At 66.3% G+C, this 111758-nt stretch carries 103 protein-coding genes, 4 other RNA genes and 1 pseudogene (2 of these 108 cut by a window edge); 56 read left to right on the forward strand and 52 right to left on the reverse strand.

The features are described 5' to 3' along the window. From ACCQ01_RS02770 to ACCQ01_RS02785, 4 genes and pseudogenes are all read right to left on the reverse strand, one after another. Nucleotides 1-2075 carry the 5' portion of a methyl-accepting chemotaxis protein gene (locus ACCQ01_RS02770; RefSeq protein WP_228433831.1) on the reverse strand. Its footprint begins 46 nt before the window's first position, so the window shows 2075 of its 2121 coding nt (coding positions 1-2075); its start codon is at nucleotides 2073-2075; its stop codon lies beyond the left edge, outside the window. Then, entirely contained in the window at nucleotides 2072-2500 is a 429-nt protein-coding gene (locus tag ACCQ01_RS02775) for a type 2 periplasmic-binding domain-containing protein (protein ID WP_042595180.1), read from the reverse strand. Before ACCQ01_RS02775 ends, ACCQ01_RS02770 begins: the two co-directional genes overlap by 4 nt. A gap of 9 nt (nucleotides 2501-2509) precedes the next feature. Continuing rightward, nucleotides 2510-3678 (reverse strand): annotated as a pseudogene (locus tag ACCQ01_RS02780) (hypothetical protein). A gap of 342 nt (nucleotides 3679-4020) precedes the next feature. Next, entirely contained in the window at nucleotides 4021-5007 is a 987-nt protein-coding gene (locus ACCQ01_RS02785; RefSeq protein ID WP_228433833.1) for a LysR family transcriptional regulator, read from the reverse strand. A 423-nt stretch (nucleotides 5008-5430) separates the two neighbouring features. Between ACCQ01_RS02785 and ACCQ01_RS02790 the strand changes: the two genes are divergently transcribed. The 4 genes from ACCQ01_RS02790 (at nucleotide 5431) to ACCQ01_RS02805 (ending at nucleotide 8530) form a co-directional block, all read left to right on the forward strand. Continuing rightward, nucleotides 5431-6501, forward strand: a complete 1071-nt coding sequence (locus ACCQ01_RS02790; RefSeq protein WP_228433835.1) for an aldo/keto reductase — start codon at nucleotides 5431-5433, stop codon at nucleotides 6499-6501. Between the two features lie 17 nt (nucleotides 6502-6518). Continuing rightward, nucleotides 6519-7073, forward strand: a complete 555-nt coding sequence (locus tag ACCQ01_RS02795) for a nuclear transport factor 2 family protein (protein ID WP_228433837.1) — start codon at nucleotides 6519-6521, stop codon at nucleotides 7071-7073. After that, on the forward strand, nucleotides 7070-7459 hold the full coding sequence (locus ACCQ01_RS02800; RefSeq protein WP_075286223.1) for an Atu4866 domain-containing protein: 390 nt from the start codon (nucleotides 7070-7072) through the stop codon (nucleotides 7457-7459). Before ACCQ01_RS02795 ends, ACCQ01_RS02800 begins: the two co-directional genes overlap by 4 nt. 168 nt (nucleotides 7460-7627) lie before the next feature. Continuing rightward, nucleotides 7628-8530, forward strand: a complete 903-nt coding sequence (locus tag ACCQ01_RS02805) for an SDR family oxidoreductase (protein ID WP_228433839.1) — start codon at nucleotides 7628-7630, stop codon at nucleotides 8528-8530. A 48-nt stretch (nucleotides 8531-8578) separates the two neighbouring features. Here the strand turns inward: ACCQ01_RS02805 and ACCQ01_RS02810 are convergent, their stop codons facing one another. Continuing rightward, nucleotides 8579-8983 (reverse strand): Rid family hydrolase, encoded by a 405-nt coding sequence (locus tag ACCQ01_RS02810; protein WP_228433841.1) that lies wholly within the window; start codon nucleotides 8981-8983, stop codon nucleotides 8579-8581. 129 nt (nucleotides 8984-9112) lie between these two features. Between ACCQ01_RS02810 and ACCQ01_RS02815 the strand changes: the two genes are divergently transcribed. After that, nucleotides 9113-10045: a LysR family transcriptional regulator gene (locus ACCQ01_RS02815; RefSeq protein ID WP_228433843.1), complete on the forward strand. Its 933-nt coding sequence runs from the start codon at nucleotides 9113-9115 to the stop codon at nucleotides 10043-10045. A 190-nt stretch (nucleotides 10046-10235) separates the two neighbouring features. On the opposite strand, the gene ACCQ01_RS02820 is transcribed toward ACCQ01_RS02815, so the two are convergent. Beyond that, a complete protein-coding gene (locus ACCQ01_RS02820; RefSeq protein WP_228433845.1) occupies nucleotides 10236-12077 on the reverse strand; it encodes a M14 family metallopeptidase in 1842 nt (613 codons plus the stop codon). Nucleotides 12078-12390: 313 nt separating this feature from the next. Here ACCQ01_RS02820 and ACCQ01_RS02825 point away from each other — a divergent pair, with 313 nt between their 5' ends. The 4 genes from ACCQ01_RS02825 (at nucleotide 12391) to ACCQ01_RS02840 (ending at nucleotide 18062) form a co-directional block, all read left to right on the forward strand. Further along, nucleotides 12391-13131, forward strand: a complete 741-nt coding sequence (locus ACCQ01_RS02825; RefSeq protein ID WP_228433847.1) for an ABC transporter ATP-binding protein — start codon at nucleotides 12391-12393, stop codon at nucleotides 13129-13131. Next, the gene (locus ACCQ01_RS02830) at nucleotides 13128-14564 is read left to right on the forward strand and encodes an ABC transporter permease (protein WP_228433849.1); all 1437 of its coding nucleotides are present in this window, start codon (nucleotides 13128-13130) and stop codon (nucleotides 14562-14564) included. The genes ACCQ01_RS02825 and ACCQ01_RS02830 overlap by 4 nt, the downstream gene beginning before the upstream one ends. Next, nucleotides 14564-15832, forward strand: coding sequence for a DUF3526 domain-containing protein (locus ACCQ01_RS02835; protein ID WP_228433851.1), 1269 nt, complete (start codon nucleotides 14564-14566; stop codon nucleotides 15830-15832). Before ACCQ01_RS02830 ends, ACCQ01_RS02835 begins: the two co-directional genes overlap by 1 nt. 127 nt (nucleotides 15833-15959) lie before the next feature. Next, complete coding sequence (locus ACCQ01_RS02840; RefSeq protein WP_228433907.1) at nucleotides 15960-18062, forward strand: TonB-dependent siderophore receptor; 2103 nt, start codon at nucleotides 15960-15962, stop codon at nucleotides 18060-18062. A gap of 168 nt (nucleotides 18063-18230) precedes the next feature. Here the strand turns inward: ACCQ01_RS02840 and ACCQ01_RS02845 are convergent. The 5 genes from ACCQ01_RS02845 to ACCQ01_RS02865 all read right to left on the reverse strand — a co-directional run bounded on the left by ACCQ01_RS02845 (nucleotide 18231) and on the right by ACCQ01_RS02865 (nucleotide 23137). After that, nucleotides 18231-18305: non-coding RNA, sX9 sRNA (locus tag ACCQ01_RS02845), on the reverse strand. Nucleotides 18306-18365: 60 nt separating this feature from the next. After that, entirely contained in the window at nucleotides 18366-19085 is a 720-nt protein-coding gene (locus tag ACCQ01_RS02850) for a DUF2894 domain-containing protein (RefSeq protein ID WP_228433853.1), read from the reverse strand. Beyond that, a complete protein-coding gene (locus ACCQ01_RS02855) occupies nucleotides 19082-19738 on the reverse strand; it encodes an OmpA family protein (protein ID WP_228417555.1) in 657 nt (218 codons plus the stop codon). The genes ACCQ01_RS02850 and ACCQ01_RS02855 overlap by 4 nt, the downstream gene beginning before the upstream one ends. Further along, nucleotides 19735-22392: a DUF802 domain-containing protein gene (locus ACCQ01_RS02860; protein WP_228433855.1), complete on the reverse strand. Its 2658-nt coding sequence runs from the start codon at nucleotides 22390-22392 to the stop codon at nucleotides 19735-19737. Before ACCQ01_RS02860 ends, ACCQ01_RS02855 begins: the two co-directional genes overlap by 4 nt. Nucleotides 22393-22402: 10 nt before the next feature. Further along, a complete protein-coding gene (locus ACCQ01_RS02865; protein WP_228433857.1) occupies nucleotides 22403-23137 on the reverse strand; it encodes a DUF3348 domain-containing protein in 735 nt (244 codons plus the stop codon). Between the two features lie 527 nt (nucleotides 23138-23664). On the opposite strand from ACCQ01_RS02865, the gene paoC reads away from it, so the two are divergent. The 4 genes from paoC to ACCQ01_RS02885 all read left to right on the forward strand — a co-directional run bounded on the left by paoC (nucleotide 23665) and on the right by ACCQ01_RS02885 (nucleotide 27365). Next, nucleotides 23665-25878 (forward strand): aldehyde oxidoreductase molybdenum-binding subunit PaoC, encoded by a 2214-nt coding sequence (gene paoC, locus ACCQ01_RS02870; RefSeq protein ID WP_228433859.1) that lies wholly within the window; start codon nucleotides 23665-23667, stop codon nucleotides 25876-25878. 597 nt (nucleotides 25879-26475) lie between these two features. Then, the gene (locus tag ACCQ01_RS02875; protein ID WP_011038791.1) at nucleotides 26476-26688 is read left to right on the forward strand and encodes a hypothetical protein; all 213 of its coding nucleotides are present in this window, start codon (nucleotides 26476-26478) and stop codon (nucleotides 26686-26688) included. Nucleotides 26689-26965: 277 nt separating this feature from the next. Continuing rightward, on the forward strand, nucleotides 26966-27229 hold the full coding sequence (locus tag ACCQ01_RS02880; protein ID WP_014506433.1) for a hypothetical protein: 264 nt from the start codon (nucleotides 26966-26968) through the stop codon (nucleotides 27227-27229). A 61-nt stretch (nucleotides 27230-27290) separates the two neighbouring features. Next, nucleotides 27291-27365, forward strand: a non-coding RNA gene (locus ACCQ01_RS02885) — sX9 sRNA. 372 nt (nucleotides 27366-27737) lie between these two features. Here ACCQ01_RS02885 and ACCQ01_RS02890 read toward each other — a convergent pair. Together ACCQ01_RS02890 and ACCQ01_RS02895 are read right to left on the reverse strand one after the other, a co-directional pair. Beyond that, on the reverse strand, nucleotides 27738-27965 hold the full coding sequence (locus ACCQ01_RS02890; protein ID WP_014506434.1) for a hypothetical protein: 228 nt from the start codon (nucleotides 27963-27965) through the stop codon (nucleotides 27738-27740). Nucleotides 27966-27974: 9 nt separating this feature from the next. Then, a complete protein-coding gene (locus ACCQ01_RS02895) occupies nucleotides 27975-28226 on the reverse strand; it encodes a YkgJ family cysteine cluster protein (protein WP_029217180.1) in 252 nt (83 codons plus the stop codon). Between the two features lie 502 nt (nucleotides 28227-28728). On the opposite strand from ACCQ01_RS02895, the gene ACCQ01_RS02900 reads away from it, so the two are divergent. Together ACCQ01_RS02900 and ACCQ01_RS02905 are read left to right on the forward strand one after the other, a co-directional pair. Then, on the forward strand, nucleotides 28729-28896 hold the full coding sequence (locus tag ACCQ01_RS02900; RefSeq protein ID WP_068573785.1) for a hypothetical protein: 168 nt from the start codon (nucleotides 28729-28731) through the stop codon (nucleotides 28894-28896). Nucleotides 28897-28957: 61 nt separating this feature from the next. After that, nucleotides 28958-29031: non-coding RNA, sX9 sRNA (locus ACCQ01_RS02905), on the forward strand. Nucleotides 29032-29145: 114 nt separating this feature from the next. Here ACCQ01_RS02905 and ACCQ01_RS02910 read toward each other — a convergent pair. Then, a complete protein-coding gene (locus ACCQ01_RS02910) occupies nucleotides 29146-30309 on the reverse strand; it encodes a zinc-dependent alcohol dehydrogenase (protein WP_228433860.1) in 1164 nt (387 codons plus the stop codon). Nucleotides 30310-30550: 241 nt separating this feature from the next. On the opposite strand from ACCQ01_RS02910, the gene ACCQ01_RS02915 reads away from it, so the two are divergent. Next, nucleotides 30551-31186 carry a DUF4142 domain-containing protein gene (locus ACCQ01_RS02915; protein ID WP_228433862.1) on the forward strand — a complete coding sequence of 212 codons (636 nt, stop codon included), beginning with the start codon at nucleotides 30551-30553 and terminating at the stop codon, nucleotides 31184-31186. Between the two features lie 61 nt (nucleotides 31187-31247). Continuing rightward, nucleotides 31248-31427 (forward strand): DUF3606 domain-containing protein, encoded by a 180-nt coding sequence (locus ACCQ01_RS02920; protein ID WP_228433864.1) that lies wholly within the window; start codon nucleotides 31248-31250, stop codon nucleotides 31425-31427. Nucleotides 31428-32175: 748 nt separating this feature from the next. Here the strand turns inward: ACCQ01_RS02920 and ACCQ01_RS02925 are convergent. From ACCQ01_RS02925 to ACCQ01_RS02950, 6 genes are all read right to left on the reverse strand, one after another. Next, complete coding sequence (locus ACCQ01_RS02925) at nucleotides 32176-33960, reverse strand: ABC transporter ATP-binding protein (RefSeq protein ID WP_228433866.1); 1785 nt, start codon at nucleotides 33958-33960, stop codon at nucleotides 32176-32178. Next, nucleotides 33957-35108 carry a glycoside hydrolase family 1 protein gene (locus ACCQ01_RS02930; protein WP_040941897.1) on the reverse strand — a complete coding sequence of 384 codons (1152 nt, stop codon included), beginning with the start codon at nucleotides 35106-35108 and terminating at the stop codon, nucleotides 33957-33959. The genes ACCQ01_RS02925 and ACCQ01_RS02930 overlap by 4 nt, the downstream gene beginning before the upstream one ends. Nucleotides 35109-35201: 93 nt before the next feature. After that, the gene (gene glf / locus ACCQ01_RS02935) at nucleotides 35202-36398 is read right to left on the reverse strand and encodes a UDP-galactopyranose mutase (RefSeq protein WP_076039858.1); all 1197 of its coding nucleotides are present in this window, start codon (nucleotides 36396-36398) and stop codon (nucleotides 35202-35204) included. Next, the gene (locus tag ACCQ01_RS02940; RefSeq protein WP_228433868.1) at nucleotides 36386-37570 is read right to left on the reverse strand and encodes a glycosyltransferase family 1 protein; all 1185 of its coding nucleotides are present in this window, start codon (nucleotides 37568-37570) and stop codon (nucleotides 36386-36388) included. Before ACCQ01_RS02940 ends, glf begins: the two co-directional genes overlap by 13 nt. Before the next feature lie 36 nt (nucleotides 37571-37606). Next, nucleotides 37607-38758, reverse strand: a complete 1152-nt coding sequence (gene galE / locus ACCQ01_RS02945; RefSeq protein WP_228433870.1) for a UDP-glucose 4-epimerase GalE — start codon at nucleotides 38756-38758, stop codon at nucleotides 37607-37609. Between the two features lie 378 nt (nucleotides 38759-39136). After that, on the reverse strand, nucleotides 39137-40003 hold the full coding sequence (locus ACCQ01_RS02950; RefSeq protein ID WP_228433871.1) for a glucose 1-dehydrogenase: 867 nt from the start codon (nucleotides 40001-40003) through the stop codon (nucleotides 39137-39139). A gap of 210 nt (nucleotides 40004-40213) precedes the next feature. Here ACCQ01_RS02950 and ACCQ01_RS02955 point away from each other — a divergent pair, with 210 nt between their 5' ends. Together ACCQ01_RS02955 and ACCQ01_RS02960 are read left to right on the forward strand one after the other, a co-directional pair. Further along, nucleotides 40214-40855 (forward strand): DUF6766 family protein, encoded by a 642-nt coding sequence (locus ACCQ01_RS02955; protein WP_228433873.1) that lies wholly within the window; start codon nucleotides 40214-40216, stop codon nucleotides 40853-40855. A 102-nt stretch (nucleotides 40856-40957) separates the two neighbouring features. After that, nucleotides 40958-41143, forward strand: coding sequence for a hypothetical protein (locus tag ACCQ01_RS02960; protein ID WP_012439371.1), 186 nt, complete (start codon nucleotides 40958-40960; stop codon nucleotides 41141-41143). 86 nt (nucleotides 41144-41229) lie between these two features. Here ACCQ01_RS02960 and cydB read toward each other — a convergent pair whose 3' ends face one another. The 3 genes from cydB to ACCQ01_RS02975 all read right to left on the reverse strand — a co-directional run bounded on the left by cydB (nucleotide 41230) and on the right by ACCQ01_RS02975 (nucleotide 44218). Further along, the gene (gene cydB, locus ACCQ01_RS02965) at nucleotides 41230-42249 is read right to left on the reverse strand and encodes a cytochrome d ubiquinol oxidase subunit II (protein ID WP_228433875.1); all 1020 of its coding nucleotides are present in this window, start codon (nucleotides 42247-42249) and stop codon (nucleotides 41230-41232) included. Next, on the reverse strand, nucleotides 42240-43649 hold the full coding sequence (locus ACCQ01_RS02970; protein ID WP_228433877.1) for a cytochrome ubiquinol oxidase subunit I: 1410 nt from the start codon (nucleotides 43647-43649) through the stop codon (nucleotides 42240-42242). Before ACCQ01_RS02970 ends, cydB begins: the two co-directional genes overlap by 10 nt. A 272-nt stretch (nucleotides 43650-43921) precedes the next feature. Beyond that, complete coding sequence (locus tag ACCQ01_RS02975; RefSeq protein WP_193589135.1) at nucleotides 43922-44218, reverse strand: hypothetical protein; 297 nt, start codon at nucleotides 44216-44218, stop codon at nucleotides 43922-43924. 527 nt (nucleotides 44219-44745) lie between these two features. Between ACCQ01_RS02975 and ACCQ01_RS02980 the strand changes: the two genes are divergently transcribed. Continuing rightward, the gene (locus ACCQ01_RS02980; protein ID WP_228417565.1) at nucleotides 44746-46029 is read left to right on the forward strand and encodes a sigma-54-dependent transcriptional regulator; all 1284 of its coding nucleotides are present in this window, start codon (nucleotides 44746-44748) and stop codon (nucleotides 46027-46029) included. 32 nt (nucleotides 46030-46061) lie between these two features. Beyond that, nucleotides 46062-46256, forward strand: a complete 195-nt coding sequence (locus ACCQ01_RS02985; protein ID WP_075272345.1) for a hypothetical protein — start codon at nucleotides 46062-46064, stop codon at nucleotides 46254-46256. On the opposite strand, the gene ACCQ01_RS02990 is transcribed toward ACCQ01_RS02985, so the two are convergent. Next, entirely contained in the window at nucleotides 46250-46633 is a 384-nt protein-coding gene (locus ACCQ01_RS02990; RefSeq protein WP_119958947.1) for a response regulator, read from the reverse strand. The genes ACCQ01_RS02985 and ACCQ01_RS02990 overlap by 7 nt on opposite strands. Before the next feature lie 201 nt (nucleotides 46634-46834). Here ACCQ01_RS02990 and ACCQ01_RS02995 point away from each other — a divergent pair, with 201 nt between their 5' ends. Both ACCQ01_RS02995 and ACCQ01_RS03000 read left to right on the forward strand, forming a co-directional pair. Further along, nucleotides 46835-50368, forward strand: a complete 3534-nt coding sequence (locus ACCQ01_RS02995; RefSeq protein WP_228433879.1) for a CheR family methyltransferase — start codon at nucleotides 46835-46837, stop codon at nucleotides 50366-50368. A gap of 781 nt (nucleotides 50369-51149) precedes the next feature. Continuing rightward, nucleotides 51150-51722, forward strand: coding sequence for a hypothetical protein (locus ACCQ01_RS03000; RefSeq protein ID WP_228433880.1), 573 nt, complete (start codon nucleotides 51150-51152; stop codon nucleotides 51720-51722). A gap of 125 nt (nucleotides 51723-51847) precedes the next feature. Here ACCQ01_RS03000 and ACCQ01_RS03005 read toward each other — a convergent pair whose 3' ends face one another. The 5 genes from ACCQ01_RS03005 to ACCQ01_RS03025 form a co-directional block, all read right to left on the reverse strand. Then, nucleotides 51848-52180, reverse strand: coding sequence for a hypothetical protein (locus tag ACCQ01_RS03005; protein ID WP_228433882.1), 333 nt, complete (start codon nucleotides 52178-52180; stop codon nucleotides 51848-51850). A gap of 81 nt (nucleotides 52181-52261) precedes the next feature. Further along, a complete protein-coding gene (locus ACCQ01_RS03010) occupies nucleotides 52262-53161 on the reverse strand; it encodes a manganese catalase family protein (protein ID WP_012439362.1) in 900 nt (299 codons plus the stop codon). A gap of 137 nt (nucleotides 53162-53298) precedes the next feature. Next, a complete protein-coding gene (locus ACCQ01_RS03015) occupies nucleotides 53299-53805 on the reverse strand; it encodes a YciE/YciF ferroxidase family protein (RefSeq protein WP_011038765.1) in 507 nt (168 codons plus the stop codon). A gap of 40 nt (nucleotides 53806-53845) precedes the next feature. After that, nucleotides 53846-54361, reverse strand: a complete 516-nt coding sequence (locus ACCQ01_RS03020; protein ID WP_050911742.1) for a ferritin-like domain-containing protein — start codon at nucleotides 54359-54361, stop codon at nucleotides 53846-53848. A 137-nt stretch (nucleotides 54362-54498) separates the two neighbouring features. Beyond that, entirely contained in the window at nucleotides 54499-55050 is a 552-nt protein-coding gene (locus tag ACCQ01_RS03025) for a cysteine hydrolase family protein (RefSeq protein WP_228433884.1), read from the reverse strand. Nucleotides 55051-55330: 280 nt separating this feature from the next. On the opposite strand from ACCQ01_RS03025, the gene ACCQ01_RS03030 reads away from it, so the two are divergent. Beyond that, nucleotides 55331-55522: a hypothetical protein gene (locus ACCQ01_RS03030; RefSeq protein WP_014506459.1), complete on the forward strand. Its 192-nt coding sequence runs from the start codon at nucleotides 55331-55333 to the stop codon at nucleotides 55520-55522. 61 nt (nucleotides 55523-55583) lie between these two features. Then, a non-coding RNA gene (locus tag ACCQ01_RS03035) (sX9 sRNA) lies at nucleotides 55584-55659 on the forward strand. 4 nt (nucleotides 55660-55663) lie between these two features. On the opposite strand, the gene ACCQ01_RS03040 is transcribed toward ACCQ01_RS03035, so the two are convergent. Continuing rightward, entirely contained in the window at nucleotides 55664-56881 is a 1218-nt protein-coding gene (locus ACCQ01_RS03040) for an FAD-dependent oxidoreductase (protein ID WP_228433885.1), read from the reverse strand. Nucleotides 56882-57072: 191 nt separating this feature from the next. Here ACCQ01_RS03040 and ACCQ01_RS03045 point away from each other — a divergent pair, with 191 nt between their 5' ends. From ACCQ01_RS03045 to ACCQ01_RS03060, 4 genes are all read left to right on the forward strand, one after another. After that, nucleotides 57073-58395 (forward strand): sensor histidine kinase, encoded by a 1323-nt coding sequence (locus tag ACCQ01_RS03045; RefSeq protein ID WP_228433887.1) that lies wholly within the window; start codon nucleotides 57073-57075, stop codon nucleotides 58393-58395. Further along, the gene (locus ACCQ01_RS03050) at nucleotides 58392-59168 is read left to right on the forward strand and encodes a LytR/AlgR family response regulator transcription factor (RefSeq protein ID WP_228433888.1); all 777 of its coding nucleotides are present in this window, start codon (nucleotides 58392-58394) and stop codon (nucleotides 59166-59168) included. Before ACCQ01_RS03045 ends, ACCQ01_RS03050 begins: the two co-directional genes overlap by 4 nt. A gap of 51 nt (nucleotides 59169-59219) precedes the next feature. Next, on the forward strand, nucleotides 59220-59588 hold the full coding sequence (locus ACCQ01_RS03055; protein ID WP_228433890.1) for a hypothetical protein: 369 nt from the start codon (nucleotides 59220-59222) through the stop codon (nucleotides 59586-59588). A gap of 189 nt (nucleotides 59589-59777) precedes the next feature. Beyond that, nucleotides 59778-61373: an APC family permease gene (locus tag ACCQ01_RS03060; RefSeq protein WP_011038757.1), complete on the forward strand. Its 1596-nt coding sequence runs from the start codon at nucleotides 59778-59780 to the stop codon at nucleotides 61371-61373. A 177-nt stretch (nucleotides 61374-61550) separates the two neighbouring features. On the opposite strand, the gene ACCQ01_RS03065 is transcribed toward ACCQ01_RS03060, so the two are convergent. Then, nucleotides 61551-62222, reverse strand: a complete 672-nt coding sequence (locus tag ACCQ01_RS03065) for a hypothetical protein (protein WP_372358888.1) — start codon at nucleotides 62220-62222, stop codon at nucleotides 61551-61553. 245 nt (nucleotides 62223-62467) lie between these two features. Here ACCQ01_RS03065 and ACCQ01_RS03070 point away from each other — a divergent pair, with 245 nt between their 5' ends. Next, nucleotides 62468-63406, forward strand: a complete 939-nt coding sequence (locus tag ACCQ01_RS03070) for an oxygenase MpaB family protein (RefSeq protein WP_228433894.1) — start codon at nucleotides 62468-62470, stop codon at nucleotides 63404-63406. Between the two features lie 566 nt (nucleotides 63407-63972). Here ACCQ01_RS03070 and ACCQ01_RS03075 read toward each other — a convergent pair. The 5 genes from ACCQ01_RS03075 to ACCQ01_RS03095 form a co-directional block, all read right to left on the reverse strand. Next, complete coding sequence (locus ACCQ01_RS03075) at nucleotides 63973-66078, reverse strand: M13 family metallopeptidase (protein ID WP_228433896.1); 2106 nt, start codon at nucleotides 66076-66078, stop codon at nucleotides 63973-63975. A gap of 111 nt (nucleotides 66079-66189) precedes the next feature. Beyond that, a complete protein-coding gene (locus tag ACCQ01_RS03080; RefSeq protein WP_228433898.1) occupies nucleotides 66190-66885 on the reverse strand; it encodes a glycosyltransferase in 696 nt (231 codons plus the stop codon). Between the two features lie 104 nt (nucleotides 66886-66989). Beyond that, the gene (locus ACCQ01_RS03085; RefSeq protein ID WP_228433899.1) at nucleotides 66990-67985 is read right to left on the reverse strand and encodes an aldo/keto reductase; all 996 of its coding nucleotides are present in this window, start codon (nucleotides 67983-67985) and stop codon (nucleotides 66990-66992) included. 533 nt (nucleotides 67986-68518) lie between these two features. Further along, nucleotides 68519-69088, reverse strand: a complete 570-nt coding sequence (locus ACCQ01_RS03090) for a flavodoxin family protein (protein WP_011270027.1) — start codon at nucleotides 69086-69088, stop codon at nucleotides 68519-68521. A 53-nt stretch (nucleotides 69089-69141) separates the two neighbouring features. Further along, nucleotides 69142-70077 carry a LysR family transcriptional regulator gene (locus tag ACCQ01_RS03095; RefSeq protein WP_042594551.1) on the reverse strand — a complete coding sequence of 312 codons (936 nt, stop codon included), beginning with the start codon at nucleotides 70075-70077 and terminating at the stop codon, nucleotides 69142-69144. 121 nt (nucleotides 70078-70198) lie between these two features. Between ACCQ01_RS03095 and ACCQ01_RS03100 the strand changes: the two genes are divergently transcribed. From ACCQ01_RS03100 to ACCQ01_RS03110, 3 genes are all read left to right on the forward strand, one after another. Next, nucleotides 70199-71017, forward strand: a complete 819-nt coding sequence (locus ACCQ01_RS03100) for a DODA-type extradiol aromatic ring-opening family dioxygenase (protein WP_012439351.1) — start codon at nucleotides 70199-70201, stop codon at nucleotides 71015-71017. A 241-nt stretch (nucleotides 71018-71258) separates the two neighbouring features. Continuing rightward, a complete protein-coding gene (locus tag ACCQ01_RS03105) occupies nucleotides 71259-72503 on the forward strand; it encodes a putative DNA modification/repair radical SAM protein (RefSeq protein ID WP_011038748.1) in 1245 nt (414 codons plus the stop codon). A gap of 484 nt (nucleotides 72504-72987) precedes the next feature. Next, nucleotides 72988-74406: a UdgX family uracil-DNA binding protein gene (locus tag ACCQ01_RS03110; protein ID WP_228433901.1), complete on the forward strand. Its 1419-nt coding sequence runs from the start codon at nucleotides 72988-72990 to the stop codon at nucleotides 74404-74406. 355 nt (nucleotides 74407-74761) lie between these two features. On the opposite strand, the gene ACCQ01_RS03115 is transcribed toward ACCQ01_RS03110, so the two are convergent. Together ACCQ01_RS03115 and ACCQ01_RS03120 are read right to left on the reverse strand one after the other, a co-directional pair. Continuing rightward, nucleotides 74762-75319, reverse strand: coding sequence for a fasciclin domain-containing protein (locus ACCQ01_RS03115; RefSeq protein ID WP_012439348.1), 558 nt, complete (start codon nucleotides 75317-75319; stop codon nucleotides 74762-74764). Between the two features lie 80 nt (nucleotides 75320-75399). Continuing rightward, complete coding sequence (locus ACCQ01_RS03120; protein ID WP_228433903.1) at nucleotides 75400-75852, reverse strand: YciI family protein; 453 nt, start codon at nucleotides 75850-75852, stop codon at nucleotides 75400-75402. Between the two features lie 160 nt (nucleotides 75853-76012). Between ACCQ01_RS03120 and ACCQ01_RS03125 the strand changes: the two genes are divergently transcribed. The 3 genes from ACCQ01_RS03125 (at nucleotide 76013) to ACCQ01_RS03135 (ending at nucleotide 79659) form a co-directional block, all read left to right on the forward strand. Beyond that, nucleotides 76013-77650: a Na+/H+ antiporter gene (locus tag ACCQ01_RS03125; protein WP_011038744.1), complete on the forward strand. Its 1638-nt coding sequence runs from the start codon at nucleotides 76013-76015 to the stop codon at nucleotides 77648-77650. A gap of 306 nt (nucleotides 77651-77956) precedes the next feature. Further along, nucleotides 77957-78901, forward strand: coding sequence for an ABC transporter ATP-binding protein (locus ACCQ01_RS03130; protein ID WP_012439346.1), 945 nt, complete (start codon nucleotides 77957-77959; stop codon nucleotides 78899-78901). Beyond that, the gene (locus tag ACCQ01_RS03135) at nucleotides 78898-79659 is read left to right on the forward strand and encodes an ABC transporter permease (RefSeq protein WP_011038742.1); all 762 of its coding nucleotides are present in this window, start codon (nucleotides 78898-78900) and stop codon (nucleotides 79657-79659) included. The genes ACCQ01_RS03130 and ACCQ01_RS03135 overlap by 4 nt, the downstream gene beginning before the upstream one ends. 650 nt (nucleotides 79660-80309) lie before the next feature. Here ACCQ01_RS03135 and ACCQ01_RS03140 read toward each other — a convergent pair. After that, nucleotides 80310-80576 carry a DUF3297 family protein gene (locus ACCQ01_RS03140; RefSeq protein ID WP_011038741.1) on the reverse strand — a complete coding sequence of 89 codons (267 nt, stop codon included), beginning with the start codon at nucleotides 80574-80576 and terminating at the stop codon, nucleotides 80310-80312. Nucleotides 80577-80742: 166 nt separating this feature from the next. Here ACCQ01_RS03140 and ACCQ01_RS03145 point away from each other — a divergent pair, with 166 nt between their 5' ends. Beyond that, a complete protein-coding gene (locus ACCQ01_RS03145) occupies nucleotides 80743-81297 on the forward strand; it encodes a DUF6630 family protein (RefSeq protein WP_011038740.1) in 555 nt (184 codons plus the stop codon). Nucleotides 81298-81718: 421 nt separating this feature from the next. On the opposite strand, the gene ACCQ01_RS03150 is transcribed toward ACCQ01_RS03145, so the two are convergent. From ACCQ01_RS03150 to msrB, 6 genes are all read right to left on the reverse strand, one after another. Then, the gene (locus tag ACCQ01_RS03150) at nucleotides 81719-82003 is read right to left on the reverse strand and encodes a DUF4031 domain-containing protein (protein ID WP_014506481.1); all 285 of its coding nucleotides are present in this window, start codon (nucleotides 82001-82003) and stop codon (nucleotides 81719-81721) included. A gap of 9 nt (nucleotides 82004-82012) precedes the next feature. Next, the gene (locus ACCQ01_RS03155) at nucleotides 82013-82579 is read right to left on the reverse strand and encodes a hypothetical protein (protein WP_267131979.1); all 567 of its coding nucleotides are present in this window, start codon (nucleotides 82577-82579) and stop codon (nucleotides 82013-82015) included. A gap of 144 nt (nucleotides 82580-82723) precedes the next feature. Beyond that, entirely contained in the window at nucleotides 82724-83902 is a 1179-nt protein-coding gene (gene motB / locus ACCQ01_RS03160) for a flagellar motor protein MotB (RefSeq protein WP_228431432.1), read from the reverse strand. Nucleotides 83903-83912: 10 nt separating this feature from the next. Then, the gene (gene motA / locus ACCQ01_RS03165; RefSeq protein ID WP_011038736.1) at nucleotides 83913-84767 is read right to left on the reverse strand and encodes a flagellar motor stator protein MotA; all 855 of its coding nucleotides are present in this window, start codon (nucleotides 84765-84767) and stop codon (nucleotides 83913-83915) included. Nucleotides 84768-84877: 110 nt separating this feature from the next. Continuing rightward, on the reverse strand, nucleotides 84878-85327 hold the full coding sequence (locus ACCQ01_RS03170; RefSeq protein ID WP_228431433.1) for an MliC family protein: 450 nt from the start codon (nucleotides 85325-85327) through the stop codon (nucleotides 84878-84880). A gap of 81 nt (nucleotides 85328-85408) precedes the next feature. Beyond that, nucleotides 85409-85873: a peptide-methionine (R)-S-oxide reductase MsrB gene (msrB, locus tag ACCQ01_RS03175; RefSeq protein WP_012439339.1), complete on the reverse strand. Its 465-nt coding sequence runs from the start codon at nucleotides 85871-85873 to the stop codon at nucleotides 85409-85411. A 302-nt stretch (nucleotides 85874-86175) separates the two neighbouring features. Between msrB and ACCQ01_RS03180 the strand changes: the two genes are divergently transcribed. Continuing rightward, nucleotides 86176-86604 (forward strand): superantigen-like protein SSL4, encoded by a 429-nt coding sequence (locus ACCQ01_RS03180; protein ID WP_075286610.1) that lies wholly within the window; start codon nucleotides 86176-86178, stop codon nucleotides 86602-86604. 395 nt (nucleotides 86605-86999) lie between these two features. Here ACCQ01_RS03180 and ACCQ01_RS03185 read toward each other — a convergent pair whose 3' ends face one another. Next, on the reverse strand, nucleotides 87000-87479 hold the full coding sequence (locus ACCQ01_RS03185; protein WP_005992148.1) for an Lrp/AsnC ligand binding domain-containing protein: 480 nt from the start codon (nucleotides 87477-87479) through the stop codon (nucleotides 87000-87002). A gap of 150 nt (nucleotides 87480-87629) precedes the next feature. Between ACCQ01_RS03185 and ACCQ01_RS03190 the strand changes: the two genes are divergently transcribed. Both ACCQ01_RS03190 and alr read left to right on the forward strand, forming a co-directional pair. Next, complete coding sequence (locus ACCQ01_RS03190; RefSeq protein WP_228431434.1) at nucleotides 87630-88919, forward strand: D-amino acid dehydrogenase; 1290 nt, start codon at nucleotides 87630-87632, stop codon at nucleotides 88917-88919. Beyond that, nucleotides 88919-90001: an alanine racemase gene (alr, locus tag ACCQ01_RS03195; protein WP_228431435.1), complete on the forward strand. Its 1083-nt coding sequence runs from the start codon at nucleotides 88919-88921 to the stop codon at nucleotides 89999-90001. The genes ACCQ01_RS03190 and alr overlap by 1 nt, the downstream gene beginning before the upstream one ends. A gap of 150 nt (nucleotides 90002-90151) precedes the next feature. Here alr and ACCQ01_RS03200 read toward each other — a convergent pair whose 3' ends face one another. Beyond that, complete coding sequence (locus ACCQ01_RS03200; RefSeq protein WP_043921578.1) at nucleotides 90152-90733, reverse strand: DUF3016 domain-containing protein; 582 nt, start codon at nucleotides 90731-90733, stop codon at nucleotides 90152-90154. Nucleotides 90734-90978: 245 nt separating this feature from the next. On the opposite strand from ACCQ01_RS03200, the gene ACCQ01_RS03205 reads away from it, so the two are divergent. From ACCQ01_RS03205 to ACCQ01_RS03225, 5 genes are all read left to right on the forward strand, one after another. Then, the gene (locus ACCQ01_RS03205; protein ID WP_014506489.1) at nucleotides 90979-91425 is read left to right on the forward strand and encodes a hypothetical protein; all 447 of its coding nucleotides are present in this window, start codon (nucleotides 90979-90981) and stop codon (nucleotides 91423-91425) included. Then, nucleotides 91412-91702 (forward strand): hypothetical protein, encoded by a 291-nt coding sequence (locus tag ACCQ01_RS03210; protein WP_042594577.1) that lies wholly within the window; start codon nucleotides 91412-91414, stop codon nucleotides 91700-91702. Before ACCQ01_RS03205 ends, ACCQ01_RS03210 begins: the two co-directional genes overlap by 14 nt. 104 nt (nucleotides 91703-91806) lie before the next feature. Beyond that, entirely contained in the window at nucleotides 91807-93840 is a 2034-nt protein-coding gene (locus ACCQ01_RS03215) for a PAS domain-containing hybrid sensor histidine kinase/response regulator (RefSeq protein ID WP_014506491.1), read from the forward strand. A 139-nt stretch (nucleotides 93841-93979) separates the two neighbouring features. Continuing rightward, entirely contained in the window at nucleotides 93980-94288 is a 309-nt protein-coding gene (locus ACCQ01_RS03220; RefSeq protein WP_012439331.1) for a DUF3247 family protein, read from the forward strand. Between the two features lie 88 nt (nucleotides 94289-94376). Continuing rightward, a complete protein-coding gene (locus ACCQ01_RS03225) occupies nucleotides 94377-95711 on the forward strand; it encodes a PQQ-dependent sugar dehydrogenase (RefSeq protein WP_228431436.1) in 1335 nt (444 codons plus the stop codon). Between the two features lie 62 nt (nucleotides 95712-95773). Here the strand turns inward: ACCQ01_RS03225 and ACCQ01_RS03230 are convergent, their stop codons facing one another. Next, nucleotides 95774-96034, reverse strand: a complete 261-nt coding sequence (locus tag ACCQ01_RS03230; RefSeq protein ID WP_075286194.1) for a hypothetical protein — start codon at nucleotides 96032-96034, stop codon at nucleotides 95774-95776. Nucleotides 96035-96181: 147 nt separating this feature from the next. Between ACCQ01_RS03230 and ACCQ01_RS03235 the strand changes: the two genes are divergently transcribed. The 3 genes from ACCQ01_RS03235 to ACCQ01_RS03245 are packed head-to-tail and all read left to right on the forward strand — an operon-like array spanning nucleotide 96182 to nucleotide 98633. Beyond that, on the forward strand, nucleotides 96182-97249 hold the full coding sequence (locus ACCQ01_RS03235) for a class I SAM-dependent methyltransferase (protein WP_042594582.1): 1068 nt from the start codon (nucleotides 96182-96184) through the stop codon (nucleotides 97247-97249). Continuing rightward, nucleotides 97246-97959: a pseudouridine synthase gene (locus tag ACCQ01_RS03240; RefSeq protein ID WP_228431437.1), complete on the forward strand. Its 714-nt coding sequence runs from the start codon at nucleotides 97246-97248 to the stop codon at nucleotides 97957-97959. The genes ACCQ01_RS03235 and ACCQ01_RS03240 overlap by 4 nt, the downstream gene beginning before the upstream one ends. Next, nucleotides 97956-98633 (forward strand): HAD family hydrolase, encoded by a 678-nt coding sequence (locus ACCQ01_RS03245; RefSeq protein ID WP_042594584.1) that lies wholly within the window; start codon nucleotides 97956-97958, stop codon nucleotides 98631-98633. Before ACCQ01_RS03240 ends, ACCQ01_RS03245 begins: the two co-directional genes overlap by 4 nt. Before the next feature lie 213 nt (nucleotides 98634-98846). On the opposite strand, the gene ACCQ01_RS03250 is transcribed toward ACCQ01_RS03245, so the two are convergent. Further along, complete coding sequence (locus tag ACCQ01_RS03250; protein ID WP_116902749.1) at nucleotides 98847-99653, reverse strand: SDR family oxidoreductase; 807 nt, start codon at nucleotides 99651-99653, stop codon at nucleotides 98847-98849. Nucleotides 99654-99900: 247 nt separating this feature from the next. Here ACCQ01_RS03250 and ACCQ01_RS03255 point away from each other — a divergent pair, with 247 nt between their 5' ends. Next, nucleotides 99901-102504 carry a TonB-dependent receptor gene (locus tag ACCQ01_RS03255; protein WP_372358889.1) on the forward strand — a complete coding sequence of 868 codons (2604 nt, stop codon included), beginning with the start codon at nucleotides 99901-99903 and terminating at the stop codon, nucleotides 102502-102504. Further along, a complete protein-coding gene (locus ACCQ01_RS03260; protein ID WP_228431439.1) occupies nucleotides 102504-103937 on the forward strand; it encodes a CehA/McbA family metallohydrolase domain-containing protein in 1434 nt (477 codons plus the stop codon). Before ACCQ01_RS03255 ends, ACCQ01_RS03260 begins: the two co-directional genes overlap by 1 nt. Before the next feature lie 126 nt (nucleotides 103938-104063). On the opposite strand, the gene ACCQ01_RS03265 is transcribed toward ACCQ01_RS03260, so the two are convergent. Continuing rightward, a complete protein-coding gene (locus ACCQ01_RS03265) occupies nucleotides 104064-104624 on the reverse strand; it encodes a DUF1415 domain-containing protein (protein ID WP_014506499.1) in 561 nt (186 codons plus the stop codon). Nucleotides 104625-104793: 169 nt separating this feature from the next. Further along, complete coding sequence (locus ACCQ01_RS03270; RefSeq protein WP_228431440.1) at nucleotides 104794-105279, reverse strand: YajQ family cyclic di-GMP-binding protein; 486 nt, start codon at nucleotides 105277-105279, stop codon at nucleotides 104794-104796. Nucleotides 105280-105537: 258 nt separating this feature from the next. On the opposite strand from ACCQ01_RS03270, the gene ACCQ01_RS03275 reads away from it, so the two are divergent. The 5 genes from ACCQ01_RS03275 to ACCQ01_RS03295 all read left to right on the forward strand — a co-directional run bounded on the left by ACCQ01_RS03275 (nucleotide 105538) and on the right by ACCQ01_RS03295 (nucleotide 110372). Then, on the forward strand, nucleotides 105538-106446 hold the full coding sequence (locus tag ACCQ01_RS03275) for a DMT family transporter (RefSeq protein ID WP_228431441.1): 909 nt from the start codon (nucleotides 105538-105540) through the stop codon (nucleotides 106444-106446). Nucleotides 106447-106585: 139 nt separating this feature from the next. After that, nucleotides 106586-107593, forward strand: coding sequence for a methionine ABC transporter ATP-binding protein (locus ACCQ01_RS03280; protein WP_070691693.1), 1008 nt, complete (start codon nucleotides 106586-106588; stop codon nucleotides 107591-107593). Then, nucleotides 107590-108288, forward strand: a complete 699-nt coding sequence (locus ACCQ01_RS03285; protein ID WP_228431442.1) for a methionine ABC transporter permease — start codon at nucleotides 107590-107592, stop codon at nucleotides 108286-108288. The genes ACCQ01_RS03280 and ACCQ01_RS03285 overlap by 4 nt, the downstream gene beginning before the upstream one ends. 200 nt (nucleotides 108289-108488) lie before the next feature. Beyond that, complete coding sequence (locus ACCQ01_RS03290) at nucleotides 108489-109289, forward strand: MetQ/NlpA family ABC transporter substrate-binding protein (RefSeq protein ID WP_011038711.1); 801 nt, start codon at nucleotides 108489-108491, stop codon at nucleotides 109287-109289. 525 nt (nucleotides 109290-109814) lie between these two features. After that, nucleotides 109815-110372, forward strand: coding sequence for a CcdC protein domain-containing protein (locus tag ACCQ01_RS03295; RefSeq protein WP_228431443.1), 558 nt, complete (start codon nucleotides 109815-109817; stop codon nucleotides 110370-110372). Nucleotides 110373-110480: 108 nt separating this feature from the next. On the opposite strand, the gene ACCQ01_RS03300 is transcribed toward ACCQ01_RS03295, so the two are convergent. After that, complete coding sequence (locus ACCQ01_RS03300) at nucleotides 110481-111158, reverse strand: OmpW/AlkL family protein (protein ID WP_040941858.1); 678 nt, start codon at nucleotides 111156-111158, stop codon at nucleotides 110481-110483. A gap of 185 nt (nucleotides 111159-111343) precedes the next feature. Here ACCQ01_RS03300 and ACCQ01_RS03305 point away from each other — a divergent pair, with 185 nt between their 5' ends. After that, nucleotides 111344-111758 carry the 5' portion of a DNA-deoxyinosine glycosylase gene (locus tag ACCQ01_RS03305; protein WP_228431623.1) on the forward strand. The gene runs 104 nt beyond the window's last position, so only the first 415 of its 519 coding nucleotides appear in the window; it begins with the start codon at nucleotides 111344-111346; its stop codon lies off the right edge, out of view.

A 111758-nucleotide genomic window follows, 5' to 3' on the forward strand; every position in this document is an offset into this window, starting at 1 on the left:
ACCAGCTGCGTCAATGCACCGGCCTGCTTTTCCATCGCACGTGCCGCCGCCATGGCTTCTTCCACCAGCGCCGCATTCTGCTGGGTGGTTTCATCCATCTGGATCACGGTCTGGTTGACCTGCTCGATGCCTGCGGATTGCTCGCTGCTGGCCGCGGTGATCTGCGCCATGATGCCGGTGACACGGTTCACGCTGGCCACGATGTCGGTCATGGTGCTGCCGGCCTTGTGCACCAGCGCCGAGCCTTCGGCCACCTTGCCCACCGACGCATCGATCAATTCCTTGATTTCCTTGGCCGCGCCTGATGAGCGTTGTGCCAGCGTGCGTACTTCCGAGGCCACCACTGCAAAGCCGCGGCCTTGTTCGCCCGCGCGTGCCGCTTCCACCGCCGCATTCAAGGCCAGGATATTGGTCTGGAACGCGATGCCATCGATGACGCTGATGATCTCGGCGATCTTCTTCGACGACACTTCGATACCGGACATGGTGGTGACCACCTGGCTCACCACGTCGCCACCTTGCGAAGCCACCGACGCGGCGCTTTTCGCCAGGTCGTTGGCCAGGCGTGCGTGCTCGGCATTCTGCTTCACCGTAGCGGTGAGCTCTTCCATGGAGGCGGCGGTTTCTTCCAGATTGGCCGCCTGTTGCTCGGTACGGCGCGACAGGTCCTGATTGCCGGCGGCAATTTCGCCGGCGGCGCTGTCGATCTCCGACGACGACTGTTGGATACGCCCCACGATGTCGGTCAGCCGATCGACCGTGCTGTTGGCATCGTTGCGCATGCGCGCGAACACACCCGCCGACGCGCCTTGCATGCGCACGGTGAGATCGCCGCTGGCAATGGCTTGCAACAGCTGCGACACCTCGCCCAGATTGCGATCGGAAGTGCCCATCAGCTGGTTGAGGTCGACGATGATCTGGCGGAAGTCGTGCTCGAAAGTCTGCTCGTCGCCGCGTGCGCTGAAATCGCCCGCGGCGGCCGCCGCTGCCAGGCGCTTGATCTCACCATTGATGGACAGCAGGCTGCGCCGCACATCGTTGATCGACTGGCTGATCACCGCGCGCTCGCCGGGCAGCTGTTCCAGCTGCTGCGACAGATCACCGGCGGCATAGCGTTCGGTCAGGGCCACGATACGCATGGTGACCGCGATATGGCCGGCCACCAGCTCGTTGCTGGCTTTGACCATGCTGCCGAACTCGCCGGGAAACTCATGCTCGGCAATGCGGTGGCTGACCAGACCGGCTTCATGCTGGCTGCCCATGTCGGTCTGCGCCTGGATCACGCGGCGCAGCTGACGCTGCATGCTGTCCATCGCCTGCAACAGTTCGCCCACTTCATCGTTGCGGTCGACCAGGATGGCGTTTTCCAGTTGCCCGGACGACACCGCACGCGCAATGCCGATTGCCCGCTGCAGCGGTTGGGTGATGGCACGGCCCACCATCCAGCCGAACAGCAGGCAGACGATGGCGCCACCCACACCGACCACCAGGCCGCCGATGCTGGCGGCCACCGAGCTGTCCACCGCTTCCTGCACCGTGCTGCGGAAGCGCGCATCGGCGCGTTTCTGCATGGCGGTGAGGTCAGTGCGATAGGTTTCCAGCGCCGGTGCCATGCCACCCATCTGCGTGGCATCGGGCTCGCGTTGCTCGACAAAGGCCAACGCCACCGCGTGCGCGAGCGCGTAGTACTGGTCGAATTCCTTGCCCAACCGCGCCAGTTCCTGCGCGTGGCTGGGGTCGGATTTCTGCAGCTTGGCGTAGGAACTGCGGATCTCATCGGCCACCGGCTGGGTGGCCTGCAGCATGTCGGCATCGCCGGCAGCGGCAGCGCCATTGAGCCCGTTGATGAGTTTGTCCAGCGCAGCCACGTTGCGCGTCATTGCGTCGAGAATCGGGAAATGCACATCCCGCACCGCTTCCAGGCGGTCGTTGTTGCGGTGGAACACCACGGTACTGAAGGCGACGTAGCTGCACAGGCAGGCGATCGCCACCGCGGCCGGCATCAGGATTTTCCAGAACAACGGCAGCGACAGAATGCGTTTCATGACGGAACTCTCGCGCAGGTGGGCGATCACGGTTTCAGGACGACCTTGACGCTGGCATCGACAGCGCCGGCGCTGATGTAACCGATGGCACCGGGCGTGGCGGCCACGGCCTTTTTCACTGCGTCATCGCCGCTGACCCGCTTGGGGCGCTGCGCCTTGCCGGTGAACATCAGCTGCGACCAGTACGACTTCAGCTGCGCGGAGTCGCGCGCGGCGACCTTCTTGTAGAACTCATCGCGCACCGGCACGCCTTCTTCCTGGTCGATCGGCACGGCCTGGCCGCCACCGGGCAGGCTGTTGGACTTGGCCAGAAAGATCTGCGACACCTGCGCCTGGCTCAAGCTGTCCGGGCCACCCTTGGCCGACATCACCACCACCACATCGGCCTGGGCGCAAAAGGCGACCAGCGACAGTAGGGCAAGCGTCGACGCTGCAAAACACGTGGAAATCTTCATGGGGCTCTCTTAGAAAACGAAGTCGACGGATGCGGACAGCAAGTTGTAGCTGCCGCCCGCGCGGAAGCCCGGCTGGATGTTGTTCAACGATCCGAAGGAGCCTGCGTTGTTGTCGATATGGCTGGCCTGCAGCTTGAAAGCGACGCTCTCACGCGCGTCCCAGCGCAACGAGGCGGTGTAGCTGTGACGGCCGCTCTCGGCCTGCGCCAGTGCATTGGTCATCACGCCGATCGGGTCCTGGCCCGGTGCAATGGTCGGGCCCTTGCGGTCGACATTGGCATAGGTGAGCGAGGGCGTGAGCGTGCCGAAACGGCCGCCAACGCTGAGATAGCCGGAGGTGGTCTTGCCATTGAGCGAGGGCGAATAGTCGGCGCGGATGACTTCACTGCGCAGGAACCAGCTGCCCGGATCGTAGGCATAGCCCACGCTGGCGAAGCTGCCGTCCACGTCATAGGTGGTGAGGCGGTCGGCCAGTGCGGGATTGATGCGCTGATACACCGAGAACAGCCGCTCCAGCGACGGGGTGTCGAAATTGCTCTTGCCCACGATATAGCCGGCACGGAACGTCGATGCCCCAGTTTCCAGGCCAATGGCCAGGCCACGCATCGCGTTCACGTCGGCCTTCTTGGAATCGATGCGGCCGTAGAAGCCCTGCACGCTCACCACGCTTTCGCCAGCATTGATGGTGTAGACGCCTTCGATGCCATCCATCGGCAACAGGTAGTTATAGACCTCGTACGGCGGGCGCACCCACGGCGTGGCATAGCCAACGCGCTGGTATTCGGACAGCATGTACAACGGCGCGGTGATGCGGCCCAGGCGCGCGGAGAACTGCGGGCCGAACTGATACTTCACATGGGCCAGGGTGACCTTTGGCGAATACGAGGCGCGCTCGGCGTACTCGCTGGTGACTTGCAGCACACCGTGAACTTGTCGGTGAAGTTGGCGTTGACCTGCCCGGCAATGCGCGAGTCCGGACGCGCCGAGGTGGAATGGCTGGCGCCGACGCCTTCGTTGGTCTGGATGTCGGGGGTGAAGTCGGCCTGATCTTCGGTGGAGTGCACCACGCCGAGCGTGCCGAAACCGCTGAAGGAAAACATCGATTCCTGCTGCGCGTAGGCGCAAGTCGACGACGTCAGTGCGATGGCCGCACTGAGGAGCTTGACGGTGAATTTCATTGAGGTCTCAGCTGAGAGTTGCGGTGGACGCGGCGCCAGTGGGCGCACAAAAGTAAGCACTTGTATGCTTGCGCCCCCCAGTAGCGGCCGCGATGCGGCTGGCTTGAGCGCGCTTGCCCACTCTCAGCTGTACGAATTAAAAAACGGATTTTCAGGGCAGATTTGATAGGTGGCCGCGATGGTCGGCCGGTGCCGAGCCGTAAGCGTTTCCAGTCGCGGGCTGCAAGCTGACGTTTGCAGCCAACTGCAAAAACGCGGTGCTGCTAACGAGGTCTACGCCGTGCGTCGTCCTGTTGCCGGTTGCGCTTCAGCGGTTGGCACGCTTGCCAGGGTGAGTGCGGGTCAACCGCTCGCTACGACACTGCAGTCAGCCTGCAATGCCGACGCGCCTGCCATGACGGGATGGTCGGTGCGGTCTTCGGCCGCTGCCTCGCGTGGCGGCGTTGCCAGATAGCGTTCGAACGACGTGACCAGGTGATTGAAGGCGGCGCGGATGCGTGGCACATCGCGCAGGTCTTCGTGGGTCACGATCCAGGTGGTAAGCGCGGGCAGTACGACCTCGGGCAGGACCTGCACCAGGCATGGGTCTGCCTGGGCGATCGGGCATTGCGCGATGGCGATGCCCAGGCCGGCGCGTGCGAGCGCAAGTTGCGCAGGGTGGCTGTCGGTGCGCGTGGCCAGGCGGTCACGCAGCAGGTGCGGATGCAGGGCGCGGGCCAGGCTCAGGTCGGCGCGGTTGCGATCGGGGCCGATGAGCTCGTGTTCGAGCAGTGCCTCCACCGTGGCCGGCGCGCCACGGCGCGCAATGTAATCGCGGTGCGCAAACAAGCCCAGGGCGATCGCACCGACCTTGCGTGCCACCAACGCGCCTTGCGTGGGCGGCTGCATGCGCACGGCAATATCGACTTCCTGCTCCAGCAGGTCCGCCGGCGTGTTGCTGAGCACCAGCTCGGTGACGATATGCGGATGCACCTGGCGCAAGCGCGCCAGCATCGCCGGCAAGACTTCGACGCCAACAAAGTCCGACACGCTGATCCGCACGGTGCCGGCGACCAGGCCGGGCGGTGCAGATGCCAGCCGCACGAACATCGCCGAGGCACGCGCCATGGTGCGGGCCGCCGCTTCCAGCCCGCGCGCTTCGCTGGTGGGGATCAGGCCGGTGATCGCACGGGTGAACAAGGTGGTGCCCAGCGCGGCTTCAAGCGAAGCGATGCGTGCACGCACGGTGGGCTGTGCAACGCCCAGCTGGCGCGCGGCAGCCGAGAGACTGCCGGTATCGAGAACCGCCAGGAAGGTGCGTTGATCTTCCCAGGCGATGTCATGGCTCATAAAAAGTTTTCCGGCAGCTGGGCATGTTTTGTCAGTTCCATCCTAGCCGCTGCAACGGCACTCTTGCGCTGCTCTGCAGTGATGCCACATGCGGGCGACCAGCACCTACCGCTGAGATCGCTTGGTGTCGTTGTGCGCATCAGGTGTGGGCGAAGACAGCGCTGGAATGCAGCCTCTGCGGCGGCGTGCAGCGCCACCGGTTGTGCTGGGTGTCCAGAACGCGGCGATGCACAGGTTGGTCGCGCTGATGTGGTTGCGCGCTTGCGATGCGGTCGCGCCTGCCACGGTGTAGCGGCCGGTTGTGCGCTCGGCGGATCAGGCAAGGATTGCGGAGGATGCGGCTACCGGCTCCGCACACGCCTGCAGCACAGTGTTCCCCAGCGCAGTGCAGTACCGCGCGTTACTTCAACAGGAGGAATTCCCATGCAGCACACAACGTCTCTGGATCAGTATCGCTTGCTCGGCCGCTCCGGCCTGCGCGTCTCGCCGCTGGCGCTGGGCACGATGACCTTCGGCAAGGAATGGGGCTGGGGTGCCGATGAAACCGACGCCACGCGCATCTTCGATGCATATGTCGAGCGTGGCGGCAACTTCATCGACACCGCGGTGAACTACACCAACGGTGCGTCCGAACGCATGCTGGGCCGGTTGATCGCCGACAAGCGCGAGCGTGTGGTGGTGGCGACCAAGTTCACCATGGCGCGCGACCCGGGCAACATCAATTCCGGCGGCAATCACCGGCTCAACCTGATGCGCTCGGTGGAAACCAGCCTGCGCCAGCTCGCCACCGACCGCATTGACCTGTTGTACCTGCACGCCTGGGACTTCACCACCGCGCCGGATGAAGTGATGCGCGCGCTGGATGATCTGGTGCGTGCCGGCAAGGTGCTGTACCTGGGCATCTGCAACACGCCGGCCTGGCGCGTGGCGCAGCTGCAGACGCTGGCGGACCTGCGTGGCTGGTCGCCGTTGGTGGCCCTGCAGATCGAGTACAGCCTGGTCGAGCGTACAGTCGAGCACGAGCTGATACCGATGGCGCGTGAGTTGGGGCTGGGTGTCATGCCCTGGTCGCCGCAGGGCGGTGGCATTCTCACCGGCAAGTACACGCGCGCAGATTTATCCGACGAGAACGGCGCGGATGTGGCTGCCAGCCGCAAGGGCGTGATTGCCTCCACCGGGCATCTCAACGCGCGCTCGCTGGATATCGCCGATGTGGTGGGCGAGATCGCCGACGAACTGGGTGCCTCACGCTCGCAGGTCGCATTGTCGTGGACCTTGCGCAACCCGGCGGTGGTAGCGCCAGTGATGGGCGCGCGCACGCTGGAGCAAGCGCTGGACAACTTCGGCGCACTCGGCCTGACGCTCAGTGATGTGCAACTGCAGCGGTTGGATGCCGCCAGCTCGCCTGCGCCGACCTTTCCCGAGCGTTTCATCGGCCGGCCGATGGCGCAGCAACTCATCTACGGCACCGGCAGCGTGCAGCTGCGCCGTTGAGCACAGGAGTACCGCACATGAGCAGACACACCGCATTGCCTGCCGTCCTGCTGGCGGCCGTGCTGTGGCTGCCCGGCGCACAGGCGGGCAGCGTGGCCGCCCCCGCCGCCCCCGCCGCAGCCGCACAGCACCACACCTCGCGCATGGCTGCGCACAACAAGCAGCTGGTCGATACCGCGTTCAAGCAGTGGGCGGCCGGCGGCAGCGGGTTGTTCGACACGCTGCTGGCCAGCGACGTCACCTGGACCATCGAAGGCTCCGGCCCGTTCGCCGGCACCGTGCATGGGCGCGACGCGCTGGTCGACAAGGCAGTGCGCCCGTTGGCCAGCCGCCTGTCCACGCCGCTGCGGCCGCTGTACTGGCAGCTGTGGGCCGATGGCGCGCATGTAATCGTGCAATGGGAAGGCGCGGCCACTGCGCGCGATGGCGCCCCCTACCGCAATCGTTATGCGTGGATCATGCGGATGCGCGACGACAAAGTGGTGGAGGTCAACGCCTTCCTGGATCTGCCGCACTACACCGATGTGTTGCAACGCATCCCGGACACGGCCGCACGCGCGGGCAGCCCATGAACGATACCCGGATGCAGCTCGCTGTTGCGGTGGCCATCGGCGCCGGCGCTGCCGTGCTGTGCGAGCCCACCAGCGCATGGCGCGGCGATGCATCCGGCGTCGGCAGCGCAGCCTCTTCTTCTCCCTCGGAGCATCTCATGCAACACCATCCGTACTTGGGCATGTGGGTCACCGGTGACGGCCGCATCCGTCAGGAGCTACTGCCCACCGGCCGCTACGACGAAGCCCGCGGCACACGCAAGAGTGCCTATCAAGGCCGCTATGAAGTGGAAGGCAATCGGATCCAGTACTGGGACGACACTGGCTTCACCGCCGATGGCACGTTCGTCACCGCCGATGAACTGCATCACGGTGGCATGGTCTTCTATCGCGAAACTGGCGAGTAACGAAGCCACACGCCGCTGCAGAGTGGAACGCCACTGCAGCGTGCGTGACCAGACACACCGCTTCAACCCGCAGCGCAACGCACCGTTGAATCTCTGCTCCGGCCTTCGCCTCCGCGCCGGTGGCAAAGCCTGCGCGCAATCCGGAGGCGTCATTGCATCGGAGACAACATGAAGACAGTGCTGATTTCAGGATCCGGCTCGGGCATGGGCCTGCTCACGGCGCAAACGCTCATGCGCGCGGGCTATGTGGTGTATGCCGGCGTGCGCGACCCCGACGGGCGCAGCAAGCAACGCCGGCATGCGCTGGAAGACTACGCACGTGCGCACGCCGCGCAGGTGCGGGTGGTGGACATGGACATCCACAGCGAGGCGTCCTGCCAGCGCGCGGTGGAACAGGTGGTGGCCGAGCACGGTCATCTGGATGTGGTGATCCATAACGCAGCGCATCTGTATATCGGCATGGCAGAAGGATTCACTGCCGAGCAGTTGGCCGACAGTTTCAACACCAACACGGTGGGCGCCCATCGGCTCAATCGCGCGGCATTGCCGCAGCTGCGCAAGCAGGGCCACGGCACCTTGCTGTATGTGGGCAGCACCATCACCCGCATCGTTGCGCCATTCATGATGCCGTACGTTGCCGGCAAATATGCGCTCGATGCAGTGGCCGAAACGACCGCCTACGAAGTGCAGCCGTTGGGTATCGAAACCGTCATCGTCATGCCCGGCACCTTCATGGATGGCACCTCGCACTTCCAGACCGCGGTGCATCCGCGGGACACCCAGGCGGTGGACGGCTATGCCGCCGTGCAGCCGGAATTCGACAACTATTTGCCCGGCCTGCGCCGATTGTTCCGCGATGCGCAGCCGGCGCCGGTGCAGGCGGTGGCCGATGCGATTGCCCGCGTACTGGCCTTGCCGGTAGGTGCCAAACCACTGCGGATCACCGTGGATTTTGCCGATTACGGTGCGGAGGCAATCAACGCCGTGGTGGAGGCGCAGACCGAGCGCGTGTTCCGCATCATGGGCATGGAGCGCCTGCGCAGTGTGGCAACGCAGTCGCCAACATCCTGAGCGCCGAGGCGATGCAGGGGCCACCATACGCGGCCCCTGCATTTGCGATCACGCAGCCGCCTGCTCCGGCAGCTTGGCAATCACCTTGATCTCGAACTGGAAGCCGTACAGCCAGGTCACGCCCACAGCGGTGACGGTCGGGTAGGGCGGCGGGCCCCAGTGCGTGGCCCACTGCTTGAACACGGCGTCGAAGATGGTGTCCGGGTCGACCATGAACCAGGTGACGTCGATGACGTCGTCCCGCGTGCTGCCCGCCGCGGCGAGCACCGCGTCGAGGTTGGAAAACGCCCGTGCGATCTGGGCGTCCAGGTCGGGTTCGGGCGAGCCATCGTCGCGGCTGCCGACCTGGCCGGAGACAAACAGCAGGCCCTCCGCACGGAGGGCGGGCGAGTAGCGGTTGCGCTCATACAGCGCCTGACGGCCTGCGGGGAAAACAGCGTCACGTGTTGCCATGGGGATTCTCCTGTGTGGGCAACGTGCCCATCGAACGTGCAGCCACAGTAAGCAGCGCACGGCAGCGGATAAATCCCTGCCAGCCCACATGACTATTTGTAGAATCCAAACAATTGAGCAGACCGCAGGATGGCGATGGATCGGTTCGATGCAATGCAGGCATTCGCACGTGTTGTCGAGTCCGGCAGCTTCACCAAGGCCGCCGACACCCTGCAGATCAGCAGGGCAACCGTGACCCAGCTGGTGCAACAGCTGGAGGCGCGCCTGCGGGTGACCTTGCTCAATCGCACCACGCGCCGTGTGGCGGTCACCGCCGATGGCGCGGCCTATTACGAGCGTGTGGTGCGCTTGCTGGCCGACATGGACGATGCGGAAACCAGTTTGTCGGTCGCATCCAGCGTACCGCGTGGGCGCTTGCGCGTGGATGTGCCCAGCCCGCTGGCGCGCCTGATCCTGATGCCCGCGCTGCCGGACTTTCATGCGCGGTATCCGGATATCCAGTTGCACATGGGCGCCAGCGATCGCCGCGTGGATCTGATCGGCGAGCAGATCGACTGCGTGGTGCGCGGCGGCACCATCACCGATCAATCGCTGGTGGCGCGGCACGTGGGTGACCTGCAGGCGGGCGTGTATGCAGCACCCGGCTATCTCGCACGCCTGGGCATGCCTGCGCATCCACGCGAGCTAGAAGACACCACCCACCGCACCGTAGGCTTCATGCGCTGGGGCGATGGCGTGCCGTGGCCACTGGCGATGCAGCGCGATGGCGAACACGTGCAGGTGCACGGCCGCTACGTGGTGGCCAGCGACGACGGCAATGCCTACCTGGCCGCGGGGCTGGCCGGCATGGGCGTGTTGTGGTTGCCGCAATACATGGCACGTGCACCGCTGAGCCGCGGCGAGCTGCTGCCAGTGTTCGCGGAGTGGCAACTGGACCCGATGCCGCTCTCGATCGCCTTCCCGCCCAACCGGCACGTGAGCGCGAAGCTCCGCGTGTTCATCGATTGGGTGATTGCGTTGATGGCCGAGCATGCGCCGGTAGTGCAGCGACCGATGGCGTAACGGTCCACGGGCGATGTGGTGATCATGGTGATCATGGTGATCACTGCGCATCCGTTGGAAGCGACATGTTGGGGGATGTCATCGCCGGTGAGGTGCGCCTTCCTGCGCGCTTGCGTGGTGCCCTCTGCCCTGTATGCAGTGACACAGCCTCGCCAGGCACCGCCGCACGCCAGCGGCCGCAGTGCGGCCATCACTCGCGCAGCTCACGCCGTACCGGGTATTGCCAGCCGCTCAGTGCGGCGTACGGCGAGCGGGCGTAGATCCATTGCAGGCGCGCGTCGCCATCGGCGTGAAACGCGGGGTCATCGGCGAGCTTGCGTTCGAAGTCGCTGCGCAAGGCTGCGTCGTGTTGCAACACGCGTTCGGTGAAGCGCACCAGCTCGGCGCCGTAGAGGCCACTGTCCGGGTTGCCGGCGTGGCGGAACAGACCGCTGGCCAGCAGCGAGTCGCTGCTTTGTGGCTCCAGCAATGCGGCGGCCAGCATGCGCATCGGCTGGTCAGAAGGAATGCGGATGCTGCCGGGCGCGAAGGTTTCTTCCACCTGCGCGCTGTGCGGGGTGTTGCGGCCAGATTGCTTGACCATGCGGGTGCGCTCCACGCGCAACTGGCGTGGCTGCTGCAGGCGCTCGTACTGAATGCCGTGGGCATCCAATCGCGCGACCACATCGGCGTTGCCGGGCGGAATCCACCAGGCCTGCGGGTACGTCACTGCCTGGGTCTGGCGATAGCCGATCACCGGCATGGTCCAGGTGGCATCGCGGCCTTCCCAGCGCAGCTCCTGCCGGCCCGATGCCGGCGAGAGCGCACGCGTGTAGGTCACGCCCTTGAAGGGCAGTTGCGCGATCGGCTGCTCCAGGCGCTCCCAGGCCACCATCAGTTCGGCGGGCCGCGCGGCGCGGTCGGCACGTTTGGCGGCAGCAATGCGCGCGGCGTCGCGGGCCACCACGCGCAGCGCCGCTTCCAGCAGCACGTAGTCGCCGAGCACGCGCTGGCGATAGGACTTCAGCCGGTGGTTCTCCACCAGCACGGTGGGGATGCCGGCAAAGTCGCCGTAGCCGGTGGAATAGCGCGGGCCTTCCGGCGAGTAGCGCAGGCCCGAGCGCGGGTCGTTTTCGTCGATCAGGCTGGGGTAGATGGTGGGGGTGTGGCCCTGCGTGCGCAACGCGGCATCGACCGCCGGGGTGAAGCGCTGCTGCAGCCAGCCGGCAGTGGCGCGCGAGCGTGCATACGTGCCCCAGCCAGCGAAGGTGTAGGTGATGTCGTATTGATGATCCAGCCCCTCGCTGACATGCAGATCAATGTACAGCGCCGGGTCCAGCCGGTGCAGCAGCGCCACCACCGCGCGGGCTTCCGGCGTCTCGAGGTTGAGATAGTCGCGATTGAGGTTGATGCCGCGCGGGGTGCTGTTCCAGCCCGCCCCCTGCGGGCCACGCAGGGCCGCGCCCACCAGCGGGCCGCGCTGCTCGTGGCCATCCACATTGAGGATCGGCACGAACACGAAATCCACCTGGTCCAGCAGCGCGTCCTTGCCGCCCTGCGCGATGTCGCGCAACAGCATCAGGCCGGCGTCCTTGCCATCGATCTCGCCGGCGTGGATGCCGGCCTGCGCCAGCACCACGGGTTTGCCGGCTGCTCCCTTGCGGGCGCGCACCAGCAGCAGGTCGCGGCCTTCGCTGCTGGTGCCGAATACCTCCAGCGACAACAGCGGCGAGGCGGCGACCAGGCGCTCCAGCCACGCGCGGGTGTCCGCATAGTTGGGCGTGCTGACGAAGTCGCTGCGTTCGGCCGGCGTTGCCCACTCGGCGTTCGCCTTCATCACCAGCGACTCGCTCGCACCATGCCAGGCGCGCACCGGCGGCAGCGGCGCGCGGGTATCCAGGGCCGGCTGCGCGGACGCGTGCAGGCTGGCCAGCAAGGTCAGCGCGAGCAGGCTGGCACGGGCGGGTGTGCAGCGCGGCGCGGTGGCGGCGTCACCGGCGATGGGGTTGCGGGTGGAGGTGCGGGGCAGGCGGCCGTGCGGGGGAGAAGGCATGCGGTGATCAGGGTCTCGTTGACGAATACGGTGTGGATGCAGCGATGTTTCGTAACAGAATAACATTGCATTTTTTGGTGCGTCTGTGGTGCCGGCAGGCCAGTGGGCGTCGCTCCGCAGCCAGCCGCGTTCGTTTCGCTGATCGAGCGTGTAAAGACGGTGCGCGCCGAGCTGTTCAAAGCGGTGTGCCTGGAGCAACGCAAGCCGCTGCATCACTGCGCCACCGGCGACGCATCAGGCGGCCACCGCCCGGCTCCACGAGCGCCATCCGCGATGTGATAACGTATCAATTCATTTGTAATGACCGCTTGCCATGTCCTCTGCCGCGCCGCCTGTTTCTGCCATTTCCCTTGTCGACGTGCACGTGTCCTACCGCGGCCGCGCGGTATTGCAGGGGCTGCACCTGCAGGTGCAGCCGGGCAGTGTGTATGCGCTGCTGGGTGGCAACGGCGCGGGTAAGTCGTCCACGTTGTCGGCATTGTTGGGCTTTGTGCGGCCGGTGTCCGGGCAGTTGCAGGTGGATGGTGTGGACCCGGTGGCCAACCCCGGGCTGGCGCGGGCGCGCCTGGCGTATCTGCCGGAAAACGTGGCGCTCTACGAGCACCTCAGCGCGCTGGAAAATGCCGATTACCTGCTGGCGCTGGCCGGGCAGCGGCGTAGCCCGGAGGCGATTGGCACTGCGCTGGCCGCGGCCGGGCTGCAGCGCGAGGCATGGACGCAGCGCCTGGGTGGTTTTTCCAAGGGCATGCGGCAGAAGGTGGCGATCGCCGTGGCCACCTTGCGCGAGGTGCCGGTGCTGTTGCTCGACGAACCCACCTCCGGATTGGACCCGCGCGCCATCGGCGACTTCAACCAGCTGGTGAGCAGCGTGCGTGCGCGCGGCGGCGCGGTGCTGATGGTCACGCACGATCTGCTCGGTGCGGTGGACGTGGCCGACCGTATCGGCTTTCTGGAAAACGGGCGCATCGTCGATGAAGTCGGCGCCGGTGACAGCGGCTTCGACGTGCGCACCCTGCATGCGCGCTTTGCGCGGCCGCAGGACCGCGCCGCATGAGTGCTGTGCTGTGGGTGGCACGCGAAGAACTGCGCTACATGGCACGCAACCGGTCCGCGGCCATCGGCCTGGTGCTGCTGATGGCGTTGACGCTGGTGGCCGCGCTGACCGCCGCGCAGCATCAGCGCGAGGTTTCCGAGTTCCGCACGCGGCAGCAACAGGCCGCGCAGCAGGCGTTCGAAGCGCAGCCAGACCGGCACCCGCACCGCGTAGTGCATTACGGGCACTTCATCTATCGCCCGTTGCCGGCACTGGCGGCCTTCGATGCCGGCGTGGATGCCTTCACCGGCAACAGCATGTTTCTGGAAGGCCACCGCCAGAACACCGCCAATTTCGGCGACGTGCGGCAAAGCTCGTTGCTGGTGCGCTTCGGGCAACTCACGCCTGCGTTCGTGCTGCAGGTGCTGGCGCCGCTGCTGCTGGTGTTCCTGGGCTACGGCGCAGTGGCGCGCGAACAGGAAACCGGCACCTTGCGCGTGGTGTTGCTGCAGGGCGCCACGCGGATGCAAATACTGAGCGGAAAATATCTGGCCCTGGCCGCAGTGGCGGCGGCCTGCCTGCTGCCGGCGCTGGTCGGCTTGGTGCCGGTGGCGATGCTGCCGGGGCAGGGCGTGCGGGTGGCGGTATTGGTGCTGTCGTATGCGGCGTATCTGCTGGCATGGTGCGCGTTGGTGCTGACGGTGTCGGTGCTGTGCCGGCGTGGCCGCGATGCCTTGCTGGTGGCGCTGGCACTGTGGGTTTGGCTGGCCCTGCTGGTGCCGCGGGTGGCGCCGGATGTCGCCAATGCCGCGTATCGCCTGCCCACGCGGCTGGAAACGGACGTGGCGATCCAGCGCGAGCTGCGCACAATCGGCGACAGCCATAACCCCGATGACCCGCACTTTGCGCACTTCAAACAACAGGTGCTGGCGCAGTACGGCGTGCAGCGGGTGGAAGACCTGCCGGTGAACTACAAGGGCCTGCTGGCACTGGAAGGCGAACGCCTGACCGCCAGCCTGTTCGAACGCTACGCGGCGCGCGATTCGGCGATCCAGCAGCAACAGAATCTGCTGGTGCGCGTGTTTGCGCTGCTCAGCCCCACGGTGGCCTTGCGCGAGGTCTCGATGACGGTGGCCGAGACCGACTTGCGCGCGCACGAACGTTTTCTCAGCCAGGCCGAGCGGTATCGCTATGGCCTGGTGCAGCAGCTCAATCAATTGCAGGCCGATGCGGTGAGCCTGGCCGACGACACCGCCAAGGATGCCGGTGCCGACCAGCGCAAGCGCATCGATGCAGCGCATTGGCACCGCATTCCCGTGTTTGCATTCGAGCCATCGGCCACGGCGCAGTTGCTGCACGCAGGGCGTGCCAGCCTTGCCTTGCTCGCCGGCTGGTTGCTGCTGTCGCTGTGCCTGGTCACGGTGGCCGCGCGGCGGATGGGAGCGGCACGCTGATGGCCGTGTGGCGCTACGAATGGCTGTTGCTGCTGCGTGCACGCGCGGCGGTGGCGGGGCTGGCCTTGCTGGTGCTGCTGGGTGTGTGCAGCCTGGTTTCCGGGCACCACCTCATGCAGGCGCAGCGCGACAACATCGCACGCATCGCTGCCTTGCAGCAGGAAGACATCGCCGCGGTGCAGGCGTATGTGGCGCGCAGCAACGATGCCGGCAGCGCGGCCTATTACAGTTTCCATCCCACCTGGGATCCGCCTGCGCCACTGGCTTTTGCTGCGATTGGCATGCGCGATGTGTCGCCGTACATCCTGCGCGTGCGTGCGCTGGGCCTGGAGGCGCAGATCCATGACGGCGACAGCTACAACCCCGAACTCGCGCTGGCTGGCCGCTTCGACTACGCATTCGTGGTGGTGTTCCTGTTGCCGCTGTTCGTGATTGCGTTGTTGTTCGACCTGCGCTCTGGCGAACAGGCGGCCGGGCGCGCGCGCATGTTGGCGGCGTTGCCCGGATCCGGCACGGCGTTGCTGGCGCGGCGGGTGACGGTGCGTGCGCTGGCGGTGCTGCTGTGCCTGGCGTTGCCGTTTGCGGTGGCCGCCACACTCAACCGCGTGCCGTTGGGCCAGCAACTGGCGGTGCAGGCACTGACCTGCGCCTACCTGTTGTTCTGGGTGGTGGTGGCGGTGCTGGTGGGGCGGCTGCCATGGCGGCCGGCCGCGCATGCCACTGCACTGGCCACGTGCTGGGTGGTGCTGGCGCTGGTGGCACCGGCGCTGGCGCATGTGGCGATCAACCAGGCGGTGCCGGTGAATCAAGGCACCGAGATTGCGCGGCTGCAGCGCGAAGCGGTCAACCACGCCTGGGACATTCCGCGCCAGGACACCATGCAGGCGTTCTACGCGCGCCATCCGCAGTGGGCGGATTCGCCGCCGCTGACCGATGCATTCCACTACAAGTGGTATTTCGCCTTCCACGCCAACGGCGCTGCGCAGGTGGCACCGCAGGTAAGCGCGTACCGGCAAGGCCTGCTCCGCCGCGAAGCGCTGGCGCAGCGCGTGGCCGCGGTGTTGCCACCGGTGGCGCTGCAGGCCGCATTGACGCGTCTGGCCGGCACCGATCTGCAGGCGCAGCTGGCCTACCAGGACCGCATCCGCGACTACCACCGCGCACTGCGCACCTACTACTACGGGTTCCTGTTCCGCGATCGCGCGTTTACCGGGGACGATTTCGCACGCGCACCGCGCTTTGAAGCGATGGCAGACCCGGCGTCCTAGCGGCGCATTCCCGCATCACCGTCGCATCGATTTTTGTGTGCCTTCATCGCGACAGCCGCCACCGGCGGCTGTCTTTCAGGAGTCCTGCCCCGTGTCCAGTCTTCTTCCGCACCGCCGCGCTGTCTCGATGCTGCCGCTGCTTGGCGTGCTCGCCTGCGCCGCCGCGCCGGCCACTGCGGCCGAGCCACAGGCGCGCAGCCTGGATGCGGTGCAGGTACGCAGCGACTACGCAACGTACCGCGCGTTGACGGTGACTGGCGCCACCAAGACCGAAGCACCGCTGCGCGATCTGCCGATCAGTGCACGCGTGCTCGACCACAGCTTGCTGGAGGATGCCGGCGTCACCGACCTGGCAGGCGCACTGGACATGGCCAGCGGCATCACCAAGGCCAACAACCTGGGTGGGCTGTGGGACAGCTATTCGATCCGCGGGTTCACCGGCGACCCCAACTTCAGTTCCGACTACATGGTCAACGGCTTCAACGCCAGCCGCGGTTACAACGGCCTGCGCGACGGCGCCAACACGCAGAGCGTGGAGGTGATCAAGGGGCCGGCGTCGGCGTTGTACGGGCGCGGCGAGCCGGGTGGTGCGGTGAATATCGTCACCAAGAAACCCTTGTTCGATGCGCAGCACAGCGTGGACCTGTCCGCCGGGCGCTTCGACAGCTACCGCGCCGCGCTGGACAGCACCGGCCCGCTCAGCGAGACCGTGGCCTACCGCGTGAATCTCATGCATAAGGACCAGCACAGCTTTCGCGACACGGTCGATAGCGACGCCACGCTGCTGGCGCCGTCGCTGCTGTGGATGCCCACGCCCGACACCACGGTGTCCTACGAGCTGGAACTGCTGCGCATCCACGCCCCGTTCGATCGCGGCGTGACCGCGATCGATGGCGATGCCAACCGCTTGCCGGCGTCGCGCTTTCTGGGCGAGCCGGGCGATGGCGACATCGATCTGCATTCCACCGGCCACCAGGTGTTCGCGGTGCATGGTTTGAATCAGACCTGGTCGTTGCAGGGCGGTGCCACGTATCGCGACAGTGGCATGCGCGGCTTTTCCACTGAGCCGTGGACGCTGCAGGCCGACGATCGCACGCTGCGGCGCGAGCGCCGCTACCGCGACTACCAGGGCCGCGACATCGCCGCGCGCGCCGAACTGCTGGGCACGCTCGGCAGCGGCAAGGTCAGCCATCACGTGTTGTTCGGCATCGATGGCAACCGCTTCAACGACAGCCGCTACCAGTTGCGCGCGCGCTCGGCGGCCACGCCCTACAGCATCGACGTGCTGGCACCGCGCTATGGCGTGGCGCAACCTGGGCGGTTGGCGCCGATCACCGATACCGACGAGCGACAACAGGTGTGGGGCGTCTATGCGCAGGACCAAATCGATCTGGGCGCGCGCTGGAAGGCCTTGCTCGGCGTGCGCTACGACCACTATCAGCAGGGCATTGCAAACCGTCTGCGCGCAACCACGCAGCAAGCGTCCGACGGTGTCATCAGCCCGCGTGCCGGGCTCACCGTGCATCTGGATGACACGCTGTCGCTGTACGCCAGTGCGGCAGCCGGGTTTCGGCCCAATAGTGGCGTGGGTGCCAACGGGCAAAGCTTTGCGCCCGAGAAGAGCCGCTCGCTGGAAACCGGCTTGAAATACGTGCAGCCCGGCGAGGGCCTGGAAGCGACGCTGGCGGTGTTTCGTATCGACAAGGAGAACGTGTTGAGCCTGGATCCGGCCGACACCAGTTTTTCGTTGCCGGTGGGGCAGATGCGTAGCGAAGGCGCGGAACTGGATCTGCTGGGCCGGCTCACCCCGCACCTGGCCGCCTCGGTGGGCCTGGCCTATACCGATTCGCAGGTGACCCGCAGCAGCGCCGCTGCAATGGGCACCGGGCTGGCGGAAGGGCGTCGCTTTCCGAACGTGCCACGCGTCAGCGGCAATGCCTTCGTCAACTACGCGCAACCGTTGAGCGGCACGCGCAGCGTCGCGGTGGGGGTGGGCGTGTCGCGCATCGGTGAGCGGCTGGGGTCGGTCGACAGCAACACCGGCTTCGTGTTGCCGGCCTACACGGTGTGGCGCCTGGTGGGCCACTACGACCTCAGCGAGCGTCTGCGACTGTATGCAAAGGTGGAAAACCTCGCCGACCGCCGCTATGCCGCGTTTTCATACAGCGAACAATGGGTGTATCCGGGCGCACCGCGCACCTGGACGGTGGGCGCACGGCTGAGGTTCTGAGGTGCGCGCCCGTTCGTCTGCTGCGCGGTCGCCGCGCAGGACGCTGCGCCGTTGTAGCGGGCGCTGCACGGCGCGCGAGACCGGATCGAAAGAGTGCTCCGAAGGCGATAGTGTGCGCGACGCGATGGCGACGTGCATCACGCACATCGCATTCGTGCGGCTAAGCGCGGCTAACAAAACGTAGCGAGCAGTGGTCAGGTGGGTGCGGACGGCGCGGGGGAAACGGAATGTACGTGGGTACATGCCGATTCCGAGCGCCGGCCGCGCCCGCCTGGCGGCTGCGCAGTCGTTTTGATGGCTGCTCTAAGCGCGTCGCTTCGGCGCCGCGCTGCGGCTGCGTTTCTTGCCCGGCAATGCCGGTGCCGGCGCTTCGGTGGCCAGTGCGCCGCCGTGCTGCAGCTGCTCCATCCACGACAAGGCATCGACGTAGGCGAGGAAGTGCTGCAGATAGCCGGGCGCCTGCGCGCGCATCAGGCTGATGCACCGATGCACCAGCACGCTGGAATTGAGCGGGCCGGCATCGGCGGGCGCGTCCTGCAGCGATTGCCGCACCTGGCTGGCGGTGCGCACCGTGGCCCAGGTGCGGCGGAAGTCGTCCAGCGCCGGCAACTCGGGGAATTGCGGAGCATGCGCGGCATTGCCGGTGCTGCTGTCGCTGAGCAGTGCGGTGTGGCCGGCCATCTGCGTGAGCAGCTCGCTCAATGCCTGGCGTGCGGAGACCGGTGCAGGTGCAGGTGCAGGTGCGGCGCTGCGCTTGTTGCGCGCGCGCGATTTGGGCGCGGCTGCTGGTTCTGGCGGCGCAGGTACGGGCGCGGAGGCCGGCGCCGGCTGCATCGCCTGTGCATAGGCCGTCACCAACGCGGCAAGCTTGTCTTCCAGCACCTGACGCACGGCCGGCGGCTGCGTGGCGGCACGTGCCTGCAAGGTCTGCATCAGATGGAAGCGCACCGGGTCGCGCTGGTCGGCGCCTTGCGCGCGCCACTGTTCCAGCTGCGCCTGGGTGGATGACGCGGTGCGGCTCATCGTGGTGTAGCAGCAGCGGCAGCAGCGGTGGCCGACGGGCGCGGAATCGGCGCGATTTCCACACGGCGGTTCTTGGCGCGGCGCGTTTCGTCGGCATTGGAATCTACCGGCTGCTGCGAGCCGAAAGCGGCCGCGAACACCGAAGAGGCGGGCACGCCTTCGGCGATCAGCGCACGGGTGACGGTGAGCGCGCGTTGCGCGGACAGTTCCCAGTTGTCGGCATAGCGACGGTTGCTGTCCAGCACCGGGCGGTCGTCGGTGAAGCCGCTGATCATCAGGATCTCTTCGCGCGACACCAGGTACTCGGAGAGTGGCGCGGCCAGGCTCTTCAATACCTCGCGGCCTTCCGGCTGCAGTTGATCGGAATTGAGCGCAAACAGCACGCTGCCGCGGATGCCGATGCGGCCGTTGACCAGGGTGACGCGGCCGGCGGCCAGCGGTGCGGCCAACGCCTGTTCCAGGGTCTTGCGGCGCTGCGCTTCGGCCTGGCGCTGCTTGACCTCGTCGTCCAGGCGGCTGGACAGCTGCAATTGCACGCCGATCACGCCGACCAGGATCAGCACGAACGCGCCCAGCAGCACCGACATCAGGTCGCCGAACGCGGCCCAGATCGGTGCGGCGGATTCGCCATCGAGGTCGATCTCATCGCTCATGCCGGCTGCGCTCCATTGGCGTCCAAGCGGCGGTCATCGAGCAGGCGCAGTTCTTCGATGATCTGCTTCTGCGAAAGCATGCTCAGGTCCACTACTTCGCGCGCCTGTGCCACGTAATACGCCAGCTGATCGTCGCTGCGCGCCTGCGCTGCATCCAGTGCGCCGGCGATGTGCTGCAGGCGGTCGTTGAGTTCGCCGGTAGAGGTGCTGAACAACTGCACCGCGTGTCCGAACGCATCGCCCAGGCTGGCCACTTCCACCGCGCTGCCGGTGACCTGCGCGGCCACCGCTTCGAGCTTGCTGGTCTCGGTGCCGATCTGTTCGGTGAGTTGGCTGCCCACACGCTGCAGCAGATCGGCCGAGGTGCTGACCAATGCATCGACGGCGACGCGTTGTTCGGTGGAAGCGTGATTGACCGCGTTGAGCAAGGTGTCCAGCGTGGCGAGCAGGCGGCTGCGCTCTTCCAGCATCGCGGTGTCGCGCACCATGCTTTCGGAGAGGTTCTGGCGCAGCTCGGCCACCACGTCGGCAGCGGCCTTGGGGGCTTCGGCGGCGATCTGCATCAGGCGCGACACTTCGGCGATGGTGGCGCTGGCCTGTGCCTGCGCCTGCGTGGAGAGCTCGCTGGCGGTGGCGGCCAGGGTGTCGCAGATGGCCTGTTGCTGCTGCGCCACTTGCTGGCCGGTGTGTTCCCATTGCGCGCTCAGGCGCGTGCTCATCGCGGTGAAGCGCTCGCTCCACAGCGCCAGGCGGGTGTCGTCGCGTGCTTCCAGTGCGGCCTGCAAGTCAACATGCGCCTGCTGCAGCGTGCCGATCAACGCGGCGGCGTGCGCCTCGCTGCTGGCGGTGGCTGCGCTCAGTGCGCCCTGGTGCTGTGCGGCCAGCTCCGCGCTGGCCTGCTGCTGTTGCGCCAGCGCGGCATTCCAGGCATCGGCGGTCTGGCTGCTGGACTGTTCCAGGCGCGCGGACACCGCATCCACCAAGGCTTCGGAGCGTGCTTCAAACGTGCTGGCGAAGTGCGTCAGCGTGGTGTGCAGTGCATCGGTCAGGCTCTGGTTGGCGCGTTGCTGTTCGCTCGCTGCCGCCGCCCAGGTCTGCGCGGCAGTGGCGGTGCTGGCGGCAAAGCCGGTGCTGAGCCCGTCGAGCTGTTGCTGCACCGCCTGGCCCACGCCGTCCTGCAGCGTGGTGCTGTGCTCGGCAATCTGCTCCAGCGTGCGCTGCAACTGCGCGCTGAGCGCCTGGGTGGACTGCTGGTGTTCGGCCAGCACCGCGGCCCAGCCTGCGGCCGCCGCGGCGGTGCTGTGCGCAACGCCATCGTTGAGCGCAGCCAGTTGCTGCTGCACCGCCTGGCCAAGGTTGTCCTGCAGTGCGGTGGTCTGCGTGGCGAGTTGTGCGAGGGTGCTCTGCAGTTGTTGTGTGAGCGCCTGCTGGGCCTGTTCCTGCGCGGTGAGCGCGGCCTGCCAGTTGGCAGCGGCAGCGCTGGTGCTGCGTTCGAATCCGTCTGTCAGCACGCCCAGCTGCTGCTGCACGGCCTGGCCCACGCTGTCCTGCAGGGCGGTGGTCTGCTGCGCCATCTGTGCGAGCGCATGCTGCAGCTGTTCGGTCTGCGCCTGCTGCGCACGTTCCTGCGCGGTCATCGCCGTGCTCCAGTGCGCGCTGGCGGCACTGGCACTGTGCGCAAAGCCGGTGCTGATGCCTTCCAGCTGCTGCTGCACCGCGTCGCTGATGCGCGCATGCAGGGCGGTGGTTTCCTGTGCGATGCCGGCCATGGTGGCGGCCATCGCCGGCTGCAATGCATCGCCCACTGCGCGGGCGCTGTCGGCCACACCGGCCTGCAATGACTGCTGCAGGGAGTCGGCCAGGCGCAGGTAGGCGGTTTCAGTGCGCGCGTGAAAGTCGGCCTGCTGCGCGGTGAGCCGTGCATCGGCGGCGGCGCTGTGCTGCTCGATGCTGGCCATCAATGCCTGCAGGCGGTCGATCAGGGCCGGCATCAGCGCGCTTTGTTGCTGCTGCAGCTTGAAGGTCTCGCCGCGCTGGTGCGCGTCCGAATACGGGTGCAACGCAGTGGCGATCTTCAGGTCGAGCTGTTGCACGGCCTGCAGGCGCTCACGCCGGCACAGCGCCGACAGCAGCCCGAGCATGGCCGAGGTGGCAACGCCGGCGATGGAGGTGCCGAATGCGAATGCCAGGCCTTCGACCGGTGCGGCCAGCGAGCCGCGGATGGCCTGTAGGTCGGTGGCGCTCTGCAGCGCAAAACCAGTGCCCTTGAGCGTGGCCATCATGCCAAGCAGGGTGCCGAGCATGCCCAGCAGCACCAGCAGGCCGACCAGGTACGGCGTGAGCACCGGCGCCGGCAGCGCCACGCGTTCGCCCTGGATGCGCAGGCGCACCGCGTTGCGCAGCCCGGCGGGCACGGTCTGCAGCCAGTCGGCCAGCGCCGCGGGTGCGCTGCTCACACCTTCGAGCGCCTGCTCCAGCGCAATGGTGGCCTGGCGGTAGCGGTACAGCTCCAGCGCACCGGCGATGTAGCAGGCACCGATGACCGCGGCGACCAATGCGCCGAGCGGGTTGGAGCCGAGGTAACCGATGCCGACCCAGCACACCGCCAGCAGGCCGACAAGAAACACGAAAACGGACACGAGAGTTCTGAACATGACGTCCCAATTAGCGGGTGCGAAGCGCTGCAAGCAGGCCTTCGATAGGGTGAAAACGAACTTCCAGTTCGGCGAGCAACACGCTCTGCAAATCGTTGCGGAACACGTCCAGCCAGGCATCCGAGCCGGGGCGTGCTGGCGCGGTGTCGGTGTCTTGCGCGGGATAGTGCGCCGCGCGCAGGCGTTCGAAATGGGTGCCGAGCAGGGTAGGCACGGTGGCCAGCAGGCTCTGCTCGCGCGGGCTGAGGGTGAGTTCCATCACCGCGTCCACTTCGGCCAGGCGCGCCATCTCGCCGTTGCCCGATTGCGCCAGCATGTCGCGCAGCCGGCCGCGCAAATCGCCGGTGGTGCTGCGCATGCCGCGCTGCATGGCCAGGTAGTGCTGCCGGAACGGCGCGTAGTCGGCCAGCGGTGCGGGGGCGCCTGCGGCCGCGGCGGCGCGGGCTTCGCTGCGCAGCCGGGTGAGCAGCGTGTCCAGCTCGGTCACGCAACTGGTGGCCAGGCTGGCGCGCAGGCGCGCGCAGTCGTCGGCACCGATGGCGTTCACCTCGGGTAGCGTCTCGGCGTCGGGCAGCTTGCCGTCCAGTGCCTTGGACACGGCAACGGCGCGCGTCCAGTCGATCCACTGGCTCAGCCGATCGGCCAGCGCGTGGTTGGACTGCGCGACGTGAACGTCGGTGAGGCGAGCGAGCAGGCGAATGAACGCCGGGCCCGAGAGGGGCGCCCGTGGAGGAGCTTTCGCCATTCTTCCGGTCAAAGACCGCGCATTTTACACGGGAATGACAGCCGCTCCCTTTGCCAGGGCGGGCGGGCGCTGCGGCGGGCGGTGGCGTTCATGGAGGGGGAATCGGGAATGGGGAATGGGGAATGGGGAATGGGGAATGGGGAATGGGGAATGGGGAATGGGGAATCGTCGGGGCGCGGGGAGATGGCGGGGAGATGGGAGGGGGATGGGAGGGGATGGGCTTTCCTCCAGGCGGCTGCTTGACCATGCAAGCTTTGCCGGTCGCAGCGCGGGCAATGTCTGTGGGGAGAGGCAGCCATTGCCCGCAGCGCGTGCATCCGGCCGATTCATGAGGCCTGTTCATGACCCCATGCCGGGAAATGGGCTCCGGGCGGCGCCTGCGTTTGCTACAAACGGGTAGGCATTGGCGGCTGTCCGAGCCGCCGCGTGCGCCGGCTGATTCGGGCCGATCTGGCAGTGCCAGGCCCTCGCCAGCGCCCAGGCGCGCGGTGGCGCGCAGCCCGCCCGTCCCCCTCAGGAGCACCCACATGAAGTTCGATACCCCCGCAGGCGCCACGCCCGCCGACCAGCTCAAAGTGCTGGGCCAGCCGGTCGACCGCGTGGACGGGCCGCTCAAGGTGACCGGGCAGGCCCGCTACGCCTATGAATGGCATGACCAACCCGGGCAGATGGCCTACGGCTACATCCTCGGCGCGGCGATCGGCAAGGGGCGCATCACCGCACTGGACACTGCCGCCGCACTCGCCGCGCCCGGGGTGATCGCGGTGCTTACCCACCAGAACGTGCCCGCGCTGGGCACCGGCGACTTCTATGTGCAGCGCTTTCTGGCCGCGCCGCAGGTGGACCACTACCACCAGGCGGTGGCAGTGGTGGTGGCAGAGACCTTCGAACAGGCCCGCGCCGGTGCGGCGCTGGTGCGGGTGCGTTATGCGCGCGAGCGCGGGCAGTACGACCTGGCAGCCCAGCAGGCCAGCGCCCGGGTGGCGCCGCAGGCGCCGTTCGGCGGGCCGCCACAGACCGCGCAAGGTGATTTTGCTGCGGCCTATGCCGCCGCGCCGTTCACCGTGGATGCCACCTTTCGCACACCCGACCAGGCGCACGCGATGCTGGAGCCGCACGCCACCATCGCGCGCTGGGAGGGCGAGCAGCTGATCTGTCACACCGCGATCCAGCAGATGAACTGGGGCACGCGCGATCTGGGCAAGGCCCTGGGCGTGCCCAAGGAGCGCATCCGGCTGCTGTCGCCGTTCATCGGCGGCGGCTTCGGTGGCAAGGGCACCGCGCAGGCGGATCTGGTGCTGGCGGCGCTGGCCGCGCGCATCACCCGGCGGCCGGTCAAGCTGGCCCTGCAGCGCCCGCTGATGTTCAACAGCACCATCCACCGGCCGGCGACCATCCAGCGCCTGCGGCTGGGCGCCGACGCCGACGGGCGGCTCACCGCGATCGGCCATGAAAGCTGGTCCGGCAATCTGCGCGGCGGCCGCAGCGAGCCCACCACCTTGTCCACGCGCGCGCTATACGCCGGCGCCAACCGCATGACCGCGGTGCGGCTGGCAGTGCTGGACCTGGCCGAAGGCAATGCCATGCGCGCGCCCGGCGAGGCGCCGGGGATGATGGCGCTGGAGGTGGCCATGGACGAACTGGCCGAACGCGTGGGCATGGACCCGGTGCAGCTGCGCATCGTCAACGACACCCAGGTGGACCCGGAACAGCCGCAGCGGCCGTTCTCCACGCGGCCCTTCATCGCGTGCCTGCGCAGCGGCGCGCAGCGCTTCGGCTGGTCGCGGCGCAACCCCACGCCGGCCAGCGTGCGCGACGGCCGCTGGTTGATCGGCATGGGCATGGCCGCAGCCATTCGCGGCGCGCCGATCTCCAAGGCCGCTGCGCGTGCGCGGCTGGACCGCAGCGGCACGCTGACCATCGAAACCGACATGACCGACATCGGCACCGGCAGCTACACCATCGTGGCGCAAACCGCGGCCGAGCTGCTCGGCCTGCCGCTGCACCAGGTGGTGGTGCGGCTGGGCGATTCCAGCTTTCCGGAAACGCCCGGTTCCGGCGGGCAGCAAGGTGCCGCCTCGGTGACTGCCGGCGTGTATGCCGCCTGCATGCAGCTGCGCGAGACGGTGGCGCAGCGCCTGGGCATGCCGGTGGACCAGGCCCGCTTTGCCGACGGCCAGGTGCACGCCGGCACGCGTTCCATTGCGCTGGCGCAGGCGGCCGCCGGCGGCGAGCTGGTGGCCGAAGACGCGATGGAGTTCGGTACGCTCAAACAGCAGTACGCGCAGCAAACCTTCGGCGCGCATTTCGCCGAGGTTGCGGTGGATGCCGACACCGGCGAAATCCGCGTGCGTCGGTTGCTGGCGGTGTGCGCGGCCGGGCGCATCCTCAACCCCAAGACCGCACGCAGCCAGGTGATCGGCGGCATGGTGATGGGCGTGGGTGCGGCGTTGATGGAAGACATGGTGGTGGACACCCGGCTGGGCTTTTTCGTCAATCACGACCTGGCCGGTTACGAGGTGCCGGTGCATGCGGATATCCCGCATCTGGAGGCGCATTTCATCGACGAGGTGGACCCGACCATGTCGCCGTTGAAAGCCAAGGGCGTTGGCGAACTGGGGCTCACCGGCGTGGCGCCGGCGCTGGCGAATGCGGTCTACAACGCCACCGGCATCCGCGTGCGCGACTACCCGATTACGCTGGACAAGTTGTTGGCGCAGTTGCCGCGACGGGCGGGATGAGTGGGGGTTACGCGTGGTGTGGTGCGGCAGTGCGCAGTGAGCTGATTGCGTCGTGATCTGCATCGGTCGCAGGTGTTGCCGGAGTTGTCTTGCGACGAAGCCGCCGCAAGATGCAGTCCTGGCACAGCGGCCTGACCGGGGTTTAGACGTGCTGCATTTGAGTGGGCAAGTAGGGTGTTCGCCAACGCACTTGAAGCGGCAAATTCGTTCATTCCAAACGCAGATGTGTGGCCAGGCGGTTCGAGATCCGAGCAGTAGCTTGGGAAGCTGCAGCGCGTGTCGCGAGTGCTCGCACTACGAGCAGATGCGAGCGTGCCTGCGGGCCATGCAGCTGATTCCACAGTTGAGTGCGCCTGTCCCGTCAAGGATGCCGTTGGATAAAGCGGATCGACAAGCGTTGTTGCAGATGTGTCCTGTATGTCAAAAAGCGCCGCAGAATCGCAGCGTTTGCGGCCGCAGACACACCGTTTCAGCCATTGCAAAGCCAGCAATTTAACCAATTCAGGTTCGCCGCCGCTGTCGCCTGGCGGACCCGGTTTTGTAAGGTGAACGGGTATAAGCTGCGGGCCGGGGACATTCCCCAACGAGGTAAACACAATGGACCGCTCTGACATGCAAGTGTCCGATCTGCTGGTCTTGGAGCTGCAAGGGTTCCACGACGCCTATGGCAGTGGACCGGACTTCTGGGACGCTTATCAACGCATCATGACCACCGCCGCACAGGCCGGTGGCGACGTCATCGCGCTGGCCAACGAAATGGCTGCGCTGGCACAAGGCCTCGGCGCGGTCGGCCGCGCGCAGCTGTTGTAATCCGCTGAGCGCGCATAGCGCCGCTGCGTAGCGTCATGCGCGCGCTACCGCCACACGGCTCACTCCACGCTGCCGCAGTGTTCACGCCTGCCTGCGGCGCCCGCTTCTAGACTCAATGCAATCGATGGCACGCGCTGGTGGAAACACGGGCGCTGCCAGTCGGGGCGTCGTCTGGCAACCGTGCAGTGCACCGTTGCCATTGCATGCGTCCGTTTGCGCAGCGCGCCGCCCCAACCCGCTGGATGCGACCAGTCCCGCCATGTTGAGGAGTACGGTCGTGAACGAAGAAGAAGGGTGCGTGCGTCTGCATCTGGTGGGCGGCCCGCAGGATGGACAGACGCTGCAGGCCGATTCGGCGCCGGAACTGTTGATCCCCGAGGGGTATCAGATTTCACCGTGGCCGGGCGGCGAGTTCGGCATCCACTGGCGGCACGAACTCAATCTGGCCTGCCCGCATGATTCGATGCCCGAAGGCGATGTGCATGACGCGCTGGGCGTGCACTGGCGGCGGTATCTGGTGCTGCGGCGGCAGGAGGACTAAGAGCAGCTATCAAAACGAATGCGCAGCCGTCAGGCGAGCGCGGCCGGTGCTCGGAATCGGCATGTACCCACGTACATTCCGGTTCCTCCGCGCCGTCCGCACCCACCTGACGACTGCTCGCGACGTTTTGTTAGCCGCTCTAAGCGGGCAGGGCGCTGTTCGACCCGGCATTCCGCGGCGCGAGCGGGGGATTGCTGCAGCCATTGTCGTTGAGGTTTCGCTTGGTCATTGCGCGACTGTTTGCCCGCAATGCGCTTGATGACGTTGAACGGCCGTGCCTGCCCTGGTCGTGCCAAGTGCAGCGGATTTCCCGCTGGCCGGCTCGTCTAGCAGAAACGGCACAGCCTGCAGCGAGGTTCAACGCTTGATGTTGGTGACAGGCACTGTGCGCGGCAGTGGTGCGGCGCAGGCAGCAGATGCATCGGTAGGCGCAGCGACTGTTCGCCTCAACCGCAACGCGCGTACGGCACGACAGCGGCGCCTGGCCGGCTGTCGTCTTGCGGCGTGCTTATTCCGCGTCCGCGTCCGCGGCGGCCTTGGCGGGCGCAGCTGCTGCAGCCGGGGTCTCCGGCGCGCCACGCTTCTTTTCACGGCGCAGCGGCGTGTCGCCCAGGCGCTCGATCGCACCGCCGGATTTCTGGAATTCTTCCAGATCGGCGGCCAGGCGCTGTTCGGACAAGCGCGGCTTGCCAGGCTGGTTGCTGACGGTCATCGACTGGCGGCGGGAATTATTCATCGCAAATCCTCATGCGTTGTAGAGCGTCAAGGGAATGCCCCGCCGGCGTTGATCGTCGTAGGTGGCACGCACGTCGCGGCAATACGGCCCGGACATGACGAAGCGACGGCAGATCGCCGGGCGCGTTTCGTAGATGGAGCAACACATGCGCGCGGCATCAATGGCCACGCACCAGCCTTCCTCGTCGCGCGCCATCACGTGCCAACCTTCCGGTGTCACGCTGGTCAGATGGTGTGGGATGCGGTCGGTTGGATCGACCAGGACGGTGAGCCGGCAACAGACGGCGTCGCAGCGTTCGCAGAGATTCTTGATGGAAAAGGCCAGAAAGATGAGGAGGCGACACCGGACTCCGGCCGCCCTTGCACCATACACCCTGGGCGTATCCGGGTGTGAACCGTACCCGGGCGGCAGCTGTCTCAGACACGTTAGGCGGCGCATTGGCGTGGATGTAGATGGCATTGCGCTTGATCGCCTGGGTGCCGAATTGAAAGCTGCGCCGATGCACAGCGCCGCACGTGCATGCTCCGCATGCAATGCGCCGGCCAGGGCTCCGATGCCGCGATCCACAGCGTGCGAGCAAGGCCAGCTGCGTCCATCGCCTCGTGCTGGGAGTGCGGCGATGCCAAGCGCCACGCTCCAGCCAATCGGCAACGCGTTGTGTTTGTGCAGCACATGCGAAGGCGGTTTTCACTGCCATCGGCGATGCGCGGCCGTAGCGTGTGCGAGTACGCGGGTCTGTCTACCCGCCCTGCAGGAGAACCCCATGAGCACATCCCATTCGACCCCGTCCACGCACGCCGCCAACACGCAGCACGAGCAGGCGCACGAGGAGGACAAAAAGCAGGACGAGCGCCAGGACGAAGCGGTGGAAGAAACGTTCCCGGCCAGCGATCCGGTCTCGCCGTTCGTACCGGCCAAGGCGCCGGACTAAGCGCCGCTATCCAAACGACCGCGCAGCAGCCAGGCGGGCGCGGCCGGTGCTCGGAATCGGCATGTACCCCCGTACACGCCGGTTTGTCCGCGCCATCCGCACCCACCTGAAGACTGCGCGCTACGTTTGTTGGCAGCTCTAAAGCAGTCCACGCGCGCTGTACGCGTCACTCAGCATCAAAGATAGGAACGACAACGGCGCGGCCCTCAGGGACGCGCCGTTGCGCTTTCTGCGGGATGCGTGTGCCGATCAGGGCGTCAACACCACCTTGCGGCAATCGTCCTGCTTCTTGTCGAACACCTCGTAGCCACGCGCGGCCTCGGCCAGCGGCAATCGGTGCGAGATGATGGCGCTGGGCTTGAGCTCGCCATTGCCGATGTGCTCCAGCAGGTAGGGCATGTGCTTCTGCACGTGGGTCTGGCCCATCTTGAAGGTGAGCCCCTTGTCGAACGCATCGCCAAACATGAAGGCATGGATGAAGCCGGCATACACGCCGGGCACGCTCACCGTGCCGCAGCGGCGGGTGGCGGCGATGCATTGGCGCAACGCCACGCCGCTGCTGCCTTCCAGCTTCAAGGTGGTCAACGCGGTTTCCAGCGCACTGCCTTCGGCTTCGAACCCCACCGCCTCGATGCTGGCATCCACGCCGCGGCCATCGGTCTGCGAGACGATGATGTCGGCCGGGTCGTCGATCTCGTCGAAGTTGATCGGGATGACACCGTAGGTGCGTGATGCGAAGTCCAGCCGGTAAGCGTGGCGGTCGACCATGAACACCCGTTCGGCGCCCAGCATGCGGCAGCACGCCGCCGCCATCAGGCCGACCGGGCCAGCGCCGAAGATGGCCACGGTGGACCCCTGCTTGACGCCTGCGTCCACCACCGCCTGGTAGCCGGTGGGCAGGATGTCGGAGAGGAACAGCACCTGCTCATCGTGCAGAGCATCGGGCACCACCAGCGGGCCGACATTGGCCTTGGGTACGCGCACGTATTCCGCCTGCCCACCAGACAAACCGCCATAAAGATGGCTGAAGCCAAACAATGCCGCAGGCGGGCGCATGTCTTTGTGGTTGAGCGCCGCACCCTTGCCGGTGTTGGTGGTTTCGCAGGCCGAAAATTCCTGCAGCAGGCAGTGAAAGCACTGGCCGCACGCCACCACGAACGGAATCACCACGCGGTCACCCGGACGCACTGCGGTGACATCCGGGCCGACCTCTTCCACGATGCCCATGAATTCGTGGCCGAGAATATCGCCAGGGCGCAGGTCGGGAATCTTGCCGTGATACAGGTGCAGGTCCGAGCCGCAGATCGCGGTGGCGGTCACCCGCAGGATCAGGTCATCGCGTTCCACCAGCAACGGGTCGGGTACCGTTTCAACCCGCACATCGCGCGAGCCGTGATAGTTGAGGGCGAGCATGCAGTTCTCCGTGAGCGCCGGCGGTCAGCGGCAACCCACGCAGTGTTGGCGGCGCGGCGTTAAAAACGTCAGCACGGCGCGTGCGTGTGATGTGGACGCGCACGCGCAGCGACGCGGTGTTGATGCGCAGGTCACGCGTGGCTAACCCTGCCGCTCGCAGGCTGGATCGACTCGCACGGTGGCTGTAAGCAGCTCGCGCCGCTGGCCATCTTCGACAATCCACACTCTCCAGGAGACCGCAATGGGAAGCATCTTGAAGCTCGTGACCGCCGGCGCCGTGGGCGTCATCGCCTACAAGGCCTGGCAGCGCCGCCAGGGGTCGGCGACTGATACGCAGCAGGGCGATACGCAGCAGGACGGCAGCACGCCGCCGCACGGCGACCCGTTGCGCGGTGCCCTGCAGAATGACGCCCAGCGCGATACGCAACACGGGGCAGGCGGTCGCGCGCAGGCGCTCGGTGCGTTGTCGGTCTTCCACGAGCAGGAGCGCACCCTGGCGCAGCTGGCCGTCACCAAGGGCGTGGTGGGCGAGGTGCTGGAGTTCGCCCGCAAGATGGACCAGGCGCACAGCGCCGCCCTCACCGACCTCAGCCGCTTCGGGCCGGATCGCAGCAGTGCGCAGGCCAAGTCCACGCTTGCCCAGTTCGAAACCGGGCGCAAGCGTCTGGACGGATTGCATGCACAGGAGTTCGAGCGCGAATACCTGCAGGCATCGGTGATCAGCCATGAAAAGGCGCTCGCCGTACTGGACGCGCAGGTCAGCAGCGAGCCGGGCTCCAGCGACCTGGGCAAGGAGCTCAAGCGCGAGCGCGACATGATTGCCGAACACCTGGAGCATGCGCGCGGGCTCAAGGCCAAGCGCACGCAGACCCATTGAACCCAGACCCATTGACCTGACTACCAGCGCATCCGGCAGACATACGCCAACGGAATACGCCATGAGCACAGCAGACGCAAACCGCAAACCCACCGACATGGAACACGTGAGCATCAGCGAGGAGTGGGAGCTGCAATATTGGGCCCGCGAACTGGGTATGTCTGAAGACGATCTGCGGGCTGCGGTCGAGGAGGTCGGCACCGTCACCACCAAGCTGCGGGATTATCGGCCGCCGCATTGAGCGGTGTGTGATGTCTGCTTGCAGGCTGTGCCTGGCCGAGCTGTAGGTGAGTGTTGCCGGGTGCCTGCTGGGTTGATCAGTAGTGGAAGTGATGGGAAACAAGGGCGGCCACGGTCGCCCTTGTTCTTTTTGCGTAGGCAGATCGCATTCGAGGGCATCGATTGCATCCAGATCACTGCACGTGCGTGTGCACCACGAGCCGTGAAGGTTCTTGCCTCTTACATCCTCGTGTTCGTTCGACCACCAAAGTCATGAGAGATTGCTGCATACCGGTACTCGCCCTGTGCTCGGCTATGTGACGATTTGCTGCGCTGTTGTGATTCTGATGGTGGCTTAGCGTGGCGTCGTCAGATACCGGGACCGATCCCAAAGCGCAGGCAGCGCGCCCCGTAGCTGGCAGCCGCGGGCATTAAAAATCGCGGAAGCTCTGCCCGATCCGACGCGACGTCGGTTCATGGCCCACTCGTCGCTCAGTCCCCTGGTGGGCTGCGGGCAGCACTCGCTGATGCTAGAGAAGCCGCTCGAAGGCGGAGATGGCAGGGCAACGTTTCGCATTCGCATCCTGCCTGTGCCGCCTCGTCTTAACTGAGGCCGCTTCGTCTCGCTGAGTGATCCAACTGTGTCTGCGTGTACCGGGCGCCACGCCCCGGAAGTAGGCTTGCGCTGCTGCCACGCTTCTCAAAGCCGAAGCTCTACTTCAGCCCCGTAAAGCTCAGCAACGCAAGCCTGCGCGCAGCCATACCGCCCCTCACGCATCCTCCGCCACCGGCTGTTCGAAGCCCGCCGCCTGGCGTTGCCATAGGCTGTCGAACACGCCGCCGCGTCCGCGCAGTTCGGCCGGGCTGCCGTCTTCGACGATGCGCCCGTCCTGCAGCACCACGATGCGGTCGAAGCCGATCACTGTGGACAAGCGGTGGGCCACCGCCAGTACCGTGCGGCCGCGCATCAGGTGGTCCAGTGCGGACTGGATCTCTGCCTCGGATTCGGTGTCCAGCGCGGAGGTGGCTTCGTCGAGGATCAGGATCGGGGCGTCCTTGAGGAACGCACGCGCAATGCCCAGGCGTTGCCGCTGGCCGCCCGACAGCATCACGCCGCGCTCGCCAACCAGCGTGTTGTAGCCCTGCGGCAGTTCGCGGATGAAGCCATCGCAGAAGGCGTGCCGTGCTGCGGTGTGGACCTCGGCATCGCTGGCTTCCGGGCGGCCGTAGCGGATGTTGTCGGCGATGCTGCGGTTGAATAGCGCGGTTTCCTGCGGCACCACGGCAATACGGTCGCGCAGGCTGTCCTGGCTCACGCTGCGGATGTCCTGGCCGTCGATCAACACACGGCCCGATTCCACATCGTCCAGCCGCTGGATCAAGGCGATCAGCGTGGACTTGCCGGCACCGGATGGGCCAACGATGCCCACCTTCTGCCCGGCAGGAATGTGCAGGTCCAGCGCCTCGATCACTGCCGGGCGGTCCGGGTAGGCAAAGCGCACGCCTTCAAAGCGCACGTCGCCTTCGGCCAGCGCCAGCGGTGCATCGGCATCGGGCAGGGCGTGTGGCTGCAGGATGATCTGCAAGGTATCGGCGATGGCGCCCAGCTGCTGCGTGGTGTCGACCAGGGTCAGCGCCAGGTCGCGTGAGCCGTGCAGGATGCGGAATGTCAAGGCGCTGACCAGCACCACATCGCCGGCACTCACCGCGCCGCCGCGCCAGGCGCTGATCGCCCAGATCAGCATGCCGCCCGCCATGATCGACAGGCAGATGTCGTGGATGACGCGGGCCTTTTCCACATACATCCAGCTGCGCCGGTGCGCGACCGCCTCGTGGCCGATTTCCTGCGCCAGGCGCGCACTCTCGCGGTCGCGTGCAGCAAAGGCCTTGATCGTCCACACGTTGGACACCGCATCCACCAGCTCGCCGCCCACGCGTGCGGCCTGCGCGGCAAAGCGCTGATGCTTGGCACGGCCGCGGATGCCGAAGCCGGTGATGATCGCGGCCACCACCGCCACAAACCCAATCAAAGTGGCGGCCATGCGCCAGTCCACGGTGAACAACACCACGATGGCGCCGATGAAGTCGACGATGGGCGGCAGGATCTTCCACGCCAGGCCGCCATAGATCTGCCCGGCGGCTGTGCCCAATGCAGTGATGCGGTTGCCCAGCGCACCGGCAAAATGCTCGGTGAAATAGCGCATCGGGTGGCCGGTGAGATGGCGGAATAGGTCCACCCGGATATCCACCACGCTGGCCACCACGGTGCGGCAACCCAACCAGCCGCCCAACCGCCAGAACAGGTTTTCCACCGCAATCAACCCGATGAACAGGCCCAGCGGCGTCCACACATCGGCCTGGGTGCGCTGATCGGTGGACATCGCATCCACCAGCAGCTTCATGCCGTACTGCACCGCGACCGCGCAGCCGGCCGCGCCGATGATCAACACCAGCAGCCCACCGAAGTGCCACGGACGTTGGCAGATGTAGTGCCACAGAAAACGTGCCGGCCTGGCCGGCAGCAACTCCGATTGCGCAGCGGCGGTGGTACTCATGTGGCGATGTCGTCCAGGGCAAACTGTGGTGCGGAGAACCCGAAGCGCACCTGTTCGTGGCGCAGCTGCGCGGCCAGTTCGGCATGCACCTCGCGCTCGCCGGCCGCATCGGCGTAGCCGAGCAGCCCGGTGGGGCAGTGACGGTTGTTCTCCCAGCCGGGGTAGTCGAGCACTGGATACAGGCACAGCCCTTCCATCGCCACACCGCGCTGCAGCGCCAGCGCCACTTCGCCGCCCACGTGATCGAGCCAGCGGGCGCGGTGGTCGCCTTCGGCGCCGGTTTCTGCCACCACGATGGGGCGTTGATAGCGCTGCCAGATCTCGCCAAGCATCTCCGAGAACGGGCGGTAGTCAGGCGAATCTGCCGCGATGGTGGCCCCGCCCAGATACCACTGATTGTTGGAGTAGTAGTTCACGCCAATCATGTCCAGATACTGCGGCGCGCCGCCCAGGCCCGGCCATTGCGTGCCGCACAGCATGTCCCAGGCTTCGAACTGCGCCTGCCGCAGACGTTCGGCTTCGCGCCGTGGCCCGGGGCGGTCGTTGGACGCGGCCACATGGATCGCCGGGTCCACCTGCACGAAGCGCGCGCGCGGCTCCACGCTGCGCACCGCCTCGATCGCGGCGATGCTCGCGCGCACCAGTTGGTGCTTGAGCTCGAAGCCACGCCCGCGCGCCAGTGGATGCATGCGGCCCTGATCGCCACCGGCCCAGGCCCAGTACGAAATCTCGTTGAGCGGTGCATACACCGGCACCGCGTCGGTTTCGTTCTTGACGCACTGCGCCACCGCAGCGCTGAAACGCGCAAAGCGCTCCACGAATTGCGGGCGCCAGATATCCACGTCATCCGGCCACCCGTAATGGCACAGGTCCCAGATCACCTGGGTGCCGGTGGCCTGCGCGGCATGCAGCATCGGCAGGAAACTGGACCAATCGTAGTGGCCGGGCCGCTGCTCGATCAGATGCCAGCGCAGCCCGTCGCGTACGGTGCGCAAGCCATGCGCGGCCACCGCGCGGTAGTCGTTGGCCGCCCAGCGATCGTGCCGGGTGCCGGCAATCAGATCGAGCCGGCGGCCATCGCGGCGGCGATGGGTCGAGCACTCGAAACCGGCCATGAAGAAACTGTCGAACACTGTGGGGGTATGCATCTCACATCCTGCTGCACGACGCGCGCCGGAGCCACGTCGCATCGTCAAACCACTGGCCGGCAGCAAGTGGCTGCCGGTTGGTGCGGTCATGCCTCATGCGGCGAGTTCGGCGCGGCGCTTGTGCTCGGCATCTTCGATGCGCTTGTACAAGGCCAGTGCCTGCCCCACCACCTGGTCCATGTTGTAGTACTTGTAGGTGCCCAGCCGGCCAAGGAAGGTGACGTTAGGCGTTTCCGCGGCAAGCCGCTCGTAACGCCGGTACAGCTCGGCGTTTTCCGCACGCGGAATAGGGTAGTACGGGTCGCCCTCGGCAGACGGGTATTCGTGGGTGATGCTGGTCTTCGGGTGCTGCTGGCCGGTGAGGTGCTTGTACTCGGTGATGCGGGTGTAGGCCACCTCCTCGGCCGGGTAGTTGACCGTGGCCACTGCCTGAAACTGCTCCTGGTCCACGGTGCTGTGTTCGAACTTCAACGAGCGATACGGCAGCTTGCCGTAGCAATAGTCGAAGTACTCGTCGATGGGCCCGCAGTACACCAGCTGGTGGTAGTCGAGCTCGTCGCGGATCTCGCGGTAGTCGGTATTGAGCATGACCTTGATGTTGGGGTGGTCGAGCATGCGTTCGAACATGCGCGTGTAGCCGTGCAGTGGCATCTGCTGGAAGGTGTCGGTGAAGTAGCGGTCGTCGTCGTTGGTGCGGGTGGGCACGCGCGAGGTCACCGACTTGTCCAGCTGCGAGGGATCCAGCCCCCACTGCTTGCGCGTATAGCCACGGAAGAAGGTCTCGTACAGTTCGCGGCCCACCTGGTTGATCACCACGTCTTCGCTGGTACGGATCTCGGCCACCGGTTCGGCGCGGCTGGCCAGGAAGGCGGCGGCTTCTTCTTCGCTACGCAACTGCAGGCCGTAGAGTGCGTTCAAGGTGGTCATGTTGATCGGGATCGGTACCTGCTGCTCGCCCACCTGCGCCAGCACGCGGTGTTCGTACGGCCGCCACTGGGTGAAGTTGGACAGGTAGTCCACGATGCGCTGCGCATTGGTGTGGAAGATGTGCGGCCCATAGCGGTGGATCAGCACGCCCGCATCGTCGTGGAAGTCGTAGGCGTTGCCGCCGATGTGCGGGCGGCGGTCGACCACCAGCACGCGCTTGCCCAGGCCGGCAGCCAGGCGTTCGGCCAGCACGCTGCCGGCAAAGCCGGCGCCGACAATCAGGTAATCGAAACCACGCCGGCGGCTGCCGCCGCTGCGCTCGGTGGCCAGCGGTGCGCCGCCGGAAGCCTTCAGGGTGTCCATGTGATCTTCTCCTTCATCAAATCGTAGGTGTGATCCCAGGACATATCGCCCAGCACCGCGTCGGCGCGTTCCAGCAGCTGTTCGCGGTTGGCGCTGTCCTGCAACGCGGCCTCGCAGGCGGCGATGAATTCAGATGGGGTCTCGGCGATGTGCACTACATCGGTATCGCCGTAGGTGCGCACCACATCGTGGATGGGCGTGGACACCACCGGGCAGCCGCCCGCCAGGTATTCGGGCGTCTTGGTCGGGCTGATGTAGCGCGTGGAGGCGTTCAACGCGAACGGCATCAACGCCACGTCCCAGCCGGAGAGATAGCCGGGGAGTTCGTCGTAGGTCTTGCCGCCCAGGTAGTGGATGTTGTTGGCACGCGGCAGCTCGGCCGGGTCGATCTTCACCACTGGGCCGATCATTACGAACTGCCACTGCGGGCGCCGCGCGGCGATCTCGCCCAGCAACGCCACATCGAAACGCTCGTCGATCACGCCGTAGAAGCCCAGGCGCGGGTGCGGGATGTCGGCCTGATCCGGTGGGTCGTCCTGCGCAGTGCGCGCAGCGGCGAAATGCGCCACGTCTACGCTGCTCGGGAACGGGTGCGCATTGGCGTGCAGGGCGCGCTTGGCTTCCCAGATGCTGTAGCCGCCGGTGAACACCACATCGGCGCGCTGCAACAGCTCGCGTTCGCGCTGCACCAGCTCCGGCGGCGCGCCACGGAAGGCGGATAACTCGTCCATGCAGTCGTAGACCACCGTGCGTGCCTGCAGGTGATCGCTGAAGCGCAGGCTCATCGGCGTGTAGTACCACAGCACCAGATCGCGCACGCCCAACTCGGCTAGGTAGCCGTCCAGCAACTGGCGCTGCACCTGCGTGGCGGCGTCGCCTTCACAGCCGGCCGGCAGCCGCGGCACCAGCACCTGCACGCCGCCTTCTTCGCCACGCACCTGCAGCCAGGGCTCGGGCTCGTCGCAGGCAATAGGTTCTTCCCAGAACAGTAGGTTGGCGTCTTGCGCGAAGCGCGACATCAGATGTTGCGGGCGCTGGTAGACAAAACTCCAGCGCAGGTGCGACAGGCACAGCAGGGTCGGGCGTGTGGCATCGAACTGCGGTGTGGTCGCCGATGGCACGGCACGGCGGCTCTTGCCGATGTCGTATTGAAAGTGTCCAGCCCAACTCATGCAAGGTCCTCGATTCGGGGGAAGGGGAATGGCGCCTCAGGCGCCGGAATGCCCGTGTGCGGGCAGCAAGGCACGTGCGGGCTCGTGACGGCGGCGGCCATCGCTGCCGGGCAGCAGCTTGCGCAGCGGCGCCACGCGTTCGCCCATCGGCGTGGTGGCGCGCGGGCGCACCAGGCGCGACTGCGCATAGCCTTCCGGATGCAGCGACTGCCAGCGCCAGGTATCGGCACACATGCGCTCCAGGTCGTACTGCGCCTTCCAGCCGAGCAGTCGGTTGGCCAGCGCGGTGCTGGCGTAATACACCGCCACGTCGCCATCGCGGCGCGGGGCAAACTGCAGCGGAATGTGCCGCCCGCTGGCCCGCTCGAAGGCGGCGGCAACTTCCAGCACGCTGTGGCCCCGGCCGGTGCCCAGGTTGACCACCAGCCCCTGGCGCTCGTGGTGCAGATACTCGATGGCATCCACATGCGCGCGCGCCAGATCCATCACGTGCAGATAGTCGCGCACGCCGGTGCCGTCCGGGGTGGGGTAGTCGTCGCCGAACACCTGCAGCGCATCGCGGCGGCCCACTGCCACCTGGGCGATGTACGGCATCAGATTGTTCGGCACGCCACGCGGGTCTTCGCCGAGATATCCGCTGGGATGCGCACCCACCGGGTTGAAGTAGCGCAGCAGTGCGGCGTTGAATTGCGGCCAGGCCGCGCTCAGGTCGCCGATCATTTCTTCCATCATCAGCTTGGTGCGCCCGTACGGGTTGATCGCCTTCAACGGCGCGCGTTCCTCGATGGGGCTGGTGTTCTCGTCGCCGTACACGGTGGCAGACGAACTGAACACCAGGTTGGCCACCCCCGCAGTGCGCATCGCGCGCAGCAGCGCCAGCGTGCCGGTGACGTTGTTGTTGAAGTAGCGCAGCGGCTCGCGCACCGATTCGCCCACCGCCTTGAGCGCCGCGAAGTGGATCACCGCCTCGATCCGCTCGCGCTGCATCAGCTCGGCGAGCTCGGGCGCACGCACGTCCATGCAATGAAACGCCGGGCGCGCGCCAATCAGATGGGCCAGGTGATCGAGCACGCGTTCTGATGAATTACTCAGATTGTCGACGATGCAGATCTCATGTCCGCGCCGCGCCAATTCAACGCAAGTGTGGGAGCCAATGTAGCCGGTACCGCCGGTGACCAGGATTCTCATTGCTGTGGGCCTTGTGGGGGCGCGGGCGCGCGAGCTAGCCAGTGGCGCGTGCTGCGCCGGATCGCACGTCCGGGTGCGCATGTGTGATGGCCCTGATTCCCAAGGCGCACTGCTTCACCGCCGCGTGGTGCCTGCGGCAAGAAGTGGCAACGCGGAAGAGGTCATGCATCACGATCCAGTGGTGTCTACGGTATGGATCGCGCCGTTAGAAGAAACGCAACAGCAAGTATGCGCAGCGCGAGTGCGGCCTTGACCGGAAAATCACGCACGGACGTGGCTGCCAGATGCAGTGTCTGATGTGCGCGCATCTGCAGTGATACGCAAACAAAAACGCCACTCGAGTGAGTGGCGTTGTAGAACGCAGATACGCTGTGTTGGTCAGAGCGTGACCGCACCACCGGAGATGGTGAGTAAGGTGCCGGAGGTGTAGCTGGCGGTATCGGAGGCCAGCATCACGTAGGCCGATGCAAGCTCCACCGGTTGGCCGGGGCGGCCCATCGGCGTTTGCGAGCCGAAGCTTTCCACCGATTCTTCGTCCATGCCGGCGGGAATGAACGGTGTCCAGATCGGGCCCGGCAGCACCGCATTGACGCGGATCTGCTTTTCGGCCAGCACGCCGGCCAACCCGATGGTGAGATTGGCCAGCGCACCCTTGGTTGCGCCATAGGGAAGGATGTTTGGCGTGGGCTTCTTGGATTGCACCGAAGCGGTATTGATGATGGAACCGCCGTCCTTCATCAACGGCACCGACAAGCGCACCAGGTTGAACACTGCGTGCACATTGGTATCGAAGGTCTTGCGCCACTCGTCCAGGGTGATTTCTTCGAAGCTTTGGAAGTACTTCTGGTAGCCGGCGTTGTTGACCAGGATGTCCAACCCGCCGAATTCGCTGTTGACCTTGTCGATCAAGGACGCAGCCTGGTTGGGGTCGCTGATGTCGCAGCCCACCAGCAGTGCGCGCACGCCGGCTTTTTCGATCAACGCACCGATGCGTGATGCGTCTTCCTGCTCATCCGGCAGGAAGGCGATGGCCACATTCGCGCCTTCGCGTGCGTAAGCGATGGCCACGGCGGCGCCAATGCCGCTGTCGCCACCGGTGATCAACGCGCGTTTACCTTTCAGCTGCCCGTGGCCCACATAGCTGTCTTCGCCGTGATCCGGGCGCGGGTCCATCTTGTCGGTCTTGCCGGGGAAGCCTTGCTGCTGCGGCTTGAATGGCGGGCGCGGGTAGTTGGGCACGGGCATGGTGATCTCCTGACGGGGAAGGAAGCTGGACGGTCAGTGTGGCCACGCAGAAGTAAATATCGGGCATAGGCGATGTCGCCGCGATGTGTGTTGGCTACGCACACCGCCGCGCGGCACTCACTCGCTGCTGATTGCGGCGGTTCACCACGCAGTATTCATGCGTTTTTGCTGTGCTTGCTCGAATACTTTCGGTATCAGAGGAGCGTACAGATGATCTTTCGTCGTCATGGTTTGTCGTTGTGTCTGCTTGGGCTGGCGCTGTTGTTTATCGCCGCACAGGTGTATGCGGGGTTGCATGCCTATAACAAGGAACTGGCACAGTTGGGCCATGCAACCGTGACGCTGGGCCAGTACCTGCGCAGCGGGCACTTCATCTCTGCGTTGTTTGAAAACTGGGAAAGCGAATTCCTGCAGATGGGCATGTATGTGCTGCTCACCGTCAAGCTGCGCCAGGTAGGCTCGGCCGAATCGCGGCCGCTCGATCCTGATGAAGAAACGAGCGAGATTGCACCGGGCCGCATCCCGTGGCCGGTGCGCAAGGGTGGCCTGTGGTTGCGCCTGTACGAGCACTCGCTGGCCATCGCCTTCGGTGTGCTGTTCCTGCTGAGCTTTGTGCTGCATCTGCTGGGAAGCTGGCGGCTGGAACTGGCCGAGCGCGCGCAGCAGGGGCTGCCACCGATCAGTTTGCTGCAGCACTTCACCGACGCCGCGTTCTGGTTCGAGTCGATGCAGAACTGGCAGAGCGAATTTTTGGCGGTGTTCTCGCTGGTGGTGCTGACCATCTGGTTGCGGCAGAAGGACTCGCCGCAATCCAAGCCGGTGGCCGCACCGCATTCCCAGACCGGTGGCTGATGGGTGCTGCCTTCACGCAACGCTACTGCACCTTCACCCTTCGGCAATGCGCGCGTGCCTAGCGTTGAGCACAACAACACCTGTGTCCAGAGCGGAGTGCATATGGGGACCGAACCAAAAAAACCGTGGGGTCCGGAAGACGACCAGAAGAAGCCGTTCACGCCACAGGAGCGGCGCAACGAGGACGTCAAATGGAAGGAGCACGACATGCCCGATGAAGACCGTGACGTCAACAAGGCCGACCCGGAGCACGATTACGAGCGCCCGGACGGCTCCGAACGGCGCTGACCGCAACGCCTCGGTGCAACGAACGACGCCCGCATCGCGCGGGCGTTTTTTCATGTGGCGGAAAATGCAACGCGCACGTCAGCGGATCAATGATGGTGGTAGCCCACATCCGCAGCGATCTTGCCGCGGAACACCCGGTACGACCACGCGGTATAGCCCAGCACCAGCGGCAGCAGCACGATCAAGCCCACCATCGGGAAGATCTGCGATGACGGTGGCGCTGCCGCCTGCCAGATGGTGTAACTCGGCGGCACCAGGTACGGCCACATGCCCAGCACCAGGCCGATGAAACCCAGCACGAAGATCGCCAGGGTCAACAGGAATGGCGAGGCGTGGTTGCGCGAGGTATTGCCGGCGCGCCACAGCAGCATCGCCACCACCGCGGTGATCACCGGGATCGGCGACAGCCACCAGAAATTGCCGTGTTCGAACCAGCGCGCCATCACGTGTGAACTCAGGAACGGCAGCCACGCGCTCACCAGCACCATGAAGGCGACCACCACGCCCACCAGCGAGCGGGTGAGCTGGCGTGCCAGTTCGTGGGTGCGGCCATCGGTCTTGAGGATCAACCAGGTGCTGCCGAGCAACGCATAACCGAACACCAGCGCCACACCGGTGAGGATGGTGAACGGGCTGAACCAGCCGAACACACCGCCCACATAGCGGCCGTTGTCCAACGCCATGCCTTCCACCAATGCGCCCAGGATGATGCCTTGCGCAAAAGCGGTGAGCATCGAGCCGCCAATGAATGACAGCGTCCACAGCCGCCGCGAGCGATGCGCCTTGAAGCGAAATTCAAACGCCACGCCGCGAAACACCAGCGCCATCACCATCAACAGCACCGGCAGATACAGCCCGGAGAGGATCACCGCATAGGCGGTAGGAAACGCCGCAAACAGCCCGGCCCCGCCAAGCACCAGCCAGGTCTCGTTGCCGTCCCAGATGGGCGCGGCGGTGTTCATCATCAGGTCCACTTCCTGCTCGTCGCGGGCGAACGGTGCCAGCATGCCCAGCCCCAGCACGAAGCCGTCCAGCACCACGTACATCAGCACGCCGAAGCCGATCACGCCGAACCACACCACCGGCAGCCAGTAACTCAGGTCCATGGCGCGTGCTCCTGTTCCAGGGATTCATCGGCCGCCGACAACGGCCGCGCAGGCGTGTGTTCGCCGCTGGCCACGTCCGGGCCATCGCCGCGCGGTTGCGGGCCGGTGCGGACCAGCTTGGCCAGGTACCAGATGCCCCAGCCGAACACGAAGGCGTAGCCGGCCACGTAGACCGCCAGCGACACCGCCACCATCGCGGTGGATTGCGGGCCCATCGCATCGGCCGTGCGTAGCAGCCCGTACACCACATACGGTTGGCGGCCGATCTCGGTGACGAACCACCCGGCCACCAGCGCAATGAAGCCGGCCGGTAACATGAGGTTCCAGGCAATGATCAGCGGGCGCGCGTGCAGCCGTCCGCGCCACCACGCGATGGCCGAGATCCAGGCCAGCAACAGCATGGCCATGCCCAGGCCCACCATGATGCGGAATGCGAAGAACACCGGCGCCACCGGCGGGCGCTCCTCGCGCGGCACCGAAGTGAGCGGGGCGATTTCGCCATCCAGCGAATGGGTCAGGATCAGGCTGCCTAGCCGCGGGATCGCCACTTCGTAATCGTTGCGCTCGGCCTCGGCATTGGGCACGCCGAACACCACCAGCGGCACGCCATTGCCGTCGCCATCGCTGTGCCAGTGCGCTTCCATCGCCGCCACCTTCATCGGCTGGTGTTCCAGCGTGTTGAGCCCGTGCTGGTCGCCCACCAACACCTGGATCGGCAGCACGATGGCGGCAAACGCCACCGCCAGCCGCAGCATCAGCGCCGCCGCGTCCACATGCTTGCGCTTGCGCAGGTAGTACGCGCCCACGCCGCCCACAACAAAGCAGGTGGTGATGAACGAGCCCAGCGCCATATGGGTGAGCCGGTACGGGAACGACGGGTTGAAGATGATCTGCAGCCAGTCCACCGGATGCACCACGCCGTTGACCATGCTGAAGCCGCGCGGGGTGTGCAGCCAGCTGTTGGACGAGAGGATCCAGAAGGTGGACACCAACGTGCCCAGGGCCACCATGCAGGTGGCAAAAAAGTGCAGCCGCTCGGACACGCGCCCCCAGCCAAACAACATCACGCCGAGGAAGCTCGCCTCCAGAAAGAACGCGGTGAGCACTTCATAGCTGAGCAGCGGGCCGATCACCCCGCCAGCGATGCGGCTCAGCTCCGGCCAGTTGGCGCCGAACTGGAACGCCATCACGATGCCGCTGACCACGCCCATGCCGAACGACACCGCGAAGATCCGCAGCCAGAAGAAATACAGGCGCTTCCATACATCGTCGTGGCTGCGCAGCCAGCGCCATTCCAGAAACCCCAACAGGCTGGCCAGCCCGATCGTGAAGGCGGGGAACAGCACATGGAACGAAATCACGAACGCAAACTGGATGCGAGAGAGCAGCAACGCGTCCACAGACATCTCCCTAGAGGGCGGGCTGAGCAGGCGCGCGCAGGCCATCCGTGACGGCGCTGCTGCGTGCGACGCCGGTACAGGCCGCACGCAGCAAGCAGGCACGCCTGCCGAGCGCAGCTGGCACCGCAGCCGGCATCACACCCACCCGGTGCGCAGGTACGCCGCGTTGACGCGGCACTACGCGAACAGGGTCCGCGCCCTGGCCGGGCGCGACCGTGATCGGCTGCACAGATCGGCGTTCGCGCGCTGCCGGGCGCTGTCGCGCCGCGTGTTCAACCACGACGCAGATGGCGCAGGCAGCGCGGGGCCAGCCAGTCCGCCAGAACCGCGTTCATCGAGCCCGGCGTCAGGCACAACGCGTCGCGCACGGCGGCAATCGCCTGCTGGTCGGTCAGCTGGGGATGCGCATTCCAGGCATCGCAGACCGCGCGGATGGTCGCCTCCGGGACGCCGTCGAACGGGTAATAGCCAAGCTCGCCACGGCGGTGCTCGGCACGCCAGTGGGCCAGTTCCGCCTGCACATCTGCACGCGGATGCGCAGTGCGTGGCTGCGCCGAGAGTGCATTCATGGGACACCTCATCACCTGTGTCGCCTCAGTGTTGGCAGCCTGCGCGCAGGTGCACGTGAGCAGTTTCTACACATGGTGCTGACACGCGGTGCGTAACTTGTGGGTAAGTCAGTCGCCCGGGCGGGAGCCCATGAAGGGTTCAGTCCGATGCCTCACGATGCATTGGCTGCCGCTGACTCCGCTGGCATCCTTGCCGCTTCGTTCTGAATCAACCGAGCTGATCCATGGCTCCGTGCCACCGGCCGCAGATTCTCGCGGTCGCTCAGGCCCAACCCTTCGCAGTACTTGGCGCGTGTGCGGGATTGGCACGCCGACCGGGCCGGACCATGACGCTTGGCACTGGTAGAACCCGCTGTGGCCGGCGAACGTCCGAAGGCGGCTTGGCGAGCTCTAGCCGCGACGGGGGCAAGCGTGGGATGGTTCCGCTGTCGGCGGGTGAAGGACCAGGGGATGACAGGCCGCGATCTTCGCGCCGTCGTCACAATTTTCAACCGAACATGTACCAGTCATTGCGGACAGAAGCGCCTATGGACCGTCTTTCCTGCGCCATCATCGACGACGACGTGGAGTTCTGCGATCAGGTGGTGGAGTTGGCCACCGATAGCGGCTTCCGCGCCAAGGGGATGCATTCGCTTGGCGAAGCCAGCCATTGGCTGGACAGCAACTTCCCCGATCTGCTGGTCGTCGACGTCGGCCTGCCGGACGGCAGCGGCTTCGACCTGATCGAGCGGCTCGACCCGGACCACACTCCGCAGATCGTGGTGGTGTCCGGCGACTACGCGCGCGAGACCCAAGGCCGTGCGCATCAGTTCGGTGTCAGCGAGTTCCTCACCAAGCCATTCGCCCCCGAGCGTCTGGAGCGGGTGCTGGGCGGGCTGCGTGAGGCGCAGCAGGGCAACCTGGGCATCGTCGGCAACAGCGACAGCATCGTGGCGTTACGCAAGGACATCGTGCGCGTGGCGCCGACCGATCTGAACGTGCTGGTGACCGGCGAAACCGGCACCGGCAAGGACCTGGTGGCGCGCGCCATCCACCGCGTGTCCGGGCGCCGCGGGCGCTTTGTGCCGGTCAACTGCGGCGCGATCCCGGAAGAACTGCTGGCCAGCCAGCTGTTCGGCCACGAGCGCGGCAGCTTCACCGGTGCCGACCGCCGCCATGCGGGCTTTTTGGAACAGGCGGCCGACGGCACGCTGTTCCTGGACGAAATCGGCGAGATGCCGATGCGCCTGCAGGTGTACCTGCTGCGGGCGATCGAGTCGCGCACCTTCATGCGTGTGGGCGGCAGCGAGGAGATCCCGTTGAATGCACGCGTCGTGGCCGCCACCCACCAGCGCGTGCAGCGCGACCAGGCGGTGCTGCGCGAGGACCTGTTCTATCGCCTCAACGAATACCCGATCCAGGTGCCGCCCTTGCGCGAGCGCCGTGGCGATGCGCGCCTGCTCGGCCTGCGCGTGATCGACGAGCTCAACGCCACCTACGGCAAGCGCAAGTTGCCCACCAAATCGCTGTTGCGCTATCTGGCCCACCACACCTGGCCGGGCAACGTGCGCGAGCTGCGCTCGTTCATCCGTTACCTGTACCTGCGCACCGATGGCGACCTGCTCGTCGCACCCGAGGTGGAGCAGGCCGTGCCGCAGGCCGACGAAGACGGGCTGCTGATTCCGGCCGGCTGGACCATGCGCCAGGCCGAAGACGCCATGATCGAAGCGGCGCTGGCACGCACGCGCTACAACAAGAAGGCGGCTGCGCGCGAACTCGGCATCAGCGTGCGCACCTTGCACAACCGCCTGAGTGACAAGGACAACGCGTGAGCGATGCGGCCCACCTGCGTCGCCGCGAGCTCATGCATCAGTTGCGTAACCGGCTCAATGTGATGGGCTTCGCGCTGTATTCGCTGCGCGCCGAAACCCCTTCCAAACCGCTGGACACCCTGCGCACCGCGCACCAGTCCGCGGTGGAGCTGCTCAATCAGCTGGGCGAAGAAGAACGCGCGCTACAGCCGCCCGCAGAAACCGCGCCGGATACGGCCGATCAGTGATGTTCGACGGGCGCCTGCTGGCGGCTGAGTAGCGTGGTGATGGTGCGCGGGTTGTAGGGCTTCATGCAGTACGACAGATGCGCATACCGCGGCGGCAGCGTGTAGCGGTCGTAGCCGGAGCAGAACGAAAACGGCACCCCACGCGCCAGCAACGCATCGGCCACCGGGAACACCGCCTGGCCGCGCACGTTGACATCCAGCAGGGCGCCATCGATGCCGATCCCCGATGCCACCAGTGACAGTGCTTCGGGCACGTTGCCCACCGGCCCCACCACCTTGGCACCGGCCTCGGCCAATAGATCGTTGAGCGATTCGGCCAGTAAATAATCGTCTTCGACCACCAGGATGCGGCGGCCGCGCAGGGGGCTGTCGTGCATGGGATGACTCCGGTAAGACGCGAAGGTGTAGAGAGTCGCGCACCACATCATGTACGCAACGTCGGTTAACGGCATGCGTAAGCGGGCACGTCAGACCTACACATTGAGCGGCCAGAAGCGGGTTGTCATGGCAGGCAATGCCGGTTTGCGCGATCATCTACGTTCTATGGCGGCCAGTTGTCGCTGGCTGATGCGACTCTCATGACCGATACCCCAATTCGCAGCGACGTCCACAGCGACGCCGCTGTGCATTCCCCCCTTTTCATTCTGGGCGTGGGCGCCACCGGGCTGGATGCCACGCGGCTGGCCGAGCTGCTGGAGACCATCGGCAACGGGGCCAACCTGGCGGTGATGCTGCTGCTGCGCGACCGCGCGCTGCTCGACGAAGCGCGGCTGCGCGACCTGCTTGGCCCCCAATCCCAGCAGTTGGTGGCGCCGAGTGACGGCGACCGCTTGCAGCCAGGCCGCTTCTATCTACCGCCGGCAGATACCCTGGTCACGCTGGAAGAAGGCCGCCTGCGTCTGCGACCGCTGGATGGCGAAAGCGACCATGGCCTGATCGACAGCTTCTTCGTCTCGATGGCGCACGACCAGGACGGCAACGTCATCGGCCTGATCATGGGCCGCGTGGATGGCGACGGCACGCTGGGCACGGCGGCGATCAAGGAATGCGGTGGGCTGGCGTTGGTGGTGGACGATGCGTCCCTGCACGGGCTGGATCTGCATAGCGCCAGCAGCCCGGCCGCGGTGTCCGACGATATCCTGCCGCTGCCGCGCGTGGCCGCACGCATCTCCGCGCACATGCAACGGCATCACGGTGTTGCGCATGCCGTGCCGGAAGGCGTGCGCAGCGGCGCGGAGAGCAATCAGCTCAGTCAGGTCGCCGGTATCCTGCGCAACACCACCGGGCACGATTTCCACGGCTACAAGCGCGCCACGTTCCTGCGCCGCGTGCAGCGACGCATGCAGGTGGTGCAGGTCGATACCCTGGACCACTACCTGGCTGTACTGCGCAGCCGCCAGGACGAGCCGCTGCTGCTGTTCAACGATTTGCTGATCGGGGTGACCCAGTTCTTCCGCGACCGCCGCGAGTTCGAGTTCTTGGAGCAGCAGGTGATTCCGCGGCTATTCCAGGGCAAGCAGAATGGCGACAACCTGCGCGTCTGGGTGCTGGGGTGTTCCACCGGGGAAGAGGCGTATTCGCTGGCGATGCTGCTGCGCGAACATGCCGAGACGCTGGAGTCGGTGCCGCAGATCCAGATCTTTGCCAGCGATATCGATGGCCGCGCGCTGGCCGCCGCACGCGTGGGGCGCTATTCGTCCAGCATCGTGGGCGAAGTGGCGCCGGAGCGCCTCAAGCGCTGGTTCACCAAGGAAGGTGACACCTACGCGGTGAGCAAGGAATTGCGCGAGCTGTGCGTGTTCTCCCAGCACAGCATCGTCAAGGACCCGCCGTTCTCGCGGCTGGATCTGGTGTCGTGCCGCAACTTGCTGATCTATCTGGATGCCGAACTGCAGAACCGGGTGATCCCGCTGTTCCATTTTGCGTTGAAGCCGGGCGGCTACCTGTTCCTGGGCAATGCGGAAAACGTCTCGCGCCATGCCAAGTTGTTTGCACCGGTGGAGCGCAGCTTCCGCGTGTTCCAGAAGATCGACGCCGAGACGCGGCTGCATTCCACCTTTCCGTCATTGTCGCCGGCGCGCCCGGGCAAGGTGCCGGCGCCGGTGCAGCGCTTGCGTTCGTCCAGCCAGGCGCTGGTGCGTGCGGGCGAGCGCATCGCCGACCGCTACGCGCCTGCGTACGCGGTGTTGGACGAGCACTTCGATGTGATGCATTTCTCCGCGCAGGCCGGGCGCTTCGTGCGCCCCGGCAGCGGCCCGCCCAGCCTCAACCTGCTCAACCTGGTGCACCGCGATCTGCGCCTGGAACTGCGCGGTGCGCTGAGCCGTGCAGAGGCCGACAACGCGCCGGTGCAGGTCAAGGGCATTCAGATGCGTGGTGACGGGGTCACCTGGGCGGTGGACATCTTCGTGGAGCCTACCTCCGATTCGGAGGTGCCGCGTGGCTATGTGGTGTTGTTCCAGGAAGTGGAGCTGCGCGAGCTTGCGGAATCAGCGTCGCAACCACCCGCCTCCGACAACGAACATGTGCAGGTGCTGGAAAACGAGCTGCGCATTACCCGCGAACGCTTGCAGGCGATGATCGAGGAGCTGGAGAGCACCAACGAGGAGCTCAAGTCCTCCAACGAGGAGTACCAGTCGCTCAACGAAGAGCTGCAAAGCGCCAACGAAGAGCTGGAGACCTCCAAGGAAGAGCTGCAGTCGGTCAACGAGGAAGTCACCACCGTCAACGGCGAGCTGGCGCATCGCGTGCAGGAGTTGGCGCATGCCAATAGCGATCTGAAGAACCTGCTGGAAAGCACCCAGATCGCCACGGTGTTTCTGGACAACGAACTGCGCGTGACCAACTTCACCCCGGCCGTCACCGACATCGTGCCGTTGGTGGAAAGCGATATCCATCGCCCGATCAGCCACATCAAGATGCGCGTGGCCTACAAGGAATTGCAGGACGATGTGCGCCGGGTGATCCGCACGCTGGCGGTGCTCGACCGCGAGGTGGAAAACCCCACCACGCGCGCACGCTACATGGTGCGCGTGCTGCCGTACCGCACGGTGGACAACTTCATCGGCGGGGCGGTGATCACCTTCATGGATGTCACCCCGCTGACCCGTGCCGAAGATGCGCTGCGCGGTAGCGAACAGCGCCTGCGCACCTTGATGGAGGGTATTCCGCAGCTGGTGTGGCGCTCGCTCGATGGCGGCCGCTGGACCTGGTCCAGCCCGCAATGGTCGGCCTACACCGGCCAGACCGATCAGGAAAGCCGCGAGCTGGGCTGGCTGGAAGCGGTGCACCCGGACGATCGCGAACTCACCATGGATGCCTGGCGCGACTGCCCGGCCAGTGGCGGGCTGGATGTGGAGCACCGGCTCTACAACGCGGCCGAGCGCGGCTACCGCTGGTTCCATACCCGCAGCGCGCCGGTGCGCAACGACGATGGGCATGTGCTGGAATGGCTGGGCACCTCCACCGAGTCGGATAACCTGCGCCGTCTGCAGGAAGAGCAGCGCGTGCTGGTGACCGAGCTGCAGCACCGCACCCGTAACCTCATCACCGTGGTGCAGTCGGTGGCGACGCAGACCATGCAGAGCAGCGGCACCATGGACGAGTTCGCCGGCAAGTTCGAAGACCGGCTGGCCGCGCTCTCCCGTGTGCAGGGGCTGCTCTCGCAGGCAGAGAATGCGCCGGCCACCATCGGCGCGCTGTTGCGCATGGAGCTGGATGCGCTCGGTGCCGAGCCGGATCAGCGCCGCATCATCCTGGACGGGCCGGACGTGGCCTTGCGCAAATCCACCGTGCAGACCCTGGCATTGGCGCTGCACGAGTTGGCCACCAACGCACGCAAGTACGGTGCGCTGGCGGTGGACACCGGCACGCTGACCATCCGTTGGCGGGTGGAGACCAGCGAGAACGCGCCGGCACGGCTGGTGTTGTCGTGGGTGGAAGAGGGTGCCAGCCTGCAACAGCGGTCCGTGCGCGCGGACGCGGGTGGCTTCGGCAGGCGCCTGATCGAAAAGGCGTTGCCCTACAGCCACGGCGCGCAGACCCGCTACGAGCTCAGCGACACGCGATTGGAATGCGAGATCCAGCTGCCGCTGACGTCGGTAGACGACTGAGGGCAGCGCCCCACGTTGTTGGGGCGAAGGGATGCGGGTTCGGTATTCGTATCCTCGCGGGGCGGCGGCGCTGCGTGTAAGTCACATCGCGCGCAAGCGCGCTCCTACGCTGTGCGTTGCATTGGCGTCGCTGGCGGCAATGCAGCAGGCGTGGCGTCGGCGCGACGTTTGGGTTCCGGCTTGTTAGCGGTGAAGGGGCAAGCGCAGCTGTGCGGCGCGGTCCCAATGCTGCGCCCCGACGCGCCGCTATCGCAGTCTTGCCCTTCAAGGGCGCCTGGCCGCCGGTGGCAGCAAGAACTAGTGCGATGACACTGGCGCGGCGCAGTGCGTGTCATTGCGCTGCGCCACGTGCCCGTTGTTTCGGCACGCATGCAGCGCGTCTGTCTGCTGCCCAGCGTGATGGCCGGCCTGTGTGCCGACAGCCAGTGCGGGTGAATGTGCGATGCATTGCCTGAGTCTGCTCGATCGTTTTCCTGCGGACTCGTCGCATTGGCGTGCATGTGCTGCGCATCTCTTGCACACGTACAAAGGCGTTCGCAACACAGCTTCAAACGTTGATGCAGATGCGCTCGCTGGCTATGCCATAGGCGTTTCCATACGCCTGCGTTATGGAAATTCTTGCGCGCCGATGCAGTTCTTGCGGCGTGATGTGAGAAATTTTTGAAGACGGCGTCGTGGCGGCCTTGGCATGACTACATTGCGCAGGCGTGCGGTCGTCAAATAGTTGGCGCGCTATTTGCGTAGCTGTGTGTGTCACCGCGATTCGCACAGTGGAGCAGTCATGATTACCCGCATTCTTCAGTTGTCCGCCAGGGTGGCGAGCAACGCATGGGTCGAGGTCGGCGTGGGTGCCGATGCCGACATTCTGGTCGCCGACCGCGGCGGTAAGCGCGAGGAGCGTGCCACCTTCGGCCGCCGCGCGCCCGGTCAGCAACGTTCGCTGCACATGCAGGAGCCAAGCTGGCTGGGCGGTGTGGATCTGGCCATCTGGGAAACCCAGCGCTGCGCGATTCCGTTATGCGGTTTCGAGTGCACCGCCTCGGTGGATGGCAACACGGCGGCCACCTGGTTGAGCCCGGACAACCGCGCGCTGTACGCGGCCGGGCTGCGCAATGTGATGGATATCGGCGGCCGCCTGCAGATGGGGTTCTCGTTGCTGGTGGCCTCGTCGTCCAGCATGCCCACGCACCGGCCGTTGTGTATCGACGGCGATGTTGCGCAGTGGTTGCAGCTCAGCGGCCATGAGGCAATGCGTCATCTCAGCCCATGGCGCCTGGAGCGTTGCGCTGCAGCGGCCGGGGTGCGCCCCGAATGGGCAGCGGAAGGACGCCCGGCGCCGCTGTTACGCGCTTGATCGCCTGCGCATCGGGCGCGCAGCGGAGCACATGAAGAAGGGGCGCGCTGCGCCCCTTGGTGTTTCAGCGAAACCGATGGCAACGATGCCGAGTGGGCAGCGATGTCGTCCCGACAGGATCGAGGTCAGGTGTCGTCGCCTTCGCTATCTGCGCGGGCGCGTTGCTGGGCCTGCTGATGGTCTTGATTGCCATACGTGCCGCTCTGGCCAAAGTTGGGCTGGGTCTGGCCGTCGCGCTCGGCATGGCCGTCCGGCTCGCCTTCGCCGAGCCCACCGCCATGGCCGTGCCCGCGCGGGTAATAGGCTTGCGGCTGGCCATCCTGCGGCGGCGCGGCATCGGCGGTGTCAGCGGCAGAAGGATCCTGCCGGCCACGGCTGTCGACGGACGCATCGCCGCCGTCGCCTCGGTACGCCGACTGGCGTTCGTCGTGGGTCTCCAGTTTGGGCTTGTCGTTCATGGCAACTCCTGTGTCGTGCGGTGAGCAAAAACGCCCGGGCCGCGAACGGCCCGGGCAGTCATGCGCGGTTGCGCGGTGGGATCAGCGCTGGATATCGCCGGTCGTGGAACCGGCGCCCGGGCCGGCGCCAAGGTCTGCGCCAGTGACTCGGTCCAGCTCCGGGTTGGACAGCAGGCGCAGCGACATCGCATCCAGCGCCTTGGTCTGGGTGGCATCAAGCGCCACCGTGGCCAAGCCGTCGCCGCCGTCCACCGCGGCCTGCTGCTCGCGGTCGGCGATGACTTCCCACTGCTCGCCGGCATTCCACGGGCCGACCATGTCGCCTTCGCCCTGCGACATGTTGTAGTACTTGTCGGTGAAACGCGGGTCGCCCGGTAGCTTGCCCGGCGGGAAGTTGGGTTCGATCGAATACAACGCTTTTTCGAACGACTTCTGATGCGCCACTTCACGCGTCATCAAAAAGCGCAGTGCATCCACAATGCCCGGATCGTTGGTCACATTGATCAGGCGCTCGTAGACCAGCTTGGCGCGTGCCTCGGCTGCAATGTTCGAACGCATGTCGGCGGTGGGGCAGCCGATGGAATCCACATACGCTGCTGTCCACGGCACGCCGGCCGAATTCACCAACGCCGGGCCACCACCGTAAAGAATCTGCTGCGTGTGGCTGGTGCTGTTCTGGGTCATGTTGCGCATCTCCATGGCTTCTTCCATGCCTTCGGAGAGCACCGCCTTCGGGCCCTTGTTGAGCATCGCAATGATCGAGCCGATGATTTCCAGGTGGCTCAATTCTTCGGTTGCGATATCGAACAACAGATCCTTGCGGCCCGGATCGTCCTCGCCCAGCGCCTGGGTGAAGTAACGCATGGCCGCAGCCAGCTCGCCTTGCGGTCCGCCAAATTGCTCGAGCATCAGCGTGGCCAGGTCGGGATTCGGCTCGGCAACGCGGACGGTGTACATCAAACGCTTGTTATGCATGAACATGGGTTTCGCTCCATGACTGGCGCCAGGCAACAACTGCCACTGCAAGAGCGGACAGGACGCGGGGCTGGCTTGCGGAGGGAGACCTGCTGGGGGTCAGCAGGAAACGCGGGGCGGGCAGGGCCGCCCCGCGCGGAACATCAGGCCGCCTTGCTGGCCTGGGATGCTTTCTGGTTGCCGCCCTGTTCGGCGAGCAGGGTGAGCTTTTCGTCGGTGGCTTTTTCTTCTTCCAGCGTTTCCAGCAGCAGCTTCAATGCATCGGCATAGCCCAGCTGCTTGGCGAGCGCGGCAATGGTGCCGTACGAGGCAATCTCGTAATGCTCCACCTTCTGCGCGCCCCCGATCAGGGCCGCATCACGCACCGGGCCGGCTTCGATCGAGTCAATGACCTCACGGCTCTCCTCGACCAGGCCTTCCATCGCCGCGCACTTGATGCGCTTGAGCTTGATGCTGAGCAGTTCAACCACCTGGTCGATACGTTCGACCTGGCCCTGGGTTTCTTCCAGATGCGTTTCGAAGGCCTGCTTGAGCTTGGGCTCGGTCGCTGCGCGGGCCAAGCGCGGCAACGCCTTGGTCAGCTGTTTCTCGGCGCTGTAGATGTCGGACAGTTCGTGGACAAACAATTCTTCAACGGTTTTGATCGCCATGAGTGGCTCCTTTCTGGGTGGACGAAGGGGATGGGGCGGACTAACGCTTGGCGGTGACGCCTTCCAGTTGTTCGCGTTCAAGAAACGCGACGACGATGGCTTCCTGGTGTTCGATCAACCACTCGGCCATCTCGATTTCCTGCTGCAGGATGTCTTCGCAGATCTGCGCGACCTCTTGCTCTCCCGCACTGCGCGCAGCAACCACCAGCGCGCGGTAGGACGCAATTTCCAGATGCTCGAAGGCGTAGCTGATGCCAACGCCCTTGGTGACCTCATCGGTCATCATCGAGTTGCCCGCTGCGTGCATGCTGGCGAGCACGCTGCTCAACATGCCCTTGGCGGTGGGGATGCTGCCGTCGAGCAATTCCAGGCAACGCTGCACGCCTGCGCTCTGTTGCTGGGTTTCCTGCACATGCTGCTCGATGCGATGCTTGAGCTCCGGGTAGTGCTCGATGCGCGCGGCCATCGCTTTCATCATGGTTTCGGCTTCCTTCTCCATGGCGTAGGCGTCCTGCAGCCACTTCACCAAACGCTCCCGGGATTGCATCGTCGTCATCGTTGGATCTCTGCGGTCATGTCGTTGTGTGCTGCCTACGCTAATCAGCCGAGTGTTAGGGCGATTGGTGGATGCGGTGAGCCCGGTGCGATGGCGGCCTGTTCAGTCCGCGCAACGCGATGGAGCGCGTCGATGCATCACGCCGGTTCGATCGACGCAGAGCGCGCCATTGCCGCGTGGAAACCGTCTTGCAGAATCGTGCGCGCGCAGGTTTCGCGCACGTCGGTTTCGGCGGTAGCGCAATCGCGCGGCACGCTCACAGCGAACCCATGCGCAGCGGCATCGATGGCGGTCGCCAGCACGCAGACATCCAGCGCCACGCCAGTGATGACCAAGTGCTCCACCTGCAGGTCCTTCAGCAGCGGCGCCAGTGGCGTGTTCAAGAACGCCGAGTGCTTGGGCTTGAGCAACTGGTAGTCCTGCGGATACGGCGTGAGCAGGCGCGCGATCTCGCAGCCACGCGCATCCGCTTGCGAGGCCAGTGCGATCAACGCGGGAAGGTCTGCATGCCAGTCGGCGAAGTTGTCATTGGCGTAGAGCACCGGCCGTTGTGCCTGCCGGTAATGCTGGGCCAGCGCATCGATGCTGCGCGCGGCGCCTTGCGCGCGATGGGCGAGTTGCTCGCCCCCATCGAAATCGAAGCGGTTGAACATGTCCACGATCAACAGGGCAGAGCGCTGCGTGCTCATGGGCGTGCTCCGACGGCAAGCGCCACCATGCCCGGCCGACGTACGCGCCTGTTGCAGGGGTGCGCAGGTGGCAGGGCGGGGCATGGCCATGGGGCACGGCGACCGCGGGTCAGTGCGCTGGCAGAGAAGAATGTCGGCATGCAAGTCTCCTCGTCAGTGGTCACGACCGAGGCTAAGCACGCTGCGTACAGCGGCAATGAACGCAGCGTCGACGCGGTGTCTGCACCGGCCTGCTCGCCGGTGCGTTACAACAGGGTTCCCTGCACAACGGACCACCGCAATGACGCCACTGGATAAACCTCTGCGCCGTGAATTGCGCATCGGCGAGCAGACCTACACGCTGACCATCGACCCAGACACGCTCAAGCTGGTGGAGAAGGGCAAGCGCAAGGGCGTGGTGCTGCGCTGGGAAGACCTGGTCAGCGGCGATGCGGCCTTGGCCAGTGCCCTGCAGGCGTCGCTGCAGGGCTAAGAGCAGCGATCAAAACGACTGCGCAGCCGCCAAGCGGACGCGGCCGCTGCGCGGGATCGGCATGTACTCCCGTACACGCCGGTTCCTCCGCGCCGTCCGCACCCACAAGATGGCTGCTCGCTACGTGTTTGTTAGCAGTTCTTAGGCAAACAGACGCGCTAGTTCGCGTACCGCCGCTTCCGATGTAGCGCGGTCCGGCGCGCCATCGGCGTTGTTGTAGTCGTTGGGACCTTGCGACTGCACCAGGATGCCATCGCGACGCGGCACCACGTTGAGATTGTGGCCGCGCCACACCAGCCCATAGGTGACCTCCGGTTGCGGAATCAGCCGCGCGGTCTGCCCACGAATCGGGATGACGCTTTCATCGCCCAGCAGCGCACGCGCGCCGTAGCCGGTGGCATTGATCACGCACTTCTCGCGCAGGTCGGCGAACTGGCGCGGGCTGTCGAAGCTGCGCGTGTGCAGCTCGCCGCCGGCAAGCAGAAAATCATCCATCAGCAAGCGTGCGTAGGTGCTCAGGTTGAAAGTGAGCTGGCTGTAACGGCGCACGAACGGCACCGGGAACGGATGCGCGCCGGCGGCCACCGGCTCGGAGTGCGGCCCCAGGTCGCCGAGCAGGTCGCGTTCCAACGGTGGATAGTCCGGCTCGTGTGCTTCGGGCGAGGCGATGCGTTGATCGAACGGCACGTCCGACAAGGCGTAGCCATCGCGCCATTCGATCGGCTCGCCCGGCAAACCGAGCAGGGTCTGGTAGCGCCGGAACGAGATGCGGGCCATCTCCTCCCAGCGGGTGCGAAACGCCGCGGTGGCCTCGGCGCTGGTGCACACACGCGAGTCGGGCGACCACACGCCGGTGGCATAGAACGAGCGCACATCCGGCAGCTGCTCGCGTGCGTAGATGCGCACGCGCAGGCCGGCGCGTTGTGCCACCAGCGCGGTGGTCAGGCCAATCGCACCGCAGCCGATCACTGCCAGTTCGCGTACACCGGCATCGGCGCTACGCACCAACCGCAATGCGTGCTCGGCCGCACCCCACGACAACGACCAGCCGCTGCCACCATGGCCGTAGTTGTGCACCACGGTCTTGCGGCCGATGCGCTCGGCTTCGATCCGTGGCCCCTGCGCGCGGAACGGGCGGGTGCAGCCATTCACCGCAATGATGCGATCGACCGATGCGCGGATCGGCACCAGCGGCGGCGTGGCAGCGAACCCGACCGGCTGCGCGGCAGGCGCCGGCGCCACGCCAGGGGCCGATGGCATCACCAGGGCGTTGCGGCTGGTACGCGTTGCCGCCCAGCCGCCGCTGGATGCGAGCGCGAGCACGGCGGCGCTGCCTTGCAGGAAATGACGACGATGCATGTGGCTCCCGATGCAGTGGACAGCAGGCGGCGAGCATACCGCGCAGGCTGCCGCCGTCCGCGCGCGGCGCCTGCGGGTTTGCTCCGCCGAACCGGCAATTGAGGGCGCGTTTGCGCCCATTCGTCGCCTGGGCCATTGCGCGCGCCGCGTGCCGGCTATGCTCGCCGCGTCCACCTACCGAGCCATCTGCCGTGTCCGCCAGCGTGTTCCTGATTGTCCGCATCGTGTTTGCCTGGGCCGCCGCGCTGATCGTGGCCGGCATCATGTGGGCGCAGCTGTTCGGCTCGGCAGGCTCGTTCTTCGGGTTGGTCAGCATCGTGCTGATGGTGATGGCCTTGATGAGTTCGATCACACATGTGCGGCGGGTGCGCTTGATTGCCGGGCGCCTGGACCACGATGCCTTGTCGAGCCGGCAACGCCGCCAGATCGAGATTCCGCTGGATGCGCAGGCCGCCTTTGCGGTGGTCGAAGATGCGGTGCGCGCCCTGCCGCGCGTGGAGGAGGTGGAGCCTGCACCGGGCAGCTTGCTGATCCGCGCCAAGGTGCGCCGCATCGACCCGTACGAAGGGCGCCAGCCCTCGCGCTGGAATCTGTTTGCGCGCTTTGCGATCAAGCGCAACCAGGTACTGGTGACGGTGACACCGGGGCAGGGCACCAGCAGCGTCACGCTGTTGTGCGAGCCCGATGCCGGCGCCTGGGTGGACCTGTTCGCGGTGGATGAGGGCAGCAACTACGAGAACGCCGAGGCGATCAACCGCGCGGTGGTGCGCCGGGTCGGCGAGCAGCGCCGCGACGAGCAGGCTGCAGCCGAACAATCGGTGATCGAAAAGGAGCTGGCGGTGGCGCGCCTGAACCTGCTGCACGCGCAGGTGGAGCCGCATTTTCTCTACAACACGCTGGCCAGCGCGCAGGTGCTGGCGCGTACCGATCCGCCGCGCGCCGACATCATGATCGGCCATCTGATCCAGTACCTGCGCAGCTCGCTGCCCAGCGCCGACGGTGCCATTGCCACCCTGGGCGAAGAACTCGAACGCACCCAGGCCTATCTGGAAATCCTACGCATCCGCATGGGCACGCGGCTGGCGCTGCAGGTGCAAGTGCCCTACGAGCTGCGCACGTTGCAGCTGCCGTCGATGATGTTGCAGACGCTGGTAGAAAACGCGATCAAGCACGGGCTGGAAGCCAAGCCCGGCGGTGGCACGGTATGGATCCTGGCGCGCCGCCAGGACAACCAGGTCACCCTCACCGTGGCCGACGACGGCCAGGGCTTCAACAACCACAGCCACGGCACCGGCATCGGCCTGAAGAATCTGCGCGAGCGCCTGCAGCTGATCTACGGCGGCAAGGCGAGCTTTGCCATCGTGTCCAACTTCCCCAGTGGCGTGGCTGCCACCATCAGCTTGCCGCTGCCGGCGGTGTCCTCTTCCGCATCCGCATCCGCCGCGCCACCGCCGCTGCCCAACACTGCCGCCGCGCAGACGCAGACGCAGACGCAGACGCAGGTGCAGGCATGAGCGCGCTGCGTGCGGTGATCGCCGAAGACGAAGCGCTGCTGCGGCAGTCCCTGCTCGTGCTGCTGGCCGAGGTCTGCCCGCAGCTGCAGGTGGTGGGCGAATGCGAAGACGGCGCCAGCGCGCTGGACACCATCGCCACCCAGCAGCCGGATGTGGTGTTTCTGGACATCCGCATGCCCGGCCTGACCGGCATTGAGGTGGCACGCGCGATGCGCGAGGTCAGCCCGCGCACCCAGGTGGTGTTCGTCACCGCCTACGACCAGTACGCCATCGATGCGTTCGATCAGGGCGCGGTGGACTACCTGCTCAAACCGATCAACCGCGAGCGGCTGCAGGCCACCTGGCAGCGCGTGCAGCAACGCGCCGCCGCCGGCCAGCCCGATGGCGCCATGCTGGAGTCGCTGCTGCAGCGCCTGGCCGCACGCCCGGCCGCGGCCAGCGCCGCGCCGCCACTGGCCTGGCTCACCGCCAGCAGCGGCCGCGAAACGCGGCTGATCGCCCTGGATGAGGTGGCCTATTTCCAGGCCGACCAGAAATACACCACGGTGATGACCGCCGCCGGCGAGGCGGTCTTGCGCACGCCGCTGCGCGAGTTGCTCGACGTGCTGGACCCGCACGTGTTCAAGCAGATCCACCGCTCCACCATCGTCAACATGAAAGCCGTGGCCTCGGTGGTGCGCGACGACAGCGGCAAGGGCCGCCTGGCGCTACGCGGCCGCAGCGAAACGCTCACCGTGAGCCAGCCCTTCATGAGCCTGTTTCGCGGCATGTGAGCCCCGCATCCCGTCTTCCCCCATACCGCATCGACTGAAAGGATTGCCGCCATGCGCTTGCTCGCTTCCCTGGTGTATTGCCTGCTGGCCCTGGCCGGCTGCCACGAACGTAACGGCACCACGTCCATTACCCGCGCCACCAGCGAGGGCCGCGATGTGCTCTTCAGCAAGACCCTGGCCACCGCCAGCGAATTGAGCATGCATTGCCTGGCCAGCAGCAGCGGGCAGTGCCATTACCTGGTGTACGTGGAGCAGTGCGCCGGCCCAGCGGCGGGCGCCGGCAAGGCTGCGGCCTGCGCCCGAAAGACGCTGGACCGCTTCACCCTGGCACCGGGCCAGGAGCGCGCCGTGCGCGGCGTGAGCGGGCAGGCGCACACCTGTGTGGACATCACCGCCCCCGGGGCGGATTGCCACGGCTGATGGTGCTGCCGATGTGCCACGCGTGCGCTGCAGCGGTTGCCCTGAGCAGCCCTGGCACTGCGAAACCATCGGCGGCAATGCGGCAGCGCGTCACGCACGCCTGCTGAATACGCACTGACGGCAAGCGGCCGCATCTGCGAGAATTGCCGGCTTGTTGCCGTTGCACGGCGTCTTACTGCCAGGCCTGTCATGTCCGAACACTCGTTGCGCCGCGATGTCGGCCCCTTCGCCCTCATGCTCACCGGGCTCGGCTCGATCATCGGCTCCGGCTGGTTGTTCGGCGCCTGGCGCGCTGCCGGCCTGGCCGGCCCCGGCGCGATCTGGGCCTGGATCCTGGGCGCGGCCATTATCACCACCATCGCGCTGTCGTATGCCGAACTCGGCGCCATGTTCCCCGAGTCCGGCGGCATGGTGCGCTACAGCCACTACTCGCACGGCTCGCTGGTGGGCTTCATCGCCGGCTGGGCGAACTGGATCGCCATCGTGTCGGTGATCCCGGTCGAGGCCGAGGCCTCGGTGCAGTACATGGCCTCCTGGCCGTGGCCCTGGGCGCAAAGCTTGTATGTGCAGGCGCCGGGCGGGGCGGGCGAGTTGTCGGTGCCGGGGCTGCTGATTTCGGCGGTGCTGGTGCTGGTGTATTTCCTGCTCAACTTCTGGAGCGTGAAGCTGTTCGCGCGCTCCAACACCTTGATCACGGTGTTCAAGCTGGTCGTGCCGGCAGCGACCGGCGTGGCCTTGATCGCCAGTGGGTTCCATAGCGAAAACTTCAGCGTGGGCATCCACGGCGATGCGCATGTAATCGACCTGGCCGCCGTGCTCACCGCCGTGGCCACCGCCGGCATCGTGTTCAGCTTCAACGGCTTCCAGAGCCCGGTGAATCTGGCCGGCGAAGCGCGCAACCCAGGGCGCAGCATTCCGTTCGCGGTGCTGGGCTCGATCGCGCTGGCCACCGTGGTGTACCTGATCCTGCAGGTGGCCTACATCGGCGCGGTGCCGCCGGAGTTGCTGGCCAAGGCCGGCTGGCACGGCATCGATTTCCGTTCGCCGTTCGCCGAGCTGGCCATCATCGTCAACCTGCACTGGCTGGCAATGCTGCTGTATATCGATGCGTTCGTGAGCCCCAGCGGCACCGGCATCACCTACACCGCCACCACCGCGCGCATGGTCTACGGCATGGAAAAGAACGGCACCTTGCCGGCCGCGCTGGGCAAGCTGCACCCGGTGTGGGGCGTGCCGCGCATGGCAATGTTCTTCAACCTGGCGGTGTCCTACCTGTTCCTGTTCTTCTTCCGCGGCTGGGGCACGCTGGCGGCGGTGATTTCGGTGGCGACGATCATTTCCTACCTCACCGGGCCGATCAGCGCGATGGCGCTGCGCCGCCACGCACCGGACATGCACCGCCCGCTGCGCATCGCCTTCCTGCCGATCCTGGCTGGCGTGGCGTTCGTGATGGCCACCGAGCTGCTGTACTGGGCGCGCTGGCCGCTGACAGGCGAGATCATCCTGCTGATGGTGGTTGCGCTGCCGGTGTACTGCTACTACCAGGCCAAGCAGGGCTGGCCGGACCTGCGCCGCAACCTCAAGGGCGCGGCGTGGATGGTGTGCTATCTGCCGATCGTGGCGCTGCTGTCCTGGGCCGGCAGCACCGATTTCGGCGGCCATGGTTACCTGAGCTACGGCACCGACCTGGCGGTGGTCGCGGCGGTCGGGCTGGTGTTCTACATCTGGGGCGTGCGCAGCGGATGGCGCACCCCGTCGGTGGAGCAGGCGGTAGCGCGCGCCTGAGGATCAGTGCCGCGGTGCACCCGCGCGGTGATGCGCATGCGGTTGCACGCTGAGTGATGAAACGCAAAAGGCCAGTGCACGTGCACTGGCCTTTTGTTTTGAAGCGGCGTGTTGCGTGAGCGTGTGGCGCGGCGTCTTCATGCAATGCAGGTGGGCGGTGCTCTCACGCGGCGCGCGTCAGGCGTTGACCACCAGCCGTGGCGCGCCATCGAACCGGTCCAGGTCGCGTAGCAGTTCGGTATAGCGGCGCAGGCGGCCCATTTCGCGCATGTTGACGATGTCCTCGTGGCGCAGCTCGCGCTTTGAGGCCACTTCCTGCTTGTAGCGCAGCACTTCCGGGTAGCGGCGCGCCATGTCCAGCGCATCGGCCACGCATTCCACGGTGTCGGCATCGGGGGTGACGCGCGCACGGGAGTTGAAGGCGCGCAGCCAGCGCTCGAAACCGGCGCTGTGGTCGAACAGGTCGGCGATGTACCACATCACGAACAGGATCGACGCCCACGAGGTGAAGATGATGACGATGCGGCTGAAGGTGAGGTGGTAGTCGTTCTGCCAGAGCTGGTGGGTGATCACGCCCAGCAGGATCAGCGAGACCGTCTGCCAGCCGATGATCGAGGCGATCACCCATTGTTTCTTTGCCACGCTGAGCAGGTCGACCTCTTCGTCGAGCTGCGCGTCGGTCTTGTCACGCCAGTGCGCAACCTGCTCGTCGAACGGGAGTCGGTGGAGTGCGTTGTCCTGCAGCAGCAGGCCCAAACCTTTGAACAATGCGATCATGACGAGCTCCTGACGGATGGCTGGTACGAGCGACTTGCGACTGGCAGGTGCCAGATGCCCTAGTTCTAGCACTTTCACGCGGCTTGGCAATGGCTGAGCCTTGCACCGGCCGGGCCTTCCTGCGTCGTCGCGCACAAAACGCTTGATTTAAGGCGGTTTATTGCGGCGCGGCACCGGTGGCGCCTGCAGTCGTGCTGCACTGCACACTGCGCAGGAGTGCCTGGCCGATTCCGACTCTGCCGCGCCAGAAGTACAGGATGCGTGAGCGGCAGCCACCGCGACACGGGGTTGCAGGGAGCCCGCGTATGATTGCGCGCATGTCTGCCGTCCTGCGTACGCTCACCGCCCCCGCCGCTGCACAGATCCGTCGCTGGGTACTGGATGCCTTCCCGCGTGGCCAGAGCAGCATCGAATACGATCAGCCACTGGGCGACGCCGGGCTGTTCGGCCCCGACAGCGTCACCTGGCGCATCCATGCGGAATTCCCCGGCATGCTCGCCGGGGGGCTATGCGCGCTGATGCTGCAACTGCTGCACCCGCGCGCGCTGGCCGGGGTCTACGACCATTCCAACTTCCGTGCGGATCTGGTCGGGCGGCTGCGCCGCACCACCAATTTTGTTGCCGGCACCACCTATGCCCCGCAGGCCGAGGCCGAGCGGTTGATTGCGCGCGTCCGCGCCATCCACAGCCACATCGTGGGCCACACCGCCGACGGCATGCCGTACCGCGCCGACGATCCGGCGCTGCTGACCTGGGTGCACGTGACCGAAGCCTACGGGTTCCTGCAGGGCTACCGCCGCTATTGCCGCGACGTGCCGGCGCACATCGCCGACCGCTACTACGACGAAGCGCGCCGCGTAGCCGAAGGCCTGGGCGCCACCGATGTGCCCGCCAGCGAAGCGCAGGTGGCGGCGTACTTCGCCCAGGTGCGCGGCGAGCTACGCATGGATGCGCGCTCGCGCGAGGTGCTTGAGGTGCTGACCAGCATCCAGCTGCCGGTGCCGGCCGCGCGTTTGTCGCGCGGGGTCTTCCTGGGCGCCGGCAACGCCCTGCTGCCGGACTGGGCCAGCGACATGCTGCAGCTGAGCAGCACACAGCGCCGCCAGGCCGGCGCCTCGGCGCGGCTATTGCGCCGGCTGTCGCCGCTGTTCCGGACCGCGCTGCGCGATGGCCTGTCTGCGCGCGCCTGCCGCCGCATGCAGCTGCCGCCGGCGGTGTTGTTGCAGTGGCCTGATGACGCTGTGGCGGTCGCATAGACGTAGGCGCGTCGTATCACGTTTTCATCAATACGGACTTTCGCGTCGGCGCGCATCCATACGAACGCGCACCACCCGTAGGAGCGCGCTCGCGCGCGATGGGCCTTACCGATCACGTGCCGGCCGTTCACTCTTGTGCTGGGATCCAGCGAGCACCGCCAGGCCTGCAAGGCTGCTTGCCGCGATGGCGTACAGCGCTTTGTTACGTCAGCTCCAAGCCCTGGACTTCGCCGTACGTCGCAATCGCATCGGCATTGCGAACAACCTGCTATTGCGTGGCATCACAGTACGCAGGCTTTGCAGTTGCAGCGGAGTGGCTGCGCGGGTGTTCTCGACGGTTTAGGCGTTCTCGGTAACACCCATCGCGCGCAAGCGCGCTCTTACGGGTGAGGCGCGCTAGTGACGTCTGGCGGCGAAAGCGTGCGGTAGGGCGGCGCGAATGACGGTAAGCAGGCTTTTCAGTTGCGGCGCAGTTTGTTCTCAACTGCTTACGTTGTCGGTAACGCCCATCGCGAGCGCGCTCCTACGCGTGGTGTCGGTTGGCGCTGCGTGCGGGGGCCATACGCTTACCAGATTTTGACGCGCTGCTCCGGCGCCAGATACAGCTGCTGGCCCTGGGTCACTTCGAAGGCCGGGTACCAGGCGTCGAGGTTGCGCACGGTTTGCGCGCGGAAGCGCCCGGGTGCATGCACGTCGGTGAGGACTGCGTTGCGCAGTGCCTCGTCGCGGTACTTGCCGCGCCAGGCCTGTGCAAAGCCCAGGAAGAAGCGCTGGTCTGGCGTAAACCCGTCCAGAGTCTGCGGTTGCTTGCCCTGCAACGACAGCTGATACGCGTCGTAGGCGGTGGCCAGGCCGGCCACGTCGGCGATGTTCTCGCCCAGGGTGAGCTTGCCGTTGACCGACAGATCCTCGAATGGTTTGTAGCTGCCGAACTGTGCGGCCAGCGCGTCGCTGGCGGTCTCGAACTTCTTCAGGTCCTGCGGCGTCCACCAGTTATGCAGCTCGCCATGTTCGTCGAACAGCGCGCCCATGTTGTCGAAGCTGTGGCTGATTTCATGGCCGATCACCGCGCCGATCGCGCCGTAATTCACCGCATCGTCGGCGGCCGGGTCGAAGAACGGCGGCTGCAGGATCGCGGCCGGGAAGATCAGGCGGTTTTCCAGCGGCACATTCAGCGCGTTGACCTCCTGCGGCAGCATGTACCACTCGCCGTGATCCACCGGCTTGCCCAGCTTGGCCAGGTTGCGGCGGTACTCGAACAGCTCGGCACGTTCGACATTGCCCACCGCATCGTCGCGCCGTACCTCGAGCGCGCTGTAGTCGCGCCAGGTGTCCGGGTAGCCCACGGCCACGGTGAGCCCGGCGATCTTGGCCTTGGCATGCTGCTTGGTCTGCGGGCTCATCCACGCCAGCGCGTCGATGCGCTTGCCGAAGGCGGCGATGATGTTCTTGGCCATCGCTTCGGCGCGCGTCTTGGTCTGCGCGCTGACGTATTTCTGCACGTAGCGCTTGCCCACCGCTTCGCCTAACGCGGCGTTGGTGGCGTCGATGCCACGCTTCCAGCGCTGGCGCTGCTGGGGGGTGCCTTCCAGGGTGGTGCCATAGAAGCCGAAGCGCGCGTCGGCAAACGGCTTGGACAGGTATGGCGCGGCGCGGTCGAGCGCGCGGAAGCTCAGGTAGTCCTTCCAGGTCTGCAGCGGTTGCGATTGCACCAGCGCCGACAGTCCGGTCACCGCCTGCGGCTGCCAGACGATGAAGTCGCGCTGTGCCTTCAACCCGGCGGCTTCGAAAAATGCGCCCCAGTCCAGGCCGGGTGCCTTGCGCGCGAAGTCGGCCTGGGCCCAGGCATTGACGCCGTTCTGCACGTTGTTGGTTTGCTCGGCACTGGCATGCACGCGTGCGATGGCGGTTTCCAGCGCCAGGATGCGCCCGGCCTTGGGCGCGGCATCCGCAATGCCGGCAAGTTCGAGCACGTTGACGATGTAGGCGCGGTACGCCTCGCGCATCTGCGCCATGCGCCCGCCATCCAGATAGAAGCTGCGCTCGGGCATGCCCAGGCCGCCTTGCACCAGGTACGGCACATACCGCTGCGGATGATGCAGGTCTTGCGACACCCAGAGGCCGAACAGGCGATCGGTGTAGAAATCGGTGGAGTTGAGCAGGTCCACATCGGCGCGCAATTGCCCGCCGAGAGTGCGCGCCAAGGCTTGCTTGTCCTCGAGTTGCGCGATGGCATCCAAGGCCGGTTGCACCGGGCTCACGCCCTTGGCCTCGATGCCGGCCTCGTCCATGTAGGCGGCGTAGTAGTCGCCAATCTGCTTGTCTTCGCCGGTGACACGGTCGTTGGCGGCGTCGCCTTCGATGATGTCGCGGCTGTGCTGCTCGGTCTTCACAGTGATGCTGGTGAAGCTGTTGAAGCTGGAGCGGTCGTCCGGAATCTGCGTGGTCTTGACCCAGGTGCCGTTGGCGTAGCCGAAGAAGTCATCGCCCGGCGCCACGCTGCGGTCCATGCCGGCCACATCGAATCCGAAGTCGCCCAGTTGCGGAGTGCTGGGCGCCGCCTTGCTGGCATTGTTCGCCGCCGAGGTGCCGCCATCGTGGTGGCAGGCGGTCGTGACCAGCAGCGTGGCCACGGTGGCGGCGATCAGGACAGGGCGGTGCAAAGAGACCATGCGGTGCAACTCGAAACTGGAACAGACTTCGCAGTGTAGGTCTCTGGCGCAGTCGCGTCCTGGCTCTGGCGGGTGGTTCGCGTGAGGACGGGTCTTGCGGACACGCCTGGTTCAGCGCCGCCGTTGATACCAGAAGCCCAGCGCGTCGCGGGTCTGCAACATGCGCCGCCCGCGCCACAGGAACCGCAACAGCAAGCCCACATGCTCGCGCTTGGAAAAACTGCGCAGCTTGCGATCGGAGGTGTGCACGGTCTGGCGCAGGATCACAAAGCGCCCGCAGCGCGCCAGGCTGCGGCTGAGCGCGACATCTTCGCCGGCGTAGTAGCGCGCATCGAAGCCGCCGGCGCTGACGAATGCCGCGCGGGTACAGAACAAAAAGCAGCCTGGCGCAATGCCGCTGAGCCGGAAGATCCAGCCGAACACGGCCTGGGCCATGCGCTCCACCCACACGCGCTTGCCATGCAGGTGCACGCGCGCGCCACCGCCCACCGCACCGGCATCCAGTGCCGCAAGCGCGGCGGTTATCACCTGCGGATTCACCTGGGTATCGGCATCCAGAAACAGCAAGCGATCACCTTGGGCGGCCTGGGCGCCGGCATTGCGGGTGGCGGCGATATGCCGCAACTCCACCTCGATCACGCTAGCGCCGTTGGCACGCGCGATCGCAGCGGTGTCGTCGCTGCAGGCATCGGCCACCACGATGGCTTCGTAGTCCAGTTGCATGGCCTGCGCGCAGGCATGCAGGCACTGCAGCGTCTGCCCGATCAAAGCGGCCTCGTCATGGGCGGGAATCACGCAGGAGAGCATTGCAGTTGCACTCGGTGGCCTAAGGACCCGCGCAGTGTGCAGGGGATGCGCGGGCCATGGCGTGAGCTGACGCGTCCGCAGCGCCTGCGGACGCGTGGTGTGGCTCAGCGGTTGACCGCGCCCATCATCGCTTCGGGATAGCGGGTGCCTGCCGCGGCCTGTGGCGGGAAGATGGCATCGATGCGGGCGAGCTCGTCTGGCATCAGCGCCACGTCCAGTGCGGCGATGTTTTCTTCCAGATAGGTCAACCGCTTGGTGCCCGGGATCGGCACCAGGTCCTGGCCCTGCGCCAGCACCCAGGCCAATGCCAACTGCCCGGGCGTGACGCCCTTGTCGGTCGCGATCGCCTTGACCTGTTCCACCAGCTGCAGATTGCGGGTGAAATTCTCGCCCTGGAAACGCGGCGAATGGCGGCGATAGTCGTCGGCATCGAAGTCGTCCGGCGAGGCGAACGCGCCGGTCAGGAAGCCACGCCCCAGCGGCGAATACGGCACGAATCCGATCCCCAGCTCGCGCACGGTGGCGAACACGCCGTTGTCCTCGGGCTCGCGCGACCACAGCGAATATTCGGTCTGCACGGCGGTGATCGGGTGCACCGCGTGCGCGCGGCGGATGGTGTCGGCCGCGGCTTCGGACAGGCCCAGGAAGCGCACCTTGCCCTGCTCGACCAGGCGCGCCATGGCGCCGACGGTGTCTTCGATCGGCACGTTCGGGTCCACGCGATGCTGGTAGTACAGATCGATGTGCTCCACGCCCAGGCGGCGCAGGCTGGCCTCGCACGCGCTCTGCACGTAGGCCGGGCTGCCGTCGATGCCGCGCACGGACGGGTCGTTGGGATCGAGCTTGATCCCGAACTTGGTGGCCAGGAACACTTCATGCCGGCGCGAGGCAATCGCCTTGCCGACCAGCACCTCGTTGGTGTGCGGGCCGTACATGTCGGCGGTATCGAGCAGGCTGATGCCGCGATCGAGTGCGCGGTGGATCACCGCGATCGAGCCGGCCTCGTCGCTGCGATCGCCATAAAAGGCGCTCATGCCCATACAGCCGAGGCCCAGGGCGGAAACGGTGGGGCCGGAACGGCCAAGCGAGCGGGTGTGCATGGTGGGGGAAACTCCGTGCAGGGGTAAGAGGGCGGCAGGATCGCGCGCGGGGTGTTAGTGCGGTGTGGCCCGTTGATCGGGCGTGCCCAACGTGGACATCGGACGCGGGTGTCAATCAGGAGTGTGTGGTGACCGCAGGTGAGAGCTGCACTGCATGCGCGCGCTGTGCCTGTGGTGTTGCAGTTTGTGGGGGCGTGATCTGCGATCAACGCGGCAGAGGTCGAGCGGCAGGGTGCAGCGGCGACCTTTCGCGAGCGAAGTGCGTCAAGTCCGCAATGACTGCGACGCACGCACAGCGCCATCGGTCTACAGCGACACCATGCATTTTCGTTTGCGTGCCATTGACTGCTGCGGCGCACATCACCTTGCACAACAACTGCAACGCTCCGCCTGCAGGTCAGCTGCCAAGCGAAGTGTGCGACCAATCCGCACCTACAACGTCACAACCTTGCGCGCAGCGCCAAAATCAACGCCGCAACGGACTGCGCGCAAGGCCAGGCATGCACACAGCACATGCCTGGCCCTGCACTGGATCAGCCCTTGAGCTTGGCGGCGATTTCAGCCACGCGCTTGCCGAGCAACCTGGCGGTTTCCAGATCGCCGCTGCGCGGTGCTTCCTCCGGCGATGCGTCCGAGGGCGAGATGGCCAATGCGCCACCCCAGCCGGCGGTCCAGTTGATGTCCTGCGGGCCATGCGCCTTGGTGTTGGACGGCGGCAGGCCGGTGCCGACCCAGACCTGGCCATGCTGCTGCGACAGGGTCCAGAAGTACTGGATGGTGGCGTACTTGTCGCCGTTGACCGAGGCCGAGTTGGTGAAGCCGGCGGCGACCTTGTCCTTCCACGCCTGCGTGAACCACGGCTTGGAACTGACATCGGCGAACTTCTTGAACTGCCAGGCCGGCCCGCCCATGTAGGTGGGGCTGCCGTAGATGATGGCATCGGCAGCGCCGATCGCTTCCCAGGCCTCGTCGGGCAGGTTGCCGTCCTGGTCGATGCGGTACAGCGTGGCCTCGCCAACGCTGGCGGCACCGGCGTGCACAGCCTCGGCCTGCTTGACGGTATGGCCGTAGCCACTGAAATAGACGATGGCGATCTTGGTCATGTGCACTCCTGGGTTGAGGGAAGCGCCCATGGAAGCACGCGCCAGCGTGCAGATTAATGACCGCGGGCGGGACGAACTGTTGCCGAGGCCGCCAGGCCCGGGGCCGGCGCGCCGATGTGTTCCACCAGGTAATCGATGAAGCTGCGTACCTTCGGCGCCAGGTGGCTGCGGCTGGTGTACACCGCATAGATGCCGATGTCGGCCAGATGGTAGTCGGGCAGGATGCGCACCAGGCGGCCGGCAGCGATGTGCTCGTCGGCGAGGAAATCCGGCTGAATCACCACGCCCTGGCCGGCCACTGCCGCCGCGCTCAGCACGTGGCCGTTGTTGGCGCGCAGGCCGCCGCGCAGGCGCACGTCGATATCGCCGTCGGGCCCGTGAAAGCGCACATCGTCGCCGGTGGGCGCGTAGTGATACAGCAGGCATTCGTGGCCGGCCAGGTCGGCCGGATGCTGCGGGGTGCCCGCGCGCGCCAGATAGGCCGGGGCCGCGCAGGGCACCAGCCGCACCGTGCCCAGTTGCCGGGCAATCAGGGTGGGCGCGGGCTGGCGGGTGATGCGCAGCGCGACATCGAAGCCTTCTTCGACCATGTCCACCAGGCGGTCGGACAGCGACAGGTCCAGTTCCACCTGCGGGAAACGCGCGCGGAAGCCGGGCAACAAGGCGGCCAACTGCACGATCCCGAAACTCACCGGTGCATTGACCCGCAGCAGCCCGGACGGCGCCAGCGCCTGCGCACCCACCGTGGCTTCCAGGTCGTCCAGGTCGGCCAGCAGTTGCAGGCAGCGCTGGTAATAGGCGGTGCCGGCGCTGGTCAGGCTGACCCGCCGGGTGGTGCGGTTGAGCAGGCGGGTGCCCAGCCGTTGTTCCAGCGCGGCCACCTGCCGGGTGATGTTGGCGGTGGAGCGGTCCAGTGCATCAGCGGCGGCGCTGAAACCGCTGCGCTCAGCCACCGCCACGAACACGCGCATTGCATCCAGGGTATCCATTGGCGGTAGATTGTTGCCGTAGTCGCAATAAATTATCCGAATTGGCGCGGTTTATCCGATTTTTGCACGGCATACCCTGTGCACCTTGGCTGCCATACCGGCGCCGCCCCGGAGTTCGCCCATGTCCGTCCTGCCCTCGCTGTACATCTCGCATGGCTCGCCCATGACCGCGCTGCGGCCGGGCGAGCTGGGGACGCAACTGGCCGCGCTGGCGCAGGGCCTGCCGCGCCCACGCGCGATCGTGGTGGCCAGCGCGCACTGGTTGGCACGGCGGCCGCTGGTGGGTGCTGCCTCCAAGCCCGTCACCATTCACGATTTCGGCGGTTTCCCGCCGCCGTTGTACGAGATCGAGTATCCGGCCCCGGGCGCCCCGGCGCTGGCGCAGCAGGTGACGCGCCTGCTGGAACTGGCTGGCCTGCATCCGCAGCAGGACCCGCAGCGCGGCCTCGACCATGGCATCTGGGTGCCGCTGCGCATGCTCTACCCGCAGGCAGACATCCCGGTGGTGCCGCTGTCGATCCAGCCGGAACTGGGCCCGGCTCACCAGTTTGCGGTGGGCCGCGCGCTGGCGCCGCTGCGTGCGGAAGGCGTGCTGGTGATCGGCTCGGGCAGCATCACCCACAACCTGCACGACCTGCATCAGGGCTATAGCGCCGAGCGCGAGGCGCCGTATGTGCGCCCGTTCATCGATTGGACCGAGCGCAGGCTGGCCGACGACGACGTGCCCGCATTGCTCGATTATCGGCGCCAGGCACCGCACGCCGCGCGTGCGCATCCCACCGATGAGCATCTGTTGCCGTTGTACGTGGCCATGGGCGCGGCCGGTGGCGACCGGCTCGGTGCGCAGCGGATCGACGCCGGCATCGATCAGGGCCTGATCGGCATGGATATCTACCGCTTCGATGGTGCGCCGGCGGTGGACCAACCGGTGGCGGCATAATCGGGCGTACGGGGTTGCTGTGCGTGAGATCGACTCAGTGGTTGGATGGCTGCCGCCTGGCCATCGTTACCAAGTGCCGCGCCGCGATGCGTGAGCGGCGGGCTTCACGCAGGGCCGCTTCCCGGTGGTGCTGCGTGAGGTGAGCAGGCGCGGCGCGATGCATGGCGCGCCAGCCCTGAAGGGTTCACCGGCTCAGGGCGCCAGTCTCACGGAGTGAGACGCAAACCGGCATGCTGTCTGGGTGAAACTCCTCGACAAGCTCGCTGTCCTCGCCGACGCCGCCAAGTACGACGCGTCCTGCGCCTCCAGTGGCGCCAACAAGCGCAATTCGCTCGGCACCGGGGGCATCGGCAGTACCGAGGGCATGGGCATCTGCCACTCGTACACGCCCGACGGCCGCTGCGTGTCGCTGCTGAAGATCCTGCTCACCAACTTCTGCGTGTTTGATTGCGCGTACTGCGTCAACCGGGTGTCCAGCAACGTGCGCCGCGCGCGCTTCACGCCCGAAGAAGTGGTGACGCTCACGCTGGATTTCTACAAGCGCAATTACATCGAAGGTTTGTTCCTGTCCAGTGGCATCATCCGCAATTCCGACTACACCATGGAGCAGTTGGTGGAAGTGGCGCGGCAGTTGCGCGAGGAGCATCACTTCGCTGGCTACATCCACCTCAAGACCATCCCCGATGCGTCGCCGGAATTGCTGGCTGCCGCCGGCCGCTACGCCGATCGTCTGAGCATCAACATCGAATTGCCGACCGAGCAGGGGCTGACCCAGCTGGCGCCGGAAAAGAGCGTGGGCGGCATCCGCGCGGCGATGGGCGAGCTGCGCTGGCGCATCGAAGAAAACCAGCTGGAGCGCAAGGCCGAGAAAGTGCGCCGCGCCAAGCCGCCCAGGTTTGCGCCGGCCGGGCAGAGCACGCAGATGATCGTGGGTGCCGACGGTGCCAATGACCGCAGCATCCTGGACACCAGCCACAATCTTTACGGCAATTACCGGATGCGCCGGGTGTATTACTCGGCCTTCAGCCCGATCCCGGATGCCTCCTCCAAGCTGCCGCTGCAGGCGCCGCCGCTGCAACGCGAGCATCGGCTGTATCAGGCCGATTGGTTGCTGCGTTTCTACGAATTCAGCGTGGAAGAAATCGCGCCGTCGCAGTCCAGCGGCATGCTGGATCTGGACGTGGACCCGAAGCTGGCCTGGGCGCTGCGCAATCCGGAGCGGTTTCCTGTGGATCTGAATCAGGCGCCACGCGAGATGCTGTTGCGGGTGCCGGGCCTGGGCACCCGCAACGTGGAGCGGTTGTTGTTGTCGCGGCGGCACGCGCGGTTGCGGGTGGGCGATCTGGCGCGGTTGCGGGTGCCGATGAAGAAGCTGCTGCCGTTTGTGAGTGTGCTGGATCATCATCCGCGGCAGCGGTTGGATGATCCAGCGCGGTTGCGGGCGCAGTTGGCGCCTGCGCCGCGACAGGCAAGTTTGTTCGATTGACTCCTGTGCCTTCTCCCGTCGGGAGAAGGTGCCCGAAGGGCGGATGAGGGTACGGTTGCGCAGTAGTTTTGATAGCTGCTCTTATCAAGTGCAGAGCTTTCGCGCCTGTCCGCGCGAGTCACTTTTGTTTCGGCAAAAGTAACCACAACCATTTCGCCTGACGCGATCCGGCGCGATACAGCCGCACCGGTGCCCTGCGCTCCTCGCCATACGCGGCACGGCGCCCAAACTCGCTGCGCTCAAACAGGGCGCCTCTTCGGCCACGTATGGCTGCGGTGCTCGGCTCGCTCCAAGGCGACTTGGTGCAGCAAAATCAACGGCGACAAGCGACAAGCGACAAGCGACAAGCAACCAGCAACCAGAAACCAGCCGTATCAGTAGCAGCAATAGCCGCAAAAGCCCGCGGAAAAATCGCAACAACGCAACGAGAGTGCCGCCAGTAGAGCGATGGCGAAATCGGAAATCTTGAGGTCAGGTGCAAGCGATGTTTAGCGCTGAAGTTGAGCCAGGTTGGAGTCTTGAGGCATGGCGTGCGTTGGCGCGGGCGGGGTGGTGTGCGCAGGTGGGGCCGGATGCGGTGGACTGGAATGGGGGCACGCAGGGTGGGTTGTTGATGGGGCAGGGGGTGCTGGATTTGCCGGCGGTGGTGGCGGGGCCGCGGGTGTCTGCGGAGTTTCTGCAGCTGGCGTCGGCGGTGTTGTGCCATCGCGATGTGCAGCGGCATGCGGTGCTGTACCGGTTGTTATGGCGGATTGCCTCTGGTGAGCGGGCGTTGCTGGAGCGGGCCACTGATGTGGATGTGCATCGGGTGATGCAGTGGCAGAAGGCCGTGCAGCGCGATTCGCACAAGATGAAGGCCTTTGTGCGCTTCCGGCGCTTGCCGGGTGAGGAAGAAGAATTCGTGGCCTGGTTCGAGCCCGAACACTGGATCCTGGACCGGGTGGCGCCGTTCTTTGCGCGGCGGTTTGCCGGCATGCGTTGGGCGATTCTGACGCCGTACCGCAGCGTGCGCTGGGATGGCGAAGCGTTGACGTTTGGCGAGGGCGCGGCGCGCAACCAGGTGCCCGCCGACGATGCGCAGGAAACGCTGTGGCGGACCTATTACGCACACATCTTCAATCCGGCGCGGCTCAATCCCACCATGATGCGGCAGGAAATGCCGCAGAAATACTGGAAGAACCTGCCCGAGGCCACGCTGCTGCCGGAGCTGATCCGCGAGGCCGGCGTGCGTGTGCGCGAGATGGCCGAACGCGCGCCCGAGCCGGTGCGGCGACGGGTACCCGCAGCGCCTGCGGCGCTACCAGCCGTGGCTGCGCAGAGTCTTGCGCAGCTGCGCGTGGCCGCGCGCGATTGCCGGCGCTGCGACCTATGGCAGCCGGCAACGCAGACGGTGTTCGGCGAAGGACCGGACGACGCGGCGGTGATGGTGATCGGCGAGCAGCCGGGCGACGAAGAAGATCTGAGCGGGCGGCCGTTTGTGGGCCCGGCCGGGCGCTTGTTCAATCAGGCGCTCGGTGAGCTGGGGATCGATCGGCAGCGTTTCTATGTCACCAATGCGGTGAAGCATTTCCGTTTCGAGCAACGCGGCAAGCGCCGCTTGCATCGCAATCCCGAACGCAGCCATGTGCAGGCGTGCAATGGCTGGTTACAGGCCGAGCGTGCGCAGCTGCGGCCCGCACAGATTGTGTGCCTGGGCGCGACGGCGGCGCAGGCGATATTGGGGCCGGGCTTTCGCTTGATGCAGGAGCGCGGGCAATGGCAGCGCCTGGACGATGGCACGCCGGTGCTGGCCACGGTGCATCCATCCTGGGTTTTGCGTCAGGGCACGCCGTCGGCGCGCGACGCCGGCTACCGCGGATTTGTCGCGGATCTGGGCCAGCTGTTGCAGGCACCGCCAGCGTAATTGCCGGTGTCGGTGCAAAAAAATGCGCGTGCAAACGCACGCGCACGGTGTCGCAGTTCGAACGACACCAAGGGAACGGCGTGAATACCGGCCGTTCCGTCACCGCCGCTTCGCGGTGATGTCGCAGCCCGCGAGAGCCGCACCTGGAGCGACTGGATCGTCACAACGGTGCCGCATGTCACAGGCCCGCACAGGCGTAGGAGCGCCCCAGCACGCAATCAGGCATCCCAGTGACGCGTCACGCGTGCCGGGGCGCTCCTACATGAAGCAGTGCAACGCGCTCTGAAAAAACCGCCTGTGCGCGTGTTCGATCACCGCAGGCAAGCAGCGGTGATCAGCCGCACAGGCATGCCGATTACGGCATCAGCACCTTGTCGATCACGTGGATCACGCCATTGCTCTGCATGACGTCGGCCGTTGTGACGGTGGCGGTGTTGCCCTTGGCATCGGTCAGAGTGACCTTCTTGCCGTTGAGCTTTGCAGTGAGCGGTTCGCCCTGCACGGTGGTGAGCGTGGCGCTACCGCCGCCGGCCTTGATCTTGGCGATCAGCGAGGCGGCGTCCACCTTGCCGGCCACCACGTGGTAGGTCAGCACCTTGGTCAGCGTGGGCTTGGATTCGGGCTTGAGCAGCGTGTCCACGGTGCCGGCCGGCAGTGCGGCAAACGCGGCATTGGTGGGCGCGAACACAGTGAACGGGCCCGGGCCCTTGAGCGTGTCGACCAGGCCGGCCGCCTTCACTGCGGCGACCAGGGTGGTGTGGTCCTTGGAATTGACGGCGTTGTCGACGATGTCCTTGGTGACCAGCATCGGTGCGCCACCCACCATGGGGTTGGAGGCGGCGTAGACCGGCGCAACGGCGCTGGACAGGGCAATGGCGGTGGCAATGGCAAGCGACTGGAGAGACGTCTTCATGGACAGCGATCCTTTGAGTGGACGATCGCCTGGATGGCAACCGTACGCTTCAATACGCCGGCCACTCCGGGGCGGATGCATCACGCCGCGTCGACATTTCCGCTTGCGTTCGGACTCGTGACAGAAACGTTATGCCGCTGCACGCTGAGATCGCCGGCCGGTGCGCCCACCTGTCGCCGCACCGCATGCATGTCGCGGACCGGGCGCACTTCGATACAGCCGGTGGCCGCCCAGGGGAAAGCGGCTGCGATGCGCAGCGCCTCGTCCATGTCGGCGGCCTCGATCAGGTTGAAGCCACCCAGCACTTCCTTGGTTTCGGCAAACGGCCCATCGCTTACGCGGACCGCGCCGCCGCGCACACGCACGCTGCGCGCGGTGGTCGCCGGCTCCAGTTGTTGCGCCTGCAGCAGCTGGCCTTGCTGGTGCATGGCATCGGCGTTGGCGAAGCAGTGCCGCATCATGCTGTCGGCCTCTCCATCCGGCAGCGTATCCAGCAAGGTGGCATCCAGATAGACCAGCAACAGAAACTGCATCGGCGCATCCTCGCAATCGTCTGCTGCCGAGTGTAGCCGGCAGGCCTTGCGCTGCGGCGGTTCCACCCCCGCGCGCAAACGCGGTATGTTCCATCATCGGTGCCGTGTTGCGGTGCCACATGCCTTGCCGCGCCGCGGCCGATTTTTTTCTGGGTTTTGCATGCATTCGATTGATGTCGTCCTCGCCATGTTGCTGGCGGTCGCGGCCAGCGGTTACCTGATCCGCATCCTGCCGTTCTCGTTGCCCTTGCCGTTGGTCCAGATCGCGCTCGGCGCGGTGGTCTCCGGTGTGTTCGATGCCGGACACGAGCTGGAACCGGAGTTGTTCTTCCTGCTGTTCCTGCCGCCGCTGCTCTTCCTGGATGGCTGGCGCATTCCCAAACAAGGCCTGTTCCGCGACAAGGCGGCCATCCTGGAACTGGCGCTGGGGTTGGTGGTGTTCACCGTGGTCGGGGCGGGCCTGCTGATCCACTGGCTGATCCCGGCGATGCCGCTGGCGGTGGCGTTCGCGCTGGCGGCGATCATCTCGCCGACCGACCCGGTGGCGGTGTCGTCGATCGCCTCCAAGGTGCAGATTCCCAAGCGGCTGATGCACATCCTGGAAGGCGAGTCGCTGCTCAACGACGCCTCCGGCCTGGTGTGTTTCCAGTTTGCGGTGGCTGCGGTGCTCACCGGCACCTTCTCGGTGGCGACCGCATCGCTGACCTTCCTGTGGGTGGCACTGGCCGGCCTGGGCCTGGGCGTGGCGACCACCTTCGGGTTGAGCCGCATCCAGGCCTGGATCTGGCGCCACTTCGGCGAAGAACCCGGTTCGGCGATCCTGGTCAACCTGCTGACACCCTTTGCCGCCTACCTGCTGGCCGAAGCCTTCCACGCCTCCGGCATCCTGGCGGCCGTGGCCGCCGGCATCACCATGAGCTACGTGGAAATGGCCGGCAACGCGCCGGGCAACATGCGCCTGCAGCGCTCGGCGGTGTGGGACACGGTGCAGTTCACCTTCAACGGCATCATCTTCGTGCTGCTGGGCGAGCAGCTGCCGGGCATCCTGGACGGTGCGGTGCGCAGCGTGCAGGAGGCCGGGCACCTCAATCCATGGTGGCTGGCGGTCTACGTGGCCACCATCAGCGCCAGCCTGATGGCACTGCGCTTTGTGTGGGTGTTCCTGTCGCTGCGTTGGAACCTCTTCAAGGCGCAGCGGCGCGGCGAGGCACATGTGAGCCCGCCGTGGCGGATCGTGGTGGCGGTGTCGCTGGCCGGCGTGCGCGGCGCGATCACCCTGGCCGGCGTGCTCACGCTGCCGCTGGTGCTGGAAGACGGCTCGCCGTTCCCGGCCCGGCAGCTGGCGATCTTTCTGGCCGCCTCGGTGATCCTGGTGTCGCTGCTGGTGGCCAGCGTGGCGTTGCCGCGCCTGCTGCGTGGCCTGGAGTTGCCCGAGGAAGAAGACGAGCAGCTGAAGGAAGACCTGGCGGTGAAGGCCGCTTCGCAGGCGGCGCTGGAGGCGGTGGAAAAACTGCGCCAGCGGCTGGTGGAAGACAGCGCACATGCCGAGCGCTACAACGCCGCCGCCAACCAGGTCAGCCAGCGCTACCAGCGCAAGCTGGGCGCGGTGGACATGGCCGAAACCGACCCGGAAGAGGCGGGCGCCTTCGAACAGGCGCTACGCCAGTTCCGCCACGCCGCGCTGGTGGCCGAGCGCAACGAGCTGTTCAAGCTCGCCCGCCGCCGCGAGATCTCCGACGACCTGTCGCGCCGGCTGGTGCGCAATCTGGATCTGATCGAGTCGCGGAAGCGGGCGTGAGCGCGCCTGCGGTGCGCGGGAATTGGGAATCGGGAGTGGGGAATCGTAAGAGCCAAAGCGGCTGTGCGGCTCCGGCGGCGTAGGAGCGCGCTCGCGCGCGATGGAGCCGTCCCGGTGAAACTTCTCCCGCACAGATGCGCGTGTGCATCTCACATCAGCCATTCGCGACACGCGCTCCCACGGCCCCGTTCGCTACACACAGGCACGCGCTGGCAACGGTCGGGAGACACCATCCCATCTTTACGCCTCCCATCTTCATGGCGCACGGCCTACCCTGTAACGCTGATCGTTCCAGTGCAGAACCCCATGACTCCGATCGTTTCCATCCAGGGACTCAGCAAGACCTACGCCGGGGGATTCCAGGCGCTCAAACGTGTGGATCTGGACATCCAGCGCGGTGAGATCTTTGCATTGCTCGGCCCCAACGGCGCCGGCAAGACCACCTTGATCAGCATCATCTGCGGGCTGGTCAATCCGAGCACCGGCACCGTGCTGGCCGATGGCCACGACATCGTGCGCGACTACCGCGCCGCGCGTGCCAGCATCGGGCTGGTGCCGCAGGAGCTGGCCACCGATGCGTTCGAAACCGTGTGGGCCACGGTGCGCTTCAGCCGCGGCCTGTTCGGCAAGCCGGCCAACCCGCAATACCTGGAATCGGTGCTGCGCCAGCTGTCGTTGTGGGATAAGCGCAACAGCAAGATCTCCACCCTGTCCGGTGGCATGAAGCGCCGCGTGCTGATCGCCAAGGCGCTGGCGCACGAGCCGCGCATCCTGTTCCTGGACGAGCCCACTGCCGGCGTGGACGTGGAGCTGCGCCACGACATGTGGCAGATGGTGCGGCGGCTGCGCGAGCAGGGCACTACGGTGATCCTGACCACCCATTACATCGAAGAAGCCGAAGACATGGCCGACCGGGTCGGTGTCATCAACCGCGGCGAATTGGTGCTGGTGGAAGACAAGCACACGCTGATGCGCAAGCTCGGCAAGAAGCAGCTCAGCTTGAGCCTGCAGGCGCCGCTGCAGGTGATTCCCGCACCGCTTGCCGACCTGCCGCTGGAGCTGTCCGCCGATGGCAGCAGCCTGATCTACACCTTCGACACCCAGGCCGAGCAGACCGGCATCGGTGCGCTGCTGCGCCGGCTCAACGAGCAGGGCATCGATTTCAAGGACCTGCATTCCAGCGAGAGTTCGCTGGAAGAGATCTTCGTCAACCTGGTGCATGGCGCACGCAACGCGGAGGTGCGCGCATGAACCTGCATGCGATCGGCGCAATCTACCGCTTCGAAATGGCGCGCGCGTTCCGCACGCTCACCCAGTCGATTGCCTCGCCGGTGTTGTCGACCTCGTTGTACTTCGTGGTGTTCGGTGCGGCGATCGGGTCGCGCATGGGCGCTATCGACGGCATCAGCTACGGCGCCTTCATCATCCCCGGCCTGGTGATGCTGTCGCTGCTCAACGAAAGCATCTCCAACGCCTCGTTCGGCATCTACATGCCGCGCTGGGCCGGCACCATCTACGAGGTGCTGTCCGCACCGGTGGCGTGGTGGGAGATCGTGATCGGCTATGTGGGCGCGGCAGCGACCAAGTCGGTGATGCTGGGCTTGCTGATCCTGCTGACTGCGCGGCTGTTCGTGCCTTACGAAATCGCGCACCCGGTGTGGATGCTGGGCTTTCTGGTGCTCACCGCGCTGACCTTCAGCCTGTTCGGTTTCATCATCGGCATCTGGGCCGACGGCTTCGAAAAATTGCAGGTGATCCCGTTGATGGTGGTGACGCCGCTGACCTTCCTGGGCGGCAGCTTCTACTCGATCAACATGCTGCCGCCGATCTGGCAGAAGGTCACCTTGTTCAACCCGGTGGTCTACCTGATCAGCGGGTTCCGCTGGAGCTTCTACGGCAAGGCAGACGTGCACATCGCGGTGAGTACCGGCATGACCTTCCTGTTCCTGCTGGTGTGCCTGGGCGTGGTGGCGGCGATCTTCCGCAGTGGGTATCGGCTCAAGGCGTGAGGCGTGAGTGCAGTGGTGTTGTCGGCCGCATTCTGGTGGATGCCGTCGGAAGTCCGGGTCAAACGCGTCGCAAGTCCGGATCAAACGCTGAGTGGGTCGAGGGCGCGGTGCCCTCACCGCTTGCGGGACACGCCGTGAACCCGTCCCTGGGGGCTCGGTGGCGGCATCCATGCCGCCACACGGTCCCGCAAGCGGCGAGGGCACCGCACCAGAACGTCTGCTGGCTGGTTCGTTGAAAGCCATGCACACCGACCATTGGATGCCGACGGAAGTTCAGGTCAAACGCGTCGGAAGTCCGGTTCAAACGCTGAGTGGGTCGAGTGCGCGGTGCCCTCGCCACTTGCGGGACACGCCGTGAACCCGTCCCTGGGGGCTCGGTGGCGGCATCCATGCCGCCACACGGTCCCGCAAGCGGCGAGGACACCGCACCAGAGAGTTTGCTGGTTGCTTCGTTGAAAGCCATGCACCGACACTCTCAGCTGGTCCTTGTCCGCTCACCGTCGCGGGACTGACGCGGCATGGATGCCGCGTAGCGCTGACATGGACGTGCGGACAGCGTGTCCCGCGCTATGGGCGGGTTAGCCCTGCACCTAGTGCGCGGATCAGCTGGCCTGTCGTCGCCTGGCGTGACGTGGTGTTGTCAGCCGCGCTTACTCGGCAGCAGGCTTCGCGTCGCTCTTGGTGTCCAGGTAATAGGCCACCACCTCGCCCTTGACCTTCATGGTCATCGGATTGCCGCGGCGATCGCGCGCCTTGCCGGCCTGGACCTTGATCCAGCCTTCGCTGATCGAATACTCCTCGACGTTGTCGCGCTCGATGCCGTTGAAGCGCACGCCAACACCGCGGCTCAGGGCGTCGGCATCGTGAAACGGGCTGCGTGCATCGATGGCCAGATGATCGGGAGGGGTATCGCTCATGGGAAAGGGCGTCATGACGACCGGGATGACCGTCTTCGGCCGCACAGGATACGGGCCTGCGCGGCGATGACCAGCCCCCTGCAGGCGGCCGCGGGTGGCGTAACGGTTTGCATGGCGCGCGTCAGGCGGCACACTTCACGCTGAATCTTTCTGTGAGACACCCGCCATGCCCGACAACAGCGCCGATTACGAAGACGACGACGGCCTGCCCTCCGATCTGGAGGAGGCCGATGACGTCGACGATCATCCTGGGCGGGTCTGGAACCTGCTGGTGCTGATCAATCCCGGCGACGAAGAGACCGCGCTGGGCCAGTTCGACGCCTGGCGCGAAGCGCAGGCCGAGGCGGACGAGGACGACGAAGACGATGCCTGGTTGTGGGCGCTGAAGGACGCCATCGACTGGCGCTCGGGGTTTTACGTCGACTGGAAGGACACCGATTCGTTCATCGCTGCCATCGACGAGCTTAGTTCGCGCTGGAACCTGCGCATCGATTGGGGCGGCGACCTGGATGACGAAGACTTCGCCAACGGCCTGGGCGTGCCCGACCTGATGGCGGTGGCCTTCGACCGCCTGCGCGAGCACGGGTATTCGCTGTGGAACTGGAACACCGGCGGCGACGCCTACGCCGGCTGGATCGCGCTCAGCCGCGACGACGACGCGATGCTGGCACTGACCTCGTTGATGGACGTGGAAGTGCGGCTGGGGAATGAGGCGTTCTGAGGGCCGGGATTCGGGAATCGGGAGTGGGGATTCGCAAGAGCGGCCCCCCGGGGCTGTTGCAGTGTGGGGCGCTTAGGAATGCGCGCTGTGGCAACGAGTGGAAGCGTGGCCTGGCGCTGGGTCATGCAGGCTGTGCAGCGGCGCGGCGCCTTGGGTGTGGCTAGTTGGGTGATGTGGGGAGCATGCCGAGCATCCACGAAGACCGCCACCAACCGCCACGTAGGAGCGCGCTCGCGCGCGATGAAGCTCTCCCGGGAACGCCTCATCGCGCGCAAGCGCGCTCCTACACAAGCGTGACGTCATTGCGGTCTGGTACTCGGGCATGCAACTGGCGACACCCACCGATCAGGCGCGGTTACCAATCAGGCCGCAGTCACCGCTTTTACGATTCCCGATTCCCGATTCCCCAATCCCCGCCTCCTCAAGGTACCTCCCCCCGGGCCTGCGCGCGCGCATTGGCAATCAGCGCCTTGAGCAGGGCGCGGTCGGTATGGCGGGAGATGGCGATGGCGCCGAGGGCGATCGCCTCGGTGCGTAGCGGGGCGGGCACGTCGTAGTGCGCGCCGCTGAGTTTGTTCTGGAAGGCGCGGCGGGGAATGCCCAGCCGCGCCGCCATTGCATGCAGCTCGTCCAAGGTATCGCCGAGCAGGTGCGCCCAGCGCTGGTCGCGCCACAGGTGCACGGCATCGTCGACGTAGACGGCCACCGGCTGGCCTCAGGCCTTCTTGCTCTTCTTTTTCTTGGCGTCGTCCTGCGCGGTTTCGGCCGCGCTGTCGTCAGCGTCGGCGTCCGTGGCATCGGCGTCCGCATCGGCCGCATCAGCGGCATCATCCGCATCGGCTGCCACTGCATCGCTGTCGTCTTCGCCTTCTTCGCCTTCGCCGGCGTCATCGCCGTCGGCGTTTTCGAACTCGGACACCAGCGTGGTCAGGTATTCCTCGGCGGTCTGGCCTTCTTCGGCGGCCAGGTCGTCGATCATCTGCTGCAGCTGGGTCGAATACTCCAGCGAGATGGTCTTGCCTTCCTTCTCCTGCAGGTTGGCGAGGTGCTTGAGCATGGCCAGCATCGGGACCGGGTTGTCGGCGCTGCCCATGGTCTGGCCGCCGATCGACAGCATCCACTCGCTTCCGCCCTGCAAACCGATCGCGGCGACGACGCGGCCGTCGGCATCCTGCAGCACGGCATGGTTGGTGACCTGGGGCGCCTGGCCCAGGCGGACGATCGGGCGCTTGGGTTGCTGCTTCTTGCGCTTGTCGCGCTTGGCCTTGGAATTGCGGGACATGGTGTTCTCGACGCTGGAAATGGCCGTCCATTCTAGGCGCTTGTGCGCGCCACGGCTCGGACGGGCCCTGCGGTACGCGCGGGGACGCTCCCGATCAGCTCGCCAGGCGGTGCCAAAGCCCACCCGCCAGCGATGTCTGGCGCGTCAGTTCGGCTGTGCCGACTCGCTGGTGGCCACCCGCGGCGCGGCGATGGCGGCTTCGGCGGCCTTGGCGAGCGCGGCCGCCGAGGCCACCTGCGCGCTGGACGACACCCGCGGCGCCGCCGGCTTGGTGCCGGCCGCGGCAGGTGCAGGCACCGGCGTTGCGGTGCCAGTGGCCGGCGCAGGGGCCGTTGTGCTGCTTCCGGCCGCTGCAGGGGTGCCCACCGTGGCGGTCCCGGTGGCGGCAGCGCCGCTCAGGTCCGGCACATGGGTGTCGGCATCGGGAATGGGTTTGCCCAATGCCACGCCCTGGTCACTGCCGGCCAGGGCCGCCTGCTCGGCGTCCTGGGTCATCACCACGATGCTGATGCGGCGGTTGATCGGGTTCTGCGGGTTGGTCTTGTCGAACAGTACCGACGAGGACAGCCCCACCACGCGGGTCACCTTGGCATCGGCCATGCCACCGCCCACCAGCGCGCGGCGCGCGGCGTTGGCGCGGTCGGCGCTGAGTTCCCAGTTGGTGTAACCGGCATCGCTGCTGTAGGCGGTGGTGTCGGTGTGGCCGGTGATGCTGATGTGGTTGGGCACCTGATTGATGAAGTTGGAGAGCTCGCGCAGGATGTCCACGGTGTAGGGCTTGAGCTGGTCGCGGCCGATGTCGAACATCGGGCGGTTCTGCTTGTCCACGATCTGGATACGCAGGCCATCGGGGGTGAGATCCAGCAGCAGCTGGTCCTTGAACGGCTCCAGCGCCTGGCTCTTGTCGATGGCTTCCTTCAGGTCCTGCATCAGCGCTTCCAGGCGTTTCTTGTCCTTGGCGCGGCTATCCACGTCGGTATCGGCGGCGTTGTCGCGCTTGCGGCCCATCTCGTCCTTCTGCCCCTTGGCCATGTCGGCGGTGCCGCCGAGCTTGATCATCGAGGTGCTGGCGCCGCCGGGCCCGTTCATGCCGGGCGAGGGCGCCGGCGATTTGCCGGACAGAGGGCTGGGATTGCGGAAATATTCGGAGATCGCCGCGCGCTGTTCCTTGGTGGTGGCCGCCATCAGCCACAGCACCAGGAAGAAGGCCATCATCGCGGTCACGAAGTCGGCGAACGCCACTTTCCAGGCGCCGCCATGGTGGCCGCCGCCCTGGACCTTCTTGACCCGTCGGATGATGACGGTGGATTTGCCCTCGGCCATGACCGCGGCCCTACTTGATCGTCTTCAGGTGCGTTTCGAAATCACCGAAGCTCGGGCGCACGTTGGAGGGCAGGGTCTTGCGCGCGAATTCCAGCGCAATCTTCGGGTTGTAGCCACGCAGGCAAGCCAGCAGCGCGGTCTTGACCGCTTCGTAGATGCGCCCGTCCTGCTCGGCACGCGCTTCCATCGCCGCCGACAACGGCGACACGAAGCCATACGCCAGCAGGATGCCAAGGAAGGTGCCGACCAGTGCGGCGCCGACGTGGTGGCCGATCTCTTCGATCGGCCCGCCAATCGAGCCCATGGTGATCACGATGCCGAGCACGGCCGCCACGATGCCGAAGCCGGGCAGGCCGTCGGACACCTTGCTCAGCGCATGCGCCGGTGCCAGGGCTTCGTGGTGATGCTTTTCCAGTTCCAGCTCGAGCAGCGGCTCCAGCTCGTGCGGCTCGATGTTGCTGCCGATCATCAGGCGCAGGCAGTCGGTGATGAAGTCCAGCAGATGGTGATCGGCCAGCACCTTGGGATAGGTGCCGAAGATGGTGCTGTCCTGCGGCTTTTCGACATGGTCTTCCAGCGCCATGAAGCCGTCGCGGCGGGCCTTGTTCAACAACTCGTAGATCAGGCTCAGGGTGTCCTTGTAGTCGTCGGACTTGTACTGCGGGCCCTTGAACACGCCCATGACGCCGGTCAGCGTTTCCTTGACGATCTTGCCTGGCGTGCTCACCAGGAACGCGCCCAGCGCCGCGCCACCGATGATCATCAGCTCGTACGGTTGCCACAACGCGCCCAGCTTTCCGTGCGACAGCACATAGCCGCCGAGGACACTGACGATGACGACGATGAAGCCGATGATGATGAGCATGGCGCAGCCGGGAGCAAGCTAGGGTTGCTGTTTGTTTCGGCCCGGGCGGCGGATTCTTGAAGCGCGTGACGTGAAGATGTGCGCTGCGACTGAACGCATTAGCCCCTGCATCAGCCCACGCCGCTCGCGTCCGCCTGCGTGCATTTGACGGCCTCGCCGCCCGCCAACGTTAGCGTTGCCTCGCCCGCGTGCGCCCAGAAGGCGTTGCCGTGGATGTCCGCGTAGCGGGCGCCAGTCGGGGCGTCGGCATGCGTGAGCAGCAGGGTGCGGCCGTTCACGTTCAGCTGCACGGCCTGGGTCGCCGCATCCGTATGCACACCCACCATTTGCTCGCCGCAGCGCCACTGCGCAGTGGCCGATGGAGCGAGAGTTGGCGCGGTTGGGGATACGCCCGCCGGGCGGGGCGGCGGGCCGCCCACGCTGGCGTCGGTGATGGCCGGCGTGCTGCCGGCCGCTGGTGAGTCGGCTGCGGCAGGCGGGCGATCGTTGCCGTTGCAGCTTGTCAGGGCCAGGGCCAGGGCGAGCAGGCTGGCCAGGCGTAGCGGGGAGACCGGGTGCATGTGACGCCTCCTGTCGGATCAGGGTGCCGCAGCGCCGGTTGACGCTGCAGGACTGTCAGGACCGGCGCGCCGCCGCGCGCATCAGGCCGGTTGGGTCTCGGCGCCTGCGCGCTGCAGCGGATTGGGTAGCGGCTGGCCGTCTTCGGTGAACGCCAACGAGACCGAATTGAGGCAGTGGCGCTCGCCGGTGGGCGGCGGACCGTCGGGAAACACGTGGCCCAGGTGGCTGTCGCAGCGCGCGCAGACGATTTCAGTGCGGACCATGCCGTAGCTGGTATCGCGGATCTCGCGCACATGCGCCGGGTCGTAGGGCGCAAAGAAGCTGGGCCAACCGGTGCCGGAATCGAACTTGGCATTGGAGCGGAACAACGGCAGCCCGCACAGGCGGCAGGTGTAGACCCCGTCGAGTTTGTTGTCCAGGAACACACCGCAGAACGGGGCCTCGGTGCCGTGGTGCAACAGCACGCGCTGCTCCTCGTCGCTGAGCCCGGCAATCAGGGCATCGCGCTGGGCGGGGGAGGGCGGGGTGAGGTCGAACTGGCTCATGGGGCTCTCGCATGCGCTCGCTGGCGGGGTGCCGGCGCCTGCCCCTGTGATGTGGGCAGTGCGCGCTGGGTTCAACTGCTGGCGCGAAGCCGACCGGCGCGATGGTCGAAACGTTGAGAGTGCAACAGAGACTCAGCGCCCGCGTCGGTACCGATGCCCGGAGATCCTGCGTTGAGGAGCGCTGCGTTTTCGCATGGCGCCGACGTCGCCGAAGCGTTCAGGGCCCGGCGGGGTCCGTGCATTGCCGCCGCGCGCCGGCGGCCCCATTGATTGCCTATCTCTCATGCAACGTGGTGCCCGACATGACGATCTCATCCTCAACGCGCGGCCTGGTGCTGTGTGGCCTGCTGGCTGCCGCCGGCACGGTACTGGCGCAGTCGGCCACCACCACGCGCTCGTCCAACACCCTGCAGCCCATCACCACGCCCACGCCGGTGCAGCCCACGGTCGCGCCGCCGCGCCCGGTACAGCCAACCCCCACGATGACGCCGGTGCCGTCGCAGCTGGGCCAACGCCCCAACGCCCCGACGATCCCGACCCGCGGGCCGGCACAGACGCCGGTGGCCCCGGCCGGCAGCCAGGTGCCGGCCAGCACGCCGATGGTCTACGACCGCAACGGGCGCTTGCTGCAAGGCATGCAGCCGGCCGGCCCCAACCGCGTGCTGGACACCAAGACCGGCCGCTACTACGACGCAGTACCAGCCGGCGACGGCATGCGCGTGGTGCGCTGAGGGCGCTGTGCGGGCCGCCGCGTGCTGAAGCACGCGGCAGCGATCTGGCTATGCACCACGCAGCTCGCAATGCTTTTAGCGACGAGCTTGCGCAAAGCTGCGCGAAACTCGATGGCGGTTCGGCAGGTGGAATGCAGTCTCGGCAGGTTCGCGGTACGTCCGCCAGCTTCGACTGCGCCGGCAGTTCCATCTCGCCAACAGTCGGCCAGAAGCCCTTAGTCACACCATCCCATCAAACATTCCCGACAAGCATTGCGACCCCGCGGCGCACCTGCGCAACTCGCCCGCTAACCCGCTAACCCGCTAACCCGCTAACCCGCTAACCCGCTAACCCGCTAACCAGACCGGTCACGGCCAACCGCGAATCCCGATTCCCCAATCCCGACTCCCCATTCCTACCCCTCAATCGGCAACGCCAGCGTCTCCTTCACCTCTTCCATCACGATGTAGCTCTTGGATTCGCGCACGTGCGGCAGGGTCAGCAAGGTGCTGCCGAGTAATTTGCGGTACGAGGCCATCTCGCTGATGCGGGCCTTGAGCAGGTAATCGAAATCCCCCGAGACCAGATGGCACTCCAGCACGTTGGGCAGCTTGAGCGCGGCGCGGCGGAATTCTTCGAAGATGTCGCCGGATTTGTAGGCCAGGCTGATCTCCACGAACACCAGCAGGCTGGCCTTGAGATAGTGCGGATCCAAGCGCGCGTAATAGCCGGTGATGGCGCCGTCGCGCTCCAGCCGGCGCACGCGCTCGGTGCAGGGCGTGGTGGACAAGCCCACCCGTTCGCCCAGTTCGGTAAAGGAAATCCGGCCCTCCTGCTGCAGGATGCGCAGGATCTTGCGGTCGATCTTGTCCAGCTCACGCGCGCGGGTGGCCATGGGGTCTGTGTCCAGGGGGATTTGACAGGAAGTTTCGCTGCAAAGCCGTGCTGATTCCAGAAATAGCACTGCCTGGCTCGCAATATACTGCGTCTAAACGTCTCCCTCGGCACCTGGTTCTGGGGGAATGCTCTCTTTGAGGAGAACGACATGCGGGTGCTCATTCTCGGTAGCGGCGTCATCGGCACCACCACCGCCTGGTATCTGGCGCAGTCCGGCTGCGAGGTCACCGTGGTGGACCGGCAATCGGCGTCCGGGCTGGAAACCAGCTACGCCAACGCCGGCCAGCTCTCCTTCGGCTACACCTCGCCGTGGGCCGCGCCGGGCGTGCCGGGCAAGGCGGTGAAGTGGCTGTTCGAACAGCACGCCCCACTGTCGATCCGCCCCACCCGCGACCTGCGCCAGCTGGCCTGGCTCAGCCAGATGCTGCGCAACTGCACCGCCGAACGCTACGCGGTGAACAAGGCGCGCATGGTGCGGTTGTCCGACTACAGCCGCGACTGCCTGAACGCGCTGCGCGCCAGCACCGGTATCGAATTCGAAGGCCGTCAACTCGGCACCACCCAGTTGTTCCGCACCCAGCAGCAACTGGATGCCGCCGCGCAGGACATCGAGGTGCTGGCGCAGTACGGCGTGCCCTACGAGCTGCTGACCCCGGCGCAGATTGCCCAGTACGAGCCCGGCCTGGCCGGCGGTGGCGCGCAGATGGCCGGCGCGCTGCACCTGCCCGAAGACCAGACCGGCGATTGCCGGCTGTTCACCCAGCGCCTGGCCGACCTGGCCACGCAGGCCGGCGTGCAATTCCGCTATGGGCAGCAGATCGAGCGCCTGGAGCATGCGGGCGGCGAAATCACCGGCGTGCAGATCGACGGCCGCCTGGTCACCGCCGACCGCTATGTGCTGGCATTGGGCAGCTACTCGGCCGATCTGCTGCTGTCGCTGGGCCTGCATCTGCCGGTGTACCCGCTCAAGGGCTATTCGCTGACCATCCCGATCGTGGACGCGCAACGCGCGCCGACCTCCACGGTGCTGGACGAGAGCTACAAGATCGCGCTGACCCGCTTCGATGAGCGCATCCGCGTCGGTGGCATGGCCGAGGTGGCCGGCTTCGACCTGTCGTTGAATCCGCGCCGCCGCGCCACCCTGGAAATGGTGGTCAACGACCTGTTCCCCGGTGCTGGCGATCTGGCCCAGGCCGAGTTCTGGACCGGCCTGCGCCCGGCCACGCCGGACGGCACCCCGGTGGTGGGCGCCACGCCGTACGCCAACCTGTTCCTCAACACCGGCCACGGCACGCTGGGCTGGACCATGGCCTGCGGCTCCGGCCGCTATCTGGCCGACCTGATGCAGGGCCGCACGCCCGAGATCGATACCGAAGGGCTGGACGTGTTCCGTTATCTGTCCACGCGTAGCACGCGCCCGCACCGGGAGGCCGCGTAGTGCGTCCTGCGCAAGCGTTGATCGACCTGGACGCGTTGCGTCACAACTACCGCCTGGCCCGGCAACTGGGTGGCGGCAAGGCACTGGCAGTGGTCAAGGCCGACGCCTACGGGCACGGCGCGGTGCGCTGCGCGCAGGCGCTGGAACCGGAGGCCGACGGCTTTGCCGTGGCCTGCATCGAAGAAGCGCTGGAATTGCGCCAGGCCGGCGTGCGCGCGCCGATCCTGCTGCTGGAAGGTTTTTTCGAGCATGACGAGCTGGCGCTGATTGCCGAACACGATCTATGGACGGTGGTCGCCACGCCCTGGCAGGTGCGCGCGCTGGCCGAGTTCCGCAGCCCGCGCCCGTTGCGGGTGTGGTTGAAGCTGGACAGCGGCATGCATCGGCTCGGCCTGTCGCCGGAAGATTTCCGCGCCGCATGGCTGCATTTGCGCGGGTTGCCGCAGATCGACTCGCTGGTGCTGATGACGCATCTGGCACAGGCCGACGAGCTGGAGTGCAGCCGCACTGACGAACAGGCCGTGGCGTTCGCGCTGACCTGCGGCGGCATGCGTGCGGAAACCAGCCTGCGCAATTCGCCCGGCCTGCTGGGCTGGCCGGCGCTGCGCAACGATTGGTCGCGCCCGGGGCTGATGCTGTACGGCGCCAACCCGTTCCCGCAGCCGAGCGAGCTCACCGCGCAACTGCGCCCGGTGATGACGGTGCACTCGCGCATCATCAGCGTGCGCGACCTGCCGGCCGGCGAGCCGGTTGGCTATGGCGCGCGCTTCGTGGCCGAACGGCCCACGCGCGTGGGCGTGGTGGCGATGGGCTACGCCGACGGCTACCCGCAGTTCGCGCCGAACGGCACGCCAGTGCTGTTGGATGGCAAGGTGTGCCCGCTGATCGGCCGTGTGTCGATGGACATGCTCACCGTGGATCTCACCGAGCATCCGCAAGCCGATGTGGGAACGCCCGTGCAGCTGTGGGGCGACGCGCCGCAGGTGAGCAAGTTGGCCGCGCAGTGCAATGTCAGTGCATACCAGCTGTTGTGTGGACTCAAGCGCGTTCCGCGTCACTACAGCGCCCCTGCACACGCGTAACGCCGCTGCGCGCTAACAACACTGCTTCGCAGGCGTGAGCTGTAGGACGTGGCAGTGGATGCCCAGATCAACACGAACACAACAACGGCGCCCTGCGGCGCCGTTGTCTGTTCCAGCATCGCGTGCCTGTCGCGCCCAGTGCGCGCTGCATCAGCGCTGCGCGGTGTCCCGGTCACGATCGCCGCGGAACTGCTTGCGCACCCAGTCGTCGATCATCGCTTTCTCGAACCGCAGCGGGTCGGTGTCGTTCATGCGCGGGCCGCTCATCAGGAACGCCGAGTCCACCAGCTTGCGTTCGCCCTGGTCGACCACCGCGCCACTGGCATCGGTCAACGTGTATTCGAAGCTCATGCGCGGCGGGTAGATGTCCTTGACCACGCGCACGTCCTGCATGCGTGGCCCATGCCATGGCTCGTACTGGCCGGCGCGGCGGATATCGGTGATGGTCACGCTGAGGCGTTGGCCGTCCGGCAGCTGCCGCTCGGCGCTGCGCTGGAAATAGGTGGCCAGCTGGGTCACCCAATCGCCACGCTGCGCTTCCCAGCGGTTGCCGCTGTAGCGGATATCGGAGAACTGCGCCGGGTCGGTCCAGCGCACCTGCACCGGGCCATCGTTGGACAGGGCGCGCGGGGCATCCGGATCGGTCACGTTGCGCACCCCGGCGGTGGCCCCGGTGCTGGCAAGCAGGCCCGCGAGCAGCAGGCTCGCGCTGGACACAAGCAAACGTTTCATGGAAAGCCTCCAGAAGAGATGGCCGGCAACGCCGGGCACAGGATCAGTGTGGGGGCGCCCTGCACGCCCCGCAACGCGCGCTGCGCCTGGGGCTGGCATCGCGTTGCCGCCCGGTTAATGCAGGTGGCCGCCGTGCTGACGGAGGGTTCACCAGGCCTGCGCTTCCGCTTCACGGCCCAGCCCGGAAGATCGCTGCCATGGACACCTACCCCCGCACAAAATCAGCCTCCTCGGCGCCGGCACACATGCCGTCGGACGTGCGACTGCAGTTCATCGATTGGGCAAAGCAGCACGGCCACAATCCGGCCACCGGCGCTGCCGCCTTCGTGGCCCTGCAGAGCGATCTCGACCTGGACATGGCCACCCGCAGCATGCCGCTGGAACCGGGCGCCGACGCCCGCGAAGCATTGCGCGAGCATCTGGCCGCGCTGGCGCGCCAGGTCGATGTGGCCGTGCAGTTTCCACCCGTGTACGCCTACACCTCGGCTACCGGCGCGGAGTACCGCTACTCGCTGATGCTGGTCATCGCCGAGGATTGCGTGGAGTGGACCGGGCGCGTCTGGCAGGGCCTGGACTACCAGGGAATGCTGACCGGCCGCGGCCAGGGCCCGCGTGCCAACTACACCCAGCTCGCACGCATGGCGCTGGAGCGCGAACTCGACCAGGAGCGGCCGCGTTATGTCCAGTCCTGATCTGGAACTCATCCTGCCGCAAGGGGCGCATGTCGCCGATGCGGATGACAGCTTTAGCCAGCAGTGCCGCGATGAATGCGCCCGGCTCGGTCTGTCGCGGGTGCGCCTGCTGCTGCTGGACGCCGACTACGCGCGTTCGGGCCTGTGGCGCGAAGAGGCGCAGCGCTGGGTGGACGAGCAACTGCGGCGCGAAGGTGAATGGGCATTTCGCGGCTTGGTGGCCGGCATCATGTTGCTGAGCGCAGGCATCGTGGTGGTAGCCGCGCTGCTCTGGTAACAGGGCAGTAGGCAGGGCGATCCTGCGGCGTGCGAGCGCGGTGTGCACCCGCCGACGACATCGGACATGGTTTCATCCGCTCGTCATCCGCCCTGGCATCACCCGTGGACCCTGATTTGAGCACTTCAGCCCTCAGCCCCGAATCGATCGTCGCCGCATCGGCGCCCGTCGCAGAGCCGACGCTGGATTCGGGCATGTACCGCGAAATCTTCGACAACGTGGACGCTGGCTTCTGCATCATCGACATGGTGTTTGAAGGCGACCGGCCCACCGATTACATCTTCCGCGTCACCAACGAGGCGTTCCAGCGCTACACCGGCCTGTCCGAGGTCGCCAATGTCTCGATGCGCAGCCTGCGCGCCGATCATGAGCAGGAATGGTTCGACCGCTACGGGCACGTGGCACTGACCGGCAATCGCATCCATTTCGAAATGCAGGCCAAGGCGCTGAACCGCTGGTATTCGGTGGACGCGTTTCGGGTGGGGCCGCCGGAACTCAAGCGGGTGGCCGTGCTGTTCATGGATATCACCGAGCGCAAGCGCGTGGAGCGCGAGCTGGCCGAAAGCGAGGCGCGCTTCAGCGCGCTGGCCGACGGCCTGCCGATGCCGGTCTGGGTACTCGATGCGCAAGGCGTGGTGCGTTTCGTCAATAGCGCCTACGGCGAGTTCTTCGGCGTGGATATTTCCAGCGGCACCGTATCGGCCTGGAGCGAGTTGCTGCATCCAGAAGACGTGCCGGTGTTCCAGTTCGAATTGGCGGCCTCGCTGGAAGAACAGCGCGGCCTGCACGCGCTGGTGCGCGCACGCCGCCACGACGGGCAGTGGCGCTGGATCGAGATGACCGCCACTCCGCGTTATTCGGCCGACGGCCGTTTCATTGGCCTGGCGGGCAGCAGCCCGGACGTGACCGAACAGCGCGAAATCGCCCTGGCGCGTGAGCAACTGCTCGAGTCCGAGCGCAGTGCCCGCAACGAGGCAGAGAGCATGGCGCGGCTCAAGGACGAGTTCCTGGCCACGTTGTCGCACGAGTTGCGCACGCCGCTCACCACCATTCTGGGCTGGAGCGAGCTGCTGTTGCAGCGGGTCGAAGAGGGCCACCCGAACTACAAGGGCCTGTCGGTCATCGCCAGCAGCGCCCGCGCGCAAAAGCGCCTGATCTCCGACATGCTCGACCTCAGCAGCATGCTGCTGGGCAAGGTGCAGCTGGAAGTGGAATCGCTGGATCTGGCCGAGCAGGTGCGCGAAGCATTGGGCGCACAGGAGCCGGTGGCCGAGGGCAAGGATCAGGTCCTGCAGCTGCATGTGCCGCCCACGCCGTGTCTGGTGCTGGGCGATGCCACGCGGCTGCAGCAGGTGTTCTGGAATCTGCTGTCCAACGCGATCAAGTTCACGCCCGCGCACGGCCGCATCGATGTGACCGTGGAGCACGACGACGGCCACTTCATCGTCTCGGTGCGCGATTCCGGCGACGGCATCGCTTCGGAATTCCTGCCGCATCTGTTCGGCCGGTTCCGCCAGGCCGACGCCACCACCACCCGCCAGCACGGCGGCCTGGGCCTGGGCCTGGCCATCGTGCAGCAGCTGGTGGAAATGCATGGCGGCCAGGTCGGCGCCACCAGCGGCGGGCGCGGCAAGGGAGCCACCTTCACCGTGCGCCTGCCGGAGCATCAGCCCGACCAGGCCAAGCGGCCGCGGCGTGAACTGCGTCGGCGGCTGATGTCCGAGCAGATCGTGGAAGCGCGCGCGCTCAACGGCCTGCGCTTGCTGGCGGTGGAAGACCAGCCGGACATGCTCGACTATCTGCGCCGCCTGCTGGAAGAGCAGGGCGCCGAAGTGGTGACCGCCGGCAGCGCCACCGATGCGTTGGCCCTGATCGACCACCGCGGCTATGCACGCTTCGATCTGATGCTCACCGACATCGGCATGCCAGGCATGGACGGCTACGGGCTGATCCGCACCGTGCGCGAAAACATGGGCCTGGATGCGACCGCATTGCCGGCGGTGGCGGTCACTGCGTTGGCACGCGACGACGATCGCCAGCGCGCGCTGGCCTCCGGCTTTCAGGAACATCTGGCCAAGCCGTACAGCGTGGCGCAGTTGGTGACCGCGGTGCGCGCCGCGCGCGAACCGGCCGAATGATGCAGTGCGCATGATGCGATGCGATGCGGCCGGGTTGCCGCATTGCATCGCATTTCGGCGACCAGGCAACTTGGTGTGTTTGCTGCATCGTTCACGGCCGATGGCCTAGCGTGCGGGCTCCCCTTTCGGAGATCGCGCGATGCCCAAATACGCCCCCCATGTCTATACCGAACAGGCGCAGATCGCCACGCTGGAGCATTGGGTGAAGCTGCTCGACGGGCAGGAACGCGTGCGCATCGAGCTGGATGACGGCAGCATGATTGCCGGCACCGTGGCGGTGCGTCCCACCATCCAGACCTATCGCGACGAACAGGAACGCGAAGGCAGCAATGGCCAGCTGCGCATCGACCATCTGGATGCTTCGCAGGAGCCGCAATGGATCTGGATGGATCGCATCGTTGCGGTGCATCCGATGCCGCTGGGCGCCGACCCGCAAGTCATGCCCTGACAGGCGGCCTTTACAGGGTGTTTACTTCTCGCAGGCGCGTCACCGGCATCATGCCCGACTGTCGCAACTGTTCAGGATTCCCCCCGCAATGAATGCTCCCGTCTTGAAGCTCGCCCGTTGGCCGCTGCCGCTGCTGACCGTCGCCGTGCTCGCCGCCTGCGGCGATACCGCCACGCTTGAGATCGCACAGGGCACCGGGCCGAATCCGCAATTGCCCGAACCGGTGAAACGGCTGATCCCCACCGTCAAGGTAGCGCCGGTCAAACGCTGGGCCGCCAACGCCAAACCGATTGCCGCCGATGATTTGCAGGTCAATGCATTCGCGCGTGATTTGGATCACCCGCGCTGGGTGTATGTGCTGCCCAATGGCGACGTGCTGGTGGCCGAAACCGCCGAACCGCCTAAGCCCGACGATGCCGGCGGCGGTGGCCTGCGCAAGAAGGTGCAGGGCGCGATGATGAAGAAAGCCGGCGCGGTGGTGCCCAGCGCCAACCGCATCACCTTGCTGCGCGATGCCGATGGCGACGGTGTGGCAGAAGTGCGCACGCAGTTCATCAGCGGCCTGTTTTCGCCGTTCGGCATGGCGCTGGTGGGCGATCGTTTCTACGTGGCCAATGCCGATGCGCTGGTGAGTTTTCCGTATGCGCCCGGCGATACCCACATCACCGCCAAGCCGACCTTCGTGGCCAATTTGCCGGGCGGCCTCAACCATCACTGGACCAAGTCGCTGCTGGCCAGCGCCGATGGCAGCAAGCTGTATGTGGGCGTGGGTTCCAACAGCAACGTGGCAGAGAACGGCGTGGAGGCCGAGCTCAATCGCGCCGCCATCCTGGAGATCGACCCGGCCACCGGCAGCAGCCGCGTGTTCGCCAGCGGCCTGCGTAACCCGGTCGGCACCGCCTGGGAGCCGCAGAGCCAATCCTTATGGGTGGTGGTCAACGAGCGCGATGAAATCGGCAGCGATCTGGTGCCCGATTACCTCACCTCGGTGCGCGACGGCGGTTTCTACGGCTGGCCGTACAGCTACTACGGGCAGCACGTGGACGAACGCGTGGAGCCGCAAAATGCCGAGCTGGTGGCCAAGGCGATCAAGCCGGATTACGCGCTGGGCCCGCACACCGCCTCGCTGGGGCTGAGTTTCGCCAGCGGCAGCCTGTTGCCACAGCGTTTCCGCCAGGGTGCCTTCATCGGCCAGCACGGCTCGTGGAATCGCGACCCGCCCAGTGGCTACAAGGTCATCTTCGTGCCGTTTGCCAATGGCAAACCCGCCGGCAACCCGATCACGGTGCTGGATGGCTTTCTGGATGCCGAAGGCAATGCCCAGGGCCGGCCGGTCGGTGTGACGCCGGACAACAGCGGCGCCCTGCTGGTGGCGGATGATGTGGGCAACGTGATCTGGCGGGTGACACCGAAAACGCGCTGATGCTGGCGCGGCACAAAAAAACCGGGCAGTGCCCGGTTTTTTGATGCGCGTGCGGTGGGCCGCTAGCGCGGTGCTTCCGGAGAGGCATTGAAGCGGCGGGCATAGTCGCGTTCTTCGCTGATCCGGGCGACTTCCTCATCGGCCATTTCCGGCGCGCCATACACGGCGTAGGCCACGCTGCCGTCGTCGCGTTCACCGACCTGATGCAGCCGGTAGCGGGGCCGCCCGGCGCCGGTGTTTTCCGGGTAATGCATCGGTGGCGGGGTGTCGTCCAGGTCCATCTCGCTGTTGTCTACAACTCCACCTACGAACAGGGCTCGCATTGCGTATCTCCGGTGTGGGCGTAATTGCAGCCTAGGTCGGTGGATGTTGCGTGCGCATCAATGCCCCGTATAGGCGCCGCAACGAGCGCGGCAGGCAGCCGGCACCGGTCCCTTACAATGGGCGCCTGTTCCTGACCCGATGATCCGATGGCTGGCCCGCACGATGCTCCGCTTCAAGCCCTGTTCCTGCCGTTCGCGCAAGGGGTGCTGTCCTGGCCACAAGGCCCGGTGCTGTTCCTGCGTGCGCGCGATGGCTGGCCGCTGCGCGAGCATGCCGTGGCCGAGGCGTTGACCTGCGAACAAAGCTTCCGCCCGTTCGCCGAGGCGCTAGAGCGCAGCGGCTGGCAGGTGCGCGAGGAAACCGAGATCGAGGCCGACACCACCCGCTACGCGATGGTGCTGGTGCTGCCGCCCCGCCAGCGCGAAGAGGCCCGCGCCCTGTTCGCGCGCGCGGTGGCGCTGACCGCCCCCGGCGGCTGCGTGGTGGCCTGCCAATCCAACAACGAGGGTGCGCGCTCGGGCGAGGCCGATCTGCGCCAGCTCACCGGCCTGGCCGGCAGCCTCACCAAGCATCACTGCCGCACGTACTGGAGCGGCCCGCTGCCCGGCAGCACCGATGCGGCCTTACAGGCGCGCTGGGCAGCACTGGATGCGCCGCGCAAGATCCTGGACGGGCGCTTCGTCAGCCGCCCCGGCGTGTTCGCCTGGGACCGCATCGACCCGGCGTCGGCGTTGCTGGTCGAGCATCTGCCAACCACCCTGGCCGGCCATGGCGCCGATCTGGGCGCCGGCTTCGGCTATCTCTCCGCCGAAGTGCTGGCGCGGTGCCCCAAGGTCACCGCACTGGATGTCTACGAAGCCGAAGCGCGTGCGCTGAACCTGGCGCGGCGCAACCTGCAAGGCAGCGCGCATCCGGCGCAGCTGCAGTACCACTGGCGCGATGTCACCGCCGGGCTGGCCGCGCAATACGACTTCATTGTCAGCAACCCACCGTTCCACACGCCTTCGCGCGCCGACCGGCCGGACATCGGGCAACGCTTCATCGCGGTGGCCGCGCAGGCGTTGCGCCCGGGCGGGCAATTGCTGCTGGTGGCCAACCGGCATCTGCCCTATGAGCAGGTGCTCAACGACAGCTTCGGCCAGGTCCGCGTGGCGGCCGAGCGCGATGGCTTCAAGCTGATCGCCGCCGTGCGCGGGCGTGGAGCGCGCGCATGAAGCTGGTCAAGCACATTGCCAATCTCGGCTATGGCAGCCGCAAGCAGGTGACGCAGCTGTTCCGGCAGGGCGCCATCACCGATGCGGCCGGCGAGGTGTTGTACGCCGACGATCAGGTGGACCACGCTGCGATCCGCATCGATGGCGAGCCACTGGATCCGCCGCCCGGCTTCAGCGTGCTGCTGCACAAACCCAGCGGCTACACCTGCTCCACCAAAGACACCGGCCGGCTCATCTATGAGCTGCTGCCACCGCGTTTTCGCCTGCGTGCGCCGGTGCTGGCGCCGGTGGGGCGGCTGGACCGCGAGACCAGCGGCATGTTGCTGATGACCGACGACGGCGCGCTGCTGCACCGGATCATTTCGCCCAAATCTGCGTTGGACAAGGTCTACGACGTTACCTTGGCCGAGGACCTGCGCGGCGATGAGGCGGCCTTGTTCGCCAGCGGGACGCTGCTGCTGGAAGGCGAAACCAAGCCGCTGCTGCCGGCCGAGCTGGAGGTGCTGGGCGCACGTCAGGCCCGGCTGACCCTGCATGAAGGCCGCTACCACCAGGTACGCCGCATGTTCGCCGCCGCCGGCAACCACGTGGTGGCGTTGCACCGCAGCCGCATCGGCGGGCTGTCGCTGGACGGACTGGACGCAGGGCAATGGCGCACGGTGGGGCCGGAGGATCTGGACGTGTTGTTCGGGCGCGGAGACCCCGCATGAGCGCCGCCACGCCGCTGCCGTTCTGGCCGCAGGCGGTGATCTTCGACATGGATGGCCTGATGCTCGATAGCGAGCGCGCCATTACCGCCTGCCTGGCACAGGCCGCCGACGAGCATGGGCTGCAGATCGAGCCCGCATTCTGGTTGCGCATGGTCGGCACCGGTGATGCCGCGTGCCGACGCCTGCTTGGCGAGCGCATCGGCACCGCGGCCATGGAACACGTGCTGGCGCGCTGCCAAGGCTTGTACGACGCCGCGGTCAGCGCGGGCATTGCGCATCGGCCCGGCATCATCGCGTTGCTGGAGTTCCTCAACGCGCACGGCATGCCGCGTGCGGTGGCCACCTCCACCCAGCGCCCGCTCGCGTTGCGCAAGCTGGCTGCCTCCGATCTGTTGTGGCGTTTCGATGCGGTGTGCACCGCCAGCGATGTCGCGCACCCCAAGCCGGCGCCGGATATCTACTTGCTGGCCGCGCGCACGCTGGGCGTGGACCCTGCGCAGTGCCTGGTGTTGGAAGATTCACCCACCGGCGTGCGTGCTGCACTCGCGGCGGGCATGACCCCGATCCAAGTGCCGGACCTGCTCGCACCTGATGCGGAGGTGCGTGCGCTCGGCCATCGCATCGTTGCCTCGTTGATGGATGCGCAAACCTTGCTGGAAGCGCGGCTGGCCTGAGATGGTGTGGTTGGTGCGGTGGTGGTAATCGCGCCACGGCTCCAACGTTCGTCATCGCTGCGCAGTTGCGCGTGCGATGTTTGCTCTAGTGCAGGTGGTGATGTGTCGCAGCGATTGGCTGATTGGCAATGCCTAGTCACCGCGACGTGCGCTGCAGCGGATACGCAACCAACCTGTGTCTAGATAAAACGCACCGCCTCAGACGGTGCCGCCTCAGACGTACTGCATCTTGCGCGACATGCCGCCGTCGACAATGAAGTCCTGCCCGGTCACAAAGCCCGATAGCTGCGGCGCCAGCAGATATACCGCCAATTGCGCGATGTCCTCCGGCGTGCCGACGCGGCCAACCGGATGCTGGGCATGATCGCGCCGCGAGAGCTTGGGTGCGCGTCGGCGCGCCGGTGCACGCCAGGCATCGGTACTGATCCAGCCAGGGCTGATGCTGTTGACGCGCACCTGCGGGCCTTCGCTCAGCGCCAGCGCATGCGTCATCGCCACCAGGCCACCTTTGGCGGCGGCATACGCTTCGCTATGGGGTTCGGATTGCCAGGCGCGCGTGGAGGCGATGTTGACGATGGCGCCGCCATCGGCGGCCTTTGCGAGCGCGGGCAGGGCATGCTTGCTGCACAGGAACGCGCCATGCAGGCTCGAGAGCCGGCGCTGCCATTCCTGCCATTCCAGTTGTGCCAGCGCGGCGATATGCGGGTCCGGAACGCCGGCGTTATTGACCAGGCCGTCGAGCCGCCCGAAACGTTTGAGCGCGGTGGCGACCAGGCGCGCGGCATGTGGTTCGCGCGCGGCGTCGGCACGCACGAAGGCGCTGCGGCGCGGCAGTGCCCAGTCCTGCAGGCAGGCCTTGCCCGCGTCGGCATCCAGATCGCCAATCACCACGCTGCCGCCGGCACCGAGCACGGCCTGCGCAATGCCGCGGCCAATCCCTTGCGCACCACCGGTGATGATCACCACGCGGTCCTGCAACGGTGCGGGATTCCAGGCGGAAATAGCGGGAACCAGAGCCATGGCGTGCGATTGCGTCAGCGAACGGGAATTCCACTGTAACCGTTGCGATGTCAGCGCCACAGCAAGATGCGGTGCGCTTGTGGCCGCTTTGCACACCTCGCGCATGTCATCAGCATTTCATACGAATTTCTTTTCATGGCGCGCGCCGACATGGCCGCCAGGGAGCGGCCCGGCTCCTCCCCCATCGGAAAACCTCATGACCTTTGCTCCCGTGCATCCTGCGCGTCGTCCTCGCCATGCCGTGCTGATGCTCGCCGTCACTGCCGCGCTCACCTCCGTCACCGTGCAGGCACAACAGGCCGGCGCTGCGTCCACGCAGACCACCGAGCTGGATCGCGTGCAGGTGCTGGGCAGCTACGCGTCCAGCCTGGAGCGCGCGCTCAACGACAAACGCTATGCGCCCAGCGTGATCGATTCGATCGAAGCCGAAGACATCGGCAAGTTGCCTGCGCAGAACGTGGCCGAAGCACTGCAACGCCTGCCGGGTGTGACGATCGAACGTGATCGCGGCGAAGGCGTATACGTGCGCGTGCGCGGCCTGGGGCCGAATTTTCAGGTCACCACGCTCAATGGGCAGACCATGGCGGTGAACGAGAACGTGCGCAATTCCGGGCAGACCGGCCGCCAGTTCCGCTTCGACACCTTGCCGGCTGAACTGGTCTCGGGCCTGGAAGTGATCAAGAGCCCGACCGCCGCACTGGATGAAGGCGCCATCGGCGGCGTGGTCAACGTCAAGACCTTTCGCCCGCTGCAATTGGGCAATGCAGAAACACATCTGTCAGCCGAACTCAGCCACCCGCAGCTGGCCGATGAGAACGACCCGCGCGTGTCCGGCCTGTACAACTGGGTCAATGCCGACAAGACCCTGGGCGTGCTGTTCGCCGCCGCCTACGCCGAGCGCAGCCTGCGCCAGGACCGCGTCAACGAGACCTACTGGGAGCACTACGCCGATGGCATCGACGGCAACGGTGATGGCGTTGCCGATACCGGTGCCATCTACGCGCCCTCGGCCATCCGCCCGACACTGGAACTGGAGCAGCGCAAGCGGATCGGCGTGGCCAGCTCGATCCAGTTCGCGCCCAGCGAGGCACTGGAATTCAACCTTGACCTGTTCTACGCGCGCCAGCAGGTGGACTACGACGAGTTCGCGATCGGCACCGGCTGGGAGCCGCGCAACATGCGCAATCTCAGCATCGCCGGCAATGCGGTCACCGCGTTCGATTACCAGAACGGCCAGGTGCAGCTCTCGCGCGAAACCTCCGGCATGACCGACGAAAACCGCAGCGTGCGTTTCAGCGGTGCCTGGCAGGGCGATGCATGGAAGCTGCAGGGCACCGGCTTCGTGTCGCGTGCGCACAGCTGGAACGATGCACCGATTCGCCGCACCCGTCTGCGCACCGGCACCACCGTCGATCAGCGCGTGGTGTTCCCCACTGCCTCCGGCAACAATCTGCCGCAGTGGTCCTTCACCGATGGCTATGACCCGACCGATCCGGCGCAGACGCCGGGCCGCCGGCTGGAGTGGCGCATCATCGACGCGGTGGACCACGAGCGCGCGCTGCAGTTCGATGCCGACCGCATGCTGGAAGGCGGCGTGTTCAGTGCGCTCAAGCTGGGCGCCAAATACCGCACCCGCGAGCGCCGCTATGACCGCACCGACCTGGTCAACAACAGCATCGCCGGCCGGCGCTTTGATGCCAGCTATTTCTACCCCTCATTGCCGGTGAGCGACATGCTGGACGGTGGTAACGGGCAATTGCCGCGGCAGTGGCTGGCACCGCGCGAAGCACCGTTCTGGGGTGACTGGCCGACTGCGACGGATCTGGCCAACAGCCCCACCAGCGAAGACCTGCAAAATTCCTACCGCGTGCTCGAAGACATCAGCTCGGCGTATGCGATGCTGGAATTCTCCACGCCACTGGGCGGGCGCGATGTGCGCGGCAATGTCGGTGTCCGCGGTGTGCATACCCAACAACGCACCGAAGGCCATGCCAATCTCGACGGCGCCGCACAACCGGTGGTGTTCGAGCGCAGCTACAACGATGTGCTGCCGTCCTTGAACGTGGCCTACGACCTGCGCCCGACCATGGTGCTGCGCGGTGCTGCGGCCAAGGTGATCACCCGCCCGGATCTCACCGATCTCTCTTCCAAACTCACCTTCAACTCCAGCGGCGAGGTGCTCACCGCCAGCGGCGGCAACCCGAACCTGGAGCCGTTCGAGGCACTGCAGTACGACCTCACCTTCGAGTGGTACACCTCGCCGTCGTCGGCGCTGGTGGCCGGCGTGTTCTACAAGGACATCAGCCGGTTCGTGCAGACCCAATTCTCCAACCTGGACTATCAGGGACGCCGCTATCTGCTCTCGTCCAAGGTCAACGGTGGCAAAGCCAAGGTGCAGGGCGTGGAGCTGGCCTGGCAGCAGGTCTTCACTGGCTTGCCGGCGCCGTTCGATGGCCTGGGCATGCAGGCCAACTACACCTGGACCGACAGCGAAGCCAACTACGTGGACGGAGACACCACCTTCCAGGATGCGTTGGAAGGTGTGGCCAAGAACAGCTACAACCTGGTCGGTTTCTACGAGAAGGGGCCGCTGTCGGTGCGGCTGAGTTACAGCTGGCGCGACGACATCGTCAACTCGGTGGGCACCGCCGATATCGCCACCAACAACACCCGCGCCTACGGCACGCTGGACGGCAATATTTCCTGGCAGATCACCCCGGCGCTGGCCGTGTTCGCCAATGCGATCAACCTGACCGGTGAGGTGCAGCACATGTATGTCGGCGACCACCTGTTCTCCGGCTATACCGACTACGGGCGCACCTACTCGCTCGGCCTGCGGGCGAACTTCTGATGCGCACGCTGCAGACCCTCGCGGCGGCCGTGTGCCTGTTGCTGAGCAGCGCGGCGCCGGCGGCGCAGGTGGAGGTTGATACCGCGCCGCCGGCTGCCACAGACCAGGACGCCGCGCCACGCCAGTGGCTGGCCGGCGACCATCATGTGCATAGCGAATGGAGCGTGACCTGGGACCGGTCCACGACGCCGCCCACGCCGATCCGCGGCGGTGATTCGCCGTACACGCGCAGCCGCAATGCGCAGCAGGCCGCCGCCAACGGGCTTGCGTGGATGGTGCATACCGATCATGGCGGCCCGGGCCATTCGCGGGTGACCCGCACCCAGGCCTGGCCAGCGCTGCAGCAGGCCAGGCGCGCGGTGCCGGCGCTGATCCAGTTCCATGGGATGGAATTCGATGTGCCGGCGGCCGAGCATGCGTCGCTGATCATCGCACCGGGTGCCGACGAGCAAGCGCAGCTGGAGCGGCTGGAGCGCGACTACAACCGCGCCGAACTGCTGGACGGCAGCCTCCGCGATACCGAGCCGGCGATGCTGGCGGCGCTGCACGCCATGCAGGCGATGCAGCCGCAACCGCTGCTGGTCGTCAACCATCCTTCGCGCACAGCGACAGCGCCCGGGGTCTGGGGCAAGGTCACTCCGGCGGAGTTGCGTGCATGGCAGGACGCCGCGCCGCAAGTGGTGATCGGCATGGAAGGCGCACCTGGGCACCAGGCCGACACCGCGCATCGTGGGCTGTATCGCAATGCCGGCGCGCCGACGTTGGGGGGCTTCGACCAGATGACCGCACAGGTGGGCGGTGTGTGGGACAGCCTGCTGGCCGAAGGCCGTCATTTCTGGATCACCGCCACCTCCGATTCGCACCGCAACTGGCGTGATGGCGGCGCGGAATTCGACCCGGGCGAATACAGCAAGACCTATGTGTGGGCGCATCGCGATGCGGCCGACATTCTGCGCGCGTTGCGGGCCGGGCAGAGTTTTGCGGTGACCGGCGATCTGATCGATGCACTGGAGTTGCATGTGGAGTCGGTTGCGGCCGATGGCGGTGTCCGCGCGCACGCCGGGATGGGCGGCACGCTGCAGGCTGTAGCAGGTGCGACGCTGCAAGTGCGCGTGCGCATGCACGAACCGCAGCAGCCCAACCGCCACGGCCAGCGCCCGCAGGTGGCGCAGCTGGAGGTCATCACCGGTGGCGCGCAGCGTGGCGGCGGTGTGCGCACGCAGGTGCATCGCATTGCGCGTGCGGCGTTGCTGTCGCAGGACGGCTGGCTGAGCGCGCAGGTGGACGTGCCGGAGTTGGCCGGTGGTGGCTTCGTGCGCGTGCGCGGCAGCAACACGGACGAACCCACCCCGGAGCCGGATGGCGCCGGCGAAGATCCCTGGCAGGATCTGTGGTTCTACTCCAATCCGGTGTTCGTCACGCCTGCGCGGTGAGCTGCGGCGCGTGGCGATCTGGCCCTGCGAACGCGCAGCTGTAACCCGGCCTGATCGGCGCATGTCAGCGCGCGGATGTGAGGCCCACGCCGCCCGCATGCAGGCGACATGGCAATGCGCGGTGCCTCAGTGCGCGGTGCCGTGCAACACCCGCTCCCAGCCATCGCGGCCAAGGCGTTCGAGCGTTTCGATATTGCGCTCCACGATCACATCCGGGTCCGGGAAGGCGGCCACCGCGCGTTCCACGCTGTCTTCGCGCAACAGGTGCAGGGTGGGGAAGGGCGAGCGGTTGGTGAAGTTGGCCACGTCATCGGCTGCGGCGCCGGCAAACTGATAGTCCGGATGAAAACTGGCTACCTGCAGCACGCCCTGCAGATCCAGCGCCTCCACTGCCGCGTCGGCGTTGTCGAGGAAGTCGTTGTAGTCCAGGAAATCGGTGAGCACGTCCGGGTGCACGATCAGCGTGGTGTCGATCTGCTCGGCCGGCGTGTCGCGCAGCAGCACCAGTTCCTCGGCCAGCTGTTCCAGCAGCGCTTCGGGCGTGCTCGCATCGCTGAGCACCAGCCGCACCTGTTCCTTGACGTAGACCGCCTTGGCGAACGGGCACAGGTTCAGGCCGATCACCGCGCGCTCGATCCACTGGCGGGTGGCGATCAGGGGATCGGTGGGGTCGGGTGTGGAGGTCATCGTGGCGGCAGCAGCGTGATGGCGCGCCAGTGTATGCGATCGGGCTTTGGGCACGCGCTGCGCGCGCGGGTGACGGTTCGCTCTGCTGCTGCCAGCGGAGCGGGCGACGGCCATGGCGCGCCAGCCGCCCACTCACCATCGATGCATCAGTCAGGCACTCAACGCCGCATCAATCGCGGAAGTTGTCGAACTGCAGCGGCAGCTCGAAGTCGGCCTTCTTCAACACTGTGATCGCGTCCTGCAGGTCGTCGCGCTTCTTGCCGGTGACGCGCAGCTTGTCGCCGTTGATCTGCGCTTCGACCTTGAGCTTGGCTTCCTTCAACTTGGCCACCAGCTGTTTGGCCTGCTTCTGCTCGATGCCCTGCTTGACGGTGACCTTCTGCCGCGCACCGGCCAGGTTGGTCTCCACATCGCCAAATTCCAGGCAGCGCACATCGATGCCACGGGCCAGCAGGCGCGCGCGCAGGATGTCGGTCATCTGCTTGACCTGGAAATCGCTGGGTGCGGACTGGTTGATCACCTTGCCGTCTTCGAGCTCGAACTTGGCTTCCACGCCCTTGAAGTCGAAGCGGGTGTCCAGCTCGCGGTTGGCCTGATCCACCGCATTGGTCAGTTCGTGCTTGTCGACTTCGGAAATCACGTCGAAGGACGGCATGGCAATTCCTCTTCAAAAGATCGGCAGCCAGTTTAAGACCCACCCGCATGCGATGACAGGGGCAGCGTTGGCGCCTGCGCCGGTTGCGGCTGGCAGGGATGGGCGTGTGCGCGAATGCCAAGCACGCACATCGACGATGCAGCCCGCGCGCAGCTGCACGCGATTACGCCCGCCCAGACCTGCGCGACGCCGGGCAGCGCAGGCGCTGCATGCACCGCAGCGGTCGCGAACCACCGTCTGCCCCGGCGATAATGCCGCATGTCTTTGACCGCGCCCGCCCCCCGTTCCCCGTTGCCTGCCATCGCCTGGATGGTGGCGGCAGTGGCGTGTTTTTCGCTGATGGATGCCGGCATGAAGCTGTTGTCGGCCAGCTACCCGCCCTTGCAGGTGACCTTGTTGCGTGGCGCGGCGTCGTTGCCGTTCGTGCTGGTGTGGGTGTTCGCCACCGCCGGGCCGCGCGCCATCATCCCGGTGCGCTGGGGCCTGCATCTGCTGCGCGGGGTGCTGGGCATGGTGATGATCGGCTGCTTCGTCTACGGGCTGAAGCGCATGCCGCTGTCCACCGCCTACACGCTGTATTTCGTCGCGCCGTTGCTGGTGGCCGCGCTATCGGTGCCGCTGCTGGGCGAACACGTCGGGCCGCGGCGCTGGACGGCCATTGCCATCGGCCTGGTCGGCGTGATCGTGGTGCTGCGGCCGGGCGTGAACGGGCTGATCTCCTTGCCCGGCCTGATGGTGCTGCTGGCGGCCACCGCCTATGCCATCGCCGCGATCACCGTGAGCCTGTTGACCCGCACCGACACTCCGCAGGCGATGGTGGTGTGGTTCCTGCTGTTCATGGCGATCGGCGCCGGCCTGCTGGCCATCCCGGACTGGGCGCCGTTGCGCGCCGAGCACGCCTGGCTCATTGCCGGCATGGGCCTGGCCGGGGCGTTGGGGCAGGTGGCGCTGACCCAGGCCTTCATGCGGGGCGAGGCCTCGATGATCGCCCCGCTCGAATACACCGGGCTGGTCTGGGTGATCGGCTGGGACTGGCTGCTGTGGCAGACCCTGCCCGACGCGTGGACCTGGACCGGCGCCGGCATCATCGTCGCCAGCGGCCTGTATTTGTTGCGCCGGGAGCGGATCCGGCAGGCCGACAGGCCGCCGCCGCTGGATAGGCCGTGATTAGGGATTCGGGATTCGGCATTCGGGATTGGCAACAGCAGGAATGTCGTTGTCCTTGCGATTCCCCAATCCCGAATCCCGACTCCCGGTTGTGAACATTGACTGGTAGGCTTCACGACCCCCCAATCGGTCCCGCGCGGTGATCCAGTTCCAGCGCCTGCACAAGTCCTACACCGTCGACGGTCGCCAGATCGTGGCGCTGCATCCGCTCGACCTGCGGATCGGCCCCGGTGAGGTGTTCGGCATCATCGGCCATTCCGGCGCCGGCAAGTCCACGCTGATCCGGCTGATCAACCGGCTGGAAGAGCCCACCGGCGGCCGCCTGTTGATTGGCGACGAAGACGTCACCGCGCTGGACAGCACCGGCCTGCGCGCGCTGCGGCGCCGGGTCGGGATGATCTTCCAGCACTTCAACCTGCTGTCTTCGCGCACAGTAGCCGGCAACGTGGCGTTCCCGCTGGAGCTGGCCGGCACGCCGCGCGCAGAGATCGATGCGCGCGTGGCCGAACTGCTGGCGCGGGTGGGCCTGGAGCAGCACGCCACCAAATACCCGGCGCAGCTGTCCGGCGGGCAGAAGCAGCGCGTGGGTATTGCGCGGGCGCTGGCCACCCGCCCGCAGATCCTGTTGTGCGACGAAGCCACCAGCGCACTGGACCCGCAGACCACGTCCTCGGTGCTGCAGCTGCTGGCGCAGATCAACCGCGAGCTGGGCCTGACCATCGTGCTGATCACCCACGAGATGGAGGTGATCCGCCGCGTCTGCGACCGGGTTGCGGTGCTGGACGCCGGCAAGCTGGTCGAAACCGGCCCGGTGACGGAGGTGTTCCTGCATCCGCAGCACCCCACCACCCGGCGCTTCGTGTCCGAAGCCGAGCATGTGGACGAAGCCGAGCTGCACCGCGATTTCGAAGCGGTGGGCGGGCGCATCGTGCGGCTGACCTTCCTGGGCAACGGCACCTACGAGCCGGTCCTGGGCCGCATCGCCCGCGAAACCGGTGTGGATTACAACATCCTGTCCGGGCGCGTGGACCGCATCAAGGACACGCCCTACGGGCAGCTCACCGTTGCCCTGACCGGTGGCGACCAGAACGCGGCACGTGCCGGGTTCGTGGCCGCCGGTGTGCATGTCGAGGACCTGCGCGTATGAACCCGCTGCCCATCGCCGCCGCGCCCGGCTTCTTCCGTAATCTCGATGCCGCCAAGTGGGGCGACATCGGCCAGGCCACGCTGGACACCTTGCTGATGCTGGCCGGCGCCCTGCCGTTGACCTTGCTGATCGGGCTGCCGCTGGGCGTGGCGTTGTTCCTGTGCGGGGCGCCGCAGCTGCGCCGCCGGCCGGTGCTGTACGGCGCGCTGGCCGCAGTGATCAACCTGCTGCGCTCGGTGCCCTTCATCATCCTGATGATCGCGATGATCCCGCTCACGCTGATGCTGATGGGCACCTCGCTGGGCGTGCGCGGCGCGATCCTGCCGTTGGTCGTCGGCGCGGCGCCGTTCTATGCGCGCCTGGTGGAAACCGCCCTGCGCGAAGTGGACCGCGGCATCATCGAGGCCAGCCAAGCAATGGGCGCGACCACCCGGCAACTGGTCTGGCGTGTGCTGCTGCCTGAAGCGCGGCCCGGCCTGATCGCTGGCGCCACCGTCACCACCATCGCGCTGATCGGCTTCACCGCCATGGGCGGTGCAATCGGCTCCGGCGGCCTGGGTGATGTGGCCTACCGCGAAGGCTATCTGCGCTCGCATTCGGATGTCGCGCTGATCACCGTCATCGCGCTGCTGGTGCTGGTGCAGTTGCTGCAGATGCTCGGCGACCGCTTGGTTGCGCGTTACAGCCGCCGTTGAAGCACGTGGCCTGCGGGCGGCGGCCGATGCCCTCGGGGCCATCGCTGGCCTGCACGGGGCAGCGTGCGCCACCGCAGCCAGTGGGCGCGTGCGCTGCCGCAGTCCGGCAGGCCCGCGCCTGCATCGCCCCGGCGCGGGCGGTCTGCTAGGTTTGTCGTCTGCGGCGGCGCCGCGGTCCTCCTCCTCCCACGGATCCCTACATGAGCACATTTGCGTTTCGTTCCCTTCTGGCTGCCGCCACCCTGGCGCTGGCGTCCTGCGGCGGCGGTGGCAGCAGCGGCGGTGACACCCTCACCGTGGCCGCCACCGCGGTCCCGCATGCCGAAATCCTGGAAGTGGTCGAACCGCTGCTGGCCAAGGACGGCGTGAAGCTGGACGTGCGCGTGTTCAACGACTACGTGCAGCCCAACGACCAGGTCGTGCAGAAGCAGATCGACGTCAACTACTTCCAGACCGAGCCCTACCTGGACGCCTACAACCGCGACCGCAAGAGCCAGCTGGTGACCGTGGTGGGCGTGCATATCGAACCGTTCGGTGCGTACTCGCGGCGCTTCAAGTCGCTGGCCGACCTGCCCAGCGGCGCGGACGTGGTCATTCCCAACGACCCGAGCAACAACAGCCGCGCGCTGATCCTGCTCGACAAGGCCGGAGTGATCAAACTCAAGGATCCGAGCAATGCGTTGTCGTCGCAGCGCGACATCGTGGACAACCCCAAGCAGCTGAAATTCCGCGAGCTCGATTCGGCGATGCTGCCGCGCGTGCTGGACCAGGTGGATCTGGCCCTGATCAACACCAATTACGCGCTCGATGCCGGGCTCAATCCCACCCGCGATGCTCTGGCGATCGAAAGCAAGGACTCGCCGTACGTGAACTTCCTGGTCGCCCGTGCCGACAATAAGGACGATCCGCGCGTGCAGAAGCTCGCCAAGGCACTGACGAGCCCGGAAGTGAAGGCCTTCATCGAGCAAAAGTACAAGGGCGCGGTGCTGCCGGCGTTCTGAAGTCAGGTGATGCGCGCGCCTTAGCCGCACGCGCGGGCAGGGCGCGCGATGGCGATTGCCAGCGTCGCGTCCGCAGCCTTGCGCTGCAGTGCCGCGGATAACAGCCATCGCCTGCCAACCGGTTGCTGAGCGCCAAACGCAGCACGTTCGTTGCTTGAACGTGTGCGCACCAACCATTGCGACTGGCCTTTGTCCGCCCACCGTCGCGGGACCTTTGGCGGCATGGGTCCCGCCAAGGAGACTGCAGCGACGTACATGCGGCGTTCGCTGCGATGGTGGGCGGGCGGGGCCCTGCAACCGTGTCATTGTCCAATGCGCTGCAAAAAACCACTGCCAGAACTTTCTGCAATGGATGCATCGATCGGCACGCTGATCGGCGCAGCCCGCAGCGGCTGCGGCATCTGTGACTGACCTGCCGCACGCGTATGTCGACACGCACCACACTCCGCATCGGTTTCCATTGCACCTGCCGGCTCACAAATCAGCCGACGCTCTTCCTCACACTGCGCTACCGATACTCTCCTGATGCCCCTCCTGCTTGCCATTCCATTAGCCGTGATCATCGCCCTGGCGGTGTTCGCGGTGCTGTTCCCGCTGTCGTTGCTGCAGCGCTTCCGCGTCGGCACCGCCCGCCGGCAGGCACGCGGCTGGCTGTTACTGATCAACCTGGTCTCGGCGGCGGTCTCAAGCGTGCTGTTCGTGGTGTTCATGCTGATTGCCGCGGCGTTCTGGCCGGGGGCGATCAGCCATGCCGCGTTTGGCTGGGCCTGCGGGCTGGTGTTGGGAGTGGTGGCGCTGCGCCTGACTCGCTTCGAACGCACCACGCAGGGCCTGTTCTACCGGCCCAACCTGTGGCTGGTGCTCGCGCTGACCGGCTTGGTCCTGGTGCGAATCGTTGCCGGCCTGGTGCAGGGCTGGCGCAGTACCTGGCACGGCGTGCCGTGGCCGGTGGAAGGCTGGCTCAGCCACGCCAGCCTGCTTGGCGCGGCCGGTGTGTTGCTGGGTTACGCGTTGGCGTATGCCACGTTGCTGTGGTGGCGCTGGCGCAGCGCACGCCTGCGTGGCAGCGTCTATTGGCGCTGAATCGCATGGCGCGATCGCAGCATCCGTGAACGCAAAAAAAAACGGGCCCGAAGGCCCGTTTTTTCATACACCCGCATGTTGCTTGCGCGTGTTGCCTGGGCGTTGCGCTTAGAAACGCGCGCCGACGCCGAAGCCGACGGTCCACGGATCCAGTTCCAGCTCGCTGCCGGTACCGGCACCACCCACACGCAGTTCCGGACGCGAACGCATGTAACGGGCATCAGCGCGTGCGAACCAGGTGGAGTTGATGTTCATGTCCACGCCCACGGTGCCGATCACGCCCTTGGCGGTATCCAGGCCCACGTGCTGACCGGTGGTGGAGGCTGCGTCGATCTTCTCGTTGCTGAAGTTCGACTCGTAGTAGCCCACGCCCACGAACGGACGGAACACGTTATCGGCCTGGCCGAAGTGGTACTGGCCGCTGATGGCGATCGGCTGCTGCTCGACAGTGCCCACCTTGCCCACGCCATCGGCGTTGACGCGGTGGTTGAACTTGTCGGCTGCGCCCCACAGTTCAACGGCCCAGTTGTCATTGATGTAGTAGCTGGCGCTCAGGGTCGGCGCCGGGCCACCGTCGACGTCCAGGCCAGGAGCCGGGTCGTTCTTCGGCTTGATCAGCGCAACGCCGCCGACTACGGCCCAATGCTTGCCGGATGCGGTGTCGCTGCTGCTGGACATGGCGGTCGAAGAGGTGTCACCGGTGTAGGTGGCCTCCTGCGCGAACGCGGACGGTGCAATCGCAAGTGCGGATACAGCAGCCAGGCTCAGGATGGAAATGGAACGCATGAGGGTCTCCTCGTCTTATTGTTAGGCCCTTGGAGTGGGCCGCGCCAAAGCTATTCCTGAAAATCTGAATCCACGCCCACCTGCGGCTCGCTAAAATTTCGTTTGTTCAGGAACTTTCCCGAGAAGACCGTGATTGCTGGATTCAACGCTGAAAGTGCATTCACGCAGATGCGTTCGCCGTGACGATGCAAACACCGCTGTTGCGTGGATTGCCCGCAGAAATTGCCGCGGATTGCCGTGTGCTGGTACTGGGATCGATGCCCGGCAGCGCCTCATTGCATGCGCATGCCTACTATGCACATCCACGCAATCGCTTCTGGCCGGTGATGCAGCAATTGCTCGGCATCGATGCAGACGCGCCGTATGACGCACGTCTGCAGCAACTGGCCGCGCGCGGTGTCGGGCTCTGGGATGTAATCGGCGAATGCGCACGCCGCGGCAGCCTGGATGCGGCGATCGTGCCGGGCAGCATCGTGGTCAATCCGCTGCCCGAGCGGTTGACCACGCTGCCGCAGCTGCGCCTTGTGGTGTGCAACGGCAGTGCCGCCGCGCAGGCGTGGCGCCGCCACGTGCAACCGGCGTTGTCGCCGCCGCTGACGC

Source organism: Xanthomonas sp. NCPPB 4037, assembly GCF_041475695.2.
Taxonomy (GTDB): Bacteria; Pseudomonadota; Gammaproteobacteria; order Xanthomonadales; family Xanthomonadaceae; genus Xanthomonas; species Xanthomonas campestris.

Bases quoted from the DNA above. Each gene is read 5' to 3' on its own strand.
- ACCQ01_RS02775 (WP_042595180.1), bottom strand. From the start codon at position 2,500: ATGAAGATTTCCACGTGTTTTGCAGCGTCGACGCTTGCCCTACTGTCG.
- ACCQ01_RS02785 (WP_228433833.1), bottom strand. From the start codon at position 5,007: ATGAGCCATGACATCGCCTGGGAAGATCAACGCACCTTCCTGGCGGTT.
- ACCQ01_RS02790 (WP_228433835.1), top strand. From the start codon at position 5,431: ATGCAGCACACAACGTCTCTGGATCAGTATCGCTTGCTCGGCCGCTCC.
- ACCQ01_RS02795 (WP_228433837.1), top strand. From the start codon at position 6,519: ATGAGCAGACACACCGCATTGCCTGCCGTCCTGCTGGCGGCCGTGCTG.
- ACCQ01_RS02800 (WP_075286223.1), top strand. From the start codon at position 7,070: ATGAACGATACCCGGATGCAGCTCGCTGTTGCGGTGGCCATCGGCGCC.
- ACCQ01_RS02805 (WP_228433839.1), top strand. From the start codon at position 7,628: ATGAAGACAGTGCTGATTTCAGGATCCGGCTCGGGCATGGGCCTGCTC.
- ACCQ01_RS02810 (WP_228433841.1), bottom strand. From the start codon at position 8,983: ATGGCAACACGTGACGCTGTTTTCCCCGCAGGCCGTCAGGCGCTGTAT.
- ACCQ01_RS02815 (WP_228433843.1), top strand. From the start codon at position 9,113: ATGGCGATGGATCGGTTCGATGCAATGCAGGCATTCGCACGTGTTGTC.
- ACCQ01_RS02820 (WP_228433845.1), bottom strand. From the start codon at position 12,077: ATGCCTTCTCCCCCGCACGGCCGCCTGCCCCGCACCTCCACCCGCAAC.
- ACCQ01_RS02825 (WP_228433847.1), top strand. From the start codon at position 12,391: ATGTCCTCTGCCGCGCCGCCTGTTTCTGCCATTTCCCTTGTCGACGTG.
- ACCQ01_RS02830 (WP_228433849.1), top strand. From the start codon at position 13,128: ATGAGTGCTGTGCTGTGGGTGGCACGCGAAGAACTGCGCTACATGGCA.
- ACCQ01_RS02835 (WP_228433851.1), top strand. From the start codon at position 14,564: ATGGCCGTGTGGCGCTACGAATGGCTGTTGCTGCTGCGTGCACGCGCG.
- ACCQ01_RS02840 (WP_228433907.1), top strand. From the start codon at position 15,960: ATGCTGCCGCTGCTTGGCGTGCTCGCCTGCGCCGCCGCGCCGGCCACT.
- ACCQ01_RS02850 (WP_228433853.1), bottom strand. From the start codon at position 19,085: ATGAGCCGCACCGCGTCATCCACCCAGGCGCAGCTGGAACAGTGGCGC.
- ACCQ01_RS02855 (WP_228417555.1), bottom strand. From the start codon at position 19,738: ATGAGCGATGAGATCGACCTCGATGGCGAATCCGCCGCACCGATCTGG.
- ACCQ01_RS02860 (WP_228433855.1), bottom strand. From the start codon at position 22,392: ATGTTCAGAACTCTCGTGTCCGTTTTCGTGTTTCTTGTCGGCCTGCTG.
- ACCQ01_RS02865 (WP_228433857.1), bottom strand. From the start codon at position 23,137: ATGGCGAAAGCTCCTCCACGGGCGCCCCTCTCGGGCCCGGCGTTCATT.
- paoC (WP_228433859.1), top strand. From the start codon at position 23,665: ATGAAGTTCGATACCCCCGCAGGCGCCACGCCCGCCGACCAGCTCAAA.
- ACCQ01_RS02875 (WP_011038791.1), top strand. From the start codon at position 26,476: ATGGACCGCTCTGACATGCAAGTGTCCGATCTGCTGGTCTTGGAGCTG.
- ACCQ01_RS02890 (WP_014506434.1), bottom strand. From the start codon at position 27,965: ATGAATAATTCCCGCCGCCAGTCGATGACCGTCAGCAACCAGCCTGGC.
- ACCQ01_RS02900 (WP_068573785.1), top strand. From the start codon at position 28,729: ATGAGCACATCCCATTCGACCCCGTCCACGCACGCCGCCAACACGCAG.
- ACCQ01_RS02910 (WP_228433860.1), bottom strand. From the start codon at position 30,309: ATGCTCGCCCTCAACTATCACGGCTCGCGCGATGTGCGGGTTGAAACG.
- ACCQ01_RS02915 (WP_228433862.1), top strand. From the start codon at position 30,551: ATGGGAAGCATCTTGAAGCTCGTGACCGCCGGCGCCGTGGGCGTCATC.
- ACCQ01_RS02920 (WP_228433864.1), top strand. From the start codon at position 31,248: ATGAGCACAGCAGACGCAAACCGCAAACCCACCGACATGGAACACGTG.
- ACCQ01_RS02925 (WP_228433866.1), bottom strand. From the start codon at position 33,960: ATGAGTACCACCGCCGCTGCGCAATCGGAGTTGCTGCCGGCCAGGCCG.
- ACCQ01_RS02930 (WP_040941897.1), bottom strand. From the start codon at position 35,108: ATGCATACCCCCACAGTGTTCGACAGTTTCTTCATGGCCGGTTTCGAG.
- glf (WP_076039858.1), bottom strand. From the start codon at position 36,398: ATGGACACCCTGAAGGCTTCCGGCGGCGCACCGCTGGCCACCGAGCGC.
- ACCQ01_RS02940 (WP_228433868.1), bottom strand. From the start codon at position 37,570: ATGAGTTGGGCTGGACACTTTCAATACGACATCGGCAAGAGCCGCCGT.
- galE (WP_228433870.1), bottom strand. From the start codon at position 38,758: ATGAGAATCCTGGTCACCGGCGGTACCGGCTACATTGGCTCCCACACT.
- ACCQ01_RS02950 (WP_228433871.1), bottom strand. From the start codon at position 40,003: ATGCCCGTGCCCAACTACCCGCGCCCGCCATTCAAGCCGCAGCAGCAA.
- ACCQ01_RS02955 (WP_228433873.1), top strand. From the start codon at position 40,214: ATGATCTTTCGTCGTCATGGTTTGTCGTTGTGTCTGCTTGGGCTGGCG.
- ACCQ01_RS02960 (WP_012439371.1), top strand. From the start codon at position 40,958: ATGGGGACCGAACCAAAAAAACCGTGGGGTCCGGAAGACGACCAGAAG.
- cydB (WP_228433875.1), bottom strand. From the start codon at position 42,249: ATGGACCTGAGTTACTGGCTGCCGGTGGTGTGGTTCGGCGTGATCGGC.
- ACCQ01_RS02975 (WP_193589135.1), bottom strand. From the start codon at position 44,218: ATGAATGCACTCTCGGCGCAGCCACGCACTGCGCATCCGCGTGCAGAT.
- ACCQ01_RS02980 (WP_228417565.1), top strand. From the start codon at position 44,746: ATGGACCGTCTTTCCTGCGCCATCATCGACGACGACGTGGAGTTCTGC.
- ACCQ01_RS02985 (WP_075272345.1), top strand. From the start codon at position 46,062: ATGCATCAGTTGCGTAACCGGCTCAATGTGATGGGCTTCGCGCTGTAT.
- ACCQ01_RS02990 (WP_119958947.1), bottom strand. From the start codon at position 46,633: ATGCACGACAGCCCCCTGCGCGGCCGCCGCATCCTGGTGGTCGAAGAC.
- ACCQ01_RS02995 (WP_228433879.1), top strand. From the start codon at position 46,835: ATGACCGATACCCCAATTCGCAGCGACGTCCACAGCGACGCCGCTGTG.
- ACCQ01_RS03000 (WP_228433880.1), top strand. From the start codon at position 51,150: ATGATTACCCGCATTCTTCAGTTGTCCGCCAGGGTGGCGAGCAACGCA.
- ACCQ01_RS03005 (WP_228433882.1), bottom strand. From the start codon at position 52,180: ATGAACGACAAGCCCAAACTGGAGACCCACGACGAACGCCAGTCGGCG.
- ACCQ01_RS03010 (WP_012439362.1), bottom strand. From the start codon at position 53,161: ATGTTCATGCATAACAAGCGTTTGATGTACACCGTCCGCGTTGCCGAG.
- ACCQ01_RS03015 (WP_011038765.1), bottom strand. From the start codon at position 53,805: ATGGCGATCAAAACCGTTGAAGAATTGTTTGTCCACGAACTGTCCGAC.
- ACCQ01_RS03020 (WP_050911742.1), bottom strand. From the start codon at position 54,361: ATGACGACGATGCAATCCCGGGAGCGTTTGGTGAAGTGGCTGCAGGAC.
- ACCQ01_RS03025 (WP_228433884.1), bottom strand. From the start codon at position 55,050: ATGAGCACGCAGCGCTCTGCCCTGTTGATCGTGGACATGTTCAACCGC.
- ACCQ01_RS03030 (WP_014506459.1), top strand. From the start codon at position 55,331: ATGACGCCACTGGATAAACCTCTGCGCCGTGAATTGCGCATCGGCGAG.
- ACCQ01_RS03040 (WP_228433885.1), bottom strand. From the start codon at position 56,881: ATGCATCGTCGTCATTTCCTGCAAGGCAGCGCCGCCGTGCTCGCGCTC.
- ACCQ01_RS03050 (WP_228433888.1), top strand. From the start codon at position 58,392: ATGAGCGCGCTGCGTGCGGTGATCGCCGAAGACGAAGCGCTGCTGCGG.
- ACCQ01_RS03055 (WP_228433890.1), top strand. From the start codon at position 59,220: ATGCGCTTGCTCGCTTCCCTGGTGTATTGCCTGCTGGCCCTGGCCGGC.
- ACCQ01_RS03060 (WP_011038757.1), top strand. From the start codon at position 59,778: ATGTCCGAACACTCGTTGCGCCGCGATGTCGGCCCCTTCGCCCTCATG.
- ACCQ01_RS03070 (WP_228433894.1), top strand. From the start codon at position 62,468: ATGTCTGCCGTCCTGCGTACGCTCACCGCCCCCGCCGCTGCACAGATC.
- ACCQ01_RS03075 (WP_228433896.1), bottom strand. From the start codon at position 66,078: ATGGTCTCTTTGCACCGCCCTGTCCTGATCGCCGCCACCGTGGCCACG.
- ACCQ01_RS03080 (WP_228433898.1), bottom strand. From the start codon at position 66,885: ATGCTCTCCTGCGTGATTCCCGCCCATGACGAGGCCGCTTTGATCGGG.
- ACCQ01_RS03085 (WP_228433899.1), bottom strand. From the start codon at position 67,985: ATGCACACCCGCTCGCTTGGCCGTTCCGGCCCCACCGTTTCCGCCCTG.
- ACCQ01_RS03090 (WP_011270027.1), bottom strand. From the start codon at position 69,088: ATGACCAAGATCGCCATCGTCTATTTCAGTGGCTACGGCCATACCGTC.
- ACCQ01_RS03095 (WP_042594551.1), bottom strand. From the start codon at position 70,077: ATGGATACCCTGGATGCAATGCGCGTGTTCGTGGCGGTGGCTGAGCGC.
- ACCQ01_RS03100 (WP_012439351.1), top strand. From the start codon at position 70,199: ATGTCCGTCCTGCCCTCGCTGTACATCTCGCATGGCTCGCCCATGACC.
- ACCQ01_RS03110 (WP_228433901.1), top strand. From the start codon at position 72,988: ATGTTTAGCGCTGAAGTTGAGCCAGGTTGGAGTCTTGAGGCATGGCGT.
- ACCQ01_RS03115 (WP_012439348.1), bottom strand. From the start codon at position 75,319: ATGAAGACGTCTCTCCAGTCGCTTGCCATTGCCACCGCCATTGCCCTG.
- ACCQ01_RS03120 (WP_228433903.1), bottom strand. From the start codon at position 75,852: ATGCAGTTTCTGTTGCTGGTCTATCTGGATGCCACCTTGCTGGATACG.
- ACCQ01_RS03125 (WP_011038744.1), top strand. From the start codon at position 76,013: ATGCATTCGATTGATGTCGTCCTCGCCATGTTGCTGGCGGTCGCGGCC.
- ACCQ01_RS03130 (WP_012439346.1), top strand. From the start codon at position 77,957: ATGACTCCGATCGTTTCCATCCAGGGACTCAGCAAGACCTACGCCGGG.
- ACCQ01_RS03135 (WP_011038742.1), top strand. From the start codon at position 78,898: ATGAACCTGCATGCGATCGGCGCAATCTACCGCTTCGAAATGGCGCGC.
- ACCQ01_RS03140 (WP_011038741.1), bottom strand. From the start codon at position 80,576: ATGAGCGATACCCCTCCCGATCATCTGGCCATCGATGCACGCAGCCCG.
- ACCQ01_RS03145 (WP_011038740.1), top strand. From the start codon at position 80,743: ATGCCCGACAACAGCGCCGATTACGAAGACGACGACGGCCTGCCCTCC.
- ACCQ01_RS03155 (WP_267131979.1), bottom strand. From the start codon at position 82,579: ATGTCCCGCAATTCCAAGGCCAAGCGCGACAAGCGCAAGAAGCAGCAA.
- motB (WP_228431432.1), bottom strand. From the start codon at position 83,902: ATGGCCGAGGGCAAATCCACCGTCATCATCCGACGGGTCAAGAAGGTC.
- motA (WP_011038736.1), bottom strand. From the start codon at position 84,767: ATGCTCATCATCATCGGCTTCATCGTCGTCATCGTCAGTGTCCTCGGC.
- ACCQ01_RS03170 (WP_228431433.1), bottom strand. From the start codon at position 85,327: ATGCACCCGGTCTCCCCGCTACGCCTGGCCAGCCTGCTCGCCCTGGCC.
- msrB (WP_012439339.1), bottom strand. From the start codon at position 85,873: ATGAGCCAGTTCGACCTCACCCCGCCCTCCCCCGCCCAGCGCGATGCC.
- ACCQ01_RS03180 (WP_075286610.1), top strand. From the start codon at position 86,176: ATGACGATCTCATCCTCAACGCGCGGCCTGGTGCTGTGTGGCCTGCTG.
- ACCQ01_RS03185 (WP_005992148.1), bottom strand. From the start codon at position 87,479: ATGGCCACCCGCGCGCGTGAGCTGGACAAGATCGACCGCAAGATCCTG.
- ACCQ01_RS03190 (WP_228431434.1), top strand. From the start codon at position 87,630: ATGCGGGTGCTCATTCTCGGTAGCGGCGTCATCGGCACCACCACCGCC.
- ACCQ01_RS03200 (WP_043921578.1), bottom strand. From the start codon at position 90,733: ATGAAACGTTTGCTTGTGTCCAGCGCGAGCCTGCTGCTCGCGGGCCTG.
- ACCQ01_RS03205 (WP_014506489.1), top strand. From the start codon at position 90,979: ATGCCGTCGGACGTGCGACTGCAGTTCATCGATTGGGCAAAGCAGCAC.
- ACCQ01_RS03210 (WP_042594577.1), top strand. From the start codon at position 91,412: ATGTCCAGTCCTGATCTGGAACTCATCCTGCCGCAAGGGGCGCATGTC.
- ACCQ01_RS03220 (WP_012439331.1), top strand. From the start codon at position 93,980: ATGCCCAAATACGCCCCCCATGTCTATACCGAACAGGCGCAGATCGCC.
- ACCQ01_RS03225 (WP_228431436.1), top strand. From the start codon at position 94,377: ATGAATGCTCCCGTCTTGAAGCTCGCCCGTTGGCCGCTGCCGCTGCTG.
- ACCQ01_RS03230 (WP_075286194.1), bottom strand. From the start codon at position 96,034: ATGCGAGCCCTGTTCGTAGGTGGAGTTGTAGACAACAGCGAGATGGAC.
- ACCQ01_RS03235 (WP_042594582.1), top strand. From the start codon at position 96,182: ATGGCTGGCCCGCACGATGCTCCGCTTCAAGCCCTGTTCCTGCCGTTC.
- ACCQ01_RS03240 (WP_228431437.1), top strand. From the start codon at position 97,246: ATGAAGCTGGTCAAGCACATTGCCAATCTCGGCTATGGCAGCCGCAAG.
- ACCQ01_RS03245 (WP_042594584.1), top strand. From the start codon at position 97,956: ATGAGCGCCGCCACGCCGCTGCCGTTCTGGCCGCAGGCGGTGATCTTC.
- ACCQ01_RS03250 (WP_116902749.1), bottom strand. From the start codon at position 99,653: ATGGCTCTGGTTCCCGCTATTTCCGCCTGGAATCCCGCACCGTTGCAG.
- ACCQ01_RS03255 (WP_372358889.1), top strand. From the start codon at position 99,901: ATGCTCGCCGTCACTGCCGCGCTCACCTCCGTCACCGTGCAGGCACAA.
- ACCQ01_RS03260 (WP_228431439.1), top strand. From the start codon at position 102,504: ATGCGCACGCTGCAGACCCTCGCGGCGGCCGTGTGCCTGTTGCTGAGC.
- ACCQ01_RS03265 (WP_014506499.1), bottom strand. From the start codon at position 104,624: ATGACCTCCACACCCGACCCCACCGATCCCCTGATCGCCACCCGCCAG.
- ACCQ01_RS03270 (WP_228431440.1), bottom strand. From the start codon at position 105,279: ATGCCGTCCTTCGACGTGATTTCCGAAGTCGACAAGCACGAACTGACC.
- ACCQ01_RS03275 (WP_228431441.1), top strand. From the start codon at position 105,538: ATGTCTTTGACCGCGCCCGCCCCCCGTTCCCCGTTGCCTGCCATCGCC.
- ACCQ01_RS03285 (WP_228431442.1), top strand. From the start codon at position 107,590: ATGAACCCGCTGCCCATCGCCGCCGCGCCCGGCTTCTTCCGTAATCTC.
- ACCQ01_RS03290 (WP_011038711.1), top strand. From the start codon at position 108,489: ATGAGCACATTTGCGTTTCGTTCCCTTCTGGCTGCCGCCACCCTGGCG.
- ACCQ01_RS03295 (WP_228431443.1), top strand. From the start codon at position 109,815: ATGCCCCTCCTGCTTGCCATTCCATTAGCCGTGATCATCGCCCTGGCG.
- ACCQ01_RS03300 (WP_040941858.1), bottom strand. From the start codon at position 111,158: ATGCGTTCCATTTCCATCCTGAGCCTGGCTGCTGTATCCGCACTTGCG.